95 protein-coding genes and 1 tRNA gene (2 of these 96 only partly in view) are annotated in these 115,343 nt (G+C 68.6%); 62 read left to right on the forward strand and 34 right to left on the reverse strand.

The window, feature by feature from the left end; all coding sequences use genetic code 11:
- A protein-coding gene (locus tag J2W22_RS11530; protein ID WP_307118402.1) for a TonB-dependent receptor domain-containing protein crosses the window boundary here: on the forward strand, nucleotides 1-2,032 show its 3' portion. The gene continues 1,295 nt to the left of window position 1, outside the view; the window shows 2,032 of its 3,327 coding nt (coding positions 1,296-3,327); its start codon lies beyond the left edge, outside the window; its stop codon occupies nucleotides 2,030-2,032.
- A gap of 130 nt (nucleotides 2,033-2,162) precedes the next feature.
- Here J2W22_RS11530 and J2W22_RS11535 read toward each other — a convergent pair whose 3' ends face one another.
- Nucleotides 2,163-4,049: a potassium transporter Kup gene (locus J2W22_RS11535; protein ID WP_307118403.1), complete on the reverse strand. Its 1,887-nt coding sequence runs from the start codon at nucleotides 4,047-4,049 to the stop codon at nucleotides 2,163-2,165.
- A 174-nt stretch (nucleotides 4,050-4,223) separates the two neighbouring features.
- Between J2W22_RS11535 and J2W22_RS11540 the strand changes: the two genes are divergently transcribed.
- The 7 genes from J2W22_RS11540 (at nucleotide 4,224) to J2W22_RS11570 (ending at nucleotide 12,558) form a co-directional block, all read left to right on the forward strand.
- The gene (locus J2W22_RS11540) at nucleotides 4,224-4,565 is read left to right on the forward strand and encodes a hypothetical protein (RefSeq protein ID WP_307118404.1); all 342 of its coding nucleotides are present in this window, start codon (nucleotides 4,224-4,226) and stop codon (nucleotides 4,563-4,565) included.
- Nucleotides 4,566-4,671: 106 nt separating this feature from the next.
- Nucleotides 4,672-4,761, forward strand: a complete 90-nt coding sequence (locus tag J2W22_RS11545; protein WP_183994309.1) for a potassium-transporting ATPase subunit F — start codon at nucleotides 4,672-4,674, stop codon at nucleotides 4,759-4,761.
- Nucleotides 4,762-4,773: 12 nt separating this feature from the next.
- Nucleotides 4,774-6,474 (forward strand): potassium-transporting ATPase subunit KdpA, encoded by a 1,701-nt coding sequence (gene kdpA, locus J2W22_RS11550; RefSeq protein WP_307118405.1) that lies wholly within the window; start codon nucleotides 4,774-4,776, stop codon nucleotides 6,472-6,474.
- Between the two features lie 26 nt (nucleotides 6,475-6,500).
- Nucleotides 6,501-8,498: a potassium-transporting ATPase subunit KdpB gene (gene kdpB, locus J2W22_RS11555; protein WP_307118406.1), complete on the forward strand. Its 1,998-nt coding sequence runs from the start codon at nucleotides 6,501-6,503 to the stop codon at nucleotides 8,496-8,498.
- Between the two features lie 121 nt (nucleotides 8,499-8,619).
- A complete protein-coding gene (gene kdpC / locus J2W22_RS11560) occupies nucleotides 8,620-9,219 on the forward strand; it encodes a potassium-transporting ATPase subunit KdpC (RefSeq protein ID WP_307118407.1) in 600 nt (199 codons plus the stop codon).
- A complete protein-coding gene (locus J2W22_RS11565) occupies nucleotides 9,216-11,882 on the forward strand; it encodes a sensor histidine kinase (protein WP_307118408.1) in 2,667 nt (888 codons plus the stop codon). Before kdpC ends, J2W22_RS11565 begins: the two co-directional genes overlap by 4 nt.
- Nucleotides 11,875-12,558: a response regulator gene (locus J2W22_RS11570; RefSeq protein WP_183994318.1), complete on the forward strand. Its 684-nt coding sequence runs from the start codon at nucleotides 11,875-11,877 to the stop codon at nucleotides 12,556-12,558. The genes J2W22_RS11565 and J2W22_RS11570 overlap by 8 nt, the downstream gene beginning before the upstream one ends.
- Before the next feature lies 1 nt (nucleotide 12,559).
- Here J2W22_RS11570 and J2W22_RS11575 read toward each other — a convergent pair.
- The 3 genes from J2W22_RS11575 to J2W22_RS11585 all read right to left on the reverse strand — a co-directional run bounded on the left by J2W22_RS11575 (nucleotide 12,560) and on the right by J2W22_RS11585 (nucleotide 13,930).
- Nucleotides 12,560-12,635: transfer RNA gene (locus J2W22_RS11575), tRNA-Thr, on the reverse strand.
- A gap of 45 nt (nucleotides 12,636-12,680) precedes the next feature.
- Entirely contained in the window at nucleotides 12,681-13,049 is a 369-nt protein-coding gene (locus tag J2W22_RS11580; protein ID WP_307118409.1) for a YbaN family protein, read from the reverse strand.
- Nucleotides 13,050-13,156: 107 nt separating this feature from the next.
- Nucleotides 13,157-13,930 carry an AraC family transcriptional regulator gene (locus J2W22_RS11585; protein ID WP_307118410.1) on the reverse strand — a complete coding sequence of 258 codons (774 nt, stop codon included), beginning with the start codon at nucleotides 13,928-13,930 and terminating at the stop codon, nucleotides 13,157-13,159.
- A gap of 160 nt (nucleotides 13,931-14,090) precedes the next feature.
- Between J2W22_RS11585 and J2W22_RS11590 the strand changes: the two genes are divergently transcribed.
- The 3 genes from J2W22_RS11590 (at nucleotide 14,091) to J2W22_RS11600 (ending at nucleotide 17,449) form a co-directional block, all read left to right on the forward strand.
- Nucleotides 14,091-14,798: an O-methyltransferase gene (locus J2W22_RS11590; RefSeq protein ID WP_307118411.1), complete on the forward strand. Its 708-nt coding sequence runs from the start codon at nucleotides 14,091-14,093 to the stop codon at nucleotides 14,796-14,798.
- 29 nt (nucleotides 14,799-14,827) lie between these two features.
- The gene (locus tag J2W22_RS11595; protein WP_307118412.1) at nucleotides 14,828-15,544 is read left to right on the forward strand and encodes a siderophore-interacting protein; all 717 of its coding nucleotides are present in this window, start codon (nucleotides 14,828-14,830) and stop codon (nucleotides 15,542-15,544) included.
- Nucleotides 15,545-16,129: 585 nt separating this feature from the next.
- Nucleotides 16,130-17,449 (forward strand): Nramp family divalent metal transporter, encoded by a 1,320-nt coding sequence (locus tag J2W22_RS11600; RefSeq protein WP_307118413.1) that lies wholly within the window; start codon nucleotides 16,130-16,132, stop codon nucleotides 17,447-17,449.
- A gap of 176 nt (nucleotides 17,450-17,625) precedes the next feature.
- Here the strand turns inward: J2W22_RS11600 and J2W22_RS11605 are convergent, their stop codons facing one another.
- The 7 genes from J2W22_RS11605 to J2W22_RS11635 form a co-directional block, all read right to left on the reverse strand.
- A complete protein-coding gene (locus J2W22_RS11605) occupies nucleotides 17,626-19,674 on the reverse strand; it encodes a TonB-dependent receptor plug domain-containing protein (RefSeq protein ID WP_307118414.1) in 2,049 nt (682 codons plus the stop codon).
- A 29-nt stretch (nucleotides 19,675-19,703) separates the two neighbouring features.
- Nucleotides 19,704-20,654 (reverse strand): hypothetical protein, encoded by a 951-nt coding sequence (locus tag J2W22_RS11610; protein ID WP_307118415.1) that lies wholly within the window; start codon nucleotides 20,652-20,654, stop codon nucleotides 19,704-19,706.
- Between the two features lie 91 nt (nucleotides 20,655-20,745).
- Complete coding sequence (locus J2W22_RS11615) at nucleotides 20,746-22,380, reverse strand: M56 family metallopeptidase (RefSeq protein ID WP_307118416.1); 1,635 nt, start codon at nucleotides 22,378-22,380, stop codon at nucleotides 20,746-20,748.
- 2 nt (nucleotides 22,381-22,382) lie between these two features.
- Nucleotides 22,383-22,760, reverse strand: a complete 378-nt coding sequence (locus J2W22_RS11620) for a BlaI/MecI/CopY family transcriptional regulator (RefSeq protein ID WP_307118417.1) — start codon at nucleotides 22,758-22,760, stop codon at nucleotides 22,383-22,385.
- Nucleotides 22,761-23,028: 268 nt separating this feature from the next.
- Nucleotides 23,029-25,761 (reverse strand): ATP-binding protein, encoded by a 2,733-nt coding sequence (locus tag J2W22_RS11625; protein ID WP_307118418.1) that lies wholly within the window; start codon nucleotides 25,759-25,761, stop codon nucleotides 23,029-23,031.
- Between the two features lie 83 nt (nucleotides 25,762-25,844).
- On the reverse strand, nucleotides 25,845-26,678 hold the full coding sequence (locus tag J2W22_RS11630; RefSeq protein WP_307118419.1) for an oxidoreductase: 834 nt from the start codon (nucleotides 26,676-26,678) through the stop codon (nucleotides 25,845-25,847).
- Nucleotides 26,679-26,691: 13 nt separating this feature from the next.
- Nucleotides 26,692-27,801 carry a redoxin domain-containing protein gene (locus J2W22_RS11635; protein ID WP_307118420.1) on the reverse strand — a complete coding sequence of 370 codons (1,110 nt, stop codon included), beginning with the start codon at nucleotides 27,799-27,801 and terminating at the stop codon, nucleotides 26,692-26,694.
- A 192-nt stretch (nucleotides 27,802-27,993) separates the two neighbouring features.
- Between J2W22_RS11635 and J2W22_RS11640 the strand changes: the two genes are divergently transcribed.
- From J2W22_RS11640 to J2W22_RS11680, 9 genes are all read left to right on the forward strand, one after another.
- Complete coding sequence (locus tag J2W22_RS11640) at nucleotides 27,994-29,265, forward strand: epoxide hydrolase family protein (protein ID WP_307118421.1); 1,272 nt, start codon at nucleotides 27,994-27,996, stop codon at nucleotides 29,263-29,265.
- Nucleotides 29,266-29,294: 29 nt separating this feature from the next.
- On the forward strand, nucleotides 29,295-29,705 hold the full coding sequence (locus J2W22_RS11645) for an organic hydroperoxide resistance protein (RefSeq protein WP_307118422.1): 411 nt from the start codon (nucleotides 29,295-29,297) through the stop codon (nucleotides 29,703-29,705).
- A gap of 25 nt (nucleotides 29,706-29,730) precedes the next feature.
- Nucleotides 29,731-30,507: an alpha/beta fold hydrolase gene (locus J2W22_RS11650; RefSeq protein WP_307118423.1), complete on the forward strand. Its 777-nt coding sequence runs from the start codon at nucleotides 29,731-29,733 to the stop codon at nucleotides 30,505-30,507.
- Between the two features lie 246 nt (nucleotides 30,508-30,753).
- Complete coding sequence (locus J2W22_RS11655; RefSeq protein ID WP_307118424.1) at nucleotides 30,754-31,230, forward strand: hypothetical protein; 477 nt, start codon at nucleotides 30,754-30,756, stop codon at nucleotides 31,228-31,230.
- A gap of 22 nt (nucleotides 31,231-31,252) precedes the next feature.
- Nucleotides 31,253-32,035 (forward strand): hypothetical protein, encoded by a 783-nt coding sequence (locus J2W22_RS11660; RefSeq protein ID WP_307118425.1) that lies wholly within the window; start codon nucleotides 31,253-31,255, stop codon nucleotides 32,033-32,035.
- A gap of 218 nt (nucleotides 32,036-32,253) precedes the next feature.
- Nucleotides 32,254-33,966, forward strand: coding sequence for a ShlB/FhaC/HecB family hemolysin secretion/activation protein (locus tag J2W22_RS11665; protein WP_307118426.1), 1,713 nt, complete (start codon nucleotides 32,254-32,256; stop codon nucleotides 33,964-33,966).
- Between the two features lie 28 nt (nucleotides 33,967-33,994).
- The gene (locus tag J2W22_RS11670; protein WP_307118427.1) at nucleotides 33,995-41,632 is read left to right on the forward strand and encodes a two-partner secretion domain-containing protein; all 7,638 of its coding nucleotides are present in this window, start codon (nucleotides 33,995-33,997) and stop codon (nucleotides 41,630-41,632) included.
- A 2-nt stretch (nucleotides 41,633-41,634) separates the two neighbouring features.
- The gene (locus J2W22_RS11675) at nucleotides 41,635-44,757 is read left to right on the forward strand and encodes a CHAT domain-containing protein (protein WP_307119566.1); all 3,123 of its coding nucleotides are present in this window, start codon (nucleotides 41,635-41,637) and stop codon (nucleotides 44,755-44,757) included.
- The gene (locus J2W22_RS11680; protein ID WP_307118428.1) at nucleotides 44,757-45,611 is read left to right on the forward strand and encodes a CPBP family intramembrane glutamic endopeptidase; all 855 of its coding nucleotides are present in this window, start codon (nucleotides 44,757-44,759) and stop codon (nucleotides 45,609-45,611) included. Before J2W22_RS11675 ends, J2W22_RS11680 begins: the two co-directional genes overlap by 1 nt.
- Here J2W22_RS11680 and J2W22_RS11685 read toward each other — a convergent pair.
- Complete coding sequence (locus J2W22_RS11685) at nucleotides 45,598-46,989, reverse strand: M23 family metallopeptidase (RefSeq protein WP_307118429.1); 1,392 nt, start codon at nucleotides 46,987-46,989, stop codon at nucleotides 45,598-45,600. The genes J2W22_RS11680 and J2W22_RS11685 overlap by 14 nt on opposite strands.
- A gap of 115 nt (nucleotides 46,990-47,104) precedes the next feature.
- Here J2W22_RS11685 and tssK point away from each other — a divergent pair, with 115 nt between their 5' ends.
- From tssK to J2W22_RS11715, 6 genes are read left to right on the forward strand one after another with little or no spacing between them, the layout of a single operon-like run.
- Complete coding sequence (gene tssK / locus J2W22_RS11690; protein WP_307118430.1) at nucleotides 47,105-48,445, forward strand: type VI secretion system baseplate subunit TssK; 1,341 nt, start codon at nucleotides 47,105-47,107, stop codon at nucleotides 48,443-48,445.
- Nucleotides 48,442-49,809: a type IVB secretion system protein IcmH/DotU gene (icmH, locus tag J2W22_RS11695; protein WP_307118431.1), complete on the forward strand. Its 1,368-nt coding sequence runs from the start codon at nucleotides 48,442-48,444 to the stop codon at nucleotides 49,807-49,809. Before tssK ends, icmH begins: the two co-directional genes overlap by 4 nt.
- 14 nt (nucleotides 49,810-49,823) lie before the next feature.
- Complete coding sequence (tssM, locus tag J2W22_RS11700; RefSeq protein WP_307118432.1) at nucleotides 49,824-53,297, forward strand: type VI secretion system membrane subunit TssM; 3,474 nt, start codon at nucleotides 49,824-49,826, stop codon at nucleotides 53,295-53,297.
- Complete coding sequence (gene tagF / locus J2W22_RS11705) at nucleotides 53,294-53,791, forward strand: type VI secretion system-associated protein TagF (protein ID WP_307118433.1); 498 nt, start codon at nucleotides 53,294-53,296, stop codon at nucleotides 53,789-53,791. Before tssM ends, tagF begins: the two co-directional genes overlap by 4 nt.
- The gene (locus tag J2W22_RS11710) at nucleotides 53,788-54,549 is read left to right on the forward strand and encodes a PP2C family protein-serine/threonine phosphatase (RefSeq protein WP_307118434.1); all 762 of its coding nucleotides are present in this window, start codon (nucleotides 53,788-53,790) and stop codon (nucleotides 54,547-54,549) included. Before tagF ends, J2W22_RS11710 begins: the two co-directional genes overlap by 4 nt.
- On the forward strand, nucleotides 54,546-56,429 hold the full coding sequence (locus J2W22_RS11715; RefSeq protein ID WP_307118435.1) for a serine/threonine-protein kinase: 1,884 nt from the start codon (nucleotides 54,546-54,548) through the stop codon (nucleotides 56,427-56,429). The genes J2W22_RS11710 and J2W22_RS11715 overlap by 4 nt, the downstream gene beginning before the upstream one ends.
- Before the next feature lie 210 nt (nucleotides 56,430-56,639).
- Here the strand turns inward: J2W22_RS11715 and tagH are convergent, their stop codons facing one another.
- The 3 genes from tagH to J2W22_RS11730 are packed head-to-tail and all read right to left on the reverse strand — an operon-like array spanning nucleotide 56,640 to nucleotide 60,686.
- Nucleotides 56,640-58,172, reverse strand: coding sequence for a type VI secretion system-associated FHA domain protein TagH (gene tagH, locus J2W22_RS11720; RefSeq protein WP_307118436.1), 1,533 nt, complete (start codon nucleotides 58,170-58,172; stop codon nucleotides 56,640-56,642).
- Nucleotides 58,169-58,726: a DUF6931 family protein gene (locus tag J2W22_RS11725; RefSeq protein ID WP_307118437.1), complete on the reverse strand. Its 558-nt coding sequence runs from the start codon at nucleotides 58,724-58,726 to the stop codon at nucleotides 58,169-58,171. The genes tagH and J2W22_RS11725 overlap by 4 nt, the downstream gene beginning before the upstream one ends.
- Nucleotides 58,727-58,736: 10 nt before the next feature.
- Nucleotides 58,737-60,686, reverse strand: coding sequence for a type VI secretion system Vgr family protein (locus J2W22_RS11730; RefSeq protein ID WP_307118438.1), 1,950 nt, complete (start codon nucleotides 60,684-60,686; stop codon nucleotides 58,737-58,739).
- A gap of 224 nt (nucleotides 60,687-60,910) precedes the next feature.
- On the opposite strand from J2W22_RS11730, the gene J2W22_RS11735 reads away from it, so the two are divergent.
- The 18 genes from J2W22_RS11735 (at nucleotide 60,911) to J2W22_RS11820 (ending at nucleotide 80,891) form a co-directional block, all read left to right on the forward strand.
- Nucleotides 60,911-61,585, forward strand: coding sequence for an OmpA family protein (locus tag J2W22_RS11735; protein ID WP_307118439.1), 675 nt, complete (start codon nucleotides 60,911-60,913; stop codon nucleotides 61,583-61,585).
- A gap of 62 nt (nucleotides 61,586-61,647) precedes the next feature.
- Complete coding sequence (locus tag J2W22_RS11740; RefSeq protein ID WP_307119567.1) at nucleotides 61,648-62,625, forward strand: type VI secretion system protein TssA; 978 nt, start codon at nucleotides 61,648-61,650, stop codon at nucleotides 62,623-62,625.
- Between the two features lie 66 nt (nucleotides 62,626-62,691).
- Nucleotides 62,692-63,228 (forward strand): type VI secretion system contractile sheath small subunit, encoded by a 537-nt coding sequence (gene tssB, locus J2W22_RS11745; RefSeq protein WP_307118440.1) that lies wholly within the window; start codon nucleotides 62,692-62,694, stop codon nucleotides 63,226-63,228.
- Between the two features lie 17 nt (nucleotides 63,229-63,245).
- Entirely contained in the window at nucleotides 63,246-64,730 is a 1,485-nt protein-coding gene (gene tssC, locus J2W22_RS11750) for a type VI secretion system contractile sheath large subunit (RefSeq protein ID WP_307118441.1), read from the forward strand.
- A gap of 101 nt (nucleotides 64,731-64,831) precedes the next feature.
- Nucleotides 64,832-65,326, forward strand: a complete 495-nt coding sequence (locus J2W22_RS11755; RefSeq protein WP_307118442.1) for an Hcp family type VI secretion system effector — start codon at nucleotides 64,832-64,834, stop codon at nucleotides 65,324-65,326.
- 20 nt (nucleotides 65,327-65,346) lie between these two features.
- On the forward strand, nucleotides 65,347-66,132 hold the full coding sequence (locus J2W22_RS11760) for a type VI secretion system accessory protein TagJ (protein WP_307118443.1): 786 nt from the start codon (nucleotides 65,347-65,349) through the stop codon (nucleotides 66,130-66,132).
- Nucleotides 66,133-66,134: 2 nt separating this feature from the next.
- Nucleotides 66,135-66,668: a type VI secretion system baseplate subunit TssE gene (gene tssE / locus J2W22_RS11765; protein WP_307118444.1), complete on the forward strand. Its 534-nt coding sequence runs from the start codon at nucleotides 66,135-66,137 to the stop codon at nucleotides 66,666-66,668.
- Nucleotides 66,669-66,674: 6 nt separating this feature from the next.
- The gene (gene tssF / locus J2W22_RS11770) at nucleotides 66,675-68,537 is read left to right on the forward strand and encodes a type VI secretion system baseplate subunit TssF (protein WP_307118445.1); all 1,863 of its coding nucleotides are present in this window, start codon (nucleotides 66,675-66,677) and stop codon (nucleotides 68,535-68,537) included.
- Nucleotides 68,501-69,532 (forward strand): type VI secretion system baseplate subunit TssG, encoded by a 1,032-nt coding sequence (tssG, locus tag J2W22_RS11775; RefSeq protein WP_307118446.1) that lies wholly within the window; start codon nucleotides 68,501-68,503, stop codon nucleotides 69,530-69,532. The genes tssF and tssG overlap by 37 nt, the downstream gene beginning before the upstream one ends.
- The gene (tssH, locus tag J2W22_RS11780) at nucleotides 69,532-72,267 is read left to right on the forward strand and encodes a type VI secretion system ATPase TssH (protein ID WP_307118447.1); all 2,736 of its coding nucleotides are present in this window, start codon (nucleotides 69,532-69,534) and stop codon (nucleotides 72,265-72,267) included. Before tssG ends, tssH begins: the two co-directional genes overlap by 1 nt.
- 161 nt (nucleotides 72,268-72,428) lie before the next feature.
- On the forward strand, nucleotides 72,429-73,313 hold the full coding sequence (locus J2W22_RS11785) for a M15 family metallopeptidase (protein ID WP_307118448.1): 885 nt from the start codon (nucleotides 72,429-72,431) through the stop codon (nucleotides 73,311-73,313).
- A gap of 8 nt (nucleotides 73,314-73,321) precedes the next feature.
- Complete coding sequence (locus tag J2W22_RS11790; RefSeq protein WP_307118449.1) at nucleotides 73,322-73,885, forward strand: hypothetical protein; 564 nt, start codon at nucleotides 73,322-73,324, stop codon at nucleotides 73,883-73,885.
- Entirely contained in the window at nucleotides 73,882-75,312 is a 1,431-nt protein-coding gene (locus J2W22_RS11795; protein ID WP_307118450.1) for a methyltransferase domain-containing protein, read from the forward strand. The genes J2W22_RS11790 and J2W22_RS11795 overlap by 4 nt, the downstream gene beginning before the upstream one ends.
- Nucleotides 75,309-75,575 (forward strand): hypothetical protein, encoded by a 267-nt coding sequence (locus J2W22_RS11800; RefSeq protein ID WP_307118451.1) that lies wholly within the window; start codon nucleotides 75,309-75,311, stop codon nucleotides 75,573-75,575. The genes J2W22_RS11795 and J2W22_RS11800 overlap by 4 nt, the downstream gene beginning before the upstream one ends.
- 3 nt (nucleotides 75,576-75,578) lie before the next feature.
- Nucleotides 75,579-76,418 (forward strand): peptidoglycan-binding domain-containing protein, encoded by an 840-nt coding sequence (locus J2W22_RS11805; protein ID WP_307118452.1) that lies wholly within the window; start codon nucleotides 75,579-75,581, stop codon nucleotides 76,416-76,418.
- A gap of 38 nt (nucleotides 76,419-76,456) precedes the next feature.
- Complete coding sequence (locus tag J2W22_RS11810; protein ID WP_307118453.1) at nucleotides 76,457-76,789, forward strand: PAAR domain-containing protein; 333 nt, start codon at nucleotides 76,457-76,459, stop codon at nucleotides 76,787-76,789.
- 3 nt (nucleotides 76,790-76,792) lie between these two features.
- Nucleotides 76,793-80,293 (forward strand): DUF4123 domain-containing protein, encoded by a 3,501-nt coding sequence (locus tag J2W22_RS11815; RefSeq protein ID WP_307118454.1) that lies wholly within the window; start codon nucleotides 76,793-76,795, stop codon nucleotides 80,291-80,293.
- A 13-nt stretch (nucleotides 80,294-80,306) separates the two neighbouring features.
- Nucleotides 80,307-80,891 (forward strand): Imm5 family immunity protein, encoded by a 585-nt coding sequence (locus J2W22_RS11820; RefSeq protein ID WP_307118455.1) that lies wholly within the window; start codon nucleotides 80,307-80,309, stop codon nucleotides 80,889-80,891.
- Nucleotides 80,892-80,939: 48 nt separating this feature from the next.
- Here J2W22_RS11820 and J2W22_RS11825 read toward each other — a convergent pair whose 3' ends face one another.
- Genes J2W22_RS11825 through fucP form a run of 6 tightly spaced genes read right to left on the reverse strand, consistent with a single transcriptional unit; the run spans nucleotide 80,940 to nucleotide 86,025 of the window.
- A complete protein-coding gene (locus J2W22_RS11825; protein ID WP_307118456.1) occupies nucleotides 80,940-81,782 on the reverse strand; it encodes a fumarylacetoacetate hydrolase family protein in 843 nt (280 codons plus the stop codon).
- A 25-nt stretch (nucleotides 81,783-81,807) separates the two neighbouring features.
- Nucleotides 81,808-82,545 (reverse strand): SDR family oxidoreductase, encoded by a 738-nt coding sequence (locus J2W22_RS11830; RefSeq protein WP_307118457.1) that lies wholly within the window; start codon nucleotides 82,543-82,545, stop codon nucleotides 81,808-81,810.
- Nucleotides 82,546-82,557: 12 nt separating this feature from the next.
- Complete coding sequence (locus J2W22_RS11835) at nucleotides 82,558-83,382, reverse strand: amidohydrolase family protein (RefSeq protein WP_307118458.1); 825 nt, start codon at nucleotides 83,380-83,382, stop codon at nucleotides 82,558-82,560.
- Nucleotides 83,383-83,384: 2 nt separating this feature from the next.
- Nucleotides 83,385-84,410 (reverse strand): aldo/keto reductase, encoded by a 1,026-nt coding sequence (locus J2W22_RS11840; protein ID WP_307118459.1) that lies wholly within the window; start codon nucleotides 84,408-84,410, stop codon nucleotides 83,385-83,387.
- Nucleotides 84,407-84,745, reverse strand: coding sequence for an L-rhamnose mutarotase (locus tag J2W22_RS11845; protein WP_307118460.1), 339 nt, complete (start codon nucleotides 84,743-84,745; stop codon nucleotides 84,407-84,409). Before J2W22_RS11845 ends, J2W22_RS11840 begins: the two co-directional genes overlap by 4 nt.
- A complete protein-coding gene (gene fucP / locus J2W22_RS11850; RefSeq protein ID WP_307118461.1) occupies nucleotides 84,742-86,025 on the reverse strand; it encodes an L-fucose:H+ symporter permease in 1,284 nt (427 codons plus the stop codon). The genes J2W22_RS11845 and fucP overlap by 4 nt, the downstream gene beginning before the upstream one ends.
- Nucleotides 86,026-86,120: 95 nt before the next feature.
- Between fucP and lldD the strand changes: the two genes are divergently transcribed.
- The gene (gene lldD / locus J2W22_RS11855) at nucleotides 86,121-87,257 is read left to right on the forward strand and encodes an FMN-dependent L-lactate dehydrogenase LldD (RefSeq protein ID WP_307118462.1); all 1,137 of its coding nucleotides are present in this window, start codon (nucleotides 86,121-86,123) and stop codon (nucleotides 87,255-87,257) included.
- A gap of 211 nt (nucleotides 87,258-87,468) precedes the next feature.
- Here the strand turns inward: lldD and J2W22_RS11860 are convergent, their stop codons facing one another.
- The 3 genes from J2W22_RS11860 to J2W22_RS11870 all read right to left on the reverse strand — a co-directional run bounded on the left by J2W22_RS11860 (nucleotide 87,469) and on the right by J2W22_RS11870 (nucleotide 90,852).
- Nucleotides 87,469-88,764 (reverse strand): L-fuconate dehydratase, encoded by a 1,296-nt coding sequence (locus J2W22_RS11860; protein ID WP_307118463.1) that lies wholly within the window; start codon nucleotides 88,762-88,764, stop codon nucleotides 87,469-87,471.
- Between the two features lie 270 nt (nucleotides 88,765-89,034).
- Nucleotides 89,035-89,916, reverse strand: a complete 882-nt coding sequence (locus J2W22_RS11865; RefSeq protein WP_307118464.1) for an IclR family transcriptional regulator — start codon at nucleotides 89,914-89,916, stop codon at nucleotides 89,035-89,037.
- Nucleotides 89,917-89,988: 72 nt separating this feature from the next.
- Entirely contained in the window at nucleotides 89,989-90,852 is an 864-nt protein-coding gene (locus J2W22_RS11870; protein ID WP_307118465.1) for a GntR family transcriptional regulator, read from the reverse strand.
- 262 nt (nucleotides 90,853-91,114) lie between these two features.
- Between J2W22_RS11870 and J2W22_RS11875 the strand changes: the two genes are divergently transcribed.
- Nucleotides 91,115-93,850, forward strand: a complete 2,736-nt coding sequence (locus J2W22_RS11875) for a TonB-dependent receptor (RefSeq protein WP_307118466.1) — start codon at nucleotides 91,115-91,117, stop codon at nucleotides 93,848-93,850.
- Between the two features lie 133 nt (nucleotides 93,851-93,983).
- Here the strand turns inward: J2W22_RS11875 and J2W22_RS11880 are convergent, their stop codons facing one another.
- Together J2W22_RS11880 and J2W22_RS11885 are read right to left on the reverse strand one after the other, a co-directional pair.
- Entirely contained in the window at nucleotides 93,984-94,523 is a 540-nt protein-coding gene (locus J2W22_RS11880) for a cytochrome P460 family protein (protein ID WP_307118467.1), read from the reverse strand.
- A 5-nt stretch (nucleotides 94,524-94,528) separates the two neighbouring features.
- Nucleotides 94,529-95,569, reverse strand: a complete 1,041-nt coding sequence (locus tag J2W22_RS11885) for an alpha/beta fold hydrolase (RefSeq protein ID WP_373422971.1) — start codon at nucleotides 95,567-95,569, stop codon at nucleotides 94,529-94,531.
- Nucleotides 95,570-95,757: 188 nt separating this feature from the next.
- Here J2W22_RS11885 and J2W22_RS11890 point away from each other — a divergent pair, with 188 nt between their 5' ends.
- Complete coding sequence (locus tag J2W22_RS11890; protein WP_307118468.1) at nucleotides 95,758-96,204, forward strand: DUF1348 family protein; 447 nt, start codon at nucleotides 95,758-95,760, stop codon at nucleotides 96,202-96,204.
- Nucleotides 96,205-96,489: 285 nt separating this feature from the next.
- Here J2W22_RS11890 and J2W22_RS11895 read toward each other — a convergent pair whose 3' ends face one another.
- A complete protein-coding gene (locus tag J2W22_RS11895) occupies nucleotides 96,490-97,713 on the reverse strand; it encodes an MFS transporter (RefSeq protein WP_307118469.1) in 1,224 nt (407 codons plus the stop codon).
- Nucleotides 97,714-97,791: 78 nt separating this feature from the next.
- On the opposite strand from J2W22_RS11895, the gene J2W22_RS11900 reads away from it, so the two are divergent.
- The 4 genes from J2W22_RS11900 (at nucleotide 97,792) to J2W22_RS11915 (ending at nucleotide 100,554) form a co-directional block, all read left to right on the forward strand.
- Entirely contained in the window at nucleotides 97,792-98,358 is a 567-nt protein-coding gene (locus J2W22_RS11900; protein WP_307118470.1) for a TetR/AcrR family transcriptional regulator, read from the forward strand.
- Nucleotides 98,359-98,406: 48 nt separating this feature from the next.
- A complete protein-coding gene (locus tag J2W22_RS11905; protein ID WP_307118471.1) occupies nucleotides 98,407-99,375 on the forward strand; it encodes a quinone oxidoreductase family protein in 969 nt (322 codons plus the stop codon).
- Between the two features lie 139 nt (nucleotides 99,376-99,514).
- Nucleotides 99,515-99,844 carry a hypothetical protein gene (locus J2W22_RS11910; RefSeq protein ID WP_307118472.1) on the forward strand — a complete coding sequence of 110 codons (330 nt, stop codon included), beginning with the start codon at nucleotides 99,515-99,517 and terminating at the stop codon, nucleotides 99,842-99,844.
- 59 nt (nucleotides 99,845-99,903) lie between these two features.
- On the forward strand, nucleotides 99,904-100,554 hold the full coding sequence (locus tag J2W22_RS11915; protein WP_307118473.1) for a DsbA family oxidoreductase: 651 nt from the start codon (nucleotides 99,904-99,906) through the stop codon (nucleotides 100,552-100,554).
- Between the two features lie 6 nt (nucleotides 100,555-100,560).
- Here the strand turns inward: J2W22_RS11915 and J2W22_RS11920 are convergent, their stop codons facing one another.
- From J2W22_RS11920 to J2W22_RS11930, 3 genes are all read right to left on the reverse strand, one after another.
- Complete coding sequence (locus tag J2W22_RS11920; protein WP_307119569.1) at nucleotides 100,561-101,439, reverse strand: hypothetical protein; 879 nt, start codon at nucleotides 101,437-101,439, stop codon at nucleotides 100,561-100,563.
- A gap of 68 nt (nucleotides 101,440-101,507) precedes the next feature.
- A complete protein-coding gene (locus J2W22_RS11925) occupies nucleotides 101,508-101,855 on the reverse strand; it encodes a hypothetical protein (protein WP_307118474.1) in 348 nt (115 codons plus the stop codon).
- Nucleotides 101,848-103,170, reverse strand: coding sequence for a replication-associated recombination protein A (locus tag J2W22_RS11930; RefSeq protein ID WP_307118475.1), 1,323 nt, complete (start codon nucleotides 103,168-103,170; stop codon nucleotides 101,848-101,850). Before J2W22_RS11930 ends, J2W22_RS11925 begins: the two co-directional genes overlap by 8 nt.
- A gap of 146 nt (nucleotides 103,171-103,316) precedes the next feature.
- Here J2W22_RS11930 and J2W22_RS11935 point away from each other — a divergent pair, with 146 nt between their 5' ends.
- Together J2W22_RS11935 and J2W22_RS11940 are read left to right on the forward strand one after the other, a co-directional pair.
- Nucleotides 103,317-103,916: a PadR family transcriptional regulator gene (locus tag J2W22_RS11935; protein WP_307118476.1), complete on the forward strand. Its 600-nt coding sequence runs from the start codon at nucleotides 103,317-103,319 to the stop codon at nucleotides 103,914-103,916.
- A gap of 68 nt (nucleotides 103,917-103,984) precedes the next feature.
- Nucleotides 103,985-104,308, forward strand: coding sequence for a DUF2218 domain-containing protein (locus J2W22_RS11940; protein WP_307118477.1), 324 nt, complete (start codon nucleotides 103,985-103,987; stop codon nucleotides 104,306-104,308).
- Between the two features lie 4 nt (nucleotides 104,309-104,312).
- Here J2W22_RS11940 and J2W22_RS11945 read toward each other — a convergent pair whose 3' ends face one another.
- Both J2W22_RS11945 and J2W22_RS11950 read right to left on the reverse strand, forming a co-directional pair.
- Complete coding sequence (locus tag J2W22_RS11945) at nucleotides 104,313-105,464, reverse strand: AAA family ATPase (RefSeq protein WP_307118478.1); 1,152 nt, start codon at nucleotides 105,462-105,464, stop codon at nucleotides 104,313-104,315.
- 74 nt (nucleotides 105,465-105,538) lie between these two features.
- A complete protein-coding gene (locus tag J2W22_RS11950) occupies nucleotides 105,539-106,690 on the reverse strand; it encodes a glycosyltransferase family 4 protein (protein WP_307118479.1) in 1,152 nt (383 codons plus the stop codon).
- Between the two features lie 64 nt (nucleotides 106,691-106,754).
- Here J2W22_RS11950 and J2W22_RS11955 point away from each other — a divergent pair, with 64 nt between their 5' ends.
- A complete protein-coding gene (locus J2W22_RS11955; RefSeq protein ID WP_307118480.1) occupies nucleotides 106,755-106,973 on the forward strand; it encodes a hypervirulence associated TUDOR domain-containing protein in 219 nt (72 codons plus the stop codon).
- A 6-nt stretch (nucleotides 106,974-106,979) separates the two neighbouring features.
- Here J2W22_RS11955 and J2W22_RS11960 read toward each other — a convergent pair whose 3' ends face one another.
- On the reverse strand, nucleotides 106,980-107,747 hold the full coding sequence (locus J2W22_RS11960; RefSeq protein ID WP_307118481.1) for a hypothetical protein: 768 nt from the start codon (nucleotides 107,745-107,747) through the stop codon (nucleotides 106,980-106,982).
- A gap of 148 nt (nucleotides 107,748-107,895) precedes the next feature.
- Nucleotides 107,896-108,861: a hypothetical protein gene (locus J2W22_RS11965; RefSeq protein WP_307118482.1), complete on the reverse strand. Its 966-nt coding sequence runs from the start codon at nucleotides 108,859-108,861 to the stop codon at nucleotides 107,896-107,898.
- A gap of 54 nt (nucleotides 108,862-108,915) precedes the next feature.
- Between J2W22_RS11965 and radA the strand changes: the two genes are divergently transcribed.
- The 8 genes from radA to J2W22_RS12005 form a co-directional block, all read left to right on the forward strand.
- Nucleotides 108,916-110,286, forward strand: a complete 1,371-nt coding sequence (gene radA / locus J2W22_RS11970; RefSeq protein ID WP_307118483.1) for a DNA repair protein RadA — start codon at nucleotides 108,916-108,918, stop codon at nucleotides 110,284-110,286.
- An 87-nt stretch (nucleotides 110,287-110,373) separates the two neighbouring features.
- A complete protein-coding gene (locus tag J2W22_RS11975) occupies nucleotides 110,374-110,925 on the forward strand; it encodes a hypothetical protein (RefSeq protein WP_307118484.1) in 552 nt (183 codons plus the stop codon).
- A 40-nt stretch (nucleotides 110,926-110,965) separates the two neighbouring features.
- Nucleotides 110,966-111,529, forward strand: a complete 564-nt coding sequence (locus J2W22_RS11980; protein WP_307118485.1) for a lipocalin family protein — start codon at nucleotides 110,966-110,968, stop codon at nucleotides 111,527-111,529.
- 355 nt (nucleotides 111,530-111,884) lie between these two features.
- Complete coding sequence (locus J2W22_RS11985; protein WP_307118486.1) at nucleotides 111,885-112,457, forward strand: CvpA family protein; 573 nt, start codon at nucleotides 111,885-111,887, stop codon at nucleotides 112,455-112,457.
- Between the two features lie 42 nt (nucleotides 112,458-112,499).
- Nucleotides 112,500-112,925, forward strand: coding sequence for an iron-sulfur cluster assembly scaffold protein (locus J2W22_RS11990; protein WP_307118487.1), 426 nt, complete (start codon nucleotides 112,500-112,502; stop codon nucleotides 112,923-112,925).
- Nucleotides 112,925-114,706, forward strand: a complete 1,782-nt coding sequence (locus J2W22_RS11995; RefSeq protein WP_307118488.1) for a monovalent cation:proton antiporter-2 (CPA2) family protein — start codon at nucleotides 112,925-112,927, stop codon at nucleotides 114,704-114,706. The genes J2W22_RS11990 and J2W22_RS11995 overlap by 1 nt, the downstream gene beginning before the upstream one ends.
- Nucleotides 114,706-115,044: a DUF423 domain-containing protein gene (locus J2W22_RS12000; protein WP_307119570.1), complete on the forward strand. Its 339-nt coding sequence runs from the start codon at nucleotides 114,706-114,708 to the stop codon at nucleotides 115,042-115,044. Before J2W22_RS11995 ends, J2W22_RS12000 begins: the two co-directional genes overlap by 1 nt.
- Nucleotides 115,026-115,343: the start of a class I SAM-dependent methyltransferase gene (locus J2W22_RS12005; RefSeq protein WP_307118489.1), read on the forward strand. It continues 321 nt past the right edge of the window; only the first 318 of its 639 coding nucleotides appear in the window; the start codon lies at nucleotides 115,026-115,028; its stop codon lies beyond the right edge, outside the window. The genes J2W22_RS12000 and J2W22_RS12005 overlap by 19 nt, the downstream gene beginning before the upstream one ends.

Genomic DNA, 115,343 nt, shown 5'->3' on the forward strand with positions numbered 1-115,343 from the left:
TTTGAACAGCCTCAACCCGAACAACCTCAACCCGTTCGATTACTACAATAATCCGGCCTCGCCGGGCTATGTCGCGACGGCGAACCAGACCGGCTATTACAACGAGCTGCTCGGCCGCCCGAACACCAAGATCCGTGCCGCGCATGTCAACGGCGCCGGCCAGGCCGATTATCTCGTCCTCGACGATGTCGACTGGCGCAGCTTCGCCGACACCCAGTTCGGCCGCACCGACTTCAAGCAGGTGACGCTGAACGTCCACCAGGAATTCGCGCCGGGCTTCTATGCCGATGCGACCGGCGGCTGGTCCAAGTCCGAGTTCCGCGCCTATGGCCTGCTCGCCGAGTTCAACGCGATCGACCGCGACGGCTATACGTTCGACGAGCGCGACGGCGGCAAGATGCCGGTGTTCAACCCGGGCTTCGACGTGGCGAACCCGAACAACTGGACGCTGGTCAAGGGTCTGTCGACGATCCGCTACTTCACCAACACGGTGGACAACGAGTTCAAGGTGGCGCGGGTCAACTTCACCTATGAAGCGCTGCCCGAGATGTCGATCCGCTTCGGCGGCACGGCCAAGCAGTTCGCCTATGAGGGCGACCAGGGCCGCCGCAACCAGTCGATCGAGGCGATCAACCCGACGCTGGCGGAGGCGAAGCTCAACATCACCGATCTTGGCCAGACGATCGGCTTCGGCCAGGGGCTGAACGTGACCCAGGGCACGCCGACCAGCTATTATGCGCCGGACATCAACAAGTTCATCAGCCAGTTCGGCATCAACTGCAACTGCGTGAACAAATGGGGCGATTTCCGCGCGGTGGTCGATGGCCGCCAGCGCTCGGGCGTGACCGAGAACGACGTGTCGGGCTTCTTCCAGGTCGACTACAACGTCAACCTGCTCGGCCGTCCGCTGCGCGGCAATGTCGGCCTGCGCGTCGCCAATACCCGCGTCTCGGGCGCGGGCAATGTCGGCGGCGCGGACGGTGTCGCCGGCCTGGCGGTGACCGCCAAGAACGAATATTGGGACTGGCTGCCCTCGATGAACGCGAACTGGGAGGTGATGGACGACCTGCTTGTCCGCTTCGCCGCGTCGAAGGTGATGTCGCGGCCGCAGCTCTCCAGCCTGACGCCGGGTACCACGGCCTTTACCACCAGCCTGAACGCCAATGGCACGGCGCCGTCGCTGACGGTGGGCAACCCCTATCTCAACCCGTTCCGCGCGACCAATCTCGACCTGAGCGTCGAGAAGTATTTCGCGCATAACGGCTTGATCGCGGTGAACCTGTTCAAGAAGAAGATCGACAGCTTCCCGCAGCAGGTCGCGCTCGAGGCGCCGCTCGGCGCGGTGTTCGAGCCGGAAGTCTATCAGCAGGTGCTCGGCTTCATCACCAATCCCGCGCTGCTCAACTACACCATGGCGGGCGGCACCTGGGCGATCCGCCAGTTCAAGGATGCGCCGGGCGGCGACATCAAGGGCATCGAAGTCAATCTGCAGACCGACTTCTTCTTCCTGCCGGGCTTCCTCAAGCATTTCGGCGTGACGGCGAACTACACGCACATCGACTCGAACCTGAGCTATCTGACTGGCACGGTGCTCAACACCAGCCAGACGATCTCGGGCACGGCGGTGAACAGCTATGCCGAGGGGCCGTTCCTCAACACCTCGCCGGATGCGTTCAACGCGACGCTCTACTACGAGGACAGCAAGTTCTCGGCCCGCGTCTCGGGTTCGTGGCGCGCCCGCTACGTCAACCGCTTCCCGCTCTCGACCGGCACCTGCTCGGTGGGCACCACCACCGTCGGCGGGGGCCCCTGCAACTCGCCGGTGTTCGCGGACTTCGGCTATAACGAGGACCAGCTGAACATCGACTTCGCGCTGTCCTATGCGGTGACCGACTTCGCCAAGCTGTCGGTCGAGGGCCGTAACATGACCAACTCGCCGCAGTATCGCACCATGTATGCGGCGAACCCGGTCTCGCAGACCTATGCCAGCACCGGGCGGATCATCACCGCCGGGCTGCGCATGACCTTCTGACCTTCGGGGGAGGGCGTGGGGCGGTGCCGGCTGGCGCCGCTCCATTCCTGGTCCCCGGATGGGCACTCCGTTGCTCACTGGCCGGCGCCATGCCTCCAGGCGCCGGCCGTTTTGTGTGCGGGCAACGGGGTTAGATCTCCACCTGGCTGCCCAGTTCGACCACGCGGTTGGTCGGCAGCTTGAAGAACTCCATCGCGCTTTCCGCATTGCGGACCATCCAGGCGAACAGCTTCTCGCGCCAGATCGCCATGCCGGGGCGCGACGAGGCGATCAGCGTCTGGCGGGCGAGGAAATAGCTGGTTTCCATCGGCTTGAACGGCTCGCCCGCCTCGGCGCCCAGCCCGCGCAGGGCGGCGGGGATGTCGACTTCGTCCATGAAGCCATAGTGGAGGACCACCCGGTAGAAGCCTGCACCGAGCTGGGTCACGTCGTTGCGGGCTTCGGGCGCGACGTGCGGGACCTGCTCGATCGCGACGGTTAGGATCACCACGCGCTCATGCAGCACCTTGTTGTGCTTGAGGTTGTGGAGCAGGGCCGGGGGAATGTCGTCGGTACTGGCGAGGAAGACCGCGGTGCCAGGCACGCGCTGCACCGAATGGCCGGCGGACTGGATGAATATCTGGATCGGCATCGCCCCTTCGTGCAGCCGCGCGCGGACCAGCTTGCGCCCGGTCGCCCAGGTGGTGAGCAGGGTGAAGGCGATCGCGGCGACGAGCAGCGGGAACCAGCCGCCATCGGGAATCTTGGTGACGTTCGAGGCGAAATAGAGCCCGTCGATCAGCAGGAAGCCGCCGGTGACCAGCCCGGCCACCACCGGCGGCCATTTCCACACCGCGAAGGTCAGCACGCCCAGCATGCAGGCAGTGATGAACATCGTCCCGGTCACCGCGATGCCGTACGCCGCAGCGAGGTTGCTCGAGCTGCGGAAGCCGAGGACGAGCAGGATGACCATGACCAGCAGGAGCCAGTTGGCCAGCGGGACATAGATCTGGCCCGCGGCTTTCGCGCTGGTGTGGAGGATGCGCAGACGGGGGAGGAAACCGAGCTGGACGGCTTGCTGCGTGACCGAAAAGGCGCCCGAGATCACCGCCTGCGACGCGATCACCGTCGCCATCGTCGCGAGGATGACGAGGGGGAGTCGGGCCCAGTCCGGCGCCAGCAGGAAGAAGGGGTTCTGGACCGATGCCGGGTGGCTGAGCAGCAGCGCCGACTGGCCGAGATAGTTGAGCATCAGGCAGGGGAAGGCGATGTAAAGCCAGGAGACCATGATCGCCTTGCGGCCGAAATGGCCCATGTCGGCATAGAGCGCCTCCGCACCCGTCACCGCCAGCACCACCGAGCCGAGCGCGAGGAAGGCGAGCATCGGATCGAGCAGGAAGAAGTTGAGCGCGTACCAGGGGTTGAGCGCCCAGAGGATATCCGGGTTCTTCGCGATGCCGAACGCACCGAGCACCGCGATCACCAGGAAATAGAAGACCATCACCGGGCCGAACAGCTTCCCCACCCGGGCGGTGCCGTGCGACTGGATCGCGAACAGGCCGATCAGGATGACGATGCTGATCGGCAGCACCAGCTCGGACAGCGAGCTCTGGACGGTGGCGAGGCCCTCCACGGCGGACAGCACCGAGACCGCCGGCGTGATGATCGCGTCGCCATAGAAGAGCGCGGTGGCGGTCACGCCCAGCGCGGCGATCCACGGCGTCCAGCGCGTCTCGCCGAGCTTGCGCTGGATCAGCGCGAGCAGCGCGAGGCTGCCGCCTTCGCCCTTGTTGTCCGCGCGCAGGATGATGAAGACATATTTGACCGTCACCACCAGCATCATCGTCCAGAAGACCAGCGACAGCACCCCGAAGATGTGCGCCCGGTCCACCGCCAGCGGGTGGTGGCCGATGAAGCTTTCCTTGAGCGAATAGAGCGGCGAGGTGCCGATATCGCCGAACACCACGCCGATCGCGCCTACCGCCAGGGTGCCTAGCCGATCCTGATGGCCGGGTTCGGCCGTGTGTGTGGTGTCCAAGGCGTAGCTTTCACTTCCGGCACCGCCCTCGGCGCCCTCGAACCCGCCTAGTATCCAGAGGTTCCGGCCCCAGCCAACGATTTTATGGAATCTTTATGGTGGGTACCAACTTCCCCGTGGAACCTTAACTCCCCCCCGGACCACATCGCCACGCGACAATGTGGGAGTTTCACCGTGGGTTTGTCGTTGCGTCATCTGGAGGAAGGAACCGGGGGCTGGCCTGCCCAGCTCGGGCTCCGGCTGGGCGGCGTGCTGCTGCTCGGCGCCTGCGCGCTCGCTGTGTGGGCGCTGGTCGTCTCGATGCATCGCCCGCCACAGCACAGCGCAAGTCCCGCCGAGTTCGGCGAGGCAGTCTCCTCCGTCGCGGCCTGGATGCTGGGCTGGGCGCTGCTGATCGAGGGGCCGGGCCTGTTCCGCCTGATCCCGGTGCCGCCCCGCCACGTTCGCTTTGACAAAGGGCGCTTCGACAAGGGGCGCTTCGACAGATCGCGCTTCGACGCACCCCATTCGAAATAGGGAAGAAAACCATGAACGACCTGATCTGGCTGGGGGCACTGGCAGGGCTGGTCCTGCTCACCCTCGGCTTTGTCCGCCTCTGCGACCGGGCCTGAGGAGAACCGCCATGCCGCTGCCGCTCATTCTCGCCGGGCTCACCGCTTTGGGCCTGCTCCTCTACCTCGTGGCCGTGCTCGTCCGGCCCGAGCGCTTCTGATCGGAAATCTCCATGACCGTCCAAGGCTGGATGCTGATCCTCGTCTTCACGCTCATCCTCGTCGCGCTCGCGAAGCCGGTGGGGCTGTGGCTGTTCGCCATCTATGAGGGGCGGCGCACGCCGCTCCACACCGTGCTCGGCCCCGTCGAGCGCGGCTTCTACAAGCTCGCGGGCGTCGACCCCAATGCCGAGCAGGGCTGGCGCCGCTACGCGCTGCACATGCTGGCCTTCCAGGTCGCGACCTTCGCCTTCACCTATTTCATCCTGCGCTTCCAGGACCTGCTGCCGCTCAATCCGCGCGGGCTGGCCGGCCAGTCGCCGGACCTCGCCTTCAACACGGCGGTGAGCTTCACCACCAACACCAACTGGCAGAGCTATTCGGGCGAGACGCTGTCGATCCTGAGCCAGATGCTCGGCCTGACGATCCACAACTTCCTGTCGGCGGCCACCGGCATCGCGATCGCCTTTGCGCTGTTCCGTGGCTTCTCGCGCAAGCAGGCGAACGGCATCGGCAATTTCTGGGCCGACATGACCCGGGTGACGCTCTACGTGTTGCTGCCGGCCTGCCTGCTCTACGCGATCTACTTCATCGCGAGCGGCGTGCCGCAGACCTTCCTGAGCTCGGTCGATGCGACCACGCTGGAAGGCGCCAAGCAGACGATCCTGCTCGGGCCGGTCGCCTCGCAGGAAGCAATCAAGATGCTCGGCACCAATGGCGGCGGCATCTTCAACGTCAATTCGGCGCACCCGTTCGAGAACCCGAGCGCGCTGACCAACTTCGTCCAGATGCTGTCGATCCTCGCGATCGGCGCGGGGCTGACCTACACCTTCGGCAAGGCCGTGGGGAACACGCGCCAGGGCTGGGTGATCCTCGCCGCGATGCTGGCGATGTTCGTCGGCGGCGCCGCCATCACCTATTGGCAGGAAGCCGGGGGCACTCCGATGCTCCACCAGCTGGGCCTTGCCGGCGGCAGCATGGAGGGCAAGGAAGTCCGCTTCGGCATCGCGGCCAGCGCGCTGTTCAGCGTGGTGACCACGGCGGCATCGTGCGGCGCGGTCAATGCGATGCACGACAGCCTGACCCCGCTGGGCGGCCTGATCCCGCTGTTCAACATGCAGCTGGGCGAAGTCGTGATCGGCGGCGTGGGTGCCGGCATCTACGGCTTCCTGCTGTTCGCCATCCTCGCGGTGTTCGTCGCGGGCCTGATGGTCGGCCGCACGCCGGAATATGTCGGCAAGAAGATCGAGAGCCGCGAAGTGAAGCTCGCGGTGCTGGCCATCGCGGTGCTGCCGCTGATGATCCTGGGTTTCACCGCGCTCGCTTCGGTGCTGCCGATGGGGCTTGCAGGTCCGCTCAACAAGGGCCCGCACGGCTTCAGCGAGATCCTCTACGCCTTCACCTCCGCCACGGCCAATAACGGCTCCGCCTTCGCCGGCCTGAGCGCGAACACGCCCTTCTACAATGGGCTGCTCGGCGTCGCGATGTGGATCGGCCGCTTCTTCATCATCGTGCCCGTGCTCGCCATCGCCGGCAGCCTGGCCGCGAAGAAGGTGCACCCGGAAAGCGCGGGCTCGTTCCCGACGACCGGCCTGCTCTGGATCGGCCTGCTCATCGGCATCATCCTGGTCCTGGGCGGACTCACGTTCCTCCCCAGCCTCGCGCTCGGTCCCATCGCCGATCATCTCGCGATGATCCACGGCCAGCTCTTCTGAGGTCCAATTCCATGACGACCGCAACCATGTTCAAACCGTCCCTGATCGGCCCGGCCATCGGCGACGCGTTCAAGAAGCTCGACCCGCGCCAGCTGGTGAAGAACCCCGTGCTCTTCACCACCGCGGTGGTCGCCCTCCTGCTCACCGTGCTGCTGTTCATCGGCGGCACCAACCTCTCCATGGCCTTCCAGATCCAGCTGATCGTGTGGCTGTGGCTGACCGTCCTCTTCGGCACCTTCGCCGAGGCGCTGGCGGAGGGCAGGGGCCGCGCCCAGGCCGCCTCGCTGCGCGCCACCAAGTCCGAGCTGACCGCGCGGCTCCCGAACGGCAAGACCGTCCCGGCCTCGCAGCTCAAGAAGGGCGACACGGTGCTGGTCGAGACCGGCGACCTGATCCCGGCCGACGGCGAGGTGATCGAAGGCGTCGCCTCGGTCAACGAAAGCGCGATCACCGGCGAAAGCGCGCCGGTGATCCGCGAGGCGGGCGGCGACCGCTCGGCGGTGACCGCGGGCACCCGCGTGATCTCGGACCGGATCAAGGTCCGCATCACCCAGGAGCCGGGCCAGGGCTTCCTCGACCGGATGATCGCACTGGTCGAAGGCGCCGAGCGCCAGAAGACCCCGAATGAGATCGCGCTGACGATCCTGCTCGTCGGCCTGACGATCATCTTCCTGATCGCCGTCTCGACCATCCCGGGCTTCGCTTCCTATGCCGGCGGCCAGGTGCCGGTGGCGATCCTCGCCGCGCTGCTCATCACGCTGATCCCGACCACGATCGCGGCCCTGCTCTCGGCGATCGGCATTGCCGGCATGGACCGGCTGGTGCGCTTCAACGTGCTCGCCAAGTCGGGCCGTGCGGTGGAGGCGGCGGGCGACATCGACGTGCTGCTGCTCGACAAGACCGGCACGATCACGATCGGCGACCGCGCCGCGAGCGACTTCCGTCTGCTGGGCGGCGTCACCACCGACGAGCTGGCGCGGGCCGCGCTGCTCGCCAGCCTGGCCGACGAGACGCCCGAGGGCCGCTCGGTCGTCACGCTCGCCCAGGGCAAATATGCGGTGGATATCCGCGAACTGCCCAAGACGGCGGAGATCATCGCCTTCACTGCGCAGACCCGCATCTCGGGCGTGCGGATCGGATCGACGCTGATCCAGAAGGGCGCGGTCGATGCGATCCTGCGCGCTCATCCGGGGCTGGGCGACACTGCCGTTGCTTCGGACATGCGCCGGGTCTCGGAGGAGATCGCGCGGCAGGGCCAGACCCCGCTGGCGGTGGCGGAAGACGGCCGGCTGCTCGGCGTGATCGCGCTCAAGGACGTGGTGAAGGCCGGCGTGCGCGAGCGGTTCGGTGAGCTTCGCCGGATGGGCATCCGCACGGTGATGATCACCGGCGACAACCCGCTGACCGCCGCTGCCATTGCCGCCGAGGCCGGGGTGGACGACTTCCTCGCGGAAGCCACGCCCGAGGACAAGCTCGCGCTGATCCGCAAGGAACAGCAGGGCGGCCGGCTGGTCGCGATGTGCGGTGACGGCACCAACGACGCCCCGGCGCTCGCCCAGTCCGACGTCGGCGTGGCGATGAACACCGGCACCCAGGCGGCGCGCGAGGCGGGCAACATGGTCGATCTCGACAGCGATCCGACCAAGCTCATCGAGATCGTGGGCCTGGGCAAGCAGCTGCTGATGACGCGCGGCGCGCTGACCACCTTCTCGGTGGCCAACGACATCGCCAAGTATTTCGCGATCATCCCGGCGATGTTCATCGCGCTCTATCCGTCGCTCGCGGTGCTCAACGTGATGCAGCTGGCCAGCCCGCAGAGCGCAATCCTGTCGGCGATCATCTTCAACGCGCTGATCATCCCGGCGCTGGTGCCGCTGGCGCTGAAGGGCGTGAAGTATCGCCCGATCGGTGCCGGCCCGCTGCTCGCCCGCAACCTCGCGATCTACGGCCTGGGCGGCGTGCTGGCTCCGTTCGTCGGGATCAAGCTGATCGACCTGGTCGTGGCGGGGCTGCACCTCGCCTGACCGAGAACTCCCCTCCCGCCTGCGGGAGGGGTTGGGGGAGGGCCTGTCCCCACCTCTCGTCACAGGCGCTCCCCCCGACCCCCTCCCGCAAGCGGGAGGGGGAGGAAGAAGGAAGAACAAGATGTTGAAAGACCTCACCACTGCGCTTCGTCCGGCGATCGTCCTGACGATCCTGTTCGCCGCCCTGCTCGGCATCGCCTATCCGGCGGCGCTTACCGGGATCGGCAGCGTCGCCTTCCCGCACCAGGCGGGCGGCAGCCTGATCGTCGAGAACGGCAAGGTCCGCGGCTCCGAGCTGCTCGGCCAGAACTTCGCCGGTGCCACCTATTTCCATGGCCGCCCTTCGGCCGCCGGCGCGGACGGCAACGACCCCACCGCATCCTCCGGCTCCAATCTCGGCCCGACCTCCCAGGCGCTGCACGACCGTGTTGCCAAGGACGTCGCGGCCCTCCGCAACACACCAGGAAGTTCGGTTCCCGCCGATCTGGTGACCACCTCCGCCTCGGGGCTCGACCCTGACATCAGCCCCGAGGCGGCCTTTTTCCAGGTGGACCGCGTCGCCGAGGCGCGCGGGGTGCGTGCGGACAAGGTGCGGCGCATCGCCGAGGCGCATGTCGAGAAGCCGCTGCTCGGCTTCATCGGCGAGGCGCACGTCAATGTGCTCGCGCTCAATCGTGACCTCGACAAGCAGGTGCCGCAGAGCGCAAAAGCTGCCGAGTGAGCGCGGAAGACAATCGACCCGATCCCGACGCCCTTCTGCGCGCCGCCGCGCAGGAGGGCGTTGGCCGTCTGAAGGTGTTCCTCGGCGCCGCGCCGGGGGTGGGCAAGACCTATGAGATGCTCACCGAGGCCGCGGCGCGGCGCAAGGCGGGCGTGGATGTCGTCATCGGCGTAGTCGAGACGCATGGCCGCGCCGAGACCGAGGCGCTGGTCCACGGCCTCGAGATCGTGCCGCGCCGGCCGGTCGACTATCATGGCCGCAGCATCGCCGAGATGGACATCGACGCGATTCTGACGCGGGCGCCGCAGCTGGTGCTGGTCGACGAGCTCGCCCACACCAATGCGCCGGGCAGCCGGCACGACAAGCGCTACCAGGATGTCGAGGAACTGCTCGCCGCGGGGATCGACGTCTATTCGACGGTCAACATCCAGCATATCGAGAGCCTGAACGACGTCGTCGCCAGCTTCACCAAGGTGCGGGTGCGCGAGACGGTGCCGGACCGGGTGCTCGAGGCGGCGGATATCGAGATCGTCGACCTGCCGCCCGACGAGCTGATCGAGCGGCTGCGCGAGGGCAAGGTCTATGTGCCCGAGGAAGCGACCCGGGCGCTCGGGCATTTCTTCTCCAAGTCGAACCTGACCGCGCTGCGCGAGCTGGCCTTGCGCCGCGCCGCCCAGGCAGTCGATGCGCAGATGCTCGACTATCTGCGGACGCACGCGCTGGCGGGCACCTGGGCGGCGAGCGAGCGGCTGGTGGTGGCGGTGAGCGAGCTGCCCGGCTCGGCCGAGCTGGTCCGCGCCGCCAAGCGCATCGCCGACGGGCTGCGCGCACCCTGGACCGCAGTGCATATCGAGACGCCGCGTACCGCTCGGCTGAGCGACGCCGAGAATGCCCAGGTCGCCGCCTCGCTCCACCTCGCCAGCCAGCTCGGCGGGCAGGTGGCGACGGTGCCGGCGGAATCGGTGATCGAGGGGCTGAAGCGCTTCACGATCGAGGCGCGGGCGACCCAGCTGATCGTCGGCAAGTCGGCGCGCTCGCGCTGGTTCGAGCTGCGCCACGGATCGGTGGTCGACCAGCTGGTGCGCGGGACGCCGGGCGTCGCGGTGCATGTGCTGCCGATGCTGGAGGCGCCGAAGCCCGCCGCGGCGCATCGCCGGCCGGCCGGGCAATGGGGCTCGCCCACCGAATATGCGGCGTCGCTCGGGCTGGTGGCGGCGGTCACCCTGCTCGGCGCGACGATCTTCTCGCTGGGCAACATCACCAATATCGGGCTGCTCTACCTGCTGCCGGTGATGGTCGCGGCGACGCGCTACGGCGTGCGCGCGGGCGTGGTGACCGGGCTGATCTCGTCGCTCGCCTACAACTTCTTCTTCATCCCGCCGACCCACACCTTCACCATCCAGGACCCGCAGAACATCATCACCGTGCTGGTGCTGATGGGGGTGGCGGTGGTCTCCAGCCAGCTCGCCGCGCGGGTGCGGGCGCAGGCGGAACTGGCCCAGCGCAGCGCCGCGCAGAACTCCACGCTCGCCGGCTTCGCCCGGCTGCTCACCGGGGTGAGCACGCAGGAGGATCTCGGGCAGACCCTGTGCGCCGAGGTGGCGCGGCTGCTAGACGTCAGCACGGTGCTGCTGCTCCCCGAGCGGAGCCAGCTGGCGCTGAGCGCCGCCTATCCGCCTGAGGACCGGCTGGAGATGATCGAGCAGGCGGCGGCGCAATGGGCGTTCGACCATAACAGCCCGGCCGGGCGCGGATCGGACACGCTCACCGCCTCGGAATGGCTGTTCCATCCGCTTGCCGCCGGCGGGCGCGCGCTCGGCGTGTTCGGCGTGGCGCGGATCGATGCGGGCAATCCGCTGCGATCGGACCAGCTGCCGCTGCTGCTCAGCCTGCTCGACCAGGCCGCGCTCGCCTTCGAGCGGATCGCGCTGGAGAGCGAGATGGCGACGGTCACCCAGCTCAAGGAGCGCGACCGGCTGCGCGCGGCCCTGCTCTCCTCGGTGAGCCACGACCTGCGCACGCCGCTGACCACGATCCTGGGCATGCTCGGCGAGATGCAGCCGGTGGGCGAGGGGCAGGGGGAACAACTCGCCGCTGCCCGGGCCGAGGCGGAGCGGCTCAACCGCTTCGTCGCCAATTTGCTCGACATGGTGCGGATCGAGGCAGGGGCGCTGCACCAGTCGATCGAGCCCGTCGACCTGGCCGAGGCGGTCGCAGCGGCGGTGCACGACCTGCGGCGGGTGCTGGAGGATCATCCGGTGCAGCTCGACGTCTCGCCCGAGCTTCCCTTCGTCTCGGTCGACCCGCAGCTGTTCCATCATTGCCTGATCAACCTCATTGAGAATGCGGGGAAATATGGCGATCCCGGCTCGCCGATCACCATCGCCGCGCGGCGCCAGCCGGGCAGCATGACGCTGAGCGTGATGGACGAGGGCCCCGGCCTGCCGCCGGGCGACGAGACGCGGATCTTCGAGACCTTCACCCGGATCGAGGGGTCGGACCGCAAGGGCGGCACCGGGCTGGGGCTCGCCATCGTCAAGGGTTTCGCCGAGGCGATGGGGCTGAGCGTCTCGGCCGCGAACCGCAATGAGCCGGCGGGGGCGATTTTCACGATACGGTTTCCGGAGGCGCTGTTGCGCAAGATGAGTGCCAGCGATGAGTAACCAGGCCAAGATCCTCGTCGTCGACGACGAGCCGGCGATCCGGCGGCTGCTGAGCGCAGGACTGACCCGGGTCGGCTACCGGGTGGTCGAGGCCGGCAGCGCGCGCGACGCCCTGACCGCGGTGCAGATCGACAAGCCCGAGGCGGTGCTGCTCGACCTGGGACTGCCCGACCGCGACGGGCTGGAGCTGGTGCCCCTGCTCAAGGCGGCGGGGGCATCGGTGCTGGTCGTCTCCGCTCGCGACGCGACCGAGCAGAAGGTGACCGCGCTCGACCTGGGGGCGGACGACTATGTCACCAAGCCCTTCGACACCGAGGAGGTGCTCGCCCGCATCCGCACCGCGCTGCGCCACCGCCTGTCCGCCGAGGCCGAGATGCCGGTGGTACGGATCGGCGCGATCGAGATCGACCTGGGCGCGCGGCTGGTGCGCAAGGGCGGGGAGGAAGTCCACCTGACCCCCAAGGAGTTCGGCTTCCTCGCCGAGCTGGCCAAGCATCCGGGCAAGGTGGTGACGCACAGCCAGTTGCTCCGCACCGTCTGGGGGCCGGGGCATGAGCGCGACGTCGAGTATCTGCGGGTGGCGGCGCGGGGCGTGCGGCGCAAGCTGGAGGACGATCCTGCCATGCCCTCGGCGATCCGCAACGAGCCGGGGGTGGGCTACCGCCTGATGGCGTGAATGGTGCCGGTTGCAGGAATCGAACCCGCGACCTTCGGTTTACAAAACCGCTGCTCTACCAGCTGAGCTAAACCGGCACGGCCCCGCCCTTGATCGGCTTGGGCCGAGCGGTCAAGGCCGAACTAAGCAGGGCCGATCGGTGCGGGGCGGGTGACGATCCACAGCGCCGAGGCGGCCATCGCCGCCGCCACGCCGAGCGCGAGGGCGAGATGCGGGCGCACCGTCACCCAGAAGACGGCATAGCCGAACGCGATGCCGGCACAGGCGGCGATCTTGCCCTTGCGCGGGATCGCGCCCTGCTCGCGCCACTGGCGGATCGGCGGGCCGACTCTGGGATGATCGAGCAGCCAGGCCTCGAGCCGGGCCGAGCCGCGAGCGAAGCAGCCGGCGGCGAGGATCAGGAAGATGGTGGTCGGCATGACCGGCAGCAGCGCCCCGATCACGCCGAGCGCGACGAAGAAGAACCCCAGCAGCACCCAGAACAGGCGCATGGCGCGGTGACCGAGGCGCGGCTCAGGCGGGATGGCGGCGGGCCTGAAGGGAGGCGGTCACGGGGATCTCCTTGGTGGCGCGACTGTGCCAGCGGCGCATGCGCGGATCAATGCCGGCTGGCATGACGCTCGGCCATGTAGCGGCTGGGCGAGGTGCCCAGCGCCTTGCGGAACATGGTGACGAAGCTGGGGACGCTCTCATAGCCGAGGTCGCCCGCGACCTGCTGGATCGAGGCGCCGCCGGCCAGCCATTTGACCGCGAGCATCACCGCCAGCTGCTGGCGCCAGCGGCCGAAGCTCATGCCGGTCTCGCGGTGGATGAGGCGGGCCAAAGTGCGCTCGCTGAGGCCGGCGCGGCGGGCCCAGACGTCGAGCGTGCCGCGGTCGGCGGGGGCGTCCATCAGCAGATCGACCACCCGGCGCAGCCGGGCGTCGGCAGGCATGGGGAGATGGAGATCCTCGATCCCGGCCGAGGCGATCTCGTCGAGCAGGACCGCGACCAGCCGGGCATTGGCGCCGGTCTCCTCGTAGAGCACCGGCAGCGCGGCGGCGCGGGTGAGCAGCTCGCGCAGCAGCGGCGTGACCGAGAGGGCGCAGCAGGCCTGGGGCAGGCCCGCCTCGACGTCCGGCCCGACAAAGGCGTTGTAGCCCTCCAGCACCCCGGTCGCCTTGACCGAATGGAGGGCGCCGCCGGGGATCCACAGGGCGCTGCGGGGCGGGACGATCCACAGGCCGCCCTCGACCTCGCAGCTGAGCGCCCCCCGTTGGGCGAGGATGATCTGGCCCTTGGCATGGCGATGCAGGTCGAGCTCGATGCTGTCGAAATCGTCGGTGATGAAGCCATAGGTGACCACCGGGCGGGGCACTTCGTCCGGATCCACCCACTCCGAATCTTTGCTATGTTTAGTCAGGATGGGCATCGGCCAGGTCCGTCCGATTGGCGGGATTGAATAATATTCTGTCCAGGCTTCGCAATGACGCCGTTGTTGCGAGCCATTATCAGCTCTTTCCGGAACAGTCGAGCCGGGAAGGGCCGCATCAATGGACACATTGGACACGGATATTGTCGCGCAGCTGCTCGAACGGCTGCACCGCGAGGCGCACGCGGCCGATCACGCCCATTTCGAGCAGGTGATGGCCGAGATCGAGGCATCGGGCCAGACCGCGGAGCGATGGGCCGAAACGCTGCTAGTCGAGGAGAGGGCGGGCCTCCGCCCGGTCTATCAGGGCTATGCCGGGCACTTCCTGTCGGTCACCCCCGGTTATGGCGAATTCCTCTACGCGATGGCGCGTGCAAGCAATGCCGTCCGGATCGTCGAGTTCGGCACTTCGATGGGGGTCTCGACCGTCTATCTGGCGGCGGCGCTGCGGGACAATGGCGGCGGCAGGCTGATCGGCAGCGAGCTGGAACCAAGCAAGGTGTCCAGAGCGCGCGGGCATCTGGAAGCCGCGGGCCTCTCCGACCTGGTCGAGATACGCGAGGGCGATGCGCGCGAAACACTCGCGGATGTTCGCACCGCGCTGGGTGGGCCGATCGACCTGCTGCTGCTCGACGGTGCCTTCTCGCTCTATCTGCCGGTGCTCAAGCTGCTCGAGCCGCATCTGCGCCCCGGCGCGGTGGTGCTCGGCGAGAACGCCTTCGACCCCGAATACCAGGCTTATGTCCGCGATCCCGCCAATGGCTATCGCTCGCGCACGCTCGCGATCGACGAGGGGCGCGGCAATGAATTCAGCGTGAGGACCAAGTGATGCTGGCAATGCAATCCCCCGAACGACCCGTGGCGAGAGCGCCCGGACCGATCAGCCAGGCGCTGATCCGGCTGCTGATGAAGCGTGCGACGGTGAGCGCGGTCGAGCAGCTGGCCGGGCCCTTCCGGCTGATCACGCTGGAAGGGCCGGCGCTGGAGGGCGTGGGCTGGACGCCGGGGCAGAAGATCCAGATCGCGATGGGATCGGCGTTCACCGCGCGCACCTATACGCCGATCGAGTGGAACCCGCTGACCGGGCGCGCCTGCATCCTGGGCTATGTCCATGGCGACGGGCCGGGCAGCGCCTGGGTGCGCGACGTGGCGCCGGGCGACGTCTGCGACATCTTCGGCCCGCGATCCTCGCTCGACGCGAGCCGGATGGCCGGGCCGCTGGCGGTGTTCGGCGACGAGACCTCGATCGGGCTCGCCCATGCGCTGGCCTATCAGGACCGCAGCCGCAGCGTGGCGGGCTATTTCGAGGTGGGCGACGCCGAGAGCAGCTGCCTGGCATCCGAGCAGCTGGGCCTGGACCGGGTGGCGCTGTTCGGCCGGGTGCCGGGGGAGGCGCATCTCGACGAGATGCTCGACCGGCTGGACGGGCTGGCGGCCGCGGGCGCTTCGTTCGTGCTGACCGGCAAGGCGGGGACGATCCAGCAGCTGCGGCGGGAACTCAAGCGGCTGGGCGTGCCGGGCAGCCGGATCGCGACCAAGGCCTATTGGGCGCCGGGCAAGACGGGTCCGGACTGAAAGGATGCGGGAGCGCCGGAGGGGGGAGGGCGCTCCCGCAGCTTCCGGGGGGGGGAAGCCTTTGGCAAGGCCCCGATGCCGAGGGGGCTGAGTTGGCATCGTGACCTTGCGAGGTTGGTATGCGCCGATTGAGGGGTGGGGGGTATTGTACGTTGGTTTGGGGTGGGTTGGGTTTTTCTCCCTCTCTCCTTCAGGGGATCATCAGTCGGTCACGCCCGCACGACCTAAGCAGCGCGGAACGCTGTTTACCTGATGATGGCTGGCACGTGTCCCTTTGAAGCAAATAGATCGTCATCCCCGCGAAGGCGGGGATCCAGAGTGGCAGAGCGATGTCCTTCGTGGCTCTGGATCCCCGCCTTCGCGGGGATGACGGTCAGAAACCTTGTTCCAGCGGGATAGGCGCGATGTTTGGTTGGGGAGAGGGGCGTGACTTTGCCGCTGTCCCCTTCGCTTTCGGATTGAGACACACTTCCCCTCTCCCCGGCCCTCTCCCCGGAGGGGAGAGGGAGAAAGGAGGAGGGAGAGGGAGATTTCTCATCCCTTGGTAGCGTTGCCTGTGCGGCTCTCGGGACGTTAGGGAGCGGCATGCGCATTTCGCTTCCCCGCATCGCGACCGCCCCTTTCTGTCCGGCCGAAGTGCAGGGGAGCGTCGCGGTGCCGGCGGGCATGCCGGGCTGGCGGCGGCTGTTGCGGTCGGCGGGGCCGGGGCTGCTCGTCGCGGTCGGCTATATGGACCCGGGCAACTGGGCGACCGATATCGAGGCGGGCTCGCGCTACGGCTACGACCTGCTGTTCGTCGTGCTGTTCTGCGGCGTGGCGGCGATGCTGCTGCAATGGCTGGCGATGCGGCTGGGGCTGGTGGCGCGGCGCGACCTCGCCCAGATGGCGCGCGACCGCTACAGCGTGGGGACCACGCGCACGCTCTGGCTGCTCGCCGAGCTGGCGATCATCGCCACCGATGTCGCCGAGGTGCTGGGATCGGCGCTCGCCTTCAACCTGCTGCTCGGGGTGCCGCTCTGGCTGGGCGTGCTGCTCACCGGGCTCGACACGCTGATCGTGCTCGGGCTGAAGGGGCAGGGCTTCCGCCAGCTCGAGGCGATCGTGCTGGGGCTGATCTCGACGATTGCGATCTGCTTCGCGGTGCAGCTGACGATCGTCGGGCCGAGCGCCGAGGGGCTGCTGCACGGGGCGATGCCGAAGCTGCACATCTTCCAGGACCCGCATGCGCTCTATCTCGCGGTGGGCATCCTCGGCGCGACGGTGATGCCGCACAATCTCTATCTGCACAGCTCGGTGGTGCAGACCCGGGTGACCGCGGGCGGCGAGCCGGCGACGCGCGAGGCGCTGCGCTTCGCGACGATCGACATCGTGGTGGCGCTGTTCCTGGCGACCCTGGTCAACTGCGCGATCCTGACGCTGGCGGCGGCGACCTTCCACAGCAATGGCTATACCGGCGTGGCGGAGATCGACGACGCGTACCGGCTGCTCGAGCCGCTGACCGGGGCGGCGGCGGCCGCCTTGCTGTTCGGCATCGCGCTGTTCGCATCGGGGCAGAGCGCTACCTTCACCGGCACGATCGCCGGGCAGGTGATCCTGGAGGGGTTCCTCAACCTCAGCATCCCCTGCTGGCTGCGCCGGGTGATCACCCGCGGGCTGGCGCTGATCCCGGCGCTGATCGGGGTGGTCTGGATGGGCGAGGACGGGGTGGGCAGGCTGCTGGTGCTGACCCAGGTGGTGCTGTCGCTGCAACTGCCCTTCGCGATCTGGCCGCTGATCCGCTTCACCAGCGATCGCGGGGTGATGGGGGTGTATGCCAACGGGCTGGCGGTGAAGCTGGTCGCCTGGGCGCTGTTCGGGCTGATCGCGGGGGCGAATGTCTGGCTGATCTGGCGGTGGGTTGGGTAGTCGATTTTTCCCTCTCCCGCTTTCGCGGGAGAGGGAGGGAGCCGCGCAGCGGCGGAAGGGTGAGGGTGTGAGCGGGCCGCGAGCGACGTGCTTGCCTCCCTTACTCACCCTCACCCAGGCTCCCCCGGCTTTCGCCGGGCTCGCCGTCCCTCTCCCGCAAAAGCGGTAGAGGGAGATTAGAAACTCCCCCTTATCGTAAACGTGAAGATCGGGCCGATCAGCTGGTCGTTGCGCTGGCGGAAGAGCAGCGGGCTGGCGTTGCGGCGGCCGTCATGGACGGTGCGGTCGAAATAATGCCGGGCGCTGAAGATGTTGCCGACCTGGGCGCGCAGGGTGAGGCCGAACACGTCCTTGTGCTCGACGAACGCGTTGACGAACCAGGGACCTTCATTCTCCTGGTTCACCTCGGTCAGATAGACATATCGCGTATAGTGATAGAGGCTGGCGGTGGCGCCCCAGGCGAAGTCGCTCTTCGGGATGTCGTGGCGGAAGTTGAGCTCGGCCCAGCGGTCCTGCGTGCCGCTGATCGGGCGCATCTCGCCGGTCAGCGGATCGCGGACCCGGGCGATCTCGAAGCCGAGCTTGGCATCGAGCTTGGCGCCGGGCAGGCCGAGGGGCGCGAACTGGATCGTGCTGGTGCTCTCCACGCCGAAGCGGGTGGCATGGGGCAGGTTGCCGACGCCTTCGCCGTCCGCGCCGATCGGCACGATGTCGACGATGTCCTCGACCGCGTAATAATAGCCGCGCAGGCGGGTCTTGCCCGCCGCGCCGAGCGAGCGGCCGACCTCCAGCTCGACTTCCCAGCTCTGCGGCGGGACGAGATCGGGATTGCCGCTGTTCTGCCGCTCCGACTTGAGGTTGGGCTGGGCTAGGAAGTCGTAGAAGCTGATCTGGCCGACGCGGCGGCGCAGCTTGAGGCTGAGGTCCCAGTTCTTGTCGGGCTGCCAGCCCAGCGTGAGGCTGCCCTTGGGACGGAAGAAGCGGCGCGGGGCGAGGTCGCCGTCGACTCGCTCGAGCGTACTGGTCTCGCCGCCGGCGGCGAGCTGGAGGTTGAAGCCCGAGCCGAGCGGGCGGCTGAGCGTGGTCATCCCCTCATAGCGGACCTCGCGGACGATGCCGCTGCCGCCGGGGAAGGGGACGGGAACGAAATCGCCCTGGGGATCGAGCGTGGCGAGTGCGCCGCGCTGGTCAAGCCCGTTGACCGCGCGCTCGAGCGAGACCTCGAGATCGTTCTTCCCCATCTTCCAGCGATATTCGCCGCGCGCGATCGTCTCGGTGACGTGCGAGTCGCGGGTGAAGCGGGTGCCCTGGTCCGGCGCGCCGCTGGCGAAGCTGTCGACCTGGGTGGAGACGATCGGCTCGTGATCGAAATGCCTGAGGCCGATCACCTTGAGCCGGCCGGGGCCGAAGGCGAATTCGTAGTCGGCGTTGATGTCGTACATCCAGCCGTCGAGCTTCTGCAGGCGCAAGCGGGTGCCGTCGTTTCCGTCGGTGCGGAAGCGCTGCTCATAGTCGTAGACCGGGTTCCAATAGGGTGAATAGCCGAGGGTGAGGTTGCCCTTGGCGGTGCCCGGCCCGTCGAACGCCAGGCGGAGCTTGGCGGTGACGGTGTCCGATTCCTGGTGGAAAACCTCCTCGCGCCGCTCGATCAGCGAGCCGTCGGCGGCGTAGAAATGCTCGGGGCCGCCGATCGCGCCGCGGCCGGCCTGGTCTTCGAGCGATAGGGTATAGTCGATCCCGCCGGTCTTGCCGGTATAGCTGATATTGCCGCGGAACAGGTTGGGGCGGGAATAATGCGCGCGGAAGTCGGGGCGCCATTCGAACTGGCCGCCGGCCTTGCGCGCATCCTTGAGGATGATGTTGGCGACCTGGCCGGCGAGCCCGGCGATGCCGAGGCTGGAGGCGTCGACGATCTCGATCCGCTCGACATTGGCGAAGGCGATGCGCTGGAGCTCGGCGATCGCGCCGCCGGTTTTGTTGGCGATGCGCTCGCCGTTGATCAGGACATTCTCCGACGCCTGGCCGAGGCCGCGCTCCTGATCGGCCTCGCGGATGGTGAAGCCGGGGACCTGGACGAGCATGTCATAGGCGGTCTTCGGCGCGAAGCGGGCGAAGTCGGCGGGGGCATGGACCTGCTTGGCGGATGCCGCCGCGGGGGCGGTCTGGGCTGCCGCGCTCCAGGGGAGGAGCGCGGTGCCGGCGAGGAACAGGGCGGCGAGACGCATGGACTGGGGCTTTCCGGGCGCGCTTGCGATCAGTGGCCGAGCACGTGCAGCTGGACGAGCTGCTCGGTGGAGGGCTTCTCGATGCCGATCTTGCGGGCGCGGCGGACATCCTCGCCGGTGACGCCGACGGCGCGCAGCTCGACCAGCTTGTTCGCGGGCAGGTTCGGATAGCCGAGATCGGCGATCTCGCGCACATAGGCGGGGGTGACGCCGACGGCCTTGAGCTGCACCGCGTCGTCGGCGCTGAGGTTGCCGAGGCCGGCCTGCTTCATGCCGGCGAGGAAGTCCGGCGAGACGTCGAGCGCCTTGAGCTGGATCAGGTCGTGCGGACGGACCTCGCCCAGGCCGGCGCGGAGCATGGCGCCGGCATAGCTGGCGTCGATCTTGAGCGCGGTGAAGGCGATCAGGTCTTCGAGATCGTCGGGGCGGACGCCCTGGCGGGCGAGGTCGGCGATATAGGCGGGCGAGGTGCCGAGCGCGGACAGGGCGACGAGCTGGTCGATGCTCGGCTTGGGATAATTGGCCTCGGCGAGCGCATCGACCAGCGCCTTGTTCGCGCCGGTCAGCGCGAGGTCGAGCGACTGCTCGAAGCTGGGGGTGCCGATGCCGCGGCTGGCGAGATAGCCGGAGAAGCCGGCGTCGGGGGTGAAGCTGCACTTGCCGGTGGCGACGCGGCTGGCGGTGTCGCCGGCGCAGTCGAGCCGGCCGGGCTCGCGGGCCAGGGCGAAGCGCAGCGGGCCGTTGGCGCCGAGCGCGCCGCTGTCGAGGCCGAGCTGCTCGCTTTTGATCTGGGTGTTCATGGTGTGGCGCTCGCCCATCGACAGCTTGAGCTCGAAGCGGCTGCCGCTGGCTTCCAGCGAGAGCCGGAAGCTGATCGGGCTCGAGGCAGTGACGGGATCGCGATCACGGGACCGGTCGCCGGCGATGGCGGTGGTGGCGAAGAGCGCGAGGGAGGCGATGACGGCGAGGGTGCGGTTCATGGCATTTCTCCTGGGTGCAAAGAGGCAAGCCGGGGGCGTTCACCCCGGCGGGGGTGTTGTTTTTCGGCAGTTGGGGGTCGGTTAGGCGGGCTTAGTCGTTGGGATCCGGATCCGAGTCCGGATCGGGCGCCGGGTTGGCGCCGTGCTTGATCAGGGCGAGGCTATCGACCCCGACCGGCATGCCGGAGCGCTTCAGGCGGCGGACATCGTCGGCCGTCACCTTCATGCCGGCGAGCGCGATATAGTCGTCGAGGTCGCCGCGATAGCCGGCGGAGACGATGCTGCGGATATAGCCGGGGTTCACGCCCACGGCGCGGGCGCCCATGATGTCGTCGAACGAGCGGATGCGCAGACCGGTGGCCATCATCGCCCGGACATATTCCGGGGTGAGGCCGAGCGCGCGGGCGCCGGTGGCATCGTCGAGGCTGATGCCGAGCTGCGGGGCGGCGCGGCGCAGGCCCTCGATATAGTCGGGCGTGACGCCGACTGCCTTGGCGCCGATGATCGCATCGAGCTCGCGGTGCTGCTGATCGTTGCGATCGGCGCGGTGGTCCTGGGGCGTCGCGGCGGGTGCCGGGCTCGCCGTAGGGGCCGGTGCCGCGGCGGAGGCGATGCGGGCGGGCGCGGTCGCGGTGGTGGCAGCGACGGCGGGGTTGGTGCGGGCCTCGGTTTCGGGCCGGGCGGTATCGGCGGCGGCGTGGCGCTCGGTGGCGCCGACGGTGAGCGCGGCGAGCGGGGCGGCCATCACCAGCATGCCGGCACCGAAGCCGGCGATCCACGAGCCCTGGGCGCGGCCGCGCGGCAGGGTCGCGTCGAGCACGCGGCCGACGCGGCGCTTGAGGCTGCCCTTGCCGGGGGCGACGCCATGGGCGCCGAGCAGCAGGCCCTTGCTCTCGTGCCGGGCGACGCGGACGAGCAGCTGGGCATAGTCCGGCGCGTCGATATTGGCGGCGAGCACCGCGTCGTCGGCGGCTTCCTCGCGCAGCTGGTGCGCCTCGCGGGCCAGGCGCCAGGCGAGCGGGTTGAACCAGTGGATGGCGGTGGCGACGCGGGCGAGCATCAGCTTGGCCCAGTCGAGCGCGGAGACGTGCGCCAGTTCATGGGCGATGATCGCCTCCGCCTCGTCGGTCGCCGCCAGCGCATCGGCGCTGAGCAGGATGGTCGGGCGGGCAAGGCCCCAGGAGATGGGCGAGGGCAGGGCGTCGCTGACCAGCAGCGCGGTGCCGCTTTTCATCCCCATGCGGCGCTGGGCATGGGCGAGCGCGCTCAGCCAGACCGGATCGACCAGCACCTCGGCACCGGCACGCAGCCGAACCAGACGGAGCAGCGCTACGGCGGTGAGCAGCAGCAGCGCCAGCACCGGCAGCGCATAGGCATAGCGTTCCCAGCCCTGGGGCAGGGTGAACCAGGGCTCCGCGGTGTCGGCGGTGACGACCGGCGTCGTCGTGCTGGGCGCGGCGACCTGGCGTGCGGGCAGGTCCGTGCTGGGGAGCAGCGCGGTATCGGTGGCGGGCGCCTCGAACCGGCTCTGGACGAATTCGGGCACCGGCAGCGGCATCGACGGCAGCAGCAGCGTGGCGAGCGGCAGGATCACCAGCCCGGCAAGGCCGAGATGCGCGATCAGCGAGCGTTCCGCCGCCGAACGGCCGCGAGTGAGGCGCAGCAGGAGCAGGGTGATGCCGGCGATCACCAGCGACTTGAGCACAAGGCCGAGCAATGCGGTCATGTTCAGGCTCCCTTCTTGGCGCGGGCCGCGGCGATCATCGCCTCCAGCTCGTCGAGATCGTTGTCGTCGAGCTTCTCGCTCATGCCGAGCAGCGCGCTGGCAGCATGGGTGGTCGATCCGTTGAAGAAGGTCCGCACGACATGGCCGAGCGCAGTGACGCTCGCCTTGCTCTCGGCCTCGACCGGCGCGAAGACATAGCCGCGCTCGCTCATCGTGCGCTTGACCGCGCCCTTCTGCTCGAGCCGGGTGAGCATCGCGCGCACCGCCGAGGCGGAGAGCTTGTCGGGCAGGGCTTCGCAGACATCGGCCACGGCCATTGCGCCATGCACATAGAGCAGGTCGACGATCTGGCGTTCGCGGGGCGGGAGGTTGTTCAACATGGGAATCTCTCTCAGCTACATTTGTAGCTATGCGCTACATTTGTAGCGCGCGCAAGCGGCATTATTCCCCCTCGTCATCCCCGCGAAGGCGGGGATCCAGAGTCACGGGCAGGATGTGCGGGGCTCGCGTTGGGCGCTCCGGAGAGGAATGCGCGCAATTGCATCGTCATCCCGAGCTGCCCTGGATCCCCGCCTTCGCGGGGATGACGGAGTGGATGCGGGGTGACGGGGTAGAGGGCGGGGATGGAAGGAAGTGGGCGTGGCGCTCTCAGCCCAGCGCCGCCAGGTCCGCTTCCACCTTCAGCTCCCACGCACGCGCGCCCTGTTCGCGGGCGAGCGCCAGTGCCTCCTCCAGCACCGCGCGGCCTGCGTCCGGCGCCGAGTCGCAGCGGGCGAGGATGCCGGCCTTGAGGCGGAGCAGCTCGGGTACCGAATAGCGCTCGCCATTGGCGTTGCAGCGGACGAGGGCGGCGTCGATCAGGTCGAGTGCCTCGGGACAGCGCCCGTCGAGCACCAGCCCGCGGGCGAGCGCGATCGAGAAGGGGGTGGTCAGCAGCTCGTAACGCGCGGCGCGCAGGCGCGAGAGGCTTTCCTCCACCGCGCCCAGCGCCTCGCCACCCTGGCCGCGGGCGATCGCCAGCTCGCCGCGGAAGCCCGCAGCCGCGGCGACATAGGGGCCGAGCGCATTGGCCTCGGCACAGGCGCTGAAGGCGGCAAGGTCCTCCTCTGCGGCGGGGAAGTCCTCCATCCAGATATAGACCGCCCAGGACCAGATCAGCGCGATGCAATAGGTCACCGAGTGATCGAGCTGCGCCGCCTCGCGGATCGTCTGGCCCGCTTGGCGGCCGGCCTGGTCGGCATGACCCGAGAGCCAGAGCGTCCGGGCCAGCGCGATCCCCGAGCGGTTGCGGTGATCGAAGCCGTAATGGATCGTCCGGCTGCGCGCCGAGGGCGGGCTGTTCTGCAGCGACAGCTCCAGCTCGCGCCGCGCGCTCTTCTGGTCGCCGCCGAGATGGTGCGAGATGCCGAGCAGCGAATAGGCCACACCGAGCGCCTCGGGGGCGCCGATCTGCTCGGCGACCTGCACCGCATGCTCGGCATGGCGCAGCGCGGTGGCATATTCGCCGATCCGCTCATGAAAGATGTGGAGCCGGCCGAGCAGGCGCAGCTGGTTCCAGCGATCCTCCAGCGCCGTGGCGATCTCCAGCGCCCGGGCGAGCGCGCTGCCCGCCGCCTCGCTATTGCCGCGGGTGAACATCAGCGTGATGCCGAGCGCCGCCTGCAGCTCCAACTCGACCGCGGTGCCGCGCTGGCCGTCCTCGATCTCGGCGAGCGCGCGGCCGCACCAGGTGCGGCACTCGATCAGGTGGGAGAGGTTGAGGAACACCGGCGCGCTGGCGGCGGCGAGGCGCACGGCGATCCGGCGGTCGCCATGCGGGCCGAAGCACCAGTCTAGCGCGCTGCGGATATTGCCGAGCTGCAGGCGAAGCGGCCGGGCGTCCTGCAGCACGCCTTCGTCCTGCTCGGCCATCACCAGCTCGGCGAGGAAATAGGCGGCGTGGCGGCGGGCGATGCCGGCCTGCGCCTCCGGCCCGCGCGCGAACAGCTTTTCGCGGGCATAGGCGCGGGTCATCTCGAGCAGGCGATAGGTGCCGGTGCGGCGCGAGCGATCGGGCGAGATCAGCGACTTGGAGACCAGCTCGTCGAGCGCGAAGGCGACTGCGTCCGATCCGATTTCGGCATCCGCGACCACGTCCAGCGCCGCGTCGATCGAGAAGGGGCCGACGAAGATCGACAGGCGCTCCAGCACGATCCGCTCGACATCGGAGAGCAGCTCATAGCTCCAGTCGAGCGTTGCCTGGAGCGTCTGTTGCCTCGGCTGGGCGGTGCGCCGGCCCGACCAGCCCAGGCTGAACCGCTCGCCGAGCTGGCGGGCGGTCGCCTCGATCCCGTGCGTCGCGACGCGGACGGCGGCCAGCTCGATCGGCAGCGCCATGCCGCCCAGGCGCTGGCACATCTCGGCGATCAGCCGGGCGGCCTCCGCGTCGATCACCAGCGCGCTGTCGGCGGCGGTGGCCCGCTCGCGGAAGAGCTCGACGGCGGGATAGGCGAGGATCTGCTCGGTGGTCAGCCCGGCCAGCTCCTCGGGATAGGCCAGCGCGTCCAGCCGCAGGACATGCTCGGCGCGGACACGCAGCGGCTCGCGCGAGGTGGCGAGGATGCGGGCCTGCGGCGCTTCCTCGACGATGCGCTCGACGATCGCGGCGACCGGCTCGATGACATGCTCGCAATTGTCGAGGATCAGAAGGAAGGGCCGGTCGCGGATATGGCCGAGGATCACGGCGAGCGGATCCTCGCTCTGTACCGCGATGCCCATTGCGCCGGCGATCATCGAGGGCACCACCGCCATGTTCTCGAGCATGCTGAAGTCGACGAAGGCGACCTGGTCGGTGAAGGCGGGGGCGAGGCGGTGGCCGATCTCGATGGCGAGCGAGGTCTTGCCGACGCCGGCGGCGCCGACGATCGAGAAGAGCGGGGTGTCGGCGACGCGCTCGACGAGGAACTCGACGTCGCGCTCACGCCCGATCAGATGGGGCAGGCGGGCGGGCAGATTGGTGGTGCTGACGGGGGGCTTGACGCTCTCGTCGGCCGCGCGGCGCGGCGCGGTGCCGCCCTGGCGCTCGATCGGCGCGACGAACGCATAGCCGACGCCGACCTGGGTGGCGATGTAGCGCGCGCCATCGGTGCCGTCGCCGAGCAGCTTGCGCAGGCCGGCCATGTGGAAGCGGAGACTCCCGTCCTCGACCACGACGTCGGACCAGACGCGCTTGAGCAGCTCGCGCTTGGACAGGACGCGGCCGGGCTGCTCGGTAAGCACCACGAGGAGATCGAAGGAGCGGCCGCCGATCTCGACCGGCTCGCCATGCTTGGTCAGCAGCCGTTCGCCCGGCGCCAGGCAGAAGGGCCCGAAGCACATGCGCTCGCCAAGCTGTTGATCCACGTCCGCCACGATCTGCCATTACCCCATTTATGGTCGAGCGTTCCATGCCGCGCGGGGTGGCGCACCTCAATCCTACCTAGGTGTTATTCCTTCGGAAAATCGGTGGACAGGCTGAGCGTGCGCCAGCGGTCGAGCTCGTCGAGCCGCGCCTTGTCGCTGCGTTCGATCGCGGCGACGGCGTCGCTGCCGAGCGGCAGGCGGAGCGGTGATTCGTCCGCGGCGACGACCCGGAGGATCGCCTGGGCGCCGCGGCGGGGATCGCCGGGCTGGTTGCCGTGATAGGCCGCCTGCATCCGCGCGGCATTGCCGACCACCGCGTCATATTCCGGGCGGCCCGCCTCGAGCGTGGTCGAGGTGCCGGCGAAGTCGGTGCGGAAGCCGCCCGGCTCGACGATCGTCACGCGCACGCCGACCAGCTTCATTTCCTGGGCGAGGACTTCGGAGAAGCCCTCGACGCCCCATTTCGCCGCCGAATAGGGGGCGCGGCCCGGGGCGCCGAGCCGGCCGCCGACCGAGGAGAATTGTACGATATGGCCGCTGCGCCGCGTGCGCATGTGCGGGATCACCGCCTTGGTCATGATGATCGTGCCGAACAGGTTGGTCGCGATCTGGCGGCGGAACGAAGCGAGCGGCGTGTCCTCGACCGAGCCGAGATCGCCATAGCCGGCATTGTTGACCAGCACGTCGAGTGCGCCGAACGCCTCGATCGCGGTGGCCACCGCGGCGGCGGCGTCCTCCTCGCAGGTCACGTCGAGCCGGGCGGTGGCGAGCTTGCCCGGCCGGCCGTCGCCCAGCCCGGCGAGCTGGTCGGGATCGCGTGCCGTCGCCAGCAGATTGTCGCCCGCATCGAGGATCGCCTCGCACAGCGCGCGCCCGAAGCCGCGCGAGCTGCCGGTGACCAGCCAGGTCTTTGTCATGGTTCCATTCCCATCAGCCGAAGGTGAAGACATAGGCGCGCACGCCGGGGCGGGCGAACTCGATCGTGACGGTGCGGTCGGCGATCATGCCGGGCTGGCGGACGAGCTGGTAGAGCCGGTCCTCCTTCACCTGGCCCCAGCCCTGGGCATCGACATCGACGCCGTGGCTGGCGCCGGGCGCGCGGCCGTCGATCGTCACGCGGAAGCGCACCGGCTGGCCGTCGGGCGCGCCGCCGAGGACGAGATGCGCGTCGCGGGCATGGAAGCGAAAGCGGATCGTGCCGGGGCCGCCCTCCAGCAGCGCATATTCGCCGCCGACCTTCCAGCTGCCAGCCAGGTCCCACTGGTTGAGCGAGAGGTCCGCCGCCGAGCTATAGGCGTGCGCCATGTCCTGCTTCAGCCCGCCGGGAGAGGCGAAGTCGACGGCCTTGTCATAGCCGATATAGGCCTCGGGCGAGCGGAGATCGGCCCAGTCGGCCTGCGCCTCGACCCCCTTTGCCTCGATCGGGGCGAGGGGGATGCCGGACACGTCCTGGCCGGCCTCCGCCAGCAGCGTGCGGATCAGCCGCTCGCCCTCGTCATATTTGCCTTCGCCCAGGCGATAGCCGCGCACCTTGCCCTTCCCGTCGATGAAATAGATGCCGGGCCAGCCCTGGTTGGCGAAGTCGCGCCACACGGCATAGTCATTGTCCTGCAGGTTCGGGTAGCGGACGTTCAGCTGGCTGGTGGCCAGGCGGACGTTCGCCGGGTTCTTCTCGAAGCCGAATTCGGGGGCATGGACGCCGACCACCTCCAGGCCCTTCGCACCGTAGCGCTCGCTCCAGGCGCGCAGATAGGGAAGCGCGCGCAGCGAGTTGATGCAGGAATAGGTCCAGAAGTTGACGACCACCACCTTGCCGCGCAGCGCCCTGGGGCTGCCGGGCACAGGGGTGAGCCAGGGGGCGGCGCCCTCCAGCGCGTCGATCGGGCGCCCGGTGGCGCCGAAGGGGGCGGAGGCGATGTCCTCGCTTGCCTTGGCGGAGGAGCGGACGAGGCCGAGCGCGTCGCCGAAGCAGATGGCGGTGGTGGCGGCCGCGGCCACAACGGCGGCGGCGGCGAAGCCTAGGGAGCGTTTCTGGTTCATGATGCCTGCCTCATCTTGCGGTTGAACGCCGATGTAGGCCGCCCGCGCGCCGGCGCCCGTTAGCCCTCGCCGGGCGCGCGTTAGTTCCTGAAAGTCGCCGCCCACGCGCGCTAACGCCGCATCACTCCACTTAACGGGCGCCGCGCCGCCATTCCCCTATCTGTGCCCCATCAGATTTGGAGGGAGTGCAAAGTGTTCGGAGACAATGAAGCGACGCGCCGCCAGTTCGTGGTCGGCGCCGCCATCGCCGGGGCGGTGAGTGCGATCCCGTCGCAGGTGCTCGCCCGGGCGGGCAGCGATGCGGTCCGGCCATTCAGGGCGGCGATCCCCGAGGCGGACGTCCGCGCGATGAAGCGGCGGATCGCCGAGACGCGCTGGGCGGATGCCCAGCCGGTCGCCGACGACAGCCAGGGCGTGCGCCGCCAGGAGCTCGAGCCGCTGATGCGCTACTGGGCGCAGGGCTATGACTGGCGCAAGTTCGAGGCGCGGCTGAACGCGCTGCCGATGTTCCTGACCGAGATCGACGGGCTCGACATCCACTTCATCCATGTCCGCTCGCGCCACGACAAGGCGATGCCGCTGATCCTGACGCATGGCTGGCCGGGCTCGATCATCGAGTTCCTCGGCGTGATCGACCTGCTGACCAACCCGACCGCGCATGGCGGCAAGGCCGAGGACGCGTTCCACGTCGTCGTCCCATCGATCCCTGGCTTCGGCTTCTCCGCCCGCCCGACCGTGCCGGGCTGGGGCTCGGATCATATCGGCCGCGCCTGGAGCGTGCTGATGCGGCGCCTGGGCTATGACCGGTTCGTCAGCCAGGGTGGCGATTGCGGCTCGGTGATCTCGCAGCGCATGGCGCTCCAGCATGTGCCGGGGCTGATCGGCATCCATTTGACCATGCCCGCGGTCGTCCCCGCCGAGATCGCGCACATCCTCGCCGCGGGCGATCCGGCGCCGGCAAGCCTGTCGGAGAAGGAGCGCTTCGCCTTCGACCAGCTCGTCGCCTTCTACCGCGACAATTCGGCCTATGCGGCGATGATGAACACCCGGCCGCAGACGATCGGCTATTCGCTGGTCGACTCGCCGGTCGGCATGGCGGCCTGGATGTACGAGAAGATCGGCCAGTGGACCTATCCCGCCGGCGATCCCCAGCGCGTGCTCGGCCGCGACGCGATCCTCGACGACATGTCGCTCTACTGGCTCACCCAGACCGGCGCCTCCGCCGCGCGCATCTATTGGGAGGACCACACCAACAACTTCAACGCCCGCGGCGTCATCGACCTGCCGGTGTCGGTGAGCGTATTCCCCGGCGAGATTTTCCGCGCGCCGAAGAGCTGGGCCGAGCGCTGCTACACCAACCTCTATTACTTCAACGAAGCCAGCAATGGCGGCCATTTCGCGGCCTGGGAACAGCCCCGGATCTTCGCCGAGGAAGTGCGCGCCGCCTTCCGCCCGCTGCGCTGAATCACCCACCGATCCCAAGGAGAATATCGATGTCCGACAAGACCCTGTACACCGCCCATGTCCATGTGACCGGTGGCCGCGAAGGCGCCGCCCGCAGCTCGGACGGCCGCCTCGACGTCCAGCTCGCCGTGCCCGGCAGCGCCGGCGCGGGCACCAATCCCGAGCAGCTCTTCGCCGCGGGCTGGTCCGCCTGCTTCGAAGGCGCGATGGGCATCGCCGCCAAGGCCAGGGGTATCACCCTGCCGGCCGATCTCGCGATCGACGCCGAGGTCGACCTGCGCCACGGTGACGACGGCTATTCGCTCGCCGCCCGCCTCAACGTCAGCGTCCCCGGCGTGGAGCCGGAGATCGCCCGCCAGCTGATCGAGGCCGCGCACCGCACCTGCCCCTATTCCAAGGCGATCAAGGGCAATATCGACGCCGTCGTCGCGCTCGTCTGAGCGCGGCGCTGAAGGGAGAATCACCATGAAGAAGCTCATCGCCGGCGCGCTCCTGCTCGCCGCCACCGCCCTGGTGCCCGCCGCGCAGGCCCAGGCAGTCAAGCCGACCGTCGTCCTCGTCCACGGCGCCTTCGCCGATTCGTCGAGCTGGAACGGCGTGATCAAGATCCTCGAGCGCGACGGCTATACCGTCATCGCCGCAGCCAACCCGCTGCGCAGCGTGCGCGGCGACGCCGACTCGGTTGCCGACCTGCTCAAGAGCATCGACGGCCCGGTCGTGCTCGTCGGGCACAGCTATGGCGGCTCGGTGATCAGCGAGGCGGCCGAGGGGGCGCCGAACGTCAAGGCCTTGGTCTATGTCTCGGCCTTCGCGCCCGACGAAGGCGAGAGCGCGCTCGGCCTGACCGGCAAGTTCCCGGGCAGCACGCTGCCGCCGACGCTCGCCCCGCCGGTCAAGCTCGCCGGCGGCGGCAACGACCTCTACATCCTCCAGGCGAAGTTCCACGACCAGTTCGCGGCGGACGTGCCCCTGGCCGACGCCAAGCTGATGGCCGCCGGCCAGCGCCCGATCGCCGATGCGGCACTGGGCGAGGCGAGCACCGCGCCCGCGTGGAAGCATGTGCCCTCGTGGTTCATCTATGGCGATGCGGACAAGAACATCCCGCCGGTCGCGCTCAAGTTCATGGCCGATCGCGCCAAGTCGCGCGGCACGGTGGTGGTGAAGGGCGCCTCGCACGTGGTGATGGTCTCGCACGCCCAGGCGGTGGCCAGCCAGATCGAGAAGGCGGCGACCGCGCAATGAGTTGAGGCGCCGGCGGTCCCAGCGCCCCCCTGCGCCGGCGCCCATGCCCACGGTCGGCCACCAGCGTCGCCGACCGTGGGCATTTTTTTGTCCGCCGAACCTTCCGCACGCCTCCATCCGCGCCCGATCGAGCCGGAATGGCGCATCAACTGCCCGCAAAGCGAGGAACTTTCTGCCGCGAAAGGGGTTCGACTGCGGGGCCACAAGACGGGCCTTTTGACGGTTGCGTTGCGTGGGGGAGCTGGTTTGACGCGATTTCGGCATGCCTTGTTCCTGACTGCGCTAGCCTCCCTCACAATCGCCTGTGCCCCAGCGGCGCTTTCGTCGCCCCCGGTGCAGGCCGAGGCGAGCTTTGCCCCGCGCGGCGATCCGGCGTTCGGCGATGCAGCGCCGGCGATCCGGCGGCTGCTCGCCGAGGCGACGCCGCGCCCCAAGGGGCCCCAGCATTTCTGCGCGATCGGCTATCGCGGTCCCGAAGGCACCACCGGCTGGGTGCATTGGCGCGAGGGCGACCGGCTGATCCTCTGGCTCGGCCGGGGCGACGGCAGCGATTCCGCCGACGCGCTGCTGCGCTCGAACCGCAATCTGAACCTCAAGACCGATGTGGTCGCCACCGAGGCCGATGTCTCGGGCAGCACCTATCTCGTCACCCGCGCCTGGGTCGCTGCGAAGCTCGCCGACTGCGCCGCCAGGGGTGACAAATACTCGATCAGCGCATCCTGAACGGCAGGCGAGGGGAACGCGAATGGCCGATCTGCAATGGTTGTCCGGACAGTCCGTCGCGACGCCGATTGTCGCGGTGGCGGGCAATTCCCTGAGGTTGAAAGTGCTGCCCGGCGCCGGCGAGAAGCTGCCGCTGGCCATCGTCTCGTCCACCCCGGCCGTGGCGAACGCGGTCGAGGTCAACAACCGGATGGGGCCGAACTTCACCACCTTCATCCTGCATGCGGTGCTGGGCGGCGAGACCAGCCTGTCTATCCGCTCGGGCGACCGGGTCGTCTACGGGCCGGTGCAGGTCCGGGTGCAGCCGGTGCTGACCCTGCCGGACCAGACCACCGATGCCGGGCTGCTCGCCCGCCTGCTGCTCGCCGAGGCGCCGAACCCCACGCTGGTGGCGGCCAATGCCCAGGCCGAGATCGGCGAATCGCTGCGGCTGATGCGAGTGGTGGTGGAGAACCGCCGCGCCAAGCCGTCGAGCCGCTGGGGCTCGCAGGGCGCGACCAACCTGGCCGACGTGATCCGTGCGCCCGGCCAGTTCCATGGCCTGGGCAGCTATCCGACGATCGCCGGCGACGTGCTGGCCAATATCAACAACATCCTGCGCCTCGCCAACGAAGCGGGCGACCAGCGCCAGCCGGTGCTGCGCGCGCATGTCGAGGCGGTGCTCCAGATCGCCCGCGGCCCGCGTCCGCCCGACCCGACGGGCGGCAAGCTCTACTGGTGGCGCACCGCCGGCAGCGGCGCGCCGAGCAGCGATGTCACACTTTACAAGACGCTCGCGGGAAACAGTTTCTATCAGGAGCGTTGAATGTTCCGGTCGCGACACAAAGCTGAAAGATTAGCTTACTAACATATCTGCAGATATCGGGTTACCGCATAGTAAAATAATAATAAATTATAAGAAAATCGCCAAATGGCGATTGTGGGTTCGTGCGTTCAGGATTGGCACCGTTCTGGTGCCACAGGCGTTTTAAGGGGAAGCGCGGCGTGCATCGTTCAGGGTGGTTCTATCGTAATGGTTGCGGCTTGGGCGCTTTGTTCGCCGGGCTGCTGTGGAGCGGCGCGGCCGCGGCGCAGACCAATCCGCCGCAACAGAGCCTGCCGTCACCGGAGCAGGTGACGCCGCCGACCCCGGAGATCCAGAAGCGCTCGACCGTCAATGTCGACTCGCGCAGCGCCTTCCAGGCGGAGACTTGCCCGTTCGAGGATTCGCCGCTGCGGCTGGACCTGAAGAAGGTCGAGTTCTCGCGCCCCGACGGCTCGGCGCTGCAGCCGGAGATCGCGGCGGCGATATCGGACCTCAGGCTGCCGAGCGGCGACCAGTCGATCCGCGTGGTCTGCGAGCTGCGCGACAGCGTCAACGCGGCGCTGCGCCGGCGCGGCTGGATCGCCTCGGTGCAGATCCCCGCGCAGGAGATCACCGACGGGGTGCTCAAGCTGCAGATCGTCACTGCGCGGATGGTCGAGACCCGCGTGCGCGGCAATCCGGGGCCGTACGAGACGCTGCTGCGCGAGCGGCTGGCCCAGCTCCAGGCCTATGACCCGCTCAACGAGCGCACCGTCGAGCGGCTGCTGCTGCTCGCCGGCGACGTGCCCGGGCTCGACGTGCAGCTGGCGCTGCGCCCGGCCGGCGGGCGCCAGGGCGACGTGATCGGCGAAGTGACGATCAACTATCGCCGCTTCACCGTGCTGGCCAACGCGCAGAACTATAATTCCAAGGTGCTCGGCCGCGAGACCGCTTATGTCCGCGGCGAATATTACGGCCTGACCGGGATGGGCGACCTGACCTATCTCGGCGTGTCGAGCACCGCCGATTTCCACGAGCAGAAGATCCTCCAGGCCGGGCACATCATCAGCCTGGACGGGCAGGGCTCCACCTTTGGCGGGCGGCTGAGCTACGCCTGGTCGCGCCCCGATCTCGGCGCGCTCGACTATCGTACCGACACGCTGATCGCCGGCTTCGACTTCACCCGCCCGCTGGTCCGCTCGCTCAACACCAACATCTCGGTCGGCGCGGGCGTCGACTATATCGACCAGGACACCAACATCTATTCGGGCGGCACCAAGCTGCCGCTGACCCGCGACCGGATGCGGATCGTCTATGCCAGCGTGAGCGGCGACATGCGCGACCTCCGGCAGGATGGCAGCGTCATCTGGTCGCTGCGGACGGCGATCGAGCTGCGCAAGGGATTCGATATCCTGGGCGCGTCGAAGCAGGGATTCGTCGATGGGCACGTCCAGTCGCGCATCGACGGCAATTCGGACGCGTTCGTCGCGCGCGGCAGCGTCGAGGGGATCGTCGGGCCGAGCCCCTGGTTCCGGCTGATCGGCAAGGGCCAGGTCCAGTGGACCAATGTCTCGCTGCTCAACTATGAGGAATTCTCGCTCGGCAACCTGACGATCGGGCGCGGCTACGATCCCGGCGCGAACAGCGGCGACCGGGCGGTGGGCCTGAGCGCCGAGGCCGAGTTCACCCTGCCGATTTCGCCGAGCTTCACCGTGCAGCCCTTCGGCTTCTACGACTTCGTCTATCTCGACAATCTCGACCGCGGCGCGACCGAGCGCAACCGCAAGCTCTCCAGCTTCGGCGGCGGCGTGCGGCTGACCCTGCCGGGCATGGCGCTGCTCGAGGTGACCTATGCCCATCCCAAGGACAAGGCGCTGACGATCGACCAGCGGCGCCCGCCCAATCGCCTGCTTGTGTCCCTGTCGCTGCGGTTCAGCGACGCTGCCCGCTGAGTTCGGCCCGTTGTTCGAGGAGCGTATCATGCTGACCACCCCCGCCAAGGCCCGCGCCGCGCGATCCTCGACCCTGCGGGCGCTGGCATTGTCCACCGCGCTCGCCGGCGGCATGACGCTGATGCCGGGCATGGCCCGCGCGCAGAACAACACGCCGGGCGGACAGACCGTGGTCACGCCCACCGGCGCCGGCGCGCCGACCTTCAACGGCGGCACCGGCAACCTGAGCGGCAACGCGACCAATCTCGACGTCGACCTGCGCGCGCAGAGCACGATCATCAACTGGGACCGGTTCAACATCGCCCAGGGCAGCCGGGTGAACTTCGAGACCGGGCTGGCCGGCGAGGTCGCGGTGCTCAACCGGGTGACCGGCACCGGCGCCTCCAACATCCGCGGCGCGCTCAACTCGGATCCCAATGTCAGCGTGTTCCTGGTCAATCCCAACGGGATCATGATCAGCGGCACCGGCAGCGTTTCGACCGGCTCGTTCGTCGCCTCGACGCGGGACATCTCGAACAGCGACTTCCTCGCCGGCACCTACCAGTTCTCGGGCAACAGCAGCGGCGACATCACCGTCAACGGCAGCATCACCACGCGCGGGACCGGCATCGGCCTGATCCTGCTCGGGCGGCAGGTGATCAGCAACGGCACGCTGGATTCGGGCACGCAGGACACCGCGCTGGTCGCGGCCGACGACGTGACGCTCAACTTCACGCCCGGCAGCCCGCTCGGCATCCAGATCACCCGCGGCACCAATATGAGCCAGGCGATGCAGATCGTCGGCGGGACGATCCAGGGCCGCAACGTCTATTTCGCGATGGCGACGCGGGGCTCGGCGACCAACTCGCTGCTCCAGGTCGACGCCAATGTCCGCGCCGTCGCCGGCGACAAGGGCATCGTCATCGTCGGCGGGCAGTCCTCGATCAATGCAGACATCCGGGCGACCGGCGTCAACACCAACAACAGCGTCGGCGTGCGGGTGGGCGGCACGCTGACCTATCAGGGCGGCGCCGGCAATGCCGGCGTGCATGTCGGCGGGACGGGCACCGTCACCGTCGAGGGCACGATCTCCAGCCAGGGCGACTACAAGGTCCGCGGGCCCAGCGTGGTGCTGGGCAGGACCGGCAGCACGATCCTGCAGCGGGCCAATGGCGCGGTGTCGGTAGTGGCCTATGACGGCGATATCAGCGGCATCGGTTCGCTCCTGCTCGAGGCCGACGGCGATGGCGGCGGCGGGCAGGCGCTCGTCCTCGACGCCGATGACGATATCGACTTCGGCACCGGCACCACGCTCAAGGCCGGCGGCGCGGGGCTGGCCTCGGCGGTCAACATCTTCACCGGCGACCGCAGCGCCAATATCCGGCTCGGCGACGTCGAGGCGCTGACGCTCGACGGCGGCCTGTCGGGCGGCGCGCTCGAGGGCAAGCTCTCCCGCGCGGCGTTCCTCGGCAATGGCGGCGACATCACGCTGGGCACGGTGACACTGGGCGGCGCAGCGACGATCGAGGCCGACGACCTCACCCTGACCAGCCTGACCGCCGCCGGAACGGTGACGCTCGAGGCCGCGAACGTGATGCGGGCGGGCGCGGTGGCCTCGACCGGCGGCGCGGTGATGCTCGACGCCACCACGCTGACCGGCGAGACCAGCGGCACGCGCGCCAGCGTCTCCGCCGCCGGGACGGTCGATATCGATGTCGACGGCAGCGCGCTGCTCGGCACCGTGCGCTCGACCGGCGGGGCGGTGACGCTCGACGCCGGATCGTTCGATGCGTCCAATGTACAGGCGGTGACCGGCGCCACGCTGACGAGCCACAATGGCAATGCCCGGCTCGGCGGGCTGAGCGTGACGAACGGCTCCGCGACGCTCAATGCCGAGGACGACGCCTTCGTCGTCGGCAATGTCTCGGTCAGCGGCGACTATAGCGTGATCGGCGACGCCGTGACGCTGGGCGGCGGCCAACAGGCGGGCGGGGCGGTGACCGTCACCGCGCGCAGCGGCCCGCTGAGCAACAGCGGCGTGCTGGGCCTGACCAGCAATGTCGACGGCGTCGGCACCGAAGCGCTCACCCTGCGCGGGCGGATGACGCTGGGCGCCACCACCACGCTCAACGGCGGCATCGCCAACCAGTCCGCGGTGGTGATCGACACCAACGCGAACAACGACATCAACCTGGGCAACATCAACGGCGCCTCGCTGTCGATCGCCGGCGGCGCGCCGCTGACCGGCGACCTGGTTCTCGGCAATGTCAGCACCACCGCGGCGCTGGACCTGGTGTCGAGCGCGTCGATCACCACCGGCAACCTCAGCAGCGGCGGCCAGATCCGTCTGCAGGCGCCGATCCTCGACACGCGCAACATCAACAGCGCGACCAATGTGATCCTGTCAGGCCGGCAGGTCGATTTCGACGCGATCACCACGAACACCGCGACGCTGTCGACCACGGGCGGCAGCGGCACACGCTATCTTGCCGGCCTGTCGATCACCGCCACCGGCGCCGTGACGCTCAACAGCAGCGGCGGGGTGATCTCGGTCGGTCCGCTCGCCGCCGGGGCGCTAACCGTCGCCTCGGCAGGGGCGGTGTCGTTCGATACCGTGGTGGTGACCGGCGCGGCGACGATCACCACGACCGGTTCGAACGACATCGGCTTCAACACCTTCGTCGCGGGCGGCAATGTCTCGCTGACCAGCGGCGACGACATCGCGATCGGATCGCTCTCCAGCACCGGCGGCACGGTGACGCTCAACGCGGCGGACGACATCACGGGCACCGGCGGCGGCCGTGCCGCGCTGGGCGCCGGTGGCGCGCTCTCTGTGACGGCGGGCGGCGACGCCCGGCTGGCCGCGGTCAGCGGCAGCACGGTCAACCTCCAGGCCGCGACGATCGACGCCGGCGCGGTGAGCGGGGCGGGCGGCATCACGCTGAAGGCGACCGCGGGCGGGCTGACGCTCGACGGGCTCGCCACCACCGGTGGCAATGCCAGCGTCACCGCGAGCGGGGCGGTGACCATCGACGGACCGGTCTCGATCGCCGGCAATTATGCAGTGACCGGCAAGGGCGTCACGCTCGGCGGCACCCAGGATGCGACCGGCACGGTCGACATCACTGCGACCAATGGCAGCACCATCTCCAGCATCGCCGGGCTGCAGCTCACCGCCAATTCCGACGGCGTGGGTACCGAGGCGCTGACGCTGCACGGCGGCGCCAATCTCGGCACCGACAGCCTGTTGCGCGGCGGGCCGGGCCGGCAATCGCTGGTGGTGATCGATTCGGCGACGACGGGCAATTTCCGCCTCGGCGACGTCGATGCGAACGGGCTGGTGATCGCCGGTGGCGCGCCGCTGGCCGGCAGCCTGACCTTCGGCAACGTGACGGTGAACGGCGCGGTCAATCTGGTCGTCGATGGCGGCATCACCGGCACCGGGATCACCAGCACCGGCGGCGCGATCTCGCTGAGCGGCGGCGGCGGCGCGACGATCGGCACGCTTTCGGCCAGCACGATAGACGTGGCGATGCAGGGCCATCTCGCGTTCGGCGACTTCACCGCCACTGCCGGCGCGGCGCATTTCGCCTCGACCGGCGGCACCGTGACGCTCGGCTCGGGCACGGCCACCGGCGATATCCGCGTCGAAGGCAGCGCAGTGTCGATCACCGATGCGATCAGCGCCGGCGGCGACTATCGCGTGCGCGGCACCACGGTGGCGCTGGGCGTGGACAATGATGCCGAGCTCCAGTCGGCCGCCGGCGTGGTCGATATCGTCGCGACCAGCGGCGCGATCACCGGCGGCAACCGGCTCACCCTGCGCAGCGGCACCGGCGCACTGATCCTCGACGGTGCCGGCGGGATCGATTTCGGCGCGGGCGTGCTCCAGGCGGGCAGCACCGGCACCGGCCAGCTCGGCCTGCGCGCGGGCAATGGCCAGCTGATCGACCTGGGCGACAATGTGGAGGCGGGGACGGTGGGCTCGGTCGATGCCGGCCACACCGCGATCGCCGCTTCGCTCACCCACAATGGCAGCCTGCGCTTCGGCACGCTCGATTCCACAGGCGCGGTCGATTTCCACCTGACCAATGGCAACCTCACTGGCACCGCGCTCAACGGCGCGGGCACGGTGGCGATCGATGCGAGCGGCGGCACCGTCGATCTCGGGGCGCTCACCGGCACCACGCTGACCGTCAACGGTGGCGCGCTCAAGGGCGGTTCCTGGACGGCGAGCGGCAATGCGGTGCTCACCGGCGGCACGATCACGCTGGTCGGGCTCGACAGCACCGGCGGCTCGGCGAGCGTCACGACCAGCTCGGGCACGCTGTCGATCGACACCGCCCATGCCCTGACCGACCTGGTGCTGACCGCCAATGGCGGCGACGTGTCGGTCGGCACCGCGAGCGCAGGCGGCAACGTCTCGCTGATCGCGCTGGCCGGCAACATCCTCACTGACAGCGCGACGGCGGGCGCGACGCTGACGCTCAAGTCGGGCGGCGACATCCGCGGCCGCAGCGGCACCAGCCCCGGGCTTGCCGGCACCGACGTGGTGCTGGAGGTGATCGGCAACCTGACCACCGGCAGCATCACCTCGCCGGGCGGGCTCAGCATCACCTCGGGATCGATGAACATCGGCAGCGTCAACGCGGGCGCGGCGCTGAGCCTGACCGCGGTGAGCGGCGCGATGACGCTGGGCAGCGCGACTGCCGGCGGCGCGATCAGCCTGACCGCGACCGGCGGGATCGATGTCGGCACGCTGACCAGCGGCGGCGGCGTGACGCTCGATTCGGGTGCGGCGCTCGCAGTCCACCAGCTGACCGCGCCGGGCGCGGTGACCGCGCGGGCTGGCACGAGCCTGACGCTCGACGAGGTGCAGGCCGCCGGGCTGACCAGCAACGCGGCCTCGGCAACGCTCGGCACGCTGACCCTCGGCACGCTGACGCTGCAGGGCGGATCGGCCACCATCGCCGATGCGACGGTGACCGGCGCGACCACATCGAACCTGGCCGGGACGCTGGCGATCGACACGCTGACCGGCGCCGATGTGACGCTGCGCGCGGCGGGCATCACCGCGAACAGCCTCACCGCCAGCGGCGTCACCACGCTCACCAGCACGGGCGGGACGATCGATCTCGGTCAGCTCGCCGGCACCGGCGCGGTGACGCTGGATTCGGCGGTAGGCGTCGTGATCGACAGCTGGCAGGCGCCGGCTGGCTTGACCATCTCCGCGATCGGCGATGTGACGCTGGGCACTGGTACTTCCAGCCTGCTGACCGTGACGGGCCGGGGCATCACCGTCACCGATGCCACCGTCGTCGGCGGTGCGGCGAGCCTCACCGCGAGCGGTGCGCTCAACGTCCAGACGCTGCGCGGCGGCAACCTCGTCTTCCGGGGAGCCAGCATCACTGCCGACAGTCTGACCGCGACCGGCACGACGGCGCTCACCAGCACGACCGGGGCGATCGACCTGGGCCAGCTCGACAGCACCGGCGCGGTCACGCTGGACTCGGCGGCGGGGGTGTCGCTCGACGGCTGGCAGGCGCCGGCGGGGCTGACCGTCTCCGCGATCGGCGATGTGGCGCTGGGCACCGGCACCTCTAGCCTGCTGACTGTGAGTGGCCGGGCCGTCACTGTCACCGACGCCACTGTGGCGGGCGCCGCGACGCTCACCGCAAGCGGGGCGCTCAACGTCCAGGCGCTGCGCGGCGGCAATCTCGCCTTCCGCGGGGCCAGCATCACTGCCGACAGCCTGACCGCAACGGGCACCACCACGCTCACCAGCACGGCGGGTGCGATCGATCTCGGCCAGCTCGGCAGCACCGGCGCGGTCATGCTGGATTCGGCACAGGGTGTCTCACTCGACAGCTGGCAGGCGCCGGCCGGGCTGACCGTCTCCGCGATCGGCGACGTTGCGCTGGGCACGGGAACCTCTAGCCTGCTGGCGGTGACGGGCAGGGGCATCACCGTTACCGACGCCACCGTCACGGGCGACGCGACGCTCACCGCGAGCGGCGCGCTCGACGTCCAGGCGCTGCGCGGCGGCAACCTCGCCTTCCGGGCGGCCAGCATCACTGCCGACGGCCTGACCGCGACTGGCACCACAACGCTCACCAGCTCCGCCGGCATGATCGACCTTGGCCAGTTGACCAGCGCCGGCGCGATCACCCTGGGCTCGGCCCAGGGCGTGGCGATCGACAGCTGGCAGGCGCCGGCGGGAATGACGGTCACCGCCGCCAATGCCGTCGACCTGGGCACCGGCACGGGCAGCGGGCTGCGCGTCACGGCGGGCAGCATCCAGCTGGCCGACGGCAATCTGACGGGCGACGCCAACCTGACCTCCACCGGTACCCTGGGGATCACCAGGCTCCGCGCGGCCAATGCCGTGCTCAAGGGCGGCACCATGACGCTGGGCACGCTCAACCTGGGTTCGCTGAACCTGAGCGGCGTCACCGCGACGATCGCCGATGCGACGGTGAGCGGCGACGCCACGGTGGATCTGACCGGCGCGCTCGGGCTGGACAAGCTGACCGCCGCGACCGCCACCCTGCGCGCGGGGGGCACCGCGACCCTTGGCGGCCTCACCGCCACCAATGCGCTCACCGTGCGTGCCGGCGACCTGGTCCTGAACGGCACGCTCCGCGCGCCCATCGTCACCGTCGGCAGCAGCGATCCCGCCCGCGGCCTGCGTCTCGGCACCGCAGCCGATGCGGGGGGCGTCGGCCCCGGCCTGAGCGAGAGCGAGATCGCCCGGATCGACGCGGATCGCGCCGTGTTCGATGGCGGCGCCGGCGATGTGACGATCGGCACCCTGGCCTTTGGTGCGCAGACCGGCCGCAGCCATGTCGACATCCTCACCACCGGAGACCTCAAGATCGTCGGCGTGGTCGAGGGGGACGGGGTCGGGCGGCTGTTCCGCTTCGGCGGCGCGGCCAGCGACACGACGCTGGCCCGCACGATCCAGATCCTCGCCACTGCCGATGCCGGCGGGCGGCTGTTCTTCAGCAACGCCGATGTCGAGCTGCGCGGGGCGAAGATCGCGCTCGGCCAGAGCGGGCTGCTCGACGGGCTGTTCGCCAATGGCGGCGCCTCTGCCGACCAGGCGGCGGCGCTGATCGGCAATTCCAACTCGCCGCTCTACAGCGCGCTTGCCGGCGGCTCGCCCTACGTCACCGGCGAGGAGACGACGCTCACCGCGGCGCGGCTCACCGTGCGGTTCAACGACTTCGCGCTGTTCCAGAATACCGGCACGCGCGGGATGAACACCGGCGTGGTGCTGACGGGCAGCCCGGCCGGCGGTCCGGCGCTCAGCCTGTTCGGCCCCGGCAACGGCACCCGCACGGCCTTTGCGCTGTTCGGCACGATCAACGGCGTCGGCGGCACCTCCACTGCGATCCTCGGCAACACGGTGATCAACGCGAACGGCATCGACCTGGCCAATGCCCGGGTCAATGGCTGCGTGCTCGGCACCGCGGCGGGCTGCCTGACCACGACGATCTCGCAGCCGACGCTCAACGTGTTCGATCCCGGCCGGCTCGTCGTGTTCCGCGCCGAGGCCGACTTCACCTTGCCGTTCGATCCGGTGCTCGGCAGCAACAACGAGGCGCTGTTCGCCGGCGTCGGCTCGATCGCCGAGCCGGGCGCTCCGGGCATCGAGCCCCAGCCCATCCCCCAGGAGCAGAAGTGACGATGCGCATGCCCCATGCCCGTACCCGGCTGGCCGCCACCACCGCGATCCTCGCGATGCTCGCCGGATGCGCGTCCGAAGGCGGGCGGCCGCGCACCCAACTCGACAGCCTGAGCCTGGGGCGCAACACCGCCGACGAGCCCTGCATCGCCAGCCGTACCTGGCGCGATGCCGGCGCGAAGGACCTGTTCGACAGCGCCTATCTGATCACCTGCCGCAACGTCACCGCCAGCCGTCCGCTCGGCGCGATGCGGGTGGTGCGCGACACACCCGACGCGCTCAAGGCGGTGGACGCGCTGTTCGATTGCGGGGCCGAGGCGGAGGTGACGATCGCCGGTGCGCCTGCCCGCGCGCGGCGCTGCACCGACAAGACCTTGGGCATCGAGACCGTTCGTGTCGACGTGCCGATGGGCCGCGACACGCTGATCGCCAATGCCACCCCCTCGCTGCTCGGCCAGCTCGAGGAAGGGGTGGGCATGCTCACTGGCCGCCGCAAGCTCGACGGCGATCCGCGGCGCGACGTGAAGGCGACGATCGACCTCGCCGCGCTCCCCGCCGGCCCCGGCAGCGCACCGGTGGTGGCGGATGCGGGCGGCGAAGCGTTCGACGCCGCCGCATCGCTGCGCCAGGGCATCCAGCTCAACCATAATGGCCGCTATGCCGAGGCCTCGCGCCTGCTCAACGACGCGATCAGCCGCCTGCCCCAGGGCACCGACCCTGCGACCCGCACCGAGCTGCTGCTCGAGGCCGGGCTCGCCGATTCCAACGTCTCGTTCAACGACAGCGCCCAGCAGCGCTTCACCCAGGCCGATGCGCTGATCGGCCAGAACGAAGGCGAGCGTGCCGCTTACCTCCAGCGCAAGCGCGACGCCTATGTTGCGCTCGACCAGCTCAACCGCCGCCAGTTCGCCGCGGCGCTGACCACGCTCGACCGGCTGGTCTCGGTCGAGGCGCGGGCCGACCAGCCGCTGATGGACGTCTCGACGATCCGCCAGCTCAACCAGTCGCGCCCCGGCAAGGTGAGCAATGCCGTGGCGGTGCCGGACACCCGCCAGCTGTCGCAGCTGGTGATCGATGCCCAGGCCAATTGGGCGCGCAGCGTCGCGCTGCTCGCGCTCGGCCAGGACGACCGCGCCACCGCCGCGCTCGACGCCTCGACCCGCGCCTATCGCGCGCTGCTCGGCGAGCCGATCGACCCGACCCAGTCGCTCTGGCTCGGCGCGCGGATCGAGCGCCAGCGCGGCCGCCTCGCCGCCCGCCGCAAGGACTGGCCGGTCGCGCTCGCATCGTTCGATCGCGCGCTGCAATATCTCCGCCGCAGCGCGGTGGGCTCGCTCGGCACCGGCAGCGAGCCGGCGATCGCCGAGGCGCAGCTGGAGCGCGCAGGCGTGCTGGCGCGCAGCGGCGCCTCGGCCGCGCAGATCCGCCAGGAATATGCCGTCGCGGTCGATGCGCTGGTCGCCTCGAACAGCACGGGCAGCATCCTGCCGACAGGGCTGGAGAATTATCTCGACGTGCTGGTCGCCGAGGCCAAGGCCAAGCCGCGTGCCGATACCTATGAGCTGTTCTTCCGCGCGGTGCAGTCGGGCGGCCAGCCGGGCGTGGCGCGCCAGCTCAACCAGCTGCAGAACGTCGTCTCGGCTGATCCCGAGCTGGCCAATCTCGTGCGCAGCCGCGCTACGCTCGAGCGCGAGATCACCCGGCTCCGTTACGCCATCGCCGACAAGGCAGCGGCACCCGGAGAGACGGTCGGCGACCTGGAGAACCAGCGCCAGCGCGCCGAGGGGCAGCTGCTGGTGGTCAACGACCAGCTCTCGCGCAACCAGCGCTTCCGCGCGGTCGACGACACGCCGGCCACCGTCTCGGCGATCCGCGACGCGCTGCGCCCGGGCGAGGGCTATCTGAAGCTCTACCAGCTCAGCAACCGCGTCTACGGCATCTACATCACCCGCGAGCAGACCTTCATCTATCCGGTCGTCGCCAGCGCGAAGGAGCGCACCGAGCTCGACGGGCTGGCCGACACCGTCCGCCGCTCGATCGACGGGCGGCTCGCCGATGGCCAGCTGGTGCCCTATGACGCGGGCGGCGCGCACGTGCTGTTCCGCCTGATCGCCGGGCCGGCGCGCGAGGCGATGCTGCGGACCGGCTCGCTGGTCGTCGATCCGGCCGGGCCGCTGACCATGCTGCCGATCGGCGCGCTGGTCACCGACTATGACCCCAAGGTCGTGCACGAGGATCCGTTCGACTTCTCGCAGACCGCCTTCCTCGCCGCCAAGACGACGATCTCGACCGCGCTGTCGCCGCGCTCGTTCCTGGTCTCGCGCGGGCTGCCGCAATCGACTGCGCGGCATGCGCTGCTCGGCTTCGGCGCGCATACCCCGCCGGTGCAGAATGCCGGGGTGAACCGGATGGTCGATGTCGGCTTCGGCTGTACCGTCGGCTACAACCAGCTCGCTTCGATCTCGCGCGGCTTCGCGCCGATCGACAAGGCCGAGCTGGTCACCGCCGCCCAGGCGCTCGGCGACCCCGACGCGCCCTTGGTCACCGCCGCCGCCTTCACCGACACGGCGATCGAGCAGCGCGGCGACCTGGCCGATTACCAAGTGATCCACTTCGCCACCCACGGCCTGCAGGAAGGGCAATGGGGCTGCGCCAAGTCGCCGCCGGCGCTGGTCACTTCGTTCGGCGACGCCGGGTCCGACGGGCTGCTGAGCTTCTCCGAGATCGCCCAGCTCCACTTCAACGCCAATCTCGTCGTGCTCTCGGCCTGCGACACGATCAGCGGCGTGCGCGACCAAGGGCTTGCCCGCGCCTCGGGCCAGGAGGAATCGGGGACGACGCTCGAGGGGCTGGTCCGCGCCTTCCTCGCCGCCAATGCCCGCTCGGTGATGGCGACCTATTGGCAGGTCTCGGCCGAGCAGGAATCGCAGGACCTGATGCGGACCTTCTACGGCGCGGCGCGCACCCAGACGATCGGCCAGGCGCTGCAGAGCGCGCAGCAGACGCTGATGCGCGACCCGAAATACTCGCATCCCTTCTACTGGGCGCCCTATTTCATCGTCGGCGACAGCACCAAGACGATGCTTTCTGGCGCGTCCAGGCCGCCCGTGGTGGCGGGCCGCTGATGGCCGAACCCGGCACCGGCATGCGCGAACAGGTTGCGGCGGCGGGATCGCTGGGAGCGGGGCTCGGCCTGATGGCCGCGATCCTGCTCGCCGGTCCCGGCCTCGTCGCACCGCTGCTGCCGGCTAGCTGGTCCCCGGCAGGTCAGGAGACGGACTTCGTCCTCGCCCTTTATGGCGCGATGGTGGTCGTCGCGCTGGCAGCAGGCGCGGTGCTGCGCCACCGGGTCGCGGCGCTCGGGATCAGCCCGGGCTGGCGGTTCGCGGCCGGCCTCGGCCTCGGCCTGCTTGGCATCTGCCTTGCCACCACCTTCGCGACGATCGCCGGCGGACTGCGCTTCGGCCCGGGCGGCGGCGGGGCGGCGGTGCTGTTCTTCGGGCCGGTGCTGGTGTTCTTCCAGGCCGCCGCCGAGGAGCTGTACTTCCGCGGCTGGATCCAGCCGGTGCTGGCGCGCGCCTGGGGCGTGCTGCCGGCGATCGGGGTGACCGCGCTGGGCTTCGCCGCGCTCCACATGCTGGGTGCCGCCGCCGCGCCGCTTTCCTTCCTCAACCTGCTGCTCGGCGGACTGTTCTTCGGTACCCTCGCCGCGCAGGGCGGCGGGCTCGCCGGCGCGATCGGCGCGCATTTCGCCTGGAACGGCACCGAGCAGCTCGTGTTCGGGCTCGATCCCAATCCGGGCATCGGCAGCTTCGGCAGCCTGCTCGATCTCGACCTGGCCGGCCCCGCCGCCTGGGGTGGCTCGGGCGAGGGCCTCAATGCCAGCTGGGCGATGGCAATGGCGCTGGTGGTGGTGCTCGTTCCGCTCGCGATGCTGGCGCGCACGTCCGCGCCGGCGCCCGCGGTCAGTTCGAGGTAGCGGCGCGTTGCTGGTCGATCCGATCCCGTTCCTTGCGGAAAGCCGCGAGCGCCTTGCCCTCGAGCGTCTTGCCCGTGCCGGTCGGGATCGTCATCGGATCGACCGGCTGGCCATCGATATGGACCTCGTAATGGAGGTGCGGCCCGGTCGAGCGGCCGGTGGTGCCGACCTCGCCGATCTGCTGCCCCTGCGAGACATGCGCGCCGGCGGTTACGCCGGGCAGGATGCGGTTCATGTGGAGGTAGAGCGTCTGCCAGCCATTGTCGTGGCGCAGGCGGACGAAATTGCCATTGGCGCCCTTGGGGCCGGAGAACTCCACCGTGGCGCTGCCCGAGGCGTAGATCGGCGTGCCGGTGGGCGCAGCAAAGTCGGTGCCGCGGTGCATCTTCTGGTAACCGAGGATCGGATGCTCGCGCATGCCGAAGCGCGAGGTGATGCGCGCGGAATCGACCGGGGTGCGCATCAGCGAGCGGATCGTGCTGAGGCCGTTGCCGTCGAACCAGCCCGCCTCGCGCTCGCCGGGCGGGGTGAAGCGGTAGAGCGCGCGCGACTTGGCGGCGGTGCGCAGCGAGACATAGACGAGGCGGGGCACGCCCACCGCCTCGCCCGCGGGGTTGTAGGCCTGCTCGAACCCGGCCTCGAAGATGTCGCCGGGCGCCACTTCGCGCTGCATGTCGAAATCGAAGCTGAAGGCGTTGGCGAAGTCGCTGATCAGGCTGTCGGTCACGCCCGCCGTGACCGCCGAGCTGTAGAAGCTGTTGCTGTCCAGCTCGCCGCGCACCACGGTGACGCGGGTCTTGAGCGCGGCGGCGAGCTTCTTGGCGTCGAAGCTGCCGTCCGCGGCGCGGCGCAGCACCAGCCCGGCGCCGTCGGCGCGCGTTGCCTCGAGCGAGTCCAGCTGGGCGGATCCCGGTTCGCCGTGCAGGTCGAAGATCAAGCGGATCTCGCCGGGTGCAGTGCCCAGCGCCGCCCGGGCCTGGCGGGCCGCTTCGCTCGCCTCGGCGGGGACGATGCCGCCCGAGCGCAGCGTGTCCTCGATCTCGGCGGCGCCGGCGAGGACGAGCGTGCGGCGGCTCGACGTGGCGACCGGTGCGGCGGGCAGCGCTGCGCTTGCCTCGGCTCTGGGCGCGACCGGGTGGGTGGAGCGATTGGCGAAGGCGATCACCGCGCCGGCCAGCGCCAGCACGGCCCCGGTGCCCAGCGCGATGCCATAGCCGCGGAGGCGCGGATCGATCGGCTCGCGGCGGATCGGCGGCGGGGGCGGTGGTGTCGGGCCGCGGCCCCAGCGGCGCACATCGAACGACGCATCCTGCGTGGCGGCGGGCCTGCTGGAGCCCCAGGTCCTCGGGTCGAACGAAGGCTCGTCACGATCCTGCATCTACGCGCCCTGTTCCACGCGCGGGCGGTGCTGCCCGCAGGTGCCCCAGATAACCTTGCTTTATGGGAATCGGAAGCTGTGCTTAAACAAAGCCCTCTGCTCGAAGGAGTGGGATATGGCCGGTAATAACCGCGTCGCCTGGCGTGAGGGCATGTTCCTGCGGCCGCAGCATTTCCAGGCGCAGGACCGCTATATCGACGCGCTGGTCCGCGCCCGGGTCAACAGCGTCTGCCCCTGGCCCTGGGGCTTCACCGAGCTGGTGATCGACGAGGATCTGGCGAGCCTCGGCAAGTTCGGCGTGGTCCGCGCCACCGGCGTGCTGCCCGACGGCACGCCCTTCGCCATCCCCGACGACATGCCGCCCCCCGAGCCGCTCGACGTGCCGGCCGAGGCGCGCGATTCGGTGATCTTCCTGACGCTCCCCGCGCACCAGGACGGCGTCACCGAGTTCCGCGATGCCGAGACCAATGCGCTCGACGCGCGCTTCCTGGTCGACGAGCGCGAGACCGCCGACGCCTTTTCGGACGACCGCACGACCGAGGGCATCGATTATGGCCGGGCGAACCTGCGCTACGGCATCCTGCGCGACCAGATCTATGGCCGGGTGACGCTAGGCGTCGCGCGGGTGCGCGAGGTGCACAACAAGCGCGTCATGTTCGACGATCGCTTCATCCCGCCGACGCTCGACAAGAACGCCTCGCAGCGCCTGCGCGGCGCGGTGACCGACATCCTCGGCCGCGCCGAGCAGCGCGCCGAGGAGCTGGCGATCCGCGCGGTCGAGGCGACCGATGGCGGTGCCGAGACCTTCGGTAGCTTCCTCCTCCTCCAGTCGCTCAACCGCTGGGTGCCCGTGCTCCAGCATGCCGAGCGGCTGCCGATGCTCCACCCCGAGCGGCTCTACGAGAATTTCGTCGCCATGGCCGGCGAGATCGCCACGATGATCCGCCCCGAGCGCAAGCCGCCGCCCTTGCCGCGCTACGATCACGAGCATCCGCAGACCTGCTTCGATCCGGTGCTCGACCTGCTCCAGTCGATGCTCGCGGCGGTGTTCGACCGTTCGGCGATCCAGCTCCCGCTCGATAATGCCGGGCCGGGCGCGTACGTGTCGAAGATCACCGATCACAATCTGTTCCAGAACGGCTATTTCTACCTCGCCGTCGCCGCCTCGGCGCCGCTCGAGGAGATACGCGGGCTGTTCCCCTCGGTCGCCAAGATCGGCGCGATCGGCAAGATGCGGCAGATCGTCGACAGCGCGCTGCCCGGCGTGCCGCTGCGCCACACCCCCACGCCGCCGCCCCAGATCCGCGTGCTGCCCGGCTTCGTCTATTTCGAGCTCGACCGCGGCGCTGCCGACTGGCGCGACGTCACCACCGCGCCCGCGCTCGGCCTGCACGTCGCCGGTGACTGGCCGCAGCTCAAGCTCGAATTGTGGTGCGTGAAGAGGTCCGGCCGATGAGTAACGATCCGGGTGACGGCAACCGCACCGTCTTCCGCCCCTCGCCGCTACAGGGGCTGCGCGGCAATGAGGGGCAGGGCGGCTATGATCCCGCCCCGCCGCTCTCGCGCACCGGCCAGGGCCAGCAGGCAGGCGTCCGCCTCGATCCCTCGCGCCTCGCCGAGGACGACGTGCCCCGGCCCGCGAAACCCCGCGCCGTCCGCAACGTCATGCTCACCGAGGCGGCGCCGGTGCTCGCGCTCGCCGCCGGTATCCGCTCGGGCCGCGTCCGCGCGCCGATGCCACAGTTCCACCGCGAGGCGACCCAGCTGATCGCCACCTTCGAGCGCGCGATCGCCCCGCATTATTCCGAAGAGACCCGCCAGCGCGCGAAGTACGCCGTCTGCGCGACGATCGACGACATCGCCCAGAACCTGCCCAATATCGGCACCGACGGCGCCGAATGGGCGCGCCGCTCGATGGTCGTCCAGTTCTTCCAGGAGAATATCGGCGGCGACCGCTTCTGGCAGCTCACCGACGACATGCTGCGCGCGCCCGCGGACAATCTCGACATCATCGAGCTCTACCATGCCTGCCTCGCCGCCGGGTTCGAGGGCCGCTTCCGGGTGATGCCCGACGGCAAGCGCCGCCTGCACGAGATCATGGCCAAGCTCCAGGGCGCGCTCACCCATACGCGCTCGCTGTCGCAGACCGAGCTGGTGCCGCACTGGCGCGGTGTCGCGGCACCCCTGAAGCGACTGGGCCTGTGGAACCTGATCGCGCTCGCCGCCGCCGGCGCCGCGGCGCTATTGCTACTCGTTTTCATCATCCTGCGCCTGATCCTGATGTCGAGCGGCGAGGCGCCGTCCTCCGCGCTGGCCTCGGTTTCCCCCGGCGCGCCGCTGACCCTGTCGCGCCCCGCCGCCGCGCTGCCCGCCACCGGCAGCGCCCAGGCCGCCGGCCTGCGCAAGTTCCTCGAGCCCGAGATCCGCGAGCATCTCGTCACCGTCGAGGAAGACGCCCAGACCGTCCGCGTCCGCACCACCGTCGGCCAGCTCTTCCAGTCCGGCTCGGACCAGCTCGAATCCGGCCGCGAGACGCTGTTCAAGCGGATCGGCGATGCGATCGAGAAGGAGAAGGGCGCGGTCACGATCGAGGGCCATGCCGATAGCGACCGGGTCGCGACCCTGAGCTTCCCCGACAACATGGCGCTGTCCCAGGCGCGCGCCGAGACGGTCGGCACGATCATCCGCGCGTCGCTCAGCGACCCGAACCGCGTCACCACCAAGGGGCTCGGCGAAACCGTGCCGATCGCGTCGAACGACACGGCGGCAGGCAAATCGAAGAACCGGCGCGTCGAGATCATCGTGCCGCGGCGTTATTGAGCGGAGCAGAGCGGATGCGTCGTCTCTTCAAGAACTGGTGGTTCGTCACCATCGCCTGCGCGCTGATCGTCGCGCTGCTGCTCGCGCTCGGCCTGCCGATCTTCGTCAAGTTCCTGCGGCCCCTGTGGGTGCGGATCCTCTGCGTCGTGCTGGTCGCCGCGATCTGGGGCCTGTTCGCGTATCTCCGCCACCGCCGCCACAAGCGCGCCGCGGATGCGATCGCCGCCGAGCTCGCCGCGCCCGATCCGGCCGGCGAGGAGAGCAAGGCGCTTGGGGCACGGATGCGTGAGGCCGTCGCCCAGCTCAAATCGGCCTCGGGCAAACAGCGCAACTATCTCTACACGCGCCCCTGGTACGTCATCATCGGCCCGCCCGGCGCCGGCAAGACCACCGCGCTGCTCAACTCGGGCCTGCGCTTCCCCTTCGGTGACACCGCGATGAAGGGCGTCGGCGGCACCCGCAATCTCGATTTCTGGTTCGCCGACGAAGCAGTGATGGTCGACACCGCCGGTCGCTACACCACCCAGGATTCGGACTATCAGGTCGACAGCCGCGGCTGGACCTCCTTCCTGGCGCTGCTCAAGAAGAACCGCCCGCTCCAGCCGGTCAACGGCGTGATCGTCGCGATCGGCGTGGACGAGCTGCTAGCCAGCGATTGCGCCAAGATCGACGCGCATGCCGCCGCCGTCCGCCGCCGGCTGGTCGAGGTGCGCAAGACGCTCGAAGTCGCCGCGCCGATCTATGTCCTGTTGACCAAGGCGGACCTGCTCGCCGGCTTCACCGAGTTCTTCGACGATCTCGACGTCGAGGGCCGCCGCGCCGTGCTCGGCCACAGCTTCGATCAGCCGCGCGGCCGCCCGTCCGCCGATGACGTCGCCACCGCATTCGACGAAGTCGCTCAGGCGGTGGCGGACCGTCAGGCCAAGCGCTTGTTCGACGAAGTCGATCCGCTGCGCCGCGCGCTGTTGCTCGGCTTCCCCGCCCAGCTCGGGTCGCTGCGCGCCCGGGTCGCCCGCTTCCTCGAAGGCGCCTTCACCAGCGGCGACGAGCCGAGCGGCCAGCTCCGGGGCTTCTACCTCACCAGCGGCGTCCAGCAGGGCGCGCCGCTCGACCGCATCCTGGCGGGCATGGCCGACATCTATGATCGCCCCGCCCAACCGGCCCAGGGCAGCGGCAGCTCGGGCCGCGCCTATTTCCTCAACCGGCTGCTCGGCGATGTGATGTTCGGCGAGGCCGGGCTGGTGACGATGGACCCCGCCGCCCGCCGCCGCCAGCGCGCCCGGCTGGTCGCCGGGCTCACCGCGATCACGGCGGTGGTGCTGCTCACCTTCACCGCCTGGGGCGTCAGCTTCGCCAATAATCGCGGCTTCCAGAACGACCTGCTGGCGAAGACCGAGGCCGCGCGCGGCCAGTTCCGCGAGGCCGGAATCGACCTGCAACAGGTCCGCGAGAGCGACGGCGACCTGCGCGCCGCGCTGCCCGGCCTCAACGCGCTGCGCAGCCTGCCGCGCGGCTATGCCGATCGCCAGAAGGGCGGCCCGCCGCTGATGATGACCTTCGGCCTCTACGAAAGCGGGCTCAGCAGCCAGGCCGAGGAGACCTATCGCGAGGCGCTGCGCCGGGTGATGCTGCCCCGGCTGATGCTGCGGCTGGAGCAATATATGCGCGGCCATGGCGGCGACGCGATGGCGCTGTACGAGCCGCTCAAGGTCTATCTCATGCTCGGCCAGCAGGGCCCGATGGACGCGAAGACGGTCAAACGCTGGATCACCACCGATTGGGCGACCGAAGTCTATCCGGGTTCGGACAGCAATGCCGAGCGCGGCCAGCTTGCCCGCCATCTCGACGCGCTGCTCGAGGACAGGAACCTCGCCGGCGTCTGGGCCGATCGCAAGCCGCCGCTTGACGGTGCGCTGGTCGCCAGCGCCCGCGCGGCGATCGGCACGCTCTCGCTCGCCGACCGCGCCTATGCGGTGATGAAGCAGAAGGCCGCCACCGCCGGCGCCGATTGGGAAGCCGCCAACATCCTGTCGCAGGGCGACGCCATCGCCTTCGCCGATCGCGAGAAGGTCCTGTCCACCCGCGTGCCCCATTTCTTCACCCGCGACGGGTTCGAGAAGAGCTACACGCTCGGCCTCGCCACCGTGCAGGAAGACTTGAAGCGCGATCTCTGGGTGCTCGGCGGCGATGCCGATACCGGCGGCGTGCGCGACGAGATGAGCAACATCCGCCCCGGCGTCGCCGGCCTTTATGCCAAGGATTATATCGCCGCCTGGGAAGGCGTGATCGCCGCGATGCAGCCCGCGGACTATTTCCGCGATGCCTCTGCGTTCGGCGCGATGACCAAGAGCCCGTCGCCGATCAAGCGCGTGCTGCTCGAGTTGCGCAAGAACACCATCTTCGCCGGCGGCGCTCAGGCGGTCGGCAAGCGGATCGTGCAGGACCGGATCAACCGCTCGCGCTTCGGCCGCTATGCCGGAGACGCCACCAATGGCCGGGCCGCGGGGCTCGACGCGGGCGAGGAGATCACCGCCTATTTCCAGCCGCTCCACGACTATGTCGGCGACGGCAAGGGATCGGCCCCGATCGACGAGTTCGTCGCGGCGGTGAAGCAGGCGGGGCAGGCGGTGATCGCCGCCCAGTCGGTCGGCGGCGGCGGCGGATCGGACGCCACCCAGGCGCAGATGGCCACCGCCATGGCCTCGGTGAAGGCAGCCGCAGCCGGCGCGCCGCCCCAGCTCCAGGGCTTCGTCAACGCCGCGGCCGGCGGCGGATCGGCGGCGCAGATCAGCGCGGCCAAGGGCGCCGTCTCCGAAGCCTATGCCCAGGTTGTCCTCCCGGCGTGCCAGGAGGTCGCGCAGGAGCATTTCCCTTTTTTCGGGGCCGCCGCGGCCAAGGATGCCCCGGCGGTTGATGTGCTCCGCGTGTTCGGCATGGGCGGCACGCTCGATGGCTTCGTCCAGCAGCGGCTGAAGCCGCTGATCGACACCAGCGGCCCGGTCTGGCGCTGGAAGCAGGACGATCCGATCGCGCGCACGCTCGATCCCGGCAGCCCCGAACAGCTGGCCAAGGCGGCGCAGATTCGCGATCTGCTCGCCGGCGGGCTGCCGATCAAGGTGTCGATGGCCAGGTTCGGCCCCGGGGTCACTGCGGTCGAAGTCTCGAACGGCGGCTCGACCTACAAGTTCGACGCGACCAGCAACCTGCCCAAGCCCTTGCTCTGGTCGGTCTCGGGCGGCCTGCCCGAAGCCTCGGTCGTGCTCTACCAGGCCGATGGCAAGGAGCTGCGCCGCTTCGAGGCCGAGGGCCCCTGGGCGCTATTCCGGCTGATGGGCCAGGCGCAGATGGAGAATGCCGGCGCCCAGGCGATCCGCGCGACCTTCGGCGAAGGCTCCGGCAGCGCCACGCTGGCGATCCAGCTGCCCAGCCAGCGCAACCCGTTCAGCCGCGGCGACCTCTGGTCGTTTCGCTGCCCGGCGTCGCTATGAGCGCGCGCCTGTTCGGCAAGCTGCCGGCGCATGGTGATTTCGTCGCGCGCGGGCTCGGTGCGGCGGAGCGCGAGGCGCTCGATGCCTGGCTGTCGGCCGAGATGCTCGCCGCCCGCGAGGCGCTCGGCGTTGATTTCGAGGACCGCTACGACCGCGCACCGCCCTGGCGCTTCGCCGGGCCGGACGGGGCGGGCGTGCTGGTCGCCTCGGTCGACGGGGTGGGGCGGCGCTTTCCGCTCTATCTCGCGCTCGCGGGAGCAGGCGAAAGCGCCGCCGGGCAGATCGAGGACTTCGTCTATCGCACATTCGGCGAAGGCTGGGATGCGGATCGCCTGGCCGCAGAAGTTGGCAGTCTCGATCCGGCCGCCGAATCCGGCACTTCGGCGCCGCGCTGGTGGACGCTGGGCGGAGAGGGTTTCATGCCCGCTTCCTGCGAAGGCGACCGGCCCGAGGGGCTGCTCGCGAAGATGTTGATTTCCGAGGTGAATGCATGAGCGCGCAGCTGCGTCTCGACAGTGTCGGCGGCACCCATGTCGGCCGGGTGCGGACCAATAACGAGGATAGCTATGCCGTCCGCCCGGAACTTGCCTTCTGGGCGGTTGCGGACGGCATGGGCGGGCATGACAAGGGCGAATGGGCCTCGGCGGCGCTCACCGACGCGGCGGGTGCGCTGGTGCTGCCGAGGGACTTCGACCAGGCCTGCACCGCGATCGCCGACATGATCCACGCCGCCAATGCCCATATCCATGGCGAGGCGGCACAGCGCGGCATCCAGATGGGCTCGACCTTCGTCGCGCTCCACTTCAATGGCAGCGCCTTCGCCTTGTTCTGGGTGGGGGACAGCCGCGGCTATGTGCTGCGCGACGGCGTGCTCCACCAGCTCACCCGCGACCACAGCCAGGTCCAGGCGATGGTCGATCGCGGGCTGATCCGCCCCGAGGAAGCCGCCGGCCACCCGATGTCGCACGTCCTCGCTCGCGCCGTGGGTGCGCAGGCCGAGGTGGAGGTCGACGTCATCGTCGACCAGGCCCAGCCCGGGGACGTGTTCCTGCTGTGCAGCGACGGGCTGACCAACCGCGTCTCCGATGCCGAGATTGCCGAGGCGCTGGACGGGCATGGCCACCGCGAGGCGCTCGACTGGCTGATCGCGCTGACGCTCGAACGCGGCGCGCCGGACAATGTCACCGCGGTGATCATCGGGGTCAGCGAAACAACCCAGCTAAGCTTTGCCGCTACCGGGTTGGCGCGATGAGCGACCCCAAGGACGATCCCAAGACGGTGTTCGTGCCGTCCACGCCCGAGCCGGCGCCGGAACCGGCGACCGAGTTCCAGCCGGGCGTGCCGGCCGAGCCTGCGACGGCGTTCCAGCCCGGCGGAACCGGTTTCGCGCCGCGCGGCGAGGGGACGACGATCCGGGTCGGCGACGTCCTCAACCATCTGTTCGAAGTGAAGCGCTTCATCGCCCGGGGCGGGATGGGCGAGGTGTTCGAGGGGGTGAACATCAACACCGACGAGCGCGTCGCGATCAAGGTGATGCTCCCCGCGCTCGCCAAGGACCCCAACGTCGTCTCGATGTTCCGGCGCGAGGCGCAGACCCTGCGCCGGCTGCGGCACGATGCGCTGGTCCACTACATCGTCCTCGCCGAGGAGCCGCAGCTCGGCGTGCTCTACATCGTCACCGAATTTATCGACGGTGCAAACTTATCGCTCGAAATGCGCCAGTTGGGACCGGATTCGTCCGAACTGCTCGCATTGCTCAAGCGCCTAGCCGCCGGCCTCGACACCGCGCACCGCCTTGGCGCGATCCACCGGGACATCGCGCCGGACAATATCCTGCTCGAGGACGGTAGGCTCGACCGCGCAAAGATAATAGACTTCGGGATCGCAAAGGAGATGGACCCGGGCACCGCGACCATCGTCGGCGAGGGGTTCGCGGGCAAGCTCAACTATGTTGCCCCCGAGCAGCTCGGCGACTTCGGCCGCGCGATCGGCCCCTGGACCGATGTCTACAGCCTTGCCCTGGTGATCCTGGCCCTGGCCCAGCGCGGCGACGTGAAGATGGGCGGCTCGCTGGTCGATGCGGTCGACAAGCGCCGTGCCGGGCCGGACCTGAGTGCCGTCGAGGAGCCTCTGCGCGGTGTGCTGGCCAGGATGCTCGCCCCGAACCCGGCCGAGCGCCTCCAGTCGATGGAAGCGGTGCTGGCCGAGGTGGCGAAGATCGAGGCCGTAACCCCTACAAAAACCGACCCGAAGCGCTGGTGGCTGATCGGCGGGGGTGTCGGTGCCCTGGCGGTGGTGCTGGCCGGCGGCGGCCTGATGCTGACCCCGCGCGGCCCGGCGCCCTCGAAGACCGAGACTGCCCCGGCGGCCTCGAACGACCCGGTCCAGCTCGCCCGCTCGGCCATCGACGCGGCGCTGCCTTCGGTTGGCTGCACCTGGCTCCAGATCGTCGAGGTTGCCCCCGGCAAGCCCGGCCCGGTCGCGCGTCTGACGGGGGTGGCGGGCAACCCGTCGGCCTCGCAAAACGAGATTTCCCAGGTACTTGCCCAGCGCAAGATCGAAGGGGCGAGCATCGATTTCAGCGAAGTCGCCCAGATCACCCAGTCGGGCTGCGCCGCGCTCGACACCTATCGCCAGGTCCGCGCCCCGGACTCGCACCAGCTCAGCGTCCCCCAGCGCAAGTTCGAGATGCGCATGCAGCCGGCCGATCCCACGCTCAGCGGCTATCCCGGCGAGAAGGCGGCCAATGTCGTCCTGCAGATCGCCATCGCCAATCCCAAGGACGATATCGCGCTGATCGGCCTCGAGCCCTCGGGCGTAATCGACCCGGAATTCTCCGGCCCGGGCACCGGTGTGCTGGGCCGCGAGGGGCTGAAGAAGCTCGCCGGCCAGACCCGGATGGTCACCGATCGCGGCGGCGACCGCTTCCAGATCCAGCTCGACGTCAACCATCCCGGCTGGTCGGGCGTGCTGATGATCAGCGGCAAGGGCCCGTTCGACCAGGCCCTGATCGCCCCGCCGCTCGGCGGGCGCGGGCCGGAATGGACGAACAAGTTCGTCTCCCAGGCGGCTGCGAATGGCTGGCAGACGCAGATGGTGTGGTTCAAGGTGGTGGACGAGGTGACGGAGTAGCGTTGCTGCGCGGGTGCTGGCCCGCTTCAGGCGCTATACGATTATGCGCCGCACTCTCCTCTTCGTCACCCCGGCCTCGTGCCGGGGTCCACCAAGCCTCCAAGATTGAACTTAGAACCCCTTGTCCATGACGTGCCTCCCGGTGGACCCCGGCACAAGGCCGGGGTGACGGATGAGGGGACTCATCGAGAGGGGACGACGGCCTGCGAGCTACCCCCTCCGCTGCGCCCGCGACTGCTCCTCATAGGCGCGGCGGAATTCCTTGGCGAAGACGTCCATGAACGCCTCGTCCGATCCCTGCGCGACCCCGCCGAACTCCTTCTCATAGGCCTGCCACAAGGCAGCATCGCGCGCGCCGGGCAGGATCCTGGCGAGCAGCCCGCGGCTCTCAGCCCGCTGGCGGATCGCGGTCGGCGAGAAGCGGTCGAGCGTTGCCCGCAGCGCGCCCTGCATCGCGCGCAGCGTCGCGATCTGGTGCGATTGCAGGTCGAAGAATGCGTTCTCGATCGCCGGCCCGGCATCCTGGAAGCCGCGTGCCGGCGGGTTGAGCAGCGCGGCGATCGCCTCTTCGGGCGTGCGCGCGAACTTGATCGGGTTGTTGCCGTCGACTTCGAAGGCGGTCGATTCCGCGCCCATCTGTGACTTGGCCCGCGCCCGCGCCTCGAGCATCACCACCAGCCCGGCGACCAGCCGGTGCAGGACTTGCCCGGCGCGGTCGAGCAAGGCGGGATTGCGCTGCTTGACGCTGCCTTCGACCCCCGCGGCGCGCAGGAATGCCTCGATCAGCGCATAATCCGGTGCAGGCGGCGGGGCCACCGGCGGGGCCGGCTGGGCGGCGCCATTGGACCCGGTGGGACGGGCCGCAGGCATGGCGAAATGTTGCTCTGCCACCGGCGCGCCGATCGGCGTGGGGGCGGGGATGTCGCGCGCGCCGAAGGGCCGGGCAGGGGCAACGCCAAGCGCCTGTTCGGTGCCGACCGGACGGATGCCGAGCGGGTCGCCATTCTCCTGGATCGGCTGGCCGAAACCGCCACGCGCCCAGTCGACGACATTGCCTTCGGCAAGCCGGCCCCAGATGTCGTCGGGCGCCGGCGCGGGCGGGCGGTCCGGTGCCGCGCTCGACCAGCCCGAGGCCGGTTGGGCGCTGGGCGCAGGCGTATGCCAGGCCGAAGCCACAGGGGCCTCGGGTACGGGCGGGGCGGGTGCCCAGCCTTGCGCATTGTCGGAGCGCGGACCCCAGCTGTCATTGTCGCTCGGCGCCGAAGGGATCGGCGCGGCACCCCAATTGCCCGGGGAAGGCGGCGGGTCCCAGCCGGTGGCGGGGCGGTTCGACACCGGTTCTGCCGGGAGCGGTGCCGGGGCGGGGGGAGCGTTGCCCCAGCCATCCCATTGCGAGGTCGCATGGGCATGCACGGGGGCTGCGGCGCCCAGCGTCGCGCGGACCTCGTATCCGCCGATCGTCAGCATGTCGCCATCCACCAAGCGGTGCGGCTGGGTCAGGCGTTCGGGACGGCCGTTCACGAAGGTGCCGTTCATGCTCAGGTCGCTGAGCAGATAGGCGCCATCCTGGTAGCGGATCTCGCAGTGGCGCGACGAGATATGGTTGCGCGGATCGGGCAGGCACCAGTCGCAATTGGGCGAGCGGCCGATCAGCGCGCCGCGCTCGTTCAGCATGATCTCCGCGGGCACGCCATTGTCGAGCGTCGGGCGGCCGAGATTGGCGATGGCGAGGCGGAGGGTCATTGCCGGGGCTGGATCCCGTGCTCGGCGATCGCCTCGGCACGTTCGAGCGCCTGGGCGAAGAAGGTCTTGGGATCGGTGCTGCGCCAGGCCGCCTGGACGACCGCGACAACCGCCAGCCGGTTGGCGAGGCCGGGGGCGGGCTGGACGGGTGCGACGCCCTCGGGCGCGATCGAGCCGCCGCTGTAGAAGATCGCCGTCGCCAGCGTCCGCTCGGGTGCCTCGCGGTCGGCGGACTGGGCGGCGGCATAGGCCTCGCGCCGCCTGGAGTCGTCGGGGTCCTTCAGCCACAGCCGCGCGCGTTCGATCGCGGTGCGTTCGGGGGACGAGGGCGTGGCGGCGGCGGGGTCGATCAGCCCGGCTGCCCAGTGGATCGCCTCGCGCCGGGGCAGGGCATGGCCGATATAGGCGACGGCCTCTGCGGGATCGGCTGCGCGCAACGCAGCGTAGTGCGCGCGCACGGGGACGTCCGGCGCAGGAAGCTCCGCGCCGCGCAACTCCATCAATTCCCCGACCTGGCGTGCCCGAGTGAGATGCACGCTACGCCACGGCTCCATGAACGGCCCCCTAGTTGATCTTCACCAAACCCCCGGTGAGCGTCAGCGTTCCCTTGCCGTCGACCGCGGTCTCGGGCGAATTCATCGTCACCGAGCTGTTGCCGTTCACTTCGATCACCGGCGAGGTCATCGAGATCGATCCCGGCTTCATCTCGATCTTCGAATTGCCGACCTGGAGCACGATGCTGGTGTTGGCGGTCAGCTTGAACGACTGGGTGACGTCGATGATGTCGTCCTTGCCGACCTTGGAATGGCGCTGGGCGACGATGGTCAGGTTCTGGTTGTTGCCGATCTCGACCGTCTCGTCGTTGACCACGCCGCGGGTGCGGTCGTGCCCGACATTGACCGTCTGGTCCTGGCCGACATGGTGCGTCTCGGCCAGGCGGATGCGCGTGTTCATGTCGCGCTCGGCATGGACGTAGATTTCCTCGGCGCCGCCCTTGTCCTCGAAGCGGATCTCGTTGGCGCCCGGCGCGCCACTGTCGAGCGGCTGGGCGTTGGGATAGTCGCCGGTCTCGCCATAGCGCTTGGTGCGCCACAGCGCCCGGGTCTTGTTCCCCGGCAGGTCGTAGATCGGCATGTGGTTGGCGTTGAACACGCGGCCGACCACCACCGGGCGATCGGGATCGCCACCGAGGAAATCGACCAGCACCTCGTGCCCGACGCGCGGCAGGATGAGGTTGCCCAGGCCGCCGGTCTGCGAGACGCGGATCCAGCAGGTCGCGGACTCGCCCGGCGTCGGCCCGCGGTCCCAGTGGAAGCGGACCTTCACCCGGCCGTACTTGTCGGTGTAGATTTCCTCGCCCGCCGGGCCGGCGACGATGCCGGTCTCCAGCCCCTGCACCACCGGGCGCGGCGTCGATTGCGCCGGGTGGAAGCGCGTCTCCGCCGGGATCGCCTCGAACCGCACGTTGAACGAGGTCTCGCGCGCGCTCTGGCCGCTGCGATAGCTCTCGGCGACGATGCTGTGATAGGCCGAGGTGATCAGATAGTCGCCGTTCATCCGGACGACATGGTGGTTGGTCACGCTGACCTTGAAGCCGGTCGACAGGCCCGCCGATTGGGAGGAACCGGTGAACACCCGCCGCTGCGCCCGCGCGCCGGCCAGCATCGTCTCGCTGCGCTCCCCGCCATGCGTCTCGATCGAGCCGGGATCGATCGACTCATGGTAGAAGCGGCCCGGATAGACATAGATCTCGCGATCGTCGCGCTCGTGCTGGCCCTCGCTCTCCGACTTGGCCTCGACGAAGCGGTTCGGCGCGCGGAAATCCCAGTCGCGCACCGTCACCTTCGAGCCCGCCTGGGTGCTCACCCGCTCGTGCCAGCTCTGCAGGTAGAACTTGCCCTGGCTGGCGCGCTCGGCGGAGTCTGCCGAGAAGACCGAGACCGAATTGGGCGCATAGGTGATGCTCGGCGGAGTGCCGGCGACGTGCGACGATGGCGCGTCACAGATCACCATCACATGGCTGTCGGCGCCGTGGCGGAAGAAATAATACCAGCCTTCCTCCTCCATCAGCCGCGAGGCGAAGGCGAAGTCGCTTTCCTGATACTGGACGCAATAGGTGCGCGGGCGCGGGGTGCCGGAGAGCTTGAATTCGAAATCCGAGATGCCGGCATTCTGGAACACCTGCTTGATGATGTCCTGCGCGGTCAGGTCCTGGAAGATCGCCATCGACCGGCCCTGCGCCAGGAAGAAGCTCCACGGCTTGAGCACCAGCCGGTAGCGATGCCCGGTCGGCGATTCGTCGATATATTCGCCCGAGATCACCAGCCCGTGGAAGTGGCGGCGCAGCTCGCCGTCCTCGCTCACCTTCAGGCCGCAGGGTTTCCCCAAATGTGGCTGAATGTCGACCTCTAATGGCGAGAATATGTCGACGGTTATGGTGAAAGGAGAACTAAGGGTCTCCATGGAGTCGATTCGTTCGAGCTCTACCTGCTCGTCCCCCAAATCGATCGTCATTTCGGAAAGTCTTGACGTGCCTGACAACGCGGCCTCCGACCTTACTCTTGCCCGATGCTCTTACGCTTGGGGAGCGAAACGGTTCAAGTCGGCGCGACAAACCGTTCCACTTTCATTTCGACCGTTCTATCGTAACGGCCCGTCGTTAAGCCGGCTTGCGAACGTTACGGACCCATTTTAGACTTGGTGCGTTCTCCGGGGGTGGGAAGCCAGCGAGGACGTGCATGCGTATTGCGTACCTGTCGACGATTGCCGGCACTGCGTTGCTTGTGGGCGTTCCGCCCGCGGCTGCGCAGCAACAGGCCGAGCCTAGCGTCGAGGGATATCTCTGCACCTTTGCCGGCAAGTGCGGCAAGGTCCCGGAGGCTGAGCAGCCGACTCGGGCCGCGCCGGCGACCAAGGGGTTCCGGATCGCGCGGCCCGGTGCGCCTGCCGCGGCCGCCAGGCCTGCCGTCCGTGCCGCCAGCAGCGACTATCGCGCTCCGCGTGCGGCCGCACCCGCGCCGCGTCGCGGCGGTGGCGGTTATCCGAGCTACACCCCCGCTTCGCGCGTGTCCGAAGGGCCACGCGCCGACCTGATGATCGGCTTCGAGCTCAATTCCGCGCAGCTGACCGGCGACGGCATGGCCAAGGCGCGGATCTTCGCGCGCTCGCTGCTGATGCCCGAGCTGCGCGACAAGCGCTTCCTGATCGAGGGGCATACCGATTCGCTGGGCGGCGTGCCGTTCAACATGGAGCTGTCGCGCCGCCGTGCCGAGGCGGTGGCGGCCTATCTCTCCAGCCAGGGCGTCGAGCGGTCTCGCGTCGAGATCCGCGGCTTCGGGCCGAGCATTCCGCTCCCCGGTCGTCGCGCCGACGACCCGCATAACCGTCGTGTGGAGGCCAAGCTGATTTCCTGATCCCGTGGCGGCTTTCGTTTGATTTCGAAGGAGAGGGATTTGTCGGGAATGCGCAGGTGTTGATGCCCATTGGCGAGTTGCTCGCGCCCGTCTCGGAGGAGTCTCCGGGCGGGCTCGACCTGTATGACGATCCCGAGCGCCAGCAGATCGAGCAGGCGTTCGAGGAGGAGCCGTCGGGCGTCGACTGGCGCGAGATCGTCTCGAAGATCGAGGCGCAGAGCCAGCGTACCAAGGACCTGTGGCTGGCTGTCTATCTCGCCCGCGCCGGCGCGCGGATGGGGCGGCTCGATGTGGTCGTCACCGGCTGCGAGATGCTGGCCGGGCTGCTCGAATCCTATTGGGACGTGCTCCATCCCTCGCTCGAGGAATATGGGCTGCAGGGCCGCAAGGCGCCGTGCGAATCGCTCACCCGGATCGGTACCTTCCTCGGGCCGCTCAAGCGGATCGCGCTGATCGAACATGCCCGGCTGGGCGACTACAGCGCCGAGGATCTCGAGCGGTTCGAGAATGAAGGCGAGGGCGCCGACGGGTTCGGCATGTTCCGCCACGCGGTGAGCGAGCTGCCGGCCGATGCGCTCGCCGGCACGATGGTTTCGCTGCGCGCGATGCGATCGGCGATCGAGCGGGCGGACCAGGCGCTGATGGCGCATGCCGAGGGCGATACCGGCACCGACTTCCGGTCGGCCTATCAAGTTATCGATAACATGCTGCGTTGGATAACGCCTTATTCGGCAAATCCAGAGGAGGAAGCCTCGGCCGAAGGCGTCGATTCTGGAAACGAATCGGAAACTATATCTGCCCCGCAGAAAAGCTTCGGGCGCGTGGAATCGCGCGAAGATGTTGCGCGTGCGCTCGACGCAATCGTTGAATATTATGCACGCAGGGAACCAACCAGCCCGATACCCGTTGCACTGCGTCGAGTAAGGGGGTGGATCAACATGGATTTCCTCGCAATTCTACGGGACATCGCACCGGGCGGCATGCACGAGGCGGGTTCCGTATTGCTTGCGCGTCCGGAGGAAGAAAGCTCCGGATACTGAAATAGATCCCTCAAATCCCTGACTTTTTTGGATGATGCCCGAAAGGGGCGACGAAAGGCGGATCCGATGGTTGCAAAGAGTGGACAGCGTTTCATCAAGGAGAACCGGGCGCCGCGCGTCCATATCGAGTACGAGGTCGAGACCTACGGCTCGCGGCAGAAGATCGAACTGCCCTTCGTGATGGGCGTGCTCTCCGACCTTTCGGGCAAGAGCCATGTCGAGAAGAAGGACCTGTCGAAGCGCGACTTCGTCGAGTTCGACATGGACAATTTCGACGAGCGCATGGAGGCGATCGCGCCGCGCGCGGCCTTCACCGTGCAGAACACGCTGACCGGCGAGGGCAAGTTCGGCGTCGACCTGACCTTCAAGTCGGTCAACGACTTCACCCCCGGCGAGGTGGTCAAGAACGTGCCGGCGCTCGCCCAGCTGCTCGAGGCGCGCCAGCAGCTCCAGGACCTGCTGATCTACATGGACGGCAAGGAAGGCGCGCAGGACCTGCTCGAAAAGGTGCTCAAGGACCCTGCGCTGCTCTCGGCCCTCAGCTCGGCCAAGGCGGCAGCGAATGACGAGACCGCGAGCGCGGCTCCGGTCGAGCAGGCTTGAAAGGGAAGATAGGCGATATGGCGCAAGAGGCACTTCAGCAGGCGCAGCCCCAGGCCGAGGCCGTCCAGTTCGACGAATTCTCGGCGCTCCTTCAGAAGGAGTTCAAGCCCGCCGACGACATCCGCAAGAACCGGATCGAGGAAGCGGTGCAGACGCTGGCGCAGCAGGCGCTGCAGGACGCGGCGATCATCGGCGACGACGTCTATGCGACGGTCGATGCGATGCGCGCGGCGATCGACCGCAAGCTGACCGAGCAGGTCAACCAGATCATCCACCAGGAGGAGTTCCAGGCGCTCGAGAGCGCGTGGCGCGGCCTCCACTACATGGTGATGAACACCTCGACCGGTAAGGACATGAAGATCCGGGTCATGAACATCTCGAAGGAGGAATGTCGCAAGATGTTCCGCCAGTATCGCGATGCTGCCTGGGACCAGAGTCCGCTGTTCAAGAAGGTGTACGAGAGCGAGTTCGGCCAGCTCGGCGGCCAGCCGTACGGCGCGTTCGTCTGCGACTATTATTTCGACCACACCGCGCCGAACCTGGAAGTGATGAAGGGTCTCGCCAAGATCGGCGCGGCAGCGCATGCGCCGTTCATCGCCGCCGCGGCGCCGCCGCTGTTCGGCATGGAGAGCTGGACCGAGCTCGCCAATCCGCGCGACCTGGGCAAGCTGTTCGACGCGCAGGAATATATGGCGTGGCGCTCGTTCCGGAATTCGGAAGACGCGCGCTACATGGCGCTGACCATGCCGCGCTTCCTTGGCCGTCCCGTCTATGGCGCGAAGACCGAGCCGGTCGACGAGTTCGACTTCGAGGAAGAGACCGAGGGCGCGCACGACCAGCATCTGTGGCTGAATGCCGCCTATGCGATGGGCACCCGGATCACCGAGGCGTTCAACACCTATGGCTGGTGCACGCGCATCCGCGGTGTGGAATCTGGCGGCACGGTCGAGGACCTGCCGACCGCGACCTTCCCCACCGACGAGGGTGGCATCGACCAGAAGTGCCCGACCGAGATCGCGATCTCGGATCGGCGCGAGGCGGAGCTTTCGGCGGCGGGCATGCTCGCGCTGATCCACCGCAAGAACACCGACCAGGCGACCTTCATCGGCGCGCAGACGCTGCACCGTCCGAAGAACTACGAGAATGTCGACGCGACCGCGAACGCCAATCTCTCGGCGCGCCTGCCGTACATCTTCGCGAGCTGCCGCTTCGCGCATTACCTGAAGTGCATGGTGCGCGACTGGGTTGGCGGCAATCGCGAGGCCGACCAGCTGCAGCGCGACCTGCACAACTGGGTGCTCCAATATGTCGACGGCGCGCCAAGCTCGTCGAGCGAGGAGACCAAGGCGCGCCTGCCGCTGAAGGACGCCAAGATCGAAGTCACGCCGGACGAAGAGAATCCGGGTTACTACAAGGGCAAGTTCATGTTCGTTCCGCACTATCAGTTGGAAGGAATGGATATTGCTCTGAGCATGGTTTCCAGACTCCCACGGGCCAACTGAACTTTAGGTCATTTGGTCGCTAGGGCGTTGTACTGAAGCATATCTGCAATAGTGCAAGTAAATATACGTCACGCAAGTCCGCGTATCTATGGAGGTAGGTGATGGCAGTTGATTTGTTCCTGAAGATCGATGGCATCGAGGGTGAGAGCCAGAAAAAGGGCCATGAGAAGGAGATCGACATCGTGTCGTTCAACTTCGGCGCAGCCCAGCACGGCTCGTTCCACACCGGTGGTGCTGGCGGTGGTTCGGGCAAGGCCGAGATCCGGGACATCTCGATCGTGAAGGAAGTCGACAAGTCTTCCCCCAAGCTGTTCAGCGCTTGTGCTTCGGGCAAGCACATCAAGGAGATCATCATCTACTCGCAGAAGGCGGGTGATGATCAGCAGCCGCTGACCTATTACAAGATCAAGCTGGAGGACGTGATCGTCTCCTCGGTCGACAACCAGGGCGCGAGCCATGGCGATGCGATCATGGAATCGATCGTGTTCAACACCGCCAAGGTGACCTTCGACTATCAGCCGCAGAGCCGCTCCGGCAGCAAGGACGGCGGCGTGGTCACGGCCAGCTACGACATCCGGCAGAACGTCGCCGCCTGATCCTGAAAGGTTCAGCGCCGATGTCGGATGCCGACACGCTGCTTCGTTCCGGCGATCTCGACGGTGCGCGCTCCGCGCTCGTCGAGACCGTCCGGGCGGAGCCCGCCAACCAGCAGGCACGGATGTTCCTGTTCCAGCTCCTCGCCGCGGCGGGGGAATGGGACAAGGCCCGGCGCCAGCTCGATACCCTCGCGCAGCTCTCGGGTGAGGCGCAGATGCTCGCCGTGGCCTATGGCCAGGCGATCGATGCCGAGCGCGAGCGTGCCGAGGTCTTTGCCGGCCGCGCCCGGGCGCGCCAGCACGTCGCCAGCGACTGGCTCGAAGGCGTGATCGACGCCATCGAACATTTCGCCCAGGGCCGCATCGCGGAAGGCGAGGGCGCGCGCGACGCTGCCTTCGATGCCGCGCCCGATGTGCCGGGCAGCTTCAACGATATTGATTTCGACTGGATCGCCGATGCCGATGCGCGCTTCGGGCCCAGCTTCGAGGCGATCATCGGTGGCCGCTACGGCCTCCAGGCTTTCGACCAGGTGGCCAGCATCACCAGCGAGGGGCCGCGCGACCTGCGCGACCTGATCTGGTATCCGGTGCAGATCGCCTTCCGCTCCGGCCAGTCGGTCGCCGCCTTCCTTCCCGCCCGCTATCCCGGCTCCGAAGCCGCTGCCGAGGTCTCCGAGCGGCTCGGCCGGACGACGTCCTGGGCCGATGCCGAATGGGGCCAGGCGGGATCGGGCCAGCGGCTCTGGACCCTGTCCGATGGCGAGGATCAGGCGCTGCTGTCGCTGCGCACGCTGAGTTTGCGCTAGTCATGGCCGTCCGCCAGCGCCTCACGCCGACGCTGTTCGACAAGCTGGTTGCCGATCTGGAGATATCGGGGCTGCGCGACATCGAGTCCGAGACGCCCCAGGTCTCGCGCGAGAAGTTCCGCCATTATGCGGTGCCCAGGCTCGACCGCTTCAACGAGGCGGCGCTGCGCGCAACGATCCGGCGCGAGCTGGCCTGGCTGCTCAACACCACCAACATCGAGGCGCTGCACGACCTCGAACCCTATCCGTATGTCCAGGACTCGGTGCTCAACTATGGGCTGAGCGACCTGGCCGGCAAGGCGCTGACCCGGCGGGCGATCCTCCAGCGCGCCCGCGAGCTGCGCAAGGCGATCCGCCGGTTCGAGCCGCGGCTGGCGGGGGAGTCGCTCACCGTCGATCCCGCCGAGAACCCGGACAAGCCGAATACGATCACCTTCGTGATCCGCGGCGACATCACCGCCGCCGCGCACGCCATGCCGGTCAAGTTCCGCACCGAGGTCGATCCCGAGACCGTCGCTGTCGACGTCACGGAGTAGGGCGAAATGGATCCGCGCCTGCTGCGCCATTACAATGACGAGCTGGCCTATCTCCGCGAAGCCGCGCGCGAGTTCGGCGAGGAGCATGAGGAAGTCGCGGGCCGGCTCGGCCTGAAGACGCCGACCGACCCCGACCCCTATGTCGAGCGGCTGCTCGAGGGCGTGGCGTTCCTCGGCGCGCGGGTGCAGCTCAAGCTGGCGGACCAGTATCCCGAATTCACCTCGCACCTGCTCCACGCGATCCAGCCGCATTACCTCGCGCCGATGCCGTCGATCTGCGTCGCCGGCTTCGACCCCAAGGAAGGCGACCAGGTGCTGCTCAAGGGCCACAAGGTCCCGCACGGCACCCAGCTGACCGCCTTCGCCGCCAGCCAGGACAATGCGCCCGTCATTTTCCGCACCGGCCATGACGTGACGCTCTGGCCGATCAAGCTCGCCGAGGCGGAATATCTCTCCACCCGCGCGGCGGTGGCGCCCTATGCCGCGGCCGCGAACGTCCGCGCCGAGGCCGGCCTCCGCCTGCGCTTCGTGGCGACGCCGGGGGCGGAGCTGCCCAAGGTGCCGGTGAAGGAGCTACCGCTCTATCTCCACGGCGCCGAGGCGGTGCCCAACGAGCTCTATCGCCAGCTGATCGGCGAGACGCTCGCGGTGCTCGGCCGCTCCGCTGACGCCGTGCCCAATGCCCCCTGGGTCGCGCTGCCGGTGCCCGAGCAGGTCGGGTTCGCCGACGAGGAAGCGCTGCTCCCCGCCGACCAGCGCGCCTTTCGCGGCTACCGGCTGCTCTCCGAATATTTCGCCTGTCCGGAGCGCTTCCTGTTCGCCAAGCTGCGCGACCTGCACCGCGCCTTCCAGTCCTCCCCGCGCGCCTGCGACGTGGTCCTGCTGTTCGGCCGCTCCTCGCCGGCGCTCGCCCGCGCGGTCGATGCCAGCAACTTCAGGCTGTTCGCCACGCCGGCGATCAACCTGTTCGAGAAGCAGCTCGACCGCGTCCAGGTCCGCCCGCACGAGCATGAGCTGCACGTCATCCCCGATCGCACCAAGCGCTACGACTTCGAGGTGTTCCGCCTCACCGAGGTCAAGGCCTATGCCCGCGACAATGTCGACGCCCGCACGGTGGCGCCGCTCTACGCGTTCGGCGCGTTGCTCTACGACTGGCGCGAGGCGCTGTTCTACTCGACCCAGCTGCGCCCCCGCCGCCTGTCCACCCGCGAGCAGCGCCTGCGCCGCCGCAGCGAATATGTCGGCACCGAGACCTGGATCAGCCTGACCTCGCCGGGCGACGCCTCGCGGCTAGACGATGTCCACGAACTCGCCGTCCGCGGGCTGGTCACCAATCGCGAGCTGCCCGAACTGCTCACCTTCCGCGGCGACAAGCATTTCACCGTCTCGGGCGTACCCGCCCGTGCCGTCTCCGTGCTGCGCGCGCCGACCCGGCCGCGCCCGCCGCTCGGCCTCGGTGACGCCGCCTGGCGGGTGATCGCGCACCTCACCCCCAATTACGTCACGCTCGCGCCCGAGGATCATGACGACCCCTCGGCGCTGCGCGACCATCTCGCGCTCTACGGCCGCCAGGACGATGCCGTCCTCCGCCGCCAGATCGATGGCGTGCTCGGCATCAGCTCGTCCAAGGTCATGCGCCGCGTGCCCGGGCTCGACCGGATGGCGCTCGCCCGCGGCCACAAGATCCGCATCAAGCTCGACGATGCCGCCTTCGACAAGGGTGGCATGTTCCTGTTCACCGCCGTGCTCGAGCGTTTCCTGGCCGAGTTCGCCAGCATCAACGCCTTCACCGAGTGCAGTTTCTTCAGTCCGAACGAAGGGGAGTTCGCGCAATGGCCGCCGAGGATGGGGCGCCAGCACAACATCTGAGCTTCCTGCGCCGCGTCGGCGAGCAGGCACGGAAGTTCGGAATGTTCCCCGCGGTCCGCGGGGCGGAGGCGCGTGCCCCCCATCTGCCGCGCCTCGGCCGCGCGCGCCGCCCGAATCAGAGCGTCGTCGATCTGGCCCAGGTGCCCGCGATGCACTTCCCGGCGCCGACGCTCCATTCCGCCGAGCCGCGCGGCGAGCGCATCCAGCTCAACGGCTATTGGCTCGGCCTCACCGGCCCCAACGGCCCGCTGCCGATCCACCTCACCGAGTTCGCCACCTTCGAGCATCGCTACGCCAAGCAGCGGCCGTTCGGGCGCTGGCTCGACGTGCTGGCCAACCGGATGCTGCAATTCTTCTTCCGCGCCTGGGCGGATTCGCAGCCCGTCGTCCATGCCGACCGGCCCGCGGACGACCGCTTCGCCGGCTATCTCGCCGCGCTCTCCGGTGCCACCGAAGGCGTCTCGCCCAAGGCGCTGTTCACTGCCCAGGCGCGCGTCCATTACGCCGCACTGTTCGCCGGCCGGCGCAGCGCGATCGCGATCGAGGATGCGCTCGGCCACCTCCTCGGCCAGCCGGTCCAGGTGATCGAGTATCGCCCCCGGTGGCGCGACATCCCGAAGGAGGACCGCAGCCGGCTCGGCCGCAGCTTCGCGACCCTGGGCGGCGACCTGGTGCTGGGCGACCGCATCCGCATGGCCTCGGACGCGTTCAGCGTGGTGATCGAGGCGCGCTCCTTCGCCGAGTTCGAGAAGCTGCTGCCCTCGGGCCCGCGCTTCGCCATCGCCTCGGAAGCGCTCGATGCCTTCGCGCCGAGCCATCTCGAATGGGACATGCGGATCGAAATCGCCGAGCGGAACGTTCCAGCCGCGCGGCTGGACGGACGCACGCGGCTGGGCTGGACGGGCTGGATAGGCCCGCAGCCGAGCGACCGCATCCGATCGGACGCGCATCTGCGGCGGCTCAAGCCCGCCCATGCCGCACTTGGGGGACTTTGATGACGGAAATCAGCCGCTCTGCTCTGTTCGGTCGCCTGGGTCCCGTGCCGCTCAAGGCGATCGAGACCGCGACCAGCTTCTGCAAGATGCGCGGCAATCCCTATGTCGAGCTGGCGCATTGGGTGCACATCCTGCTCCAGGACACGCGCAATGACGTTGCCGCGATCCGCACCGCCTTTGGCCTCAACGATAGCAAGCTGGTCGAGGACACCGTCGCCGCGCTCGACGCACTGCCCCGCGGCGCCACCGCGATCTCGGATTTCGCGCCGCAGATCGAGGAGGCGATCGAGAAGGGCTGGCTCTACGCCTCGCTTCAGTTCGGCGCGGGCCGGGTGCGCAGCGGCCATCTGCTCTACGGCATGCTCAAGACGCCGACCCTGCGCAACGCGCTGTTCGCGCTGAGCCCGGAATGGCGCAAGGTCCAGGCGGAGAAGCTCGGCAGCGACTTTGACCTGGTCGTCCAGTCTTCCGCCGAGACCACCCAGCGCGACGCTGGCCCGGCCACTGCCGGCGGTGACGCCGAAGCCCCCGCCAGCACCGGCGTCGCTAGCCCGGGCGAGGCGCTCGGGAAGTATTCGATCGACCTCACCGCCAAGGCAAAGGCCGGCGAGCTCGACAGGATCGTGGGCCGCGACGCCGAAATCCGCCAGGTGATCGACATCCTGCTGCGCCGCCGCCAGAACAACCCGATCCTCGTCGGCGAGGCCGGCGTCGGCAAGACCGCCGTGGTCGAGGGCTTTGCCCGTCGCATCGCCGATGGCGACGTGCCGCCGGCGCTGCAGGGCGTGTCCCTGCGCACGCTCGACATCGGGCTGATGCAGGCCGGCGCCAGCGTGAAGGGCGAGTTCGAGAAGCGGCTGCGCCAGGTGATCGACGAAGTCGAAAGCTCGCCGACCCCGGTGATCCTGTTCATCGACGAGGCGCACACGCTGATCGGCGCGGGCGGGCAGGCGGGTACCGGCGACGCCGCCAACCTGCTCAAGCCGGCGCTGGCCCGCGGCCGGCTGCGCACGATCGCGGCGACCACCTATGCCGAATATCGCCAGTATTTCGAGAAGGACCCGGCGCTCACTCGCCGCTTCCAGACCGTCGACGTGAGCGAGCCCGAGACCGACAAGGCGATCGACATGATCCGCTCGGTCGCGCCGATGATGGAGGCGCATCACCAGGTCGTGGTGCTCGACGAGGCGGTATCGGCGGCGGTGACGCTGTCGCAGCGCTATGTCCCGGCGCGCCAGTTGCCCGACAAGGCGGTGAGCCTGCTCGACACCGCCTGCGCCCGCGTCGCGGTGTCGCAGCACGCCACACCCGCCGCGGTCGAGGATCGCCGCCGCAAGGTCGAGCTGCTCGAGGTCGAGCGCGAGGTCGTCGCCCGCGAGGCGAGCGGCCAGTACCGCGCCGACGACCGGCTGACGAAGATCGACGAGGAACTGGCCGAGGCCCGTGCCGCCCGCGACGCGGTCGAAGCCAAGTGGAAGCGCGAGGAGCAGGCGCTCGACACGGTCGTCCAGGCCCGCGCCGCGCTGCGCGATGCCCGGGCCGAGGCCGAGGGCGAACCGGCCAACGAGGCCGAGCTGCGCGACGCGCTCGATATCGCGATCGCCACCCTGCGCGAGGCGCAGGAGGACACGCCGATGGTGTTCGGCGTGGTCGATGCCGATGCGGTCGCCGCCGTGGTCGGCGACTGGACCGGGATTCCCGTCGGCCGGATGGTCAAGGACGAGATCCAGAGCGTGCTGACCATTGCCGACCAGCTGAAGGCGCGCGTCGTCGGCCAGGATCATGCGATGGACGCGATCGCCAAGCGCATCCAGACCAGCCGCGCCAAGCTCGACAATCCCAACAAGCCGGTCGGCGTGTTCATGCTCTGCGGCCCCTCGGGCGTCGGCAAGACCGAGACCGCCCACGCGCTGGCCGAGCTGCTCTTCTCGGGCGACGACTCCCTCATCGTAATCAACATGAGCGAGTTCCAGGAGGCGCATACCGTCTCCACCCTCAAGGGCGCGCCCGCCGGCTATGTCGGCTACGGCCAGGGCGGCGTGCTGACCGAGGCGGTGCGCCGCCGGCCCTATTCGGTGGTGCTGCTCGACGAGGTCGAGAAGGCGCACCCCGACGTCCATGAGATGTTCTTCCAGGTGTTCGACAAGGGGTTCATGAACGATAGCGAGGGGCGGTTCATCGACTTCAAGAACACGCTGATCCTGCTCACTTCCAACGTCGGCACCGATCTCGTCATGAACCTGTCCGAGGATGACGAGATGAAGCCCGAGCCCGAAGGGCTGGCGACGGCGCTGCGGCCCGAGCTGCTCAAGGTGTTCCCGCCGGCGCTGCTCGGCCGCCTATTGGTGCTGCCCTATTATCCGCTGAGCCCGGCGATGCTCGCCGGCATCGTCAAGCTGCAGCTGAACCGCATCGTCCGGCGCCTCGCCGACAACCACAAGATCCGCCTCAGCTTCGCGGACTCGGTGGTCGATCTGATCGTCTCGCGCTGCAACGAGGTCGCCTCGGGCGGGCGCGTGATCGATGCGATCCTCACCAACACGATGCTCCCCGAGATGTCGATCGCGCTGCTCGAGCGCCAGATGCGCGGCGAGGATGTCGACGCGATCCATGTCGATACCGGGCCCGAGGGGTTCAGCTATGGGTTCGAAAGCACACGCGACAAGAAGCCGGCGCCGGTCGAACAGAATAACGATGCGGTGGAACGGGTTCCTGAAGCGGTGAACGAAGGATAATTCACGGATCGTGCAGTAGATAGTCATTCCGCTGCAAGATAACGCAAAGAAGCATATCTAGTCATGCCAATGCGGCATCAGTAGGGAGTAGGGGTATGTCAGCGGCCTTGCAGGGTTCAGTCGGATTGAATGGCAATAACGCGCGCGCGGATACGATCGCAGTGCAGAGTTTGCTCACCCGGGCCGGGATGCGGCTCGGCCTGATCGACGGCCGATGCGGGCCGAAGACGATCTCGGCCATCGTCAACTATCAGCGCAACCTGATGCGCAATCCCGATGGACTGGTCGAACCCAATGCCACCACCTGGCGGCATCTGACCGGGCAGGGCAGTGCGGCGCGGTCCGCTGCGCCAGGCGGCGTCCGTCCCGCCACGCCCACCCGCAACGTCACCCCCGTCCGCACGCCGCCGCGGGTGGCCGCGAATGGCAATGGCGGTGGTGGCGCGCCGGCGATCATCGGCCGCGCGACGCCGCCGGCCGCCGCCGCGCCCACGCCCGGCAACAGTTCGACTTCCTACACGACGCTGGTGCCGCGCCCGGACCGCTCGACGCTCAACCGCGGGCTGACCTCGCCGGCCAACCGCGTGCTGCTCGCCAAGTTCGGCGCCCCGCGTGAGAATTACAGCCAGAACGACCAGCCGATCACCAATGCCAAGCTCGCCGCGATGATGAGCACGGAATCGGTCGGCCCGTTCCGCGTCACCGGCCTGCGCCCGGCCGTGGCCAGCCTGCGCGAGGTGCTGTCCGACGTGCAGCGCTCGATCCCCGATCTCTACAACTCGCTGAGCTCGGCGGGGATGAAGGTGGTCCGCAACGTGCGCGGCTCGTCCACCTCGATCTCGAACCACAGCTGGGGCACCGCGATCGACCTCAAGATCAACGGCAAGCTCGACGTCCGCGGCGACAACAAGGTCTATCACGGCCTCGTCCTGCTCGCTCCCTTTTTCAACGCACGCGGCTGGTATTGGGGCGCGGGTTTCCGAACGGAGGATGCAATGCATTTCGAATGTGGCGCCGCTCTCATCGCGAGCTTCCCCAACCCATGAGCGCGCGGATGATCCTGGGCGGCCTCGCCGCCGCCGCGCTGCTCGGTTGCCATCCCGTCATCGCCTCGGGCAACAACCAGGCGCCGGCGAATGTCGCGGCTGAAACGCCAGAAGTGCCCGCCGCTGCCGTGCCCCTGAACGCATCGGCTCCCGCCGACGGCCAGCTGGTCTGGTCGCAGGATCCCGGCAGCAAGTGCCGCTTCGTCGCGCCCAAATCGCTGACCGCCGGGCCGACCAACTGGATCGGCGAGTGCCCGGGCGGCAAGGCGTCGGGCCTCGGCGTGCTGGTGCGGCGCGACGGCGGCAAGGCGACCGCGACCTTCTATGGCGAGCTGCGCGAGGGCGTGCCGGTGATCGGCGCGATCAACGTCGATGGCGGCTATGTCGTCGGCAAGTTCACCGGCGACGATCTGGTCCAGGGCGATCTCGAGCCGCAGGTGCGGATCGACTCGTTCAACGTCGCGGCCAAGGCGGCGCGTGCGGCGAGCGCGCGGTTCCAGGCGCAGAAGAATGCCGCGTCGGCGCGCTTCTATGCCGATGCGGCCAAGCAGCTCGACCTGCAGGTCGAATGAGCGAAGCTGCGCCCACGGCCTATGACGCGGTCGCCTATCCCAGCGCGATCTTCAGCCAGACGGCGCCCGATCGGCTGGCGACGATCGCGCGGCTGGCCGGCCTGTCGCCGCCGCCGATAGCCGGCGCCCGCGTGCTGGAGATCGGCGCGGGCGACGGGATGAACCTGCTCGCGCTCGCCGCCGCCTGGCCGCAGGCGCATTTCACCGGCTTCGACCTCGCGCCCACCGCGGTGGCGCGGGGCGAGCGCTGGCGGGCGCTTGCAGGGATCGCCAATGCCGAGCTTCGGGTGCTCGACATCCTCACCGCCGCTGATCATCTCGACGGGCCGTACGACTATATCGTCGCGCACGGCGTCTATGCCTGGGTGCCGCCGGCGGTGCGCGCGGCGACGATGGCGCTGATCGGCCGGCTGCTGTCGCCCGACGGCGTCGCCTTTGTCAGCTACAATGCGATGCCCGGCGGGCATATCCGGCTGGTGCTGCGCGAGGCGCTGCTGCTCCGCCTCGAAGGGCTGGAGGGTACCGAGCGCTGGCAGGCGGCGCGCGACTATCTCACCGCGCTCGCCGCCGAGCCCGAGGGGCGCGAGAACCCCGCCCAGGCCGCGCTGCGCGACGCGGCGAAGCATACGCTCGACAAGCCCTGGTCGGTGCTCTGCCACGACGAGCTCGGCCCGCATTTCCACCCGCAGTCGCTCGGAGAGGTGGTCTCAGAAGCGTCCGCTAACGGCTTGCAATTCCTGGGCGATGCCGATCGCGAGCGGATGGGCGACGCCTTCCTGCCCGATGATGTGATGCCACAAGGGGATAGCACCGCCCAGCTGGTCCGCCTGCTCCATGTGCGCGATGTTCACGACTTTCGCTTCTTCCGCCAGACGCTGCTTGTCCGCGACACCGCCAGGCCGAAGCGCCGCATCGACCTCGAAGCGCTCGGCGAACTCTACGCGGTCACGCGCTGCCACCGTGACGCCGACGGCATGTTCCGGATGAACGCCAATGTCTTCGAGGTGCAGGACGCGCCGCTCGCCGAGGCGCTCGGCCGGCTGGTCGACGCCCGGCCGGCGCGGATCCGTGTCGACGAACTGGTCGACACGTCGGCGCGCAAGCTGGCGCTGTTCGAGATGTTCGATGCCGGGCTGATTGACCTGTGCACCGCTCCCGCGCCCTATGCCGCCGAAGTCAGCGAGCGCCCTCGCGCCAGTCCGCTGATCCGAGCGATGCTCGGCGAGGGGCTCGAGAATATCTGCACGCTCGATCACCGGCTGATGACCATTCCCGAGTTCGGCCCGCGCCATGTCCTCGCGCATCTCGACGGCACCCGCGACCGTGCCGCGCTTGCCGCGGTGGCCCGCGAGGCCGGGCTCGACAGCGACGAGGCGCTCGACAAGGGCCTGCGCACCCTGGTGACCGAGGGGCTGATCGCGGCATGATCCTGACCGCTTTCCTCGCCCTGGCGCTGACGCCGCAGACCCTCCCGAGGGAGGTCCGCGCCTATGTCGCGCGGCGGGAAAAGTGCGACCATTTTCGTGGCGAGGACTCGCCGGACGCGGCGCGGCAGAGGGAAATTGAATCGGCCACGATACGGTTCTGCACCGGGGCCGATCGGCAACTGGCCCGTTTGAAGCGCCAATATGCGCATAACCGCGCGGTGCAGCGCCGGCTCGGCCGCTACGACCCGCGGATCGAGGACTGAACGGTGCCGATCACCGGATCCGTAGGCCGCGGCGGCGCCAATGTTCCCGCCGATGTCGCGCAGGTGCAGGAACTGCTCAACCTGCGCGTTGGCGAGATGGGGCTGCAGCCGCTGCCGACCAATGGCGTGATCGACAACGCCACCATGGCCGCGATCGGCCGCTACCAGTCGCTGGTGCTCGGCGGGCGCTCGGACGGGCGGGTCGATCCCAATGGCCGGACCTGGACCGCGCTGGCCGACACCCAGCCGACCACGCTGCTGCGCGACCGGCTGCGCGCCCAGGCGGCGCTGCCGAGGCTGAGCGGCGCGGCCTGGTTCAACGCCAACGAGGCGCGCTTCCCGAACAGCGATCGCGTCGCTGATCTCGCCCCGGCCTTCGCCACCCAGACGAGCAGCTTCATCGCCGCACTCCAGCGTGCCGGCGCGACCGTCAGGGTGAGCGCGACCCTGCGCAACCGCAATCGCGCCTGGATCATGCATTATGCCTGGCAGGTCGCCCACGGTGCGGTCCAGCCCGGCGCGGTGCCCGCCAATCCGGAGGTCGACATACTCTGGGATCACGGCGACCCGACCGTCTCGCGCCGCGCCGCCCAGGCGATGGTCAATTTGTTCCACATCGCCTTCAAGCCCTCGCTCACCTCGAACCATATCGAGGGCACCGCGATCGACATGACGATAAGCTGGGACGGGCCGATCGACATCCTCGATGCTGCCGGCCAGACCCACAAGATCGACCAGCCGCGATCGGGCAACACCAACACCGATCTCCACGCCGTGGGCGCGACCTATGGCCTGCTCAAGCTCGCGAGCGATCCGCCGCATTGGTCCGCCAATGGCCGTTGAGCGTTCCAGCCTCACCCCGCGTATCTGGGAGTAAGACCATGCCGCCCGCCGCACGGATTACCGATACCGAAGCCTGCCCGATCAAGAACAAGGGCACGATCATGACCGGCGAGAAGTCGGTGCTGATCTGCGGCCTGCCCGCCGCGCGCAAGGGCGACACGCTCGACTGCGGCAGCCCCAGCCAGATCGAGAGCGGCTGCCCGACGGTGAAGATCGGCAACAACGAGGCCGCGCGGATCGGCGACAGCACCTGCCATGGCGGCAAGATCGCAACCGGCGCGCCGACCGTGCTGATCGGCGACGGCGCCAAGGCGCGCAGCACCACGCTTGGCGACGCGCACGGCAGCGGCGCGCCCTTCGTCACCGAATAAAGCATGGCGAGCGCCGCGCCCCCGATCCTGTTCGCGCCCGTCGCCGCGCGTGACGTCGCCGGCTGGGCGGCGGCGGGGCAGCTCTATGCGCTGGTCGATGGCTGTGTCTCGCCCGACATCCCGGCCATGGCCGAGCAGGCCGGGCAGGGGCGGGCGGCCTGCCTCTATCTCGGCCGCGCCGCGATCAACTATCGCGAGCAGGCACCCTATCTGTTCCGCGTCGACCCCGCCCAGGCAGAGGCGCTGGCGACGCGCTTCGACGGCCAGCCCTGGGGCGTGTTCCTGATCTCCAGCGCCGGGTTCGACGCGACCCGGCGACACCTGCGCCGCTTCCTAAAGGTCCGCTCGCCCGAAGGGGCGGGCTGGCTGTTCCGCTTCTACGACCCCCGGCTGCTGCCCGCCTTTCTGCGCAGCTCGACCCCGGACGAGCTGAACGCCTTTTTCGGCCCGGTCCGGGCCTTCCTGACCGTCGATGCGCGCGGCGAGGGGATGATGGCCTATCGCGCGCCGGAGATCGTCCGCGCCGCGCCGCGCGCCGCCGTCGGCGCCCGCCACCGGATCAGCGAGGCGAACGTCGCCGCCTTCCGTCGCCGCGCGCTCGGCGACCGGATCGCGGCGAGCTTCGAAGGCACCCCGCAAAAGGCCCGGCGCGAGCCGCAGTCGGACGATGTGCTGGTCACCAATCCCGATGGCGGCGTCATGCGGCTGGGCTTCGGCGCGAGCGGCATGCTCGACCGCGTCATCAGTCCGCTCGGTCGGCAATGGCGGGTGGCGAGCAACGAAAGGGGGCAGCTCAAGGGGGTCAAGCTCCCTTCGGGCTTGGAACTCGGCCTCGACTATGACGACGCCGGAGACATCACCCATGTGTCGCGCGGCGGCGAGACGCGGTTCCGCGCGGGCTATGACGACCAGCACCGGCTGACCCGCATCGACTTCCCGGACGGCAGTTTCTCGGGCATCCGCTACCGCGACACCGGCATCGAGGCGACGCGCGACACGCGGGGCAGGTTCATCGCCGCCCAGCGCGACCGGGTCGGCCGGGTCGAGCGCTACGACTATGACGGCGACACGCTCGTCGCGATGGTCGACGGCAACGGCAATGCCACCCGCTTCGACTATGGCGCGGGCGCGCGGCCCGAGGCGCTGGTCCAGGCCGATGGCCGCCGCGAGGCCTATGCCTTCGATCCCGCCGGCCGGCTCCAGCAGATCACCCGCGCCGACGGGCATGTGCTCGACGTCGTCCAGGACGAGGCTGGGCGCGTCACCCGGCTGGCCACGCCCGACGGGGACGTCGCGACCTTCACCTATGACGAGAAGGGTCAACTCGTCGCCGCCAGGAACGGCGATGCCACGCTTGCCTGGGCCTATGACGAAGGCGGCCGGCTGATCGAGGAGCGGCAGGGCGACCAGAGCGTCGCCTATGTCTATGACGATGTCGGCACGCTGACCGGCCTGACCTATCCGACCGGCGAAACGATCCGCTACACGCGTGACGCCGACCTTCGTTTGTCTAGCGTCACCGACTGGGCCGGGCGGCGCCACGCGATCGACTATGCGCCGGAGGACGCCGGCTGGCGCCTGACTTCGCCCGAAGGGCTGGCCACCAGCACCTTCCACAATCCCGTCGGCCTCACCACCGGCGTCCGCGTCGAGGCGGCGGGCAAGCCGGTGTTCGAGCAGGGCTTCGCCTGGGACGGCGACGACCGGCTGGCCGAGCAGCGTGATACAAGGCTGGGCGCCACCCGCTTCGGCTATGACGCGGAAGGCCAGCTCCTCGCGGTCGAACGCCCGAACGGCGCGAGCGAGGCCTTCGCCTATGACGGCGCCGGCAACCGCGTCTCGGGACCCGCCGGACCGGCGCAGTTCGACTCGCTGAACCGTCTGATCGGGCAGGGGAACGAGCGCTTCGACTATGACGGGCGCGGCAACTGCATCGCCCGCAGCGGCGGCGCGCAGGCCTGGCACTATGCCTATGACGGGTTCGACCGGCTGGTGCGGGCCGAGGACGATGGCGGCCGGCTGGTCCGCTTCGGCTATGATCCGCTGGGCCGGCGGATCTGGAAGGAAGTCAGCCAGGGCGGCACCCAGCGGATCACCCGCTATGTCTGGGCCGGCGAGCAGCTGATCCGCGAAGTCGAGCAGGTCCATGGCGAGGGTCGCGACTGGCAGGGCGGCGGCCCCGAGCGTGCCCGCGACTATTGCTACTGGCCGCAGACCTGGAAGCCGCTGTTCCTGCGCGAGGGCGGCGCGATCCACCAATATCATTGCGACCCGCTGGGCGTGCCGATGCGGCTCACCGATGCCGCGGGCAAGGTGACCTGGGAGGCCGAACGCAGCGGCTTCGGCGCGATGGCCGCGCTGCCCGGCGGGATCGAGCAGCCGCTGCGTCTGCCGGGCCAGTATCACGATGCCGAGACCGGCCTCCATTACAACCGCTTCCGCTATTACGACCCGGCGCTTGGCCGTTATCTGAGCCGCGATCCGATCGGCGTGGCGGGCGGGCTCAATTTCTACGCCTATGCCGGCAATGATCCGGTCAACCGTGCCGATCCGACGGGCCTGTGGTGGAAGGCCGCGCTGGCGATCGTCGCGGCGGTGGCGGTGGCGGCGGTCGTCGTCCTGACCGCGCCGATCTCGGGGCCGTTGCTGATCGTCGCCGCCGGCGCGGCGGCAGGTGCTGCGGGCGCGATGGTCAACGAGGCGCTCAACCAGAAGGAGTTCTGCCTCTCCTGCATCCTGCTCGCCGGCCTGAAGGGCGCGGTGGTCGGCGCGATCGCATCGGTGCCGTTCCTGTTGCTGCCCGAGATCGCCGGGCTGGGCGCGTTCATTGCGGCAGGCGCTTCGAGCGGGTTCATTGGCTATGCCGCCGATTGGGGCATCGACAATCTCACCGGCAAGCCGCGTCCGTGGAGCTGGAAGGACGCGGCGATCTCGACCGGCCTGGGCGGCGCCTTTGGTGCTGCGGGACGCTATATCAGCGGCGGCCGCACGGGCACCGGCAGAGGCGTGGTGCCCGAGGAGACGGCACCGGTCGCCCCGCGCGCGGCGACCGCGGCGGACGTGGCGGAATCGCAGGCCGCGCTGGGCCGGGCGAACACCGCCAAGGCGGGGCTCACCAAGAAGGAATATGCGGTCAAGACGACCTCGTCGAACGATGCGAAGACGCTGAGCGGCTGGAAGCAGCCCCGGCCCGAGGGGTTCGACGGCGCGACGGCGCAGCAGGTGCAGAACAAGGCCGGCCAGATCGGCCACGAGCTCGAGCCGCATCCCTTCGACAAGGATTTCCCAGGCCAGTACAATGCTTCCCATGCGGAGAAGCAGATGTCTGTGCTCAGCCCGGATCACCCGATCGGCGTGTCCAAGCCGATGTGCGCCGATTGCCAGGGCTATTTCTCCAAGCTGGCCCAGCACAATGGCGCCGACCAGGTCGTCACCGACCCGAACGGCACCTGGATCTTCAAATCGGACGGCTCGGTGCTGAAGCCGGGCGATCCCAAGCCTTGAACAAGAGGACTGAATGGCAATCCAAGACAGTATCGCAGCGGCCCGGGACGATCTCGCGCGCAATCCGGAGGGCGCGCTGTCGCTGGGGCGCCGCACGGCGATCTGGCGCGATCTCGCTGCGCTGGCTGACGCGCGGACCGGCTATGTGCGCCGGGTGCGGCTGAACGATGCCTGTGTGCGGCACGTGCTCGGCCGCTGGGAGGAGCGTTTCCCGGGAGACGCCGGTGTCAGCCAGATGCTGGACATCGCCGCGCAGCGTGTCGCGGGCACGATCGAGGACGAGGCTGCCGGCGACGCGCGGGACCGTTTCTATGTCGAGGTCGTCGAGAGCCGTAGCTATCCCGGCGACGCTTCCGCGATGTTCGTCGGTCTCGCCGCCGCCAACACCGTCATGGAAGCGCGGATCGAGGACAATGAGGACGCGATCCCGGAGGCGGAGGATGACGAGCAGCTCGATCCCGAAGCCTATGACACCAGCTATATGTGCGCATCGGCGGCGGCGCGCGGCCTGAACGGCCGGCCCTCCGACGCAGCGGCGCGGCGGGCGTTCTGGAGCTGGTATCTCGATACGGCGATCCCGCAAGTCTATGGGATCTGACGGGGCACGGGCCCGGCCGCGGCGATGCGGCTAGGCCCGGTCTCCGGATCAGGCGTCGATCACTTCCTGGCGCTGCTCGCCCAGGCGCGCGATGCCGAGCGCGACCCGGTCGCCCTTGTGGAGCCAGACATTGGGGGTCTGGCCAAGCCCGACGCCCGGCGGCGTGCCGGTGGTGACGATGTCGCCCGGCTGCAGGCTCATGAAGCGGCTGAGATAGGAGAGGATGAAGGCGGGACGGAAGATCATCGTCGAGGTCGAGCCGTCCTGGTAGCGCTTGCCGTTGACCTCCAGCCACATGTGCAGGTCGCTGGTGTCGCCCACCTCGTCCGCGGTGACCAGCCAGGGGCCGATCGGGCCGAAGCTGTCGCAGCCCTTGCCCTTGTCCCAGGTGCCGCCGCGCTCGAGCTGGAAGGCGCGCTCCGACACGTCGTTGCAGACGAAATAGCCGGCGATCGCCGCTTCGGCCTGGGCCTCGTCGACATAGCGGCATTCGCTGCCGACGACGAAGGCGAGCTCGACTTCCCAATCGAGCTTGGTCGCGTCGCGGGGCTTCACGATCGGATCGTTGGGGCCGGATAGCGCGCTGGTCGCCTTCATGAAGATAATCGGCTCTTCGGGAATCGCGGCGCCGGTCTCGGCTGCATGGTCGGCATAGTTGAGGCCGATGCAGAGGAACTTGCCCGGGCGCGCGACGCAGGGGCCGAGGCGCGGATCGCCCTCGACCAGCGGCAGGCTCGCCGGGTCGATCGCGCGGAGCCGGTCCAGGCCCTCGGGGGTGATCGTGCTGCCGTCGATGTCGGAGACGATCCCGCTCAGGTCGCGGATATTGCCCTCGGCATCGACGAGGCCGGGCTTCTCGTTGCCGTTGGGGCCGAAGCGCAGCAATTTCATATCAAGGCTCCTTCAGGATGCGGAATCAGTTGGTCCAGCCGCCATCGATCACATGGATCTGGCCGGTGGTGAAAGCGGACTCGTCCGAGGCGAGATAAAGGGCGAGGGCGGCGACCTCCCCGGCCTGGCCCAGCCGGCCCATGGGCTGGCGCGCGACAAAGGCGGAGAGGGCGGCTTCATAGTCGCCGGTGGCGCGCAGCCGCTCGTGCAGCGAGGGGGTCTCGATCGTGCCCGGGCAGATCGCGTTGCAGCGGATGCCCTGACCGACGAAATCGGCCGCAACCGCCTTGGTCAGGCCGATGACGCCCGCCTTGGTGACGCCGTAGGCGAAGCGGTTGGGCACGCCCTTTATCGAGCTGGCGACCGAGGACATGTTGACGATGCTGCCGCCGCCGCGCGCGATCATCGCGGGCAGGGCGGTGCGGATGATCCGGTACATGCTGGTGAGGTTGAGGTCCTGGGCCAGTGCCCATTGCTCGTCCGTGCAGTCGAGGATCGTCCCGCCCGGCACCGCGCCGGCGCAGTTGAACAGCACGTCGAGCGGGCCGGCACTCCCCAGCGCCTCGGCAATCGAGGCTTCGTCGCGCACGTCGAGCCGCGCGGTCCGGCAGCCGGTGAGGTCGGACAGGCCGTCGAGGTTGACGTCGGTCGCCCATACGGTGGCGCCTTCTGCGGCGAAGAGCTCCGCGGTCGCCCGGCCGATACCCTGCGCCGCTGCGGTCACCAGCGCGGTCTTGCCCGCCAGCCGGCCTGCCTTGGTCATTCCTTGTCTCCGTCAGAGCTTGTAGACGCGTGCCGCATTGGCACCGAAAATTGCCTCGCGCGCACGGCGGTCGCAGCCGGCGAGGAGGGTGTCCGTGATGGCGACCCAGCCGGCATGGCTGCCGGCCAGGGTCAGCACCGGCCAGTCGCTGCCCCACAGGATCCGGTCGGTGCCGAAGCTGCGCGCGACATGGTCGAACCAGGGGGCGAGGGTGGCTGCATCGGCATGCGCCGGCGCCTCGGTGAGCAGACCGGACAGCTTGACCGTCACATTGGGCATGCCGGCCAGCGCCGAGATCGCGTCGAGCCACGCATTGTCGGGCGCATCGCCGATCCGCGGCTTGCCGAAATGGTCGAGGACGATCGACAGGTCGGGATGCAGCGTGGCCAGGACAAGGATCGCGGGCAGCTGCTCCGTGCGGACCAGCGCGTCGAAAACCAGGCCGTGCGCCGCCATAGCGTCCAGGCCGGGACGCACGGCATCGCCGAGGATCCAGTCCGGGTCGTCCAGGTCCTGCAGCATCGGGCGAAGGCCGAGGATCTTGGGCGTTCCCGCCAGCGCGGCGACACGCGCCGGTGCGTCGCTGGCCGCCAGGTCGGCCCAGCCCACCACGCCGGCGATCCACGGGCGGGTCTCGGCATGGTCGAGCAGGAATGCGGTCTCGGCCTCGCTCGGCGCCGCCTGGACGAGGATCGCGGCGTCGATGCCGTGCGCCACCAGCAGCGGGGCGAATTCCTGCGGCTCGTAATCGCGATAGAGGATGCCGGCCGCCGGGGTCAGCCAGCCATAGTCCCCGCGCGCCGGTCGCCAGAGGTGGAAGTGCGAATCGATACGCATCGTCAGCGCTCCGCCGGGATCGGCGCGTCTTCGGCGATCAGGCCTGCCTCGCGCAGGTCCAGCCAGAATTGCGGCGGGATGCGGAACGCGTGCAACCCGATCGTCTCCTCGACCTGCCGCGGCGCACCCAGGCCGAGCAGCACGCTCGCCACGGCGGGATGGGCCAGCGGGAACTGCAGCGCGGCGGCGGCGAGCGGCACGCCATATTCCCGGCAGACCGCCTCGAGCCGGACGACGCGCGCCACGATCTCGGCGGGCGCCTCGCCATAATCGTAGCGCAGCCCGGTCCCCGCCGCGGTGCCGGTCGCGAGGATGCCCGAATTATACGCGCCGCCGATGACCACCGCGACCTGCCGTTCGAGGCAGAGGGGCAGGAACTCGGCCAGCGCACCCTGCTCGAGTAGCGTATAGCGGCCGGCGAGCAGCATCACGTCGAGGTCCGCCGCGCGCAGCGCGTCGAGCCCGACTTGCCACTCGTTCGCGCCGACGCCGAAGCCGGCGATCGCGCCCTCGTCGCGCAGCCGTTCCAGCGCACGGAAGCCGCCGCCCTTCGTCAGCTGGTCGAAATAGCGCGCATTGTCCGCGCCATGCGTCCGCGTCCCGATGTCATGGACATAGAGCAGGTCGATCCGCGCCAGGCCGAGGCGCTGCAGACTGTCCTCGTACGAGCGCAGGACGCCGTCATGCGAATAGTCGAAATGGCGCTCGAAGGGCAGCGGCGAGCGAAAGCCCTGCCGCTCGCCATCGCCCCGCAGCGCCGGATCGGCGCGCAGCAACCGCCCGACCTTGGTCGACAGCACCACGCCGGCGCGCGCGCGCAGCGTATCGCCGGTCCGTCGCTCGCTCAGCCCATGGCCGTAATGCGGGGCGGTATCGACATAGTTCATCCCCGCCGCGAGCGCATGCTCGAGCGTGGCGCGCGCCTCGAGGTCGGTGATCGGCTGGTAGAGATTGCCGAGCGGCGCGGCGCCGAACCCGATCTCGCTGACTTGGATCTTGGCGCGGGGAATCGTCCGTGTCGGAATCATGCCGGGGGCTGCTCATCGAGCGCGAAGATGCGCGTCATCGGCAGCCATTTCGGGCTGCCGGATGCGATCGGGCGCTGATAGGCGTCCATCTCGGCTTCCCATTGGTCGACGATCGGCTGGACGTCAGGGTCGGAAGGAGCGAGACCCTCCGGCGCGATCTCGGCGAGCATGACCAGGCGGTTGGAAACGCGCCAGATCTCCATCTCGCGATAGCCGCGCCGGCGGATGTCGCGCACGATCTCCGGCCATACCGATCCCGGCGCGTGGCGCGCCTCATAGGCGGCGATCAGGTCCGGATCGTCTTCCAGGTCGAGGGCGAACAGGGCACGCGTCACTTGGCCAGTCCTTCACGAAGTCGCAGCACGGCAAAGCCCAATACGCCGGCAAAGGCGAGCATCGGAACCAGCATCATGTGGTGGACGCCGCCGATCCGCTCCGAGACCAGGCCCATCAGCGGCGGGAACACCGCGCCGCCGATGATCGCCATGATCAGGAAGGCCGCGCCGCTCTCGGTCTCCTCGCCCAGCCCCTCGACGCCGAGCGCGAAGATCGTCGGGAACATGATCGACATGAAGAAGCTGGTCAGCCACAGCGCACCGACCGCGGGCATGCCGGTGGCGAAGGCAGCGAAGCCGCAGAGCAGCACATTGGCCACCGCATAGACGGCGAGCAGCCGCGCCGGCGCGATCCGCTTCTGCAGGAACGCACCGCTGAACCGGCCGATCATCAGCATCCCCAGGCTCGCGGAAAGCAAGAAGGCGGTGGCCTGCTCGCTCAGCTGGGGCGCCTGGCTCTTGGCGAAGTCGATGAAGAAGCTCCACACGCCGACCTGGGCGCCGACATAGAGGAACAGCGCGAAGATCGCCGCGCGCAGCCGCGGGTGGCGCAGCACGGCGAACAGCGGGCGGCCGGTGCCGGCGGTCTTCTTCGCCTGTTCGAGCACCGGGAAGCGGGTAAGCGCGATGAGCAGCGCGAGCAGGCACACCGCCACGCCGATCGCGACATAGGGCCCCTGCACCGCGGTCGCCGCGGCGGACCGCCAAGCGGCACGCTCGGCCGGCGCCATCGCGGCGATCTGCGCCTGGGTCCGTTCGTCCGAGGAGAAGATGAAGAGCCCGCCGATGATCGGGCCGATCACCGCGCCGATCCCGTAGAAGGATTGGGCCAGGTTCAGCCGCGCGGAGGCGGTCTGCGGGGCGCCGAGGATCGTCACATAGGGGTTGGACGCCGTCTCGAGGAAGGCGAGCCCGATCGCGATCACGTAGAGCGCGGCGAGGAACAGGCCATATTGCTCGGTGGCCGCCGCCGGATAGAAGAGGAAGGCGCCGCCCGCATAACAGGCCAGCCCGATCAGGATCGTGTTCTTGTAGCCCAGGCGCCGGATCAGCAGGCCGGCGGGAATGGCGGCGCAGAAATAACCGACATAGAAGGCGAACTGGATCAGGCTCGCTTCGGTGCGGGTGAGGTCGAGCGCCTTCTGGAACTGGCGGATCAGCACGTCGTTGAGCGCGGCCGCCAGCGCCCAGGAGAAGAACAGCGTGGTGACGAGCGCAAAGGCGACCGCATAGCGGCGCTCGATGATCGGCGGTGCGGCTGTGGACGCGCGACTGGCCATTACAGGTTCCTCCCCCGGCAAGGCCGGATATGCTCTTTTATAATTGCGTATTTAAAATACAAGTTCATAGGAAAAAACAAGATAGGGATGCCTTGATGATCGCCACTTCGACCAGTGATTTCCGCCGGGCGGCGCAGCGGCGGTTGCCGCGCTTCCTGTTCGACTATGTCGATGGCGGGGCCGGGGCGGAGCTGACATTGGGGCGCAACCAGGCCGATCTGGAGACGCTGACCATCCGCCAGCGCGTCCTTCGCGACGTGAGCGAAGTCGACCTGTCCTGCACCCTGTTCTCCCAGCAGCTCGCGCTTCCGCTCATGCTCGGGCCGGTCGGCCTGACGGGCATGTATGCGCGCCGCGGCGAAGTGCAGGCCGCGCGTGCGGCTGCGGATCGGAACATACCCTTTTGTCTCTCCACGGTATCCGTCTGCGCCCTGGACGAGGTCGCTGCGGCATCCTCAAGGCCGATCTGGTTCCAGCTCTACGTCATCCGGGACCGGGGCTTTATGCGGGACCTGCTCGCCCGCGCCAAGGCGCAAGGCGTGGACACGCTGGTGTTCACGGTCGACATGCCGGTCCCCGGCCCACGCCGCCGCGATGCGCATAGCGGGCTCTCCGGTCCCTGGGCAGGCACAAGGCGCCTCCTGCAGGCGGCGGGCCGGCCGGGCTGGGCATGGGACGTCGGCGTCCGCGGACGGCCGCACATCCTCGGCAATGTCGCGCCGGTGCTGGGCGAGGCGAGCGGGCTCGAGGATTTCATGGGCTGGCTCGCCGCCAACTTCGATCCCACCGTCCAGTGGCGCGACCTCGAATGGATCCGCGAGGCCTGGGACGGTTCGCTGATCATCAAGGGCATTCTCGATCCCGAGGATGCGCGGGATGCGGCGCGGCTCGGTGCGGACGGCATCGTCGTCTCCAACCATGGCGGGCGCCAGCTCGACGGCGCCCTCTCGACCGCCCGCGCGCTGCCTTCCGTGGCGGAAGCGGTCCGGGGGCAGCTCGCCGTGCTGGCGGATTCGGGCATACGCTCCGGGCTCGACGTCGTGCGGATGCTGGCGCTGGGGGCCGAGGGCGTGCTGCTCGGCCGGGCATGGGCCTATGCGCTGGCCGCGGCGGGGGAGGCGGGCGTGGCGCGCCTGCTCGACCTGTTCGCCGCAGAGATGCGCACCACCATGGCACTGGCCGGCGCGCGCACGATCGCGGAGATCGATTCCTCGCTGCTCGACAGGCGCTAGAGCGATCCCGCCTTCCATTGCCGTCATCCCCGCGAAAGCGGGGACCGATCTCCTGCATGCGCCACCCGATCCGACAGCCGTTGCGGTCGTGGCATCTCCCCGAGATGGGTCCCCGCTTTCGCGGGGATGACGGCAGGAGAGCGGGATAGCGGTGGAAATCAGCCAGCGCGCTCGTGACCTTCGGCCCCGGCTTTTGCCGGGGAACAGCCAATCAGGCCGCCTGGCCGCGCCCCGGGCGATACTGGTAGCGGGTCAGCGTTTCCGGCTTCATCTCGATCGAGAAGCCCGGGCGCTCGGGCGGCATATAGGCGGCCGAGCGGATCACGCAGGGATCGAGGAAATGCTCGTGGAGATGGTCGACATATTCGATCACCCGGCCATCGCGCGTGCCGGCGAAGCAGAGATAGTCGATCATCGCGAGATGCTGGACATATTCGCACAGGCCGACGCCGCCGGCATGCGGCCACACCGGCAGGTCGTATTTCGCCGCCATCAGCAGCACCGCCAGCACTTCGTTGACGCCGCCCAGGCGGCAGGCGTCGATCTGCACCACGTCGATCGCGCCGCTCATGATGAACTGCTTGAAGAGGATGCGGTTCTGGCACATCTCGCCGGTCGCCACCTTGACCGGCGCGATGCCGGCGCGGATCCGGGCATGGCCGAGCACGTCGTCCGGGCTGGTCGGCTCCTCGATGAAGAAGGGCTTGGCGAAGGCGAGGGCGTTGACCCATTCGATCGCCTGTTCGACTTCCCAGACCTGATTGGCGTCGATCATCAGCGTGCGATCGGGGCCCAGCACTTCGCGGGCGATCCCGACGCGGCGCACGTCGTCCGCCAGGTCGACGCCGACCTTGAGCTTGATGTGGCGGAAGCCGGCGTCGATCGCCTCCTGCGCCAGGCGGCGCAGCTTGGCGTCGTCATAGCCGAGCCAGCCGGCCGAGGTGGTGTAGCAGGGATAGCCCTCGGCGCGGAGCAGCGCGATCCGCTCCTCCTTGCCGGCGGCGCGGGCCTCGAGCAGCGCGAGCGCCTCGTCGGGCGTGATGCAGTCGGTGATGTAGCGGAAGTCGATCGCCCCGACGAGCTCGGCCGGCGACATGTCCGCTACCAGCTTCCATACCGGCTTGCCCTCGGCCTTCGCCCAGAGGTCCCAGACGGCATTGACGATAGCGCCCGTCGCAAGATGGATCGCGCCCTTGTCGGGGCCGATCCAGCGCAGCTGGCTGTCGCCGGTGATATGGCGCCAGAAGGCGGCCGGCTCGGCCCGGATCGTGTCGAGCGACTGGCCGACCACCAGCGGGCGCAGTGCCTCGATCGCCGCCACGCAGACTTCGTTGCCGCGGCCGATCGTGAAGGTCAGGCCATGGCCGCTCAGGCCGGGGGTGTCGGTCTCCAGGATCACATAGGCGGCGGAGTAATCCGGGTCGGGATTCATCGCATCCGAGCCGTCCAGCGAAAGGCTGGTCGGGAATCTGATGTCCAGCACGCGCAGGCCGGTGATCACGGTCATTGGCGATTTTTCTCTGTGACGGGAGGAAACAAACATCGGGTGCGATTGGAGACTTTCCATATTGACCCTAGTTCATTTTGTATATGGAAATATGATTTCTAGATGAAATCGGATGTTTCTCCTCTCGTGACGAGCGTGAGGCACAGGTACGCGGCTGCGGGGCGGGCCCGCCAAATTCCATTGTCGTCGATCCAGGGCGCGGGCGCCATCCGTCGCGCGACATCGCATGTCGCCAGGCGGGTTTGCTGCCCGGCGTGCGGCGCCGCGGGCCTAGCCGGCCTTGCGGCTCCGGCGCACGCGCTTCGGTTCCGGCACCGAAAGGCTCGGCACTACCGGCGCCTCCTCGCGGTCGTACCAGCCGAGCACGGTCGATATGTCGAGCGCCGCGGCCTTCAGGAGTGCGAGCGTCTCCTCCAGCGACAGGTGCGGCGCATCGTCGATCACCGCCAGATACGGGATGGTGAGCGCCGCGACCACGCTGCCGTTGAAGCCGAAGATCGGGCAAGAAAGGTCCGAAACCCCGGCGAGGCGCGAGCTGGCGATCGATTCATAGCCCTGGGCGCGTACCGTCGCCAGTCGCTTGGCCAGCTTGCTCGACGGCGCTTCGCCAAGCACTTCCTCGCGCCGCGCCTCGTCCATGAATGCCAGCAGCACATGGCCCGAGCAGCTGTTCTCCAGCGGGATCTCGGTGCCCAGGCGCACGGCGAACCCGGTCGGGCCCGAGCTTTCCTGGCGTGCGACGATCAGCCCGCGGCTCTCGTTGACGACCGCGAGGTGGCAGGACTGCATCGTCGCCACCGCCAGGTCGTGCATGCGCGGCGCGGCGACATAGGTCAGCTCCTGCGCCGGCGTGGCGCGGTGGGCGAGCTCGAGCAGCTTGTAGGTGACGCGGTAGCGGTCGCTCGCGGCATCCTTGTGCAGCCATCCCCGCCGGTCCAGCGCGACGATCACGCGGAACAGCTCGCTCACCGAGCGGCCGAGGCGCTGCGATATCTCGGTGATGGTGAGGCCGAACGGCTCGTTGCCGAGCAGCTCGATCACGTCGATGCCCTTCTCCAGCGCGGGCGCGCTGTAGTTGGGCGATGCGGACTTGTCGTCCGACTGGCTAGTCTTTGCGGCCGGCTTGCGCTGCGATGCGGGCTTGGGGGGCATCGGGGGACGCTAGCGTAGCGGAAACGGCTTGTCATGCCTTCCGCGCATGGGCGGTGCGAGTGCTGCCATCGGTCAGAGGTCCGAGAGTTCCGCGACGAAGTCATAGGCGTCGCCGCGATACCAGGACTGGGTATATTCGACCGGCCGGCCGTCGCGCAGGAAGCCGCAGCGCTCGATCAGCAGCCCGGGCGTGCCGGCATCGACATGGAGCAGCCGCGCCTGGGCTGCGGTGAACGGCACGGCGCGAAGCCGCTGCAGCGCGCGCACCGGGCGGTGGTCGGTGCGGGCGAGGGCGGCATAGAGCGATTCGGAAACCTCGTGCACGTCGTCCAGGCAATAGGCGGGGACGGTCGAGAACTCGATCGCCATCGGTGCGCCGTCGGCGATGCGGACGCGGTGGAACCGCATCACCGGCGCGCCGGGGGAGAGGTTGAGCTGCATCGCCTCGGCGGGCGTGACGATGCCCTGGGCACGCAGGATCCAGCTGCTGCTCGCCACTTGCCCGCGCGCCGCCATCTCCTCGGAGAAGGAGCTGATCCGCGAGAAATTCTGTTCGATGCGGCGAGTGACGGTGGTGCCCGCGCCCTGCTTGCGCGACAGCAGCCCGTCTTCCGCCAGCTCGGCGATCGCCTTGCGGATGGTCATGCGCGACAGGCCATATTCGGCGGCCAGGTCGCGCTCGGCGGGCAGGGTGGCGCCGGCCTCTAGCCGCCCGTCGCGGATCGCCTTGCGCAGCAGCTCGGCGAACTGGGCATAGAGCGGCTTGCGGCCATGCGCGACGAGCGCGCCCAGCGAAGGACGGCTGTCCTGACGACTCACGGGAATCGGCTCGCCGGGCTCGGGCCGGAAGAGACCAATCGACTCGGCGGGCTGCTCCTGCGGGAGCGGTTCCGCGCGCATCGCCATGGTCAGCGCAGAGGCATCTGTGTCGTACATTTATCCTCTCATCCGGCTCGTCCTGCCCGGCGCAACATACTGGGTTGAGGGCCAAATGACACGCTTAGTTTTCATATACAAAATATATTTGCAAAAACTGTTGCACGATTGGTTCCCTCGTGGTTACACAATGGTCCTCAGGCGCCCCGAAGCCCGGATTCGCAAAAACCGGTCGGGAGAGGCGCTCCAGACAATCTGTATCCGCAGGAAATCCGGGCTGACGTGGGTCAGCCCTGCGATGCAAGCGAGGGGGGTTTGATAGATGAATCTACGACTCAAGTTCCTGATCGGCACGGCGTTCACCTGTGCTGCCATCCCGGCCTATGCGCAGGATTCGGTGCCTTCCCAGCAGGAAGGCGAGATCGTCGTCACGGGTATCCGCAAGAGCCTTCAGGACGCGATCGAGACCAAGAAGCGCGCCGATTCGATCGTCGACGTGATCAGTGCCGAGGATGTCGGCAAGCTGGCCGACAGCAACGTGGCGGAGTCGCTCTCGCGCCTGCCCGGCGTCACCGTCGACCACCAGTTCGGTGAGGGCGAGCAGCTCTCGATCGCGGGCGTCGAGCCGGCGCTCAACCGCCTGACCATCGACGGCCATTCGGTCGCCTCCGCAGACTGGGGCGGCAACCCCTCGGATCGCTCCAGCCGCTCGTTCAACTATTCGCTGCTCTCGCCGACGATCATCAGCCAGGCGGTCGTCTACAAGACCCCCGAGGCACGCCTCCAGGAAGGCGCGATCGGCGCGAGCGTCGACATCGTCACCCGCAAGCCGCTCGACCTGAAGCCCAACACCGTCGCGATCACCGGCGGCGGCGAGTATAACAGCCGTGCCAAGCGCGGCAGCTTCCGCGGCTCGGCGCTCTACAGCTGGCACAATGAGGACGGCACGATCGGCTTCCTCGGCGCGGTCAACTACGACAAGGAGCAGCTCAGCCGCGCCGGCTCGGCGGTCTATTGGTATCGTACCGGTGATGCCCTGCTCGATCGCTATCCGAAGGATGCCAACGGCAACATCATCTACGGCGCGGACGGCCGCGTCACCAGCGGTCCGACCCTCAACGGCCAGCTGCCCAATGCCGCGATGATCGCCGAGTTCAGCAAGGCGCGCGTCGCCTCGTTCCTCGCCCGCGAATTCTTCAAGCAGGAGCGCGAGCGCATCGGCTTCTCCGGCGCGCTGCAGGTCCGCCCGGCGGACAACCTCACGCTCACCGGCACCGCGCTGGTGATCCGCGGCAACTACGACAATCTGTCGAACTCCCAATATACCTATGGCTATGAAGGCTCGCTGCTCCAGAGCGCGACCTATGCCGACGGCATGGTCACCTCGGCGACCTTCGCCGGCCTCCCCGCCGGCAGCACCGGCGCCACTGGCCAGCTCGACACCAACTTCCGCCGCACCCGGGTCAAGAACGACTCGCTCACCCTGATGCTCGACTGGAAGCCGGGCGACTGGGTGATCACCGCGAACTTCGGCGGCACCCGCGCCTCGGGCGGCAAGGACCCCGAATATCTCCTCGATTTCCGCACCCAGCAGGGGTTCACCTCGGGGACCAACGGCAAGGACACGCTGGTCAACTGGCAATATCCGGCGAGCGACCCGTCGCACTGGCTGGGCAACTACACGGCGCTCGGCGGCGAGAACCAGAGCGAGCCGGCGGTGCTCGCGGCCAATGGCGGCAGGCCCTTCTTCGGGCGCCAGATCGGCGGCATCACCTTCGCCGAGAAGACGCAGGATCGGGAGCTGTTCGGCCAGGCGGACGTGTCGCGTGCCGTCAATCTCGGCCCGATCAACAAGATCCTGTTCGGCGCGCGCTTCGCCAGCCACAACAACAGCAACACTACCTATGGCGGCGCGGCGTTCACCAACCAGAACTTCACGCTCGCCGATCTCAACCCCTATGTCCTCGACAGCAACCTGTTCGACGGCCTGGGCGTGAGCGGCAACGGCACGCCCTATGCCACGCTCGACGCTGACGCGATCCGCGCGACGCTGGAGAAATACGGCACGATCAACGTGAACCGCGGCCTCTCCAAGGACCAGTATTTCCACGTCAAGGAGACGATCGTCTCCGGCTATGTCCAGGCCAATTTCGAGGCCGGCCGTTTCCGCGGCAATATCGGCGGCCGCTACGTCTTCACCCGCGACCAGTCGCAATTCTACGTGCAGAGCGGCGGCGTGTTCGCGCCGACCCAGGTGACGACCGACGACAACCGCTTCCTGCCGGCCGCCAACCTGATCTTCCAGGCCGGCGAGAATGTCGTGCTGCGTGCCTCGGCGGCGAAGGTGATGGCGCGGGCGCGCTATTCGGATCTCGCGGGTTCCTTGTCGCTGGATGACACCACCCGCTCGGGCAGCGGCGGCAATCCGGACCTGAAGCCCTATGCGGCGACCAATTTCGGCCTCTCCGCCGAATGGTATTTCGCTCCGGCGAGCTACATCTCGGGCGAGGTCTTCTACCGCGACGTGTCGAACTATATCGGCAACGCGGTACAGGACGGGGTCAGTCTCACCAACACGGTGACCGGCCGCACGCTGGAATATTCGATCTCGCGGCCGGTCAATGGCGGCAAGGCGAAGGTCACCGGCTTCTCGCTCACCGCGAACGCCAATCTGTTCTGGGGCTTCGGCATCCAGTCCAACTACACCTTCACCGATGCCGATACCGGCTCGCCCACGGGCCTGCCCTATCTGTCGCGCGACACCTTCACCCTCGTCCCCTATTTCGAAAAGGGGCCGTTCCAGGCGCGCGTGAGCTTCAACCGGCGCTCGAAGTATTTCTACCGCTTCGGCCGCCAGCAGTCGCAGGACTATACCGACGGCTACAGCCAGCTCGACGCCTCGCTGTCGTACAACATCACCGACAAGCTCCAGGTCAGCGCCTCGGCATCGAACCTGCTCGACGAGACCTATTACCAGTACAGCTCGGATCCGAAGTTCCCGACCTCGGTCTACAAGAACGGGCGCGTCTACTCGCTGAGCGCTTCGTTCCGCATGTAAGCCTGTTTCCGGGCGCGGTCGCCTCTCCCGCGCCCGGTTCCCTCCGTTTTCCCGAGGTGCCGATGGTCTCCAAGATCGGCACCCAAGCCTCGCCGCCCGTGGTCTGCTACGGGCGGCTTCTTTGTGCCTGGGGCTATTCGGAATAGTTGGTGAAGACGAGGTCCGCCTGCTTGTCGATCGCGTCCAGCTTGATGTGGCAGGCGAAGCAGGACTGGGTGAGCGCGACATTCTGGTCGGCCACGCCCTTCTCGAACTGGCCATAGCCCCAGCCGCCGGTCGCGGCATAGCGTTTCGAATCCTTCACGCTCACCTGCACATTGGTCGGCGCACCCGCCACGAACGACTGGGGCGCCGGGAAGACGCTGTCGTTGCGCGGCGACGACTCATATTGCCACGCCACGCGGACGATGATCGCGCCATCTGGGAAGGGGCGGATGTTCTTGCGAAAGGCCTTCATCGCGATGTCGTTGCCCAGGATGGCGCGGATATCGTTGTTCTTGCCCGCCTCGTGCGCGACGCTGATCACCTGCCAGTCGCGATAGCCCTTGGGCAGCTCGACGCCGAACACCGGCGAGCGCTGGGGCTGCTGCTCCTGCCTGGGCCAGCTGGCCGCGACCCCGAAGACCAGGGTCGCGAGCGCAAGGCCGGCAGCGGAAAGACGCTGCATCTTCATGCCGCTCACCCCGCCATCTTGGCGACGTCGAGCACCGCCTTGGCGAAGGCGGCCGGGGCCTCCTGCGGCAGGTTGTGGCCGATGCCGCCGCTGATCAGCCGGAACTCATAGGGGCCGGTGAACTTGCCGCGATACTGCTCGGGGGCGGGGTGGGGCGCGCCATTGGCGTCGCCTTCCATCGTGATCGTCGGCACCGTGATCACCGGGGTGGTCGCCAGCTTGGCCTCGATCGTATCATACTTCGCCTCGCCCTGGGCCAGGCCCAGCCGCCAGCGATAATTATGGATCACCAGCGCGACATGGTCCGGATTGGCGAAGGAGGCGGCGGTGCGCGCATAGGTCGCATCGTCGAAATTCCACTTGGGCGAGGCGAGCTGCCAGATCAGCTTGTTGAACGCATCGGTGTTCTTGGCATAGCCGGCCTCGCCGCGCGCGGTGGCGAAGTAGAACTGGTACCACCATTGCAGCTCGGCCGCCGGCGGCAGCGGCGCGGCATTGGCGGCCTGGCTGCCGATCAGATAGCCGCTGACGGAGACCAAAGCGGTGCAGCGCTCGGGCCAGAGCAGCGCCATGATGTCGGCGGTGCGGGCGCCCCAGTCGAAGCCGGCGACGATCGCCTTCTTGATGCCCAGCGCGTCCATCAGCGCGATCCCGTCCATCGCGATCGCGGCCTGCTGGGCGTTGCGGAAGGTGTCGGCCGAGCGGAATACGGTGCTGCCATAGCCGCGCAGATAGGGGACGATCACGCGGTAGCCGCGCGCGACCAGCAGCGGCGCGACTTCGGCGAAGGCGTGGATGTCATAGGGCCAGCCATGGAACAGCAGCACCGCCGGGCCGGTCGCCGGGCCCATCTCGACATAGCCGATGCTGAGCGGGCCGGCATCGACCTGCTTGACCGGGCCGAAGGAAGCCGGGGCGGGCGCGCCGCCGCGCGAGGCGCTGGCGGCCTGGGCGGTGACGGCGCCGCCGAGCAGGGCGGCGATGGCGGCGGCGCCATGGACGAAGCCGCGGCGATCGGTGACGGTTTCGGGCATCAGGTTCGACATGATCGGTCCTTTCGGGGCAGCGTGGGTACCGGTCCGAGATAGTCCAGCCCGGCACCGGCCGCCCGTTAATCGCTATGATCTGCTGTGAGCGGCGGTCCGCTCCGGGCGGAAACTAACAGCGTCTAACTGGCAACCACTCTGGCACGCGCGCCATAAGCGGCAATACGCCCTGTGAAGCTGGAAGACCGATGCCCCAATTCAGTCCGGCGACGGAATGGCATGTCCGCGATGCCGAGAATGCCTGGAACATGCGCAACCTGGATGCGCTGCTGCTCAGCCACACGATCGATTGTCAGTGGCGCAACCGGGTGACCTTCCTGTGGGGACGCGAGCAGATTCGCGGCTTCCTCGACCGCCAGTTCCGCCGCGCGCTCGACCTGCGGGTGCTGCACGAGCCCTGGTCGGAAAGCGCCGGGCGGCTCAGCGTCCGCTACGCCGCCGAATTCCACAGCGACAGCGGCACCTGGTTCCGCGTCTATGGCAATGAAGAGATCGAGCTCGACCATGCCGGCCTGATCCGCCGCCGCCTCACCGCCGCCAACGAACACCCGATCCAGGAACGCGAACGCGCCCTGCGCTGGCCGGCAGGGCCAAGGCCGGCCGACCATCCGAGCCTGACGGAACTGGGGTTTTAGCCAGAATCTCCCTCTCCCCTTCAGGGATCATCAGGTCGGCCATGCCCCCGGCATGGCCTAAACAGCGCGGGGCGCTGTTTACCTGATGATGGCCGGGGAGAGGGGCAAGGCCGCACCCTCCCTTCAATCGTCATCCCCGCGAAGGCGGGGATCCAGAGTCACACGCTGTGCGCTGGCGGCTTGCCTTGGAATCTCCGTCTGGCATGTGCTCGATTTCTTCGTTCGTCCTCCCTTACCCTGGATCCCCGCCTTCGCGGGGATGACGAAGACAGAAGCTACCTCGCCTCAGCCCCCCACAAACTCCATCCCCCGCGTCTCGCGCAGCAGTCCCGCCGCGACCAGCACCAGCACATAGGCAACCGAAACATAGATCCCGATCGAATGCGCGATCCCATATGCCGCGATGCTGCCGCCCACCGCGAACGGCGCCAGCCCGGCCACGCCGCGCCCGACATTGTAGCAGAAGCCCAGTCCCGAACCGCGCAGCCGCGTCGGGTAGAGCTCGTTCAGCACCGGGCCGATCGCGCTGTACAGCCCCATGGCGAACAGCCCCAGCGGTGCGCCGAGCGCGAGCAGCATCGCGTCGGAGACCGGCAGCTCGGTCGCGGCCAGCACGGTGACGATCCCGCCGGCGGCGAACAGCGCGAGTGTCGCTCGGCGTCCGATACGATCCGCAAGCGTCGCGCCGAGCGCATAGCCGGCCAGCGATCCGCCGACGAGCATCGCCATGTGCGTGGCGGCTTGGGCGTTGGTCATCCCGCGCTCGAGCTTCAGCATGGTCGGCCACCAGGTCGCCAGCGCCCAATAGCCGCCATGGGTGCCGATCGCGAGCAGCGAGCCGCGCAGCGTGTTGCCCAGCATCGGGGCTGCGAAGATCCGGTGCCAGTCGTCGGCGCCCGGACAGGCCAGGAAGGTCGCGGACTCGTGCAGGCGCTTGCGGACGAGGAAGATCGCACCGGCCATCGGCAGGCTCAGGAAGAAGGCCGCGCGCCAGCCCGGCTCGGGCGGCAGCAGCGCGATGGCAAGGGTGGAGCTCGCGGCGGCCAGCCCCCAGCCGACCGCCCAGGCGCTCTGCGCGGTGCCGACCAGCTGGCCCCGCGTCGCCGCCGCGGCGATCTCGCCCATGAACACTGCGCCCACCGCCCATTCGGCGCCGAAGCCCACGCCCTGGATCACCCGCGCGACGAGCAGCTGCTCGTAATTCTGCGCCAGCCCGCAGGCCATGGTCGACAGCGCCATCCACAGGATCGTCGCCTGCAGCACGCGGACCCGGCCGAGCCGGTCGGAGAGTAGTCCCGCCAGCCAGCCGCCGGCGGCGGAGGCGACCAGGGTCACCGTCGCGAGCAGTCCGCCGGCCGAAGGGGAGAGGTGCCAGAGCGTCAGCAGCACCGGCAAAGTGAACGAGTAGAGCTGGATGTTCATGGCGTCCATGCTGAACGCCGCATAGGTGGAGCCGAACGCGCGGCGGCCGTTCGGATCGAGGTCGCGATACCAGCGCGGTGCCATCATCGGCGTACGAATGTTCCGGTGTCCATTTCTTCCTGAACCACATCTTGAACGATCGTTCCAGTACATTATCTCCCCTGCATGGCACGTCCCCGCGAATTCGATGTCGATACCGCCGTCCAGGCCGCTGTGGAGGTTTTCCGCGAGCATGGCTTCGAGGGCGCCTCTGCGCAGATGCTCGTCGATGCGATGGGGATCGGTCGGCAGAGCCTCTACGACACGTTCGGTGACAAATGGGGCGTCTATCTCGCTGCGGTGAAACGCTATTCGCAGGAAGAGGTGCGCGCCCATACCGATCTGCTGGCGAGCCGCGACCGGGCGATCGAGGGTATCCGTGCGATGTTCGATCGGGTGGTGGCGGAGGCGGACAGCGCCTGTCTCGGCGTCGGCTCCACCGTGGAGTTCGGTTGCAGCCGGCCCGATCTGGTCAAGCTGCGCGAGGCTTCGTCCGCCACGCTGGTCCGCGCGATGAAGGGGGCGCTGGCGCTGGCCCGCGAGCAGGGCGATGTCGCCGCCGATCTCGACATGGACAGCCTCGCCGCCTTCCTGATTACCACCATCTCCAGCATCCGCCTCGCCGCGCGCGCCGGTGCCGGTTCGGCGCAGCGCTCTGCCCTGGTGGATCTTGCGATGCGCGCCCTGCGCTGAGTTTTTTTGACAAATTCTGGAATGATCGTTCAATATAGGAGTCTGCATATGAAGACCGTCGTCATGATCGCAGTTGGTGGCCCGGAAGTTATTGATATTCTTGAATTACCTGAGCCCGTACCGAGCCCGGGGGAGGTGCTGGTCGAGATTGCTGCCGCCGGTGTAAACTTCATGGACATCGGCGTCCGCAACGGCATGGCCTGGCACGAGCTCCCCTTGCCCCGCGCCCTCGGCGTCGAGGGGGCGGGCAGGGTGCTGGCGCTGGGTGAGGGAGTGACCGATCTGGCGGTCGGCCAGCGGGTCGCCTGGGTCTATGCCCCGGGCAGCTATGCCGAGCGCCTCGCCATCCCCGCCGCCGCGCTGGTCCCCATCCCCGACGACATCGACGACCGCACCGCCGCCTCGCTGATGATGCAGGGCCTCACCGCCAGCCACTTCGCCACCGACTTCTACCCGGTCCAGCCGGGCGACGTCGCGCTGGTCCATGCCGCCGCCGGCGGAGTGGGGCAGCTGCTGACCCAGATCGTCAAGCTGCGCGGCGGCACGGTGATTGGCCGGGTCTCGAGCGAAGCCAAGGTCGCGGCGGCCAGGGCAGCCGGGGCCGACCATGTCATCGTCGATGCCGAGGGCGATTTCGCCGCCGAGGTGCTGCGGCTGACCGGGGGCGAGGGCGTGCATGTCGTCTATGACGGCTCGGGTCCGGCGACCTTCGAGGACTCGCTGGCGTCGCTGCGCCGCTCGGGCACCTTCTGCTGGTTCGGCCCGGTGCTGGGCGGGCCCGGCCGGATCGACATCATGAGCCTGCCGCGCAGCATCAAGATCGGCTACGCGACCTTCTTCGACCATATCCACACCGCCGCGCTGCTACGCGCCCGCACCGCCCGGCTGTTCGACTGGGTGCGTCAGGGCAAGCTGCGGATCGCCCCCGCGACCGACTATGCGCTGGCCGATGCAGTGCAGGCGCATGCGGCGATGGAGAGCCGGTCGAGCACCGGCAAGCTGCTGCTCATCCCCTGAGCAAGGCTCTTCCCCAAGTGGCGGCGGCGGTTCATGATATGCGACGGACCGCCGCCGACGAGCGACCGTTGCTGCGTCGATAATCTTCGCTTTTGCGCGACGTCTCCTAATATGAACCCGCGACGCGGGGATTGGGTCGATGAACAAGCAGCACGACTATTATCAGGCTCGCGCCGCGCGCCAGCGCGAGATGGCCGAGCAGTTGAGCGGGTCCGCGCGCGAGCAATATCTGACGCTTGCGGCGATGTACGAGGCGCTGGCGACCGAGCCGAAGAAGCCGGATGGGCAGCCGCGCGAGGCGAAAGTCCACGAGCCCGAGCCCGAGGAAGACGAGCAAGCCTATCTGCAGCGCCGCGCCCGGGAAGAACGAGCCCGCGCCTCGAACAGCGACGATCCCGCGGTGCGCCGGATCCGCTTCGAGATGGCCGACGAATATCTCCGCCGCGCGGAGGCCGCCAAGGTCGCCTGACCGTTGGCATCGGGGCGGGCGCTTCCCATCTTGCCGGGAACACCGACAAAGGATTCCCGATGCCCCGTCCCCTGAAGATCGATTTCGTCTCCGACGTCTCCTGCCCCTGGTGCATCATCGGGCTGAAGGGCCTGGAGGAAGCGCTGGCGCGGACCGAGGGCGTGGTCGATGCGAAAATCCATTTCCAGCCCTTCGAGCTCAACCCGAACATGGTGCCCGAGGGCGAGAATATCGGCGAGCATATCGCCAAGAAATATGGCTCGACGCCCGAGCAGTCGGCGGCGAACCGCCAGATGATCCGCGACCGCGCGGCGGCGCTGGGCTTCACGATGAACGGCTCGGCCGACAGCCGAATCTACAACACCTTCGACGCGCACCGGCTGCTCCACTGGGCGGAGATCGAGGGCATGCAGGCGGCGCTCAAGCATGCGCTGTTCGAGGCCTATTTCACCGAGCAGAAGGACCCGTCGAACCAGGACGTGCTGGTCGCCGCGGCCGAGAAGGCCGGGCTGGACGGCGCGGCAGCCCGCGAGGTGCTGGCCTCGGGCCGCTATGCCGACGAGGTCCGCGCGGCCGAACAGCTGTGGCAGAGCCGCGGGATCAACTCGGTGCCGGCGATCGTGATCGAGGACAAATGGCTGATCTCCGGCGGCCAGCCGCCCGAAGCCTTCGAGAACGCGCTGCGCCAGATCGCGGCGGAGGTGGCCTGAGGGAGATTAGCGCACTCCGAACGTCCAGCCCTCAGTACGGGCGAGTTCCGGCGTCAGACCCTCCGGCGCCCAGAGCCCGGCATCATCTGCCACCGCGCGAAGCCAGGCGGCGCTGAGAATCGCGTCGGTGGCGTGGTCGTCATAGCGGGTGAGCGGCGCATGCGGCTCCGAGCCCAGCGCCGCCAGCATCGCGTCGAGCGTCGCCCCGTCGCGGATCTTGGATACGCCCTTGCGCATCCCCGCGGCGCGGGCGGCCAGCGCGGTGTAGATCTCGACCAGCACCGGGCCGCGCTCGGGCAGCGGATCGAAGGGCCAGATCGGCAGCTTGCCCCGCAGCCGGTGCAGCACGCGCATGCCGGTGAGGCTCGACTTGCCGACCTGCGAGGCGCCGACCAGATTGAAGCAGCTGTACGGCGACAGCCGCATCGCCTCCTGGCCATGCTCGCACACCCGAAAGCGGCCGCGCCCGGGCGGGAACAGGTCGCCGCAATCGCCCATCTGGCGGAAATGACGGCGTGCATCCGGGTGCTGCACGAAGCTCGTCGCGGCGAGGTGCAGGTCGCTGAGCGACAGCGCCTCGACCAGCTTCCACAGCGCAGGGCCGTCGGACGGGGACAGCTCCCAGCCGGGGAAATAGGCGCCCGCATCGGCGAGCGGAAAGGCTGGGGACAGGTCGAGCCCGATCAGCGCGCGGGTGCCCTTGTCTGCCAGCTGGGCGAGCCAGTCGGCAATGTCCTGGCGCGACCAGTTGCGCTCGACCAGCACGGGCGCGGCGCTGCCCGCCTCGGCGCGGGCAACGGCGAGGCCCTTCGGCCGCTCGACCGCCTGGCCGGACCAGTCGATCGCGATGAAGTCGGTGAATGCCGTGCGCTCCTGCGAAAGCAGGAGCCCAGAGTCACGGGCGGTTGGCTTGCGATCCTGGACTCCTGCTTTCGCAGGAGCACTGGTTTGCCTCACGGCCGCTCCGCCATCCCTGCGGCGATGCGCTGGGGCTTCTTCGCGCGGTCCCACCAGGCCCGCTGGATGTAGAGCTCGATCCGCTCGCGGCTGCCGGTGCCGTAGCGTACCAGCAGCATCGGATAGTTGGCATAGTGATCGGTCTGCCAGAAGGTGTCCGGATCGGTCTCGAACAGAATCTCCTTCTCCGGATGGGTGACCATCAGGCCGAAGCTGCCCTTCTCGCGGCCGGGCGACATCAGGCCCTTGCCGTTGATCTTGGGACAAGGCGTGCCCCACCAGCTCTCCATCACCACATCGGGCAAGGTGCGGGCAAAGGCCGTGGCGTCGTCCCAGTCATCCATCGCGCTTCCGCTCCCGCATCTCGTTCCACCAGGCCAGCCGCTCGGCGATGCGCTTCTCATGTCCGCGGTCGGTGGGGGAGTAGAAGGTCTGGGGCGCCATTTCCTCGGGCCAGTAATTGTCGCCCGAGAAGCCGCCCTCGGCATCATGGTCATAGGTATAGCCCTGGCCATAGCCGATCTGCTTCATCAGCTTGGTGGGGGCGTTGAGGATGTTCTGCGGCGGCATCAGAGAGCCGGTTTCCTTCGCGCTCCGCCACGCGGCCTTTTGCGCCATATACGCCGCGTTCGATTTGGGCGCGGTGGCGATGTAGAGACAGGCTTGGGCGATCGCCAGCTCGCCCTCGGGCGAGCCGAGGAACTCATAGGTGTCCTTGGCCGCGAGACACTGGACCAGCGCATTGGGGTCGGCCAGGCCGATGTCCTCCACCGCCATGCGGACAAGCCGGCGCAGCACGTAGAGCGGCTCCTCGCCGGCGGTGAGCATGCGCGCGAGATAGTAGAGCGCCGCCTGGGGATCGCTGCCGCGCACCGATTTGTGGAGCGCGGAGATCAAATTGTAATGTCCCTCGCGATCCTTGTCGTAGACTGCGACGCGGCGCTGGAGGAACTCGCCGAGCGCCGCCGGAGTAAGCGGCTCCTCGAATTGCACCGAGAACAGCGTCTCCGCCTGGTTGAGCAGGAAGCGGCCATCGCCGTCCGCGCTCGCCACCAGCGCATCACGCGCATCCGGCGTGAGGGGCAAGGGCCGCTCCTCGGCGGCTTCGGCCCGATCGAGCAATCGGGTCAGCGCGGCGGGATCGAGCCGGTGGAGGATCAGCACCTGGGCGCGGCTGAGCACGGCGGCGTTGAGCTCGAACGAGGGATTCTCGGTGGTCGCACCGACCAGGGTGACGGTGCCGTCCTCGACATAGGGCAGGAAGCCGTCCTGCTGGGCGCGATTGAAGCGGTGGATCTCGTCCACGAACAGCAGCGTCTTGCGGCCGAGCCGGGCATATTCCTTGGCCTCGGCGAACACCTTCTTCAGGTCCGCCACACCCGAGAACACCGCGCTGATCGCAACGAAGCGCAGCCCGACGGCGTCCGCTAGCAGCCGGGCGATCGTGGTCTTGCCGGTGCCGGGCGGCCCCCAGAGGATGATCGAGGAGAGCTTGCCCGCCGCGACCATGCGGCCGATCGCGCCCTCGGGCCCGGTGAGATGCTCCTGTCCCACGACATCGGCGAGTTGCTGCGGGCGCAGGCGATCGGCGAGCGGGCCATTGAGCGGCGCGGCTTCGGGGCGGTGGGACGGTTCCTGGGCGGCGAAAAGGTCGGCCATCCTGCCAAGATAGGCGCAGCGGACGATTTCTGCATCCCAAGCTTTGATCGAGCCGGGAGTGCAGCGCGCGCTGATGGTGCGTCAGGACTTGTAAAAACCCTTTCAAGATATATCTTGTGCGCATCACGAGTCGTACAGGAGATATTATGCGACATCATCATTGCGGCCCGCGGGGCTTTGTTTTCGGCCGCCGCGGCGGCTTTGGCGGTGGTCCGGACTTCGTCATGGGCTGGGGCATGGGTGCCCGTGGGCGCGGTGGCTTCGGCCATGGCGAGCGCGGCGGCCGTCGCCGCATGTTCGACGGCACCGAGCTCCGCCTCATCCTCCTCAAGCTGATCGAGGAGCAGCCGCGCCACGGCTATGACCTGATCCGCGAGATCGAGGAGCGTTCCGGTGGCGCCTATGCCCCCAGCCCGGGCGTGGTCTATCCGACGCTGAGCATGCTCGACGAGATGGGCCTGATCGAAGAGGCCAAGACCGAGGGCGCCAAGAAGCAGTTCGCGATCACCGTGGACGGCACTGCGCACTTGGCCGAGCGGGCCGAGGAAGTGGAGGCGCTGTTCGAGCGGCTGAAGCAGCTCGCCAGCATGCGCGAGCGTTCCGACGGCGGGCCGATCCGCCGGGCGATGGGCAATCTGCGCACCGTCCTGCAGGAGCGGCTTGCGGCCGAGGGCGTCGGTGCCGACATGCTGCACGACGTCGCCGAGATCCTCGACGAGGCGGCGCGGAAGATCGAGCGGCTCTGAGCTTGCCTCGACTGGAACTGTTGCGGCGGCGGCTCGGGATCGTGCCGCCGCCGAAGGAGACGATATCCATGACCATCACGACCTTCTCCGCCGAGACGCTGGCGCCGACCGGCCATGCCAGCCGCTACCTTCAGCAGCTGTGCAAGCATTGGGAGCACAACCTGCAGGTCGAGTTCACCCCCGAGAACGGCACGGTGATCTTCCCCAAGGACGCGCGCGGCGCCAATCATCCGGGCGACGCGGTGGTGACCTTCAACGTCGCCGAGACCGGGCTCGACATCCGCATCGACGCGAGCTCGACCGAGCAGCTCGAAGGACTGAAGGGCGCGGTGGAACGCCACCTCGACCGCTTCGCCTTCCGCGAGGAAGGGCTGAAGTACGACTGGAAGTAACGGCCTACCGCGCTGGCCAGGACCAGCGCGGCGCTTCATGGTCCTCGATCTGCGTCTCGCCGAGCCGCTTGGACAGGGTGATTTCGCGCACGCCGCGTTCGCCGCCAAGGCTCTCGATCAGCCGCTCGCTGTGCGAGACCAGCACGATCTGGCAATGGCGCGATGCCCGGACGAGCAGCCGCGCCAGCGGCTCGAGCAGGGAAGGGTGGAGGCTCGCCTCGGGCTCGTTGAGGATCATGATCTCGGGCGGGCGCGGCGACAGCAGGGCGGCGATGAGCAGCAGGTAGCGCAGCGTCCCGTCCGATAATTCCTTGGCGCCGAGCGGCCGGAGCAGGCCGGGCTGCTGCATCTCGACCATGCCATATTCCCCGGGATGCGCGATGACCCGCGAGCCCGGAAAGGCGTCGTCGATCGCCTCCTCCAGCGCCTGCGCGTCGCCGATCGCGAGGATCGTGGCGATGGCGGCTGCCAGGTCGGCACCGTCGCTGCCCAGCACGGGCGTGTAGGTCATCACCTGGGGGCGCCGCGCCGGCGCATCGATATCGGTGCGCAGGTTGTGGTAGAAGCGCCAGTTGCGCATGCGCTCGCGCATCAGCAGCAGCTCGAGGCCATCGACGGAATCGGCGCAATGGGTGACCATGCTGTCGAAGGGCAGCAGATTGTCCATCGCACGGCGCCATTCACCCGTCGCGGCCGTGCGTAGCCGCACCGCAGGTCCACGCCGTTCCGCGAACGCATTGCCCCGCTCGAGCAATGGGCCAGTCCACATCGTCTCGACCTTGATCTCGGGATCGCGGGTGAAGGGAAAGGTGGGATCGGGCATGCCGAGATCGATCGCATAGCCGAAGTCCGGGCCGGAGAAGCCGAGCTTCAGGCTCACCGGACCCGAGCGGACCGTGCCCTGGACGGGCTGGGTGCCGCGCAGCATCTCGCGGCTGAATTTCTCCGGGCCGGCCCAGAGCGTGGAGGAGAGGCCGCCTTCCGCGGCGAGCGAACCGATCAGCCGGCCCTGGGCGGTGTCGGCGAGCAGGCGCAAGGCTCGGTACAGGCTCGACTTGCCGCTGCCGTTCGCGCCGGTGACCAAAGTAAGCTGCCCCAGCTCTAGCGTGACGCTGCGCAGCGAACGATAGCCGGCGACCGCCAAATGCGAGATCAAAGCAAGGGCCCTTCGAAACGGTGGCGCTGCGAGAGGCGAGGATCATCGCATCTGCGGCAGGACCCGCAAGGGCTTTATCCGTCCCGGCGCTCCATCACGTCCAGATAGGCATCGAGCACCTTCTGGTTGACGTCGTCCCAGATCAGCGCGCTGGCGCGGGCGTGGCCTTCGGCACCCGCGCGGCGGCGCAGGTCGGGATCGGCGACGAAGCGGGCGATCGCGTCGGCATAGGCTCCCACGTCGCGCGGGGGGACAAGGAAGCCGTTCTCGCCATCTTCGACAAGATCGATCGCGCCGGTCGCGCGGGCGGCGACCACGGGCACGCCGCTGGCCATCGCCTCGGAGGTGACGTTGCCGAAGGTCTCGGTGAGCGATGGGTTGAAGAACACGTCCATCGAGGCGACGGCGCGGCCGAGATCGTCGCCGCGCTGGAAGCCGGTGAACACCGCTTCGGGCACGCGCTCTGCGAACCATTCGCGGGCCGGGCCTTCGCCGATCACCAGCACCCGGTGCGGCACGCCGCGCTGCCGGAGCGCGGCGATCACCTCGGCGAACACGTCGAGCCCCTTCTCCAGCACCAGCCGGCCGAGGAAGCCGACCGCGACCTCCTCGTCGCCGATGCCGAGCGAGCGGCGCCATTCGAGGCTGCGTGCGCCCGGATTGAACCGCGCATGGTTCACGCCGCGCGCCCAGGTGGTGATCGGCGTGGTGACGCCCCAGCCGCGGATCAGGTCGGCGGTCGACTTGCCCGGGGTCACGACATGATCGACACGATTGTAGAAGCGGGTGAGCAGGCGGATCAGCGGCTTTTCGAGAAAGCCCAGATGATAATAGGCCGGATAGGTCTCGAAGCGCGTGTGCAGCGAGGCGAGCGTCGCGATGTTGTTGCGACCCGCCCATTTGAGCGCGCCATGGCAGAGGAACTCGGGCGCCGAGAGATGGACGATGTTCGGCGCGAACGCCTCGACGTCCTCGCGGGTGCTGCGCGGCAGGCCGGTGGCGAACTTGTATTCCTCGCGGCCGCCCGGAACCGGCCAGGACGGCACGCTGATCAGGTCGCCGGTGGGCGGGAAGGCGGGCGTGCTCGTGGTAGGCGAATAGACGCGGACGGCGACCCCTTGCGACAGGAGATAGCCGACAAGCAGGTTGAGCGCCTGGTTCGCGCCGTCGCGGACGTAATTGTAGTTGCCGCTGAACAGCGCGACGCGGAGGTCGGTGGGCTTCATGGCGGGCGCATACCTTCCGGGCGCGCGCGCAGCAACCTAAAGGCGCGCGCCGGGTTGGAGGCGTATGACTAATGAATACCGAAAAGGCGCGAAGGTTTGGTGGCGCTGGGGGGCACACCGTGCGCATGGCAAGGTTGCTCAACGCTTCGAACGTCGCGTCCAGCGGACGATCAAGGGCGAGAAGATCATCCGGAACGGAAGCGCGAAGAATCCGGTCTATCTGCTCGAACAAACGGATGGAGGGACCGCGCTCAAGCTCGGATCGGAGCTATATGCGGATTGAGCGGTGCTACTTCGCGTCCAAGCCGGTTTGTTTGGCGATCTCCCGCCCTATCGCTCCGCGCTGGGCGCCAGCGAAGAGATAGGGATCACTGCTGTAAAGGCCGCGGAGATAGCCCAGATCCCATTGGGTCATGCTGGAGGCCGTGGGGCTGCCGATCGGCGTTTCCAGAACCTTGAGGATCGAAGCGGTCGGCGCGGTATCTAGCCGGTCCGGATAGGTTCGGGCAAAGGCACGCATGGCCACATAATCCGCCAGCTGGGTGGTGGTCAGACCTTCAACTGCATTGGCCTCTATCACCACCACCGCGCCCTGAAATTGTGGGCGGACGCTGTTCGATGCGCGCGTGTCGGGTTCCATGGTCCTGTTGACGTAGTGCCCGCCGATATTGGTCGGGTCGGACCCCATGCCCTCGTCCAGAAACACCGGCGTGCCGCGTTTGGTGAGCAGGGGACCTTCGCGGTGCCAGGCGACCGCGGGACCCGGCGTCGCTGCGAGGCGGCGGACTTCCATCGGGCTGAACTCGCCGAAATAATCGGGCCGTACCTGGACCAGCGCCTTCACAAACGCGCTTTTGTTCGCGGTGAGGATGACATGGACATTGGGATAGCAATTGGCGGCGGGTGCGGCTTTGATTCCTACCGCTTTCGCGACCTGGCGCAACCGCGTATCGACGGCGGACGCTTGGTGCGGCGAAAGGCCGATAACTGCGGGACAGATCGCGTCTTCGAAGCGGGTCAGCTGCTTGATGGCGGGATTTTCGCCAATGGCGTTCACGAAGGCCCGGATTTCCTTTTTGGTGCTCTTCCGTCCTCGACGGTGATGTTCGAACTCTCACCGTGCGCTGGAGCGGAATCCTGCGCGATTGCCGGGCTGCCAGAAAGCAGGATGGCACCAAATGCTGCGAGCAAGCGGATACCGGACATCAGTTCTTCTCCGTTTCGCCTTCCTGAACCTGCTTGTTGACCCCGGCCCGGATCGCGCCGCGCTGGACGCCGGCATAGGCATTGGGCGGGCTCGCATAGAGGCCCCGCAGGAAGCCGAGATCCCAATTCGTCAGGCTGGACGGGGTCTCGCTGCCCATCGGCGCCTCGAGCACCTTCAGAATGGTGGTCGCGGTGGAGACTTCGAGGCGCGAGGGCTTGGTGCCGGCATAGGTGCGCATCGCGGCATAATCGGCCAGCTGCCTGGCGGTAAGACCGTCCACCGCCGCGGCATCGATCACTACCACGGCCGCGGCGAATTGCGGGCGGGCGGTGGCGCGCAGGCGCGTTGCGGGCTCCGCGGTGGTGTTCATGGGCGGGCCGCCCACGCCATCCATGATCACCGTACCGCGCGCACTGATCGCCGGTCCCTGCAATTGCCAGGCGGTCGCGGGACCTTTCTCGGCGACCAGTCGACGAATCTGTATGGGTTCGAGATCACCGAAATAGTCGGGTTTCCGGTCGCTGAGCAGCTTGAGGAAACCGTGCTTGTCGGGCGTGACGATCGCTACGACGTTCACCCGGCAACCGGGCTTGCCCACGCGGATGCCGGCAGCCTCGGCCACCTGGCGCATGCGATTGGCCACGGCTTCCGCCTGGACGGGGGGGAGACCGACGGCCTTGGGGCATACGGCGTCTTCGAAACGACTGAGCTGGCTGGTAGCCGGATCTTCCGCCAGCGCTCCCACGAATTTGGCGATGTCGCGCTTCAGGTTCTTGTTGCCCTGTACGACGATCTGCGCGGAATCGGCTGTTGGCGGCTTTTCCTGGGCAAGTGCGCTGCCGGGGGAAAGAAACACGGCACCGAACAACATGCCCAGCGGAATCCGATAAGACATCAACCTTCTCCGATAATCGGTGAAAACTAGCATTGGCAGCCAGCCGCTACCAGCATCGCTTTGAATCAAGCCGCTTCCAATCTGGCGATTGTTCTCGTCCTGTTCTGTTGCTAGGCAGGGGGAATGGCGAAACCGAAGAAACGTTATGTCTGCCAAGCCTGTGGCTCGGTCACTGCGCAATGGGCGGGGCAATGCGGCGATTGCGGCGAGTGGAACCAGCTGGTCGAGGACGCCAATGCCAATGTGACGCCGTTCCAGTCGAAGCATAATCTCCAGTCGGGCGGGCGGGCGATCATGCTCACCGGCCTGAATACCGATATCGCGCTGCCCGATCGCATGGCGACCGGCATTGCCGAGCTCGACCGTGCGCTGGGCGGCGGGTTCGTCGAGGGATCGGCGACGCTGATCGGTGGCGATCCGGGCATCGGCAAGTCGACCCTGCTGCTTCAGGCCGCGGCCAAGGTCGCGCTGCGTGGGCTGTCGGTCGCCTATGTCTCGGGCGAGGAGGCGGCGGACCAGGTGCGGCTGCGCGCGCGCCGGCTCGGTCTGGGCAAGGCGCCGGTGCAGCTCGCCGCGGCGACCTCGGTGCGCGACATCCTCACCACGGTAGGCGAGGGCGCGCCGCCGGCGCTGCTGATCATCGATTCGATCCAGACCATGCACTCGGACCTGATCGAGGGCGCGCCGGGCACAGTGAGCCAGGTACGGGCGAGCGCGGGCGAACTGATCCGCTTCGCCAAGGAGCGCGGCACCGCGGTGGTGCTGGTCGGCCATGTCACCAAGGACGGCAGTATCGCCGGGCCGCGCGTGCTCGAGCACATGGTCGACACGGTGCTGGCGTTCGAAGGCGAGCGCAGCCACCAATACCGCATCCTGCGCGCCGTGAAGAACCGCTTCGGCGGCACCGACGAAATCGGCGTATTCGCGATGCAGACCGAGGGGCTTGAAGAGGTCTCCAACCCTTCCTCGCTGTTCCTCACGTCGCGCGACGAGAACGTCACCGGCACGGTGGTCTTCCCGGCGCTGGAGGGCACGCGGCCGGTGCTGGTCGAGGTGCAGGCGCTTACCGTGCGGCTGGCGAGCGGGGCGACGCCGCGGCGTGCGGTGGTCGGCTGGGATTCGGCACGGCTGTCGATGATCCTCGCGGTGCTCGAAGCGCGCTGCGGGCTGAGCTTCTCGACCTGCGAAGTCTATCTCAACATCGCCGGCGGCTACCGCGTGCAGGATCCGGCGGCGGACATGGCGGTGGCGGCGGCGCTCGTATCGGCACTGTCCGAGCGGCCGATCCCGGTGGACGCAGTGGTGTTCGGCGAGATCGCGCTGTCGGGCGAGGTGCGCCCGGTCGCGCATGGCGCGTTGCGCTGCCGGGAGGCCGCCAAGCTCGGCTTCGGCCGGGCGCTGGCGCCGGTGGCGCAGGTCAAGGACAAGGGCGGGCTGCAACTCGCCGGGTTCAAGTCGCTCGGCCAGTTCGTCGATCACCTGCTGGGGCGGTGAGGCACGGCGCCTGACAGCCGCTACGGGGTTGTAATCGCTTGCGGTGTGATGGAATATCGTCACCAGGAGAGATTGCCGGAGCGACCCATGCTGCGAGAACTGGCCGCCGACTGGGCGCGCCCCGGGATGCTGGTGCCGACCTTTTGCGCTGTAGTGTTGATGGCGGCGATCCTGGTGGCCGGCCGTGAACCTGCGCGCACGCCGCCACCGTCGCTCGCCTTTGCCGGGCTGCCGGTGAGCGGCAGCGCGGAGGACGCGCGGCGCGCCGGCTTCACCAAATGCGTCAAGATCGACGCCTTCCGCACGCGCTGCCTTCGCGAAGAGGTGCTGGTGATCGGGGAGGGCCCCTATGAAGCGGCGATCGACCTGATCGGCAGCAAGGGGCAGGGCGGCTTCGACCACCTGATCCTTTGGAAGAACGGCGGGCAGGAGGAGATCTACAAGCTGGTCGAGGCGCTGCAACGCCGGGGCTGGCGGCACTGCGAGACCGGCAACGAGCGCTGGGGCGACCAGGACATCTATAGCCGCGCCGGCGTGCCGGTGCGTGCTTGGATGGACCTGAGCTATTACGGCAAGCGCCGGGTGCGGATCATGCCGCTGTGGAAGGACACGGAGCGCAGTTGCAAGCCTTGGCATTGAGGGCTTTGCTTTCCGCAACTTACGCCGCAGAATGCGGCCCATGAAGCGTTCCACTGCCATTTCGATCGCCTCGGGCGTCGCGGTCGCCGCGATCGGCGGCATCTTCCTCTATTCGCGCGCGACGCGCCCGCCGGTGATCAACAAGAAGGTGCCCGAGCCGGCCAAACCGGTCGACCTGACCCGCTATCTCGGCAAATGGTACGAGCTCGCCCGGCACGAGAACCGCTTCGAGAAGGGGCTCGACGCAGTGACCGCCGAATATGCGCTCCTCGACGATGGCAAGATCAGCGTGATCAACAGCGGCACGCACAACTGGCCGGATGGCGACCGCAGCGTCTCCGAAGGCAAGGCGATCGTGGCCGACGAGGCGACCAGCGCCAAGCTCAAGGTCTCGTTCTTCGGGCCGCTCTACACGGGCGACTATTGGGTGCTCGACCATGGCGAAGACTATGAATGGTCGATCGTCGGCGAGCCGAGCGGACGCTATCTCTGGGTGCTGTCGCGCGAGGCGGTGCCGTCCTCGGCGCTGGCACAGGCGATCATGAAGCGGGTCGAGGAACTCGGCTATGACCGCTGGGCGCTGCGGATCACCAGGCAGGGGTGACCAATCCAACTGCGCGTGCCGAGCCGACTCGCCAAAGTTCACAAAGTTCATGCCAAGAGCGGATTCCTGCAGCACCTGAATTAGCCCAAATCCGGTGAACGCGCGGCATCTCACAACATGCTTGCGTGGGCGCGATCCTATTTTTCCAACAAAATCAAAGAGCAGCCGTGCGATGCGCCGGCCGGGTCAGCCAAGCAGGCGAAATCCTACATTGCAAGCGTGGGGTGAGGCGTGGGCGTCGCTTGCTTCCCGCTCTGCCCCTCTCCCCAACCCTCTCCCGCGAGCGGGAGAGGGAGAATGGCTTCCGCTCCCGATCGGCTTGAGGCATAGCCCGTCGCGGGAGGGACGTGTTCCAATGACTTTGACCGGGCTCGACATCATCGTGCTGCTCGCCATCGGCGGGTCGGCCGTGCTGGGCTTCATCCGCGGCTTCGTCACCGAGGTGCTGGCGCTGGTCGCCTGGCTGCTGATCGTGCTCGCGCTCAAGCTGTTCCACACGCCGCTCGCGGCCGCGCTGGCCGGGATGGTCGGCACCGAGCAGGGCGGGGCGGTGCTCGCCTTCGTCATCCTGGTCGGCGTGACCTATTTCGGCGGCCGCCTGCTCGCCCGCGCGATCGGATCGCGCACCCGCGAGAGCTTTCTCGGCCCGATCGACCGCGCGCTCGGCCTGGGCTTCGGCGCGCTGAAGGGCCTGATCCTGGTCAGCATCGGCTTCCTGCTGGTCGTGCTGCTGTTCGACACGGTGAGCGGCGGCCCGGCCAATCGCCCGCAATGGATCACCAAGTCGACCACCTATCCGCTGCTCAACGCGACCAGCGCGAGCATCGCTGATTTCGTCGACCGCCGCCGCAAGGGCGAGCCGGTGTTCGGCGACGAGAGCGACAATGGCAGCACCGCCAATCGCAGCGAGGCAAATTCTACCCGATAGGGGGTCGCGCATCGCGGCCCGGTCCCCTAAGTCGGGAGCGGAATGAACGCGCCCCTCTACAACACCGAAATCCTGCGCCTGGCGGCTTCCGTGCCGTTCGAGGCGCGGCTGGAGGGGGCGATGGCCTCTTCCGAGAAGCGCTCGCCCGTATGCGGCAGCCGCGTCACCGTCGACGTGAACCTCGATGACACCGGCCGGATCGCGGAGATCGGCATGGTGGTGCGCGCCTGCGCGCTCGGCCAGGCATCGTCGGCGCTGATGGAGGCCCATGCGGTGGGCCGCTCGCTGGACGAGCTTGAGGCTGCGCGCGACCAGCTCACCGCCTGGCTCGCCGGGGAGCGGACTGCAGCGCCGGACTGGCCCGGCCTCGACCTGTTCACGCCGGCGCTGGAACATCGTGGGCGCCATGCGGCGATCCGGCTCGCCTTCGAGGCGGCGGCCGAAGCAGTTCGAAAGGCGCGGGGCTGATGGAGCATTCGGAAGCCTCGCTGCTCGGCGAATATGTTCCGCTGCTCGGCTTTGCGCTGCTGTTCGTGCTGCTGTTCCGCCGGCTCGGGCTGGGCGCGACGCTGGGCTATCTCGTCGCCGGCGCGGTCGTCGGCCCGCAGGTGCTCGGGCTGGTCGGCGATGCCGAGAGCAAGATGGGCATTGCCGAGCTGGGCATCGCACTGCTGCTGTTCCTGGTCGGGCTCGAGCTGAGCCCCGGGCGGCTGTGGCGGATGCGGCGCGACATCTTCGGGCTTGGCCTGCTTCAGGTCGTGGTCTGCGGACTGGTGGTTGCCGCCATGGTCTGGGTCGCGACCGGCAGCTCGATGGGGGCGGCGCTGGCGCTCGGCCTGCCGCTCGCCCTGTCCTCGACCGCGCAGGTGCTGCCGCTGCTGCAATCGGCCGGGCGCTTGCGCACGCCGTTCGGCGAGCGCGCCTTCGCGATACTGCTGTTCCAGGACCTGTCGATCGTCCCGCTGATCACCATCGTTGCGGCGCTATCGCGCAACCCGCATGACCAGGGCGGGCCGCCGGGATGGCTGCTGGGCATCTACACGGTGGCGGCGATCATCGGGCTGATCCTGGCCGGCCGTTACCTGCTGCGCCCGCTGTTCCGGCTGATCGGCAATCTCGGCGAGCGCGAGATGTTCATCTTCGCCGGGCTGTTCACCGTGATCGCCGCGGCGGCGATCATGGAGATGCTCGGGCTGTCGGCCGCGCTGGGCGCGTTCATTGCCGGCGTGATGCTGGCGGACAGCCCCTATCGGCATGAGCTGGAGGCAGATGTCGAGCCGTTCCGCTCGATCCTGCTCGGCCTGTTCTTCCTCGCCGTGGGCATGACGCTCAACCTGCATGCGATCGCCGAGCGGCCCTTCTTCGTGATCGGCATGGCGCTGGCGCTGATCGCCGCCAAGGCCGCGATCATCATGGGGCTGGGGCTGCTGTTCGGCATGCCGCGGCGCCAGGCCTTTGCGCTCGGCGTGCTGCTCAGCCAGGGCGGCGAGTTCGGCTTCGTGCTGTTCGCCCAGGCCCAGTCGGCGATGCTGATCGAGGGGCAGGCGGCGAGCATCTTCGGCGCGATCGTCACGCTTTCCATGGCCACCACGCCGTTCCTGATGATGGCGACCAAGAAGCTGCGCACCGAGCCGGCGCCGAGCGCGGCGGGGCTGGACCTGCCGCGGCACGAGGGCTCGAACGCCGTCGTGGTCGGCTATGGCCGGTTCGGCCAGACGGTGGCGCAGATGCTGCTGTCGCAGGACATCCCCGTCACCATCATCGATACCGATGTCGAGATGATCCAGACCGCCAACGACTTCGGTATGAAGGTCTATTATGGTGACGGCCTGCGCATCGACATGCTGCGCCAGGCGGGCGCGGCCGAGGCCGAGCTGGTGCTGTTCTGCAACGACGGCGACAAGATCGACACCGAGTTCCTCGAGGCGGTGCACTATGCCTTCCCCAAGGCGACGGTGTTCGTCCGCGCCTATGACCGGCGCAGCGTGATCAAGATGAAGGGCGCGCCGGTGGGCGGTGTGGTCCGCGAGCTGCTGGAGAGCGCGGTGATGATGGCGCGCCAGGCGATGCAGGCGGTCGGCGTCGACCAGCGCGAGATCGACAAGACCGAGGCCGAATATCGCCGGCGCGACAATGCCCGGCTCGACGTGCAGCGCGAGACCGGCGACCTGCGCGCCGGGATCGACGGGATGATCACCCATGCCAGCCGCGCGGCGGCGATCGAGGTCGACCTGGAGAGTTCGGGATGATGCGTCTGGTGACGGTGCTGGCGGCGCTTTCGGGGGCGATCGCGGTGGCGGCGGGAGCCTTTGCCGCGCACGGCGCGAGCGGGCAGGCGGCCGAGTGGCTCAAGACCGGCGGGCAGTATCAGCTGATTCACGCGGTCGCGGCATTGGTCGCGCTGCGGATGGGCGAACGGATCTCGCCCTGGCTGTTCGTCGTCGGCGGCGCGCTGTTCGCGGGGACGCTCTATGCGATGGCGTTCGGCGGGCCACGCTGGTTCGGGGCGATCACGCCGATCGGCGGGGTGGCGCTGATCCTCGGCTGGATTTGCCTGGCGGTGGGGGCGTGGAGGCGGTCCGCCTGAACGCCGCCGAGTTCATCCGGGCAAGGCTGCCGCTGCTGCCGGTGCCTGGCATCCCCGAGATCGTGCTGCACAAGGCGGTGCCGGCGAGCGGGCTGGGGCGACTGGCGGCGGAGGACGCGGCGTTCGGCTCGCCCTACTGGGCCTATTACTGGCTGGGTGGACTGGCGCTGGCGCGCTTCGTGCTGGACCGGCCGGAGGTTGTGGCCGGACGGCGGGTGCTCGATCTGGGGTGTGGGTCCGGGCTGGTGGCGATCGCTGCGATGCAGGCTGGGGCGGCGAGCGTGCTGGCGGTGGATGTC

This window comes from Sphingomonas kyeonggiensis, from assembly GCF_030812785.1.
GTDB classification, from domain to species: Bacteria; Pseudomonadota; Alphaproteobacteria; order Sphingomonadales; family Sphingomonadaceae; genus Sphingomonas; species Sphingomonas kyeonggiensis_B.

Bases quoted from the DNA above. Each gene is read 5' to 3' on its own strand.
- J2W22_RS11835 (WP_307118458.1), bottom strand. From the start codon at position 83,382: ATGCGTATCGATTCGCACTTCCACCTCTGGCGACCGGCGCGCGGGGAC.
- J2W22_RS11830 (WP_307118457.1), bottom strand. From the start codon at position 82,545: ATGACCAAGGCAGGCCGGCTGGCGGGCAAGACCGCGCTGGTGACCGCA.
- J2W22_RS11610 (WP_307118415.1), bottom strand. From the start codon at position 20,654: ATGAACCGCACCCTCGCCGTCATCGCCTCCCTCGCGCTCTTCGCCACC.
- tssB (WP_307118440.1), top strand. From the start codon at position 62,692: ATGGTTGCAAAGAGTGGACAGCGTTTCATCAAGGAGAACCGGGCGCCG.
- tagF (WP_307118433.1), top strand. From the start codon at position 53,294: ATGAGCGCGCGCCTGTTCGGCAAGCTGCCGGCGCATGGTGATTTCGTC.
- tssK (WP_307118430.1), top strand. From the start codon at position 47,105: ATGGCCGGTAATAACCGCGTCGCCTGGCGTGAGGGCATGTTCCTGCGG.
- J2W22_RS11795 (WP_307118450.1), top strand. From the start codon at position 73,882: ATGAGCGAAGCTGCGCCCACGGCCTATGACGCGGTCGCCTATCCCAGC.
- J2W22_RS11985 (WP_307118486.1), top strand. From the start codon at position 111,885: ATGACTTTGACCGGGCTCGACATCATCGTGCTGCTCGCCATCGGCGGG.
- J2W22_RS11865 (WP_307118464.1), bottom strand. From the start codon at position 89,916: ATGCCCCCCAAGCCCGCATCGCAGCGCAAGCCGGCCGCAAAGACTAGC.
- J2W22_RS11760 (WP_307118443.1), top strand. From the start codon at position 65,347: ATGTCGGATGCCGACACGCTGCTTCGTTCCGGCGATCTCGACGGTGCG.
- J2W22_RS11870 (WP_307118465.1), bottom strand. From the start codon at position 90,852: ATGTACGACACAGATGCCTCTGCGCTGACCATGGCGATGCGCGCGGAA.
- J2W22_RS11800 (WP_307118451.1), top strand. From the start codon at position 75,309: ATGATCCTGACCGCTTTCCTCGCCCTGGCGCTGACGCCGCAGACCCTC.
- J2W22_RS11675 (WP_307119566.1), top strand. From the start codon at position 41,635: ATGCGCATGCCCCATGCCCGTACCCGGCTGGCCGCCACCACCGCGATC.
- J2W22_RS11820 (WP_307118455.1), top strand. From the start codon at position 80,307: ATGGCAATCCAAGACAGTATCGCAGCGGCCCGGGACGATCTCGCGCGC.
- J2W22_RS11740 (WP_307119567.1), top strand. From the start codon at position 61,648: ATGCCCATTGGCGAGTTGCTCGCGCCCGTCTCGGAGGAGTCTCCGGGC.
- J2W22_RS11620 (WP_307118417.1), bottom strand. From the start codon at position 22,760: ATGTTGAACAACCTCCCGCCCCGCGAACGCCAGATCGTCGACCTGCTC.
- kdpB (WP_307118406.1), top strand. From the start codon at position 6,501: ATGTTCAAACCGTCCCTGATCGGCCCGGCCATCGGCGACGCGTTCAAG.
- J2W22_RS11950 (WP_307118479.1), bottom strand. From the start codon at position 106,690: ATGAAGCCCACCGACCTCCGCGTCGCGCTGTTCAGCGGCAACTACAAT.
- J2W22_RS12000 (WP_307119570.1), top strand. From the start codon at position 114,706: ATGCGTCTGGTGACGGTGCTGGCGGCGCTTTCGGGGGCGATCGCGGTG.
- J2W22_RS11790 (WP_307118449.1), top strand. From the start codon at position 73,322: ATGATCCTGGGCGGCCTCGCCGCCGCCGCGCTGCTCGGTTGCCATCCC.
- J2W22_RS11685 (WP_307118429.1), bottom strand. From the start codon at position 46,989: ATGCAGGATCGTGACGAGCCTTCGTTCGACCCGAGGACCTGGGGCTCC.
- radA (WP_307118483.1), top strand. From the start codon at position 108,916: ATGGCGAAACCGAAGAAACGTTATGTCTGCCAAGCCTGTGGCTCGGTC.
- J2W22_RS11880 (WP_307118467.1), bottom strand. From the start codon at position 94,523: ATGAAGATGCAGCGTCTTTCCGCTGCCGGCCTTGCGCTCGCGACCCTG.
- J2W22_RS11580 (WP_307118409.1), bottom strand. From the start codon at position 13,049: ATGCGCCTGTTCTGGGTGCTGCTGGGGTTCTTCTTCGTCGCGCTCGGC.
- tssM (WP_307118432.1), top strand. From the start codon at position 49,824: ATGCGTCGTCTCTTCAAGAACTGGTGGTTCGTCACCATCGCCTGCGCG.
- J2W22_RS11925 (WP_307118474.1), bottom strand. From the start codon at position 101,855: ATGGATGACTGGGACGACGCCACGGCCTTTGCCCGCACCTTGCCCGAT.
- J2W22_RS11825 (WP_307118456.1), bottom strand. From the start codon at position 81,782: ATGAAATTGCTGCGCTTCGGCCCCAACGGCAACGAGAAGCCCGGCCTC.
- J2W22_RS11730 (WP_307118438.1), bottom strand. From the start codon at position 60,686: ATGACGATCGATTTGGGGGACGAGCAGGTAGAGCTCGAACGAATCGAC.
- J2W22_RS11545 (WP_183994309.1), top strand. From the start codon at position 4,672: ATGCCGCTGCCGCTCATTCTCGCCGGGCTCACCGCTTTGGGCCTGCTC.
- J2W22_RS11715 (WP_307118435.1), top strand. From the start codon at position 54,546: ATGAGCGACCCCAAGGACGATCCCAAGACGGTGTTCGTGCCGTCCACG.
- J2W22_RS11670 (WP_307118427.1), top strand. From the start codon at position 33,995: ATGCTGACCACCCCCGCCAAGGCCCGCGCCGCGCGATCCTCGACCCTG.
- J2W22_RS11590 (WP_307118411.1), top strand. From the start codon at position 14,091: ATGGACACATTGGACACGGATATTGTCGCGCAGCTGCTCGAACGGCTG.
- J2W22_RS11895 (WP_307118469.1), bottom strand. From the start codon at position 97,713: ATGATGGCACCGCGCTGGTATCGCGACCTCGATCCGAACGGCCGCCGC.
- J2W22_RS11910 (WP_307118472.1), top strand. From the start codon at position 99,515: ATGAACAAGCAGCACGACTATTATCAGGCTCGCGCCGCGCGCCAGCGC.
- J2W22_RS11930 (WP_307118475.1), bottom strand. From the start codon at position 103,170: ATGGCCGACCTTTTCGCCGCCCAGGAACCGTCCCACCGCCCCGAAGCC.
- J2W22_RS11645 (WP_307118422.1), top strand. From the start codon at position 29,295: ATGTCCGACAAGACCCTGTACACCGCCCATGTCCATGTGACCGGTGGC.
- tssF (WP_307118445.1), top strand. From the start codon at position 66,675: ATGGATCCGCGCCTGCTGCGCCATTACAATGACGAGCTGGCCTATCTC.
- J2W22_RS11735 (WP_307118439.1), top strand. From the start codon at position 60,911: ATGCGTATTGCGTACCTGTCGACGATTGCCGGCACTGCGTTGCTTGTG.
- lldD (WP_307118462.1), top strand. From the start codon at position 86,121: ATGATCGCCACTTCGACCAGTGATTTCCGCCGGGCGGCGCAGCGGCGG.
- tagH (WP_307118436.1), bottom strand. From the start codon at position 58,172: ATGACCCTCCGCCTCGCCATCGCCAATCTCGGCCGCCCGACGCTCGAC.
- J2W22_RS11955 (WP_307118480.1), top strand. From the start codon at position 106,755: ATGACTAATGAATACCGAAAAGGCGCGAAGGTTTGGTGGCGCTGGGGG.
- tssE (WP_307118444.1), top strand. From the start codon at position 66,135: ATGGCCGTCCGCCAGCGCCTCACGCCGACGCTGTTCGACAAGCTGGTT.
- J2W22_RS11915 (WP_307118473.1), top strand. From the start codon at position 99,904: ATGCCCCGTCCCCTGAAGATCGATTTCGTCTCCGACGTCTCCTGCCCC.
- tssG (WP_307118446.1), top strand. From the start codon at position 68,501: ATGGCCGCCGAGGATGGGGCGCCAGCACAACATCTGAGCTTCCTGCGC.
- J2W22_RS11875 (WP_307118466.1), top strand. From the start codon at position 91,115: ATGAATCTACGACTCAAGTTCCTGATCGGCACGGCGTTCACCTGTGCT.
- J2W22_RS11890 (WP_307118468.1), top strand. From the start codon at position 95,758: ATGCCCCAATTCAGTCCGGCGACGGAATGGCATGTCCGCGATGCCGAG.
- J2W22_RS11600 (WP_307118413.1), top strand. From the start codon at position 16,130: ATGCGCATTTCGCTTCCCCGCATCGCGACCGCCCCTTTCTGTCCGGCC.
- J2W22_RS11840 (WP_307118459.1), bottom strand. From the start codon at position 84,410: ATGATTCCGACACGGACGATTCCCCGCGCCAAGATCCAAGTCAGCGAG.
- J2W22_RS11900 (WP_307118470.1), top strand. From the start codon at position 97,792: ATGGCACGTCCCCGCGAATTCGATGTCGATACCGCCGTCCAGGCCGCT.
- J2W22_RS11635 (WP_307118420.1), bottom strand. From the start codon at position 27,801: ATGAACCAGAAACGCTCCCTAGGCTTCGCCGCCGCCGCCGTTGTGGCC.
- tssC (WP_307118441.1), top strand. From the start codon at position 63,246: ATGGCGCAAGAGGCACTTCAGCAGGCGCAGCCCCAGGCCGAGGCCGTC.
- J2W22_RS11980 (WP_307118485.1), top strand. From the start codon at position 110,966: ATGAAGCGTTCCACTGCCATTTCGATCGCCTCGGGCGTCGCGGTCGCC.
- J2W22_RS11995 (WP_307118488.1), top strand. From the start codon at position 112,925: ATGGAGCATTCGGAAGCCTCGCTGCTCGGCGAATATGTTCCGCTGCTC.
- J2W22_RS11630 (WP_307118419.1), bottom strand. From the start codon at position 26,678: ATGACAAAGACCTGGCTGGTCACCGGCAGCTCGCGCGGCTTCGGGCGC.
- J2W22_RS11940 (WP_307118477.1), top strand. From the start codon at position 103,985: ATGACCATCACGACCTTCTCCGCCGAGACGCTGGCGCCGACCGGCCAT.
- J2W22_RS11615 (WP_307118416.1), bottom strand. From the start codon at position 22,380: ATGACCGCATTGCTCGGCCTTGTGCTCAAGTCGCTGGTGATCGCCGGC.
- J2W22_RS11570 (WP_183994318.1), top strand. From the start codon at position 11,875: ATGAGTAACCAGGCCAAGATCCTCGTCGTCGACGACGAGCCGGCGATC.
- J2W22_RS11605 (WP_307118414.1), bottom strand. From the start codon at position 19,674: ATGCGTCTCGCCGCCCTGTTCCTCGCCGGCACCGCGCTCCTCCCCTGG.
- J2W22_RS11990 (WP_307118487.1), top strand. From the start codon at position 112,500: ATGAACGCGCCCCTCTACAACACCGAAATCCTGCGCCTGGCGGCTTCC.
- kdpA (WP_307118405.1), top strand. From the start codon at position 4,774: ATGACCGTCCAAGGCTGGATGCTGATCCTCGTCTTCACGCTCATCCTC.
- J2W22_RS11710 (WP_307118434.1), top strand. From the start codon at position 53,788: ATGAGCGCGCAGCTGCGTCTCGACAGTGTCGGCGGCACCCATGTCGGC.
- J2W22_RS11810 (WP_307118453.1), top strand. From the start codon at position 76,457: ATGCCGCCCGCCGCACGGATTACCGATACCGAAGCCTGCCCGATCAAG.
- J2W22_RS11885 (WP_373422971.1), bottom strand. From the start codon at position 95,569: ATGTCGAACCTGATGCCCGAAACCGTCACCGATCGCCGCGGCTTCGTC.
- J2W22_RS11815 (WP_307118454.1), top strand. From the start codon at position 76,793: ATGGCGAGCGCCGCGCCCCCGATCCTGTTCGCGCCCGTCGCCGCGCGT.
- icmH (WP_307118431.1), top strand. From the start codon at position 48,442: ATGAGTAACGATCCGGGTGACGGCAACCGCACCGTCTTCCGCCCCTCG.
- J2W22_RS11860 (WP_307118463.1), bottom strand. From the start codon at position 88,764: ATGACCGTGATCACCGGCCTGCGCGTGCTGGACATCAGATTCCCGACC.
- J2W22_RS11650 (WP_307118423.1), top strand. From the start codon at position 29,731: ATGAAGAAGCTCATCGCCGGCGCGCTCCTGCTCGCCGCCACCGCCCTG.
- kdpC (WP_307118407.1), top strand. From the start codon at position 8,620: ATGTTGAAAGACCTCACCACTGCGCTTCGTCCGGCGATCGTCCTGACG.
- J2W22_RS11725 (WP_307118437.1), bottom strand. From the start codon at position 58,726: ATGGAGCCGTGGCGTAGCGTGCATCTCACTCGGGCACGCCAGGTCGGG.
- J2W22_RS11935 (WP_307118476.1), top strand. From the start codon at position 103,317: ATGCGACATCATCATTGCGGCCCGCGGGGCTTTGTTTTCGGCCGCCGC.
- J2W22_RS11975 (WP_307118484.1), top strand. From the start codon at position 110,374: ATGCTGCGAGAACTGGCCGCCGACTGGGCGCGCCCCGGGATGCTGGTG.
- J2W22_RS11905 (WP_307118471.1), top strand. From the start codon at position 98,407: ATGAAGACCGTCGTCATGATCGCAGTTGGTGGCCCGGAAGTTATTGAT.
- fucP (WP_307118461.1), bottom strand. From the start codon at position 86,025: ATGGCCAGTCGCGCGTCCACAGCCGCACCGCCGATCATCGAGCGCCGC.
- tssH (WP_307118447.1), top strand. From the start codon at position 69,532: ATGACGGAAATCAGCCGCTCTGCTCTGTTCGGTCGCCTGGGTCCCGTG.
- J2W22_RS11660 (WP_307118425.1), top strand. From the start codon at position 31,253: ATGGCCGATCTGCAATGGTTGTCCGGACAGTCCGTCGCGACGCCGATT.
- J2W22_RS11680 (WP_307118428.1), top strand. From the start codon at position 44,757: ATGGCCGAACCCGGCACCGGCATGCGCGAACAGGTTGCGGCGGCGGGA.
- J2W22_RS11755 (WP_307118442.1), top strand. From the start codon at position 64,832: ATGGCAGTTGATTTGTTCCTGAAGATCGATGGCATCGAGGGTGAGAGC.